The sequence below is a fragment of the Halomicronema sp. CCY15110 genome (assembly GCF_016888165.1).
Taxonomy (GTDB): Bacteria; Cyanobacteriota; Cyanobacteriia; order Phormidesmidales; family Phormidesmidaceae; genus Halomicronema.
Genome location: NZ_JACSWC010000387.1, coordinates 1 through 87,220, shown reverse-complemented (window position 1 = coordinate 87,220; position 87,220 = coordinate 1). Strand labels below are relative to the sequence as shown.

Below are 87,220 nucleotides of genomic sequence, written 5' to 3'. Positions count from 1 at the left end.
AGGATTCTCCATCTCGATGACCCCATGTTTTCTGGCAGCATCCTACTACAACATGACTTGTGTGTACTTAGTAGCCTAAAACTGGGAGAAGGGGCTGGGGGATGAGGGCGGATCGGTATCGCGACTTATGTCATTGAGTACTAGGCCCTGCATGTCCTTAATAGCCCAAGGAGAGAAAGGCTTTACCCCCTGATATTGACCTAACCCTCATCCGCAGCGCCAACTGAAATTCCTGGGGCTTGTCATCGCACCCACGCTCACCAACCTCACCCACACCACCCCCCTCACCCACTTCATCCACCCCACCCACCTTCCCCCCCTCACACCCACTCACCCCCTACTTTCTCCCCCACTGCTGCTTCAGCCGCTCAATCCGCTCCAGTAGACTCTCATTCGTCATCCGCGTGCCCAACCGCTCCACCAGCAACGGAAACGCGAATGGTGCCGGACGCGAAGTTTCCTGCCATACCACCTGGAGCTGGCTCAATTTGGCAAGGAGTTGGGCCAAGCGATGGGTTTCCAACTGTTCGGCCAACACTTCTCGCTCCGCCTGTTTGAGTAACAAATTGTCCGGCTCATACTTGCTGAATACCTCATACAGCAGCGACGAACTCACCTGCAACTGGGCCGACGTTTTGCGCGAACCGGGATAGCCCTTAAACACCAGGCCCGCCACCTGCGCCACGCTGCGAAACTTGCGCTGGGTCAGCTCCGAAATGTTCAAGCTCGCTTTCACATCCGCTTCCAAATTTTCCCCACTAAAAAACTCGTCGGAAAATAATTCCTGAAAGGGGTAGCCCTTGGGGGCCAAAATCTCAAAGCCGTAATCATTCACCGAAATGGTGAACGTCGCACTCTTTTGCCGCGCAAACCGATAGCCCCACAAAAAGCCCAGCCCCTCATGGACAAACCGCCCCTCAAACGGAAACACGTAGAGATGCTGCCCTTCCCGCGTTTGGCAGCATTCCACCAGCAACTCCGCCGCCGTGGGAATGTGGGAGAGTCGCGCCTGGGTTGCCAAAATTGGGGCAATACAGTGAATCTCCCGGTTCCAGTCCCCCGGTTGGCGAACGAACTCCACCTCCTGCCGCAGATGGGTGCTCAGGGTATCCGAGATGGCGAGCTGTCCCCCGCCCCAGGTAGGCGTCACCGTCGATTGGCGGCGCGTGTTTTTCACATACACCACCATGTCCTTCATTTGAAAGAACTCCAGCTGTCGCCCTGCGAAGAAAAACACATCCCCCGGTTTCAGCCGCGAGACAAAGTTCTCCTCCACCGTGCCGATGTGACGACGGTTGGTATACATGAGCTTGACCGCTTGGTTGCCCGTAATGGTGCCAATCCCCATGCGGTGCATCCGGGTAATTTTGGTATCGGTGACCCGATAGCGATCGCCCTCCCACACCACCTTTTGATAGCGGGGATACGCCCCCAGGCACTTCCCCCCCTTTTCCACAAACTCCAGCACCCACTGAAACTCTTCATCGGTGAGGTGTTGATAGGCCACCGTTTGCCGAATCGCCGTCAGCGTCGTTGCCGGGTTGAAGCCATCGCCACAGGCCAGTGTCACCAAATGCTGCACCAGCACATCGTAGGGCCGATCGCGGGGCCGCCGGGTTTCGATCGCCCCCGCCGCCAGCCCCCGCCGAAACGCCGAGATCTCCAACAGCTCCAGCGCATTGGTCGGCAAAAAGAAGACCTCCGACGTGCCCTGGGGAACGTGGGCCGATCGCCCTGCCCGCTGCAATAACCGCGCCAGATTCTTCGCACTGCCAATCTGCACCACCCGCGCCACCGGCTGAAAGTCCACCCCCAGATCCAGCGATGAGGTACAGACCACCCATTTGATGTCCCCTGCTTTGACCCCCGCCTCGATCGCTTCTCGCTCTTGCTTATCAATCGATCCGTGGTGCAGGGCAATCTCGTGCTCATGATCCGGCAGGGCAAACTGCAACGCCTGGAACCACCGTTCCGCCTGGTTGCGGGTGTTGGTGAAAATCAGCGTCGATTTCTCAATCTCCAGCGCCGCCACCAACGCCTCAAACATCCGCAGCCCCAAATGCCCCGCCCAAGGAAAGCTATCTACCGACTCTGGCAAAATGCTCTGAATCACCGTCTCGCGGGGAATATCGGCCTGAATAATGGCGGGCTCGGTGTCCAGCCCGACGGCAGTCTGCGCCGCTTCCGGTAAATTGCCCAGGGTGGCCGACACTGCCCAAGTGCGTACATCGGGCACCAGTTCCCGCAAGCGAGAGAGGGCCAACTCCGTTTGGGTGCCCCGTTTGGAACTCATGAGTTCGTGCCATTCATCCAGCACCACGCATCTTAGAGCAGCGAAGCGCTTGTAACTGTCTTTATACGACAGCATCACCGACAGCGACTCCGGCGTGGTGATCAGCACCTCGGGCATCTTTTTGAGCTGCCGCGACTTTTTGTGGGAGCTAGTGTCCCCCGTGCGCGACTCGATTTGCACCGCCCAGCCCATGTCCTCCACCGGACGGCAAAGGGACTGTTCAATATCCCGTGACAGGGCACGCAACGGCGTGATGTAGAGCAGTTGCAGCCCCTTTCCCGGCGTCGCCAACATTTCCGCTAACGGCCCCATCACTGCCGCATAGGTTTTGCCCGACCCCGTCGGCACCTGAATCAGGCCGCTCTGACCAGACAAATACGCCTCCCATGACTGCTGCTGAAAGCGCAGCGGCTGCCAGCCCTGCCGCGAAAACCAATCGATGATGGGGGTGAGTCGAGTATCCATGGCCCCATCATTACGAATTTTGGGTTGCCTTGGCTAGCGCGCGTTCCGGGGACGCACCCTTGGCAAGGGCGCGTCCCCTCCGTCCATCCCCTCAGCGCCCAATAGCCAGTAACCTGGAGTTTGACGAAACACCCCACAACATCAGCACAGGAGGGGCGATCGCATGATTACCCACATTATTTCGGACATGGGCGGCGTACTCGTCGCGTTGGAATGGAGCGAGCGCGTCAGCGGCTTATTGGGGCGATCGGTGCCCATTGATGAACTCCATCACCTGTGGATTAACGCCCGCAGCACCGTGGACTTTGAATCGGGGCGCATCGACTTCGATACCTTTGCCCAAAATTTCATTCAAGAATTTGAGCTGACAACCTCTCCTGAGCAAGTACAGCACGAGTTCTTAGAGTTTGTACAGGCTCCCATGTCCGGCTGTGATGACATCTTGAGTCGGCTCCAGCAGCGCTATCACCTGTCACTGCTCTCAAATACCAATCCGGCCCACTATGAGCGCTTGCGCGATCGGTATGATTTTTACGCGCCCTTTGAGCAAGTCTTTCTGTCTCACGAAATCGGCGTCATGAAACCCGATCCCGCGATCTTCCAGCACGTTTTAGCGCAGCTCAAGGTCGCCCCCGCACAAGCCGCCTTTTTTGATGACGGTGCCCGTAACGTTGCGGCCGCCAAAGAGGTGGGCATTCATGCCTATCAGGTACATTCTCCCCAGGAGTTGCAAGCGATCGTCGAGACCTTCGACCCGCCGCCGCCGCTCTAACGCCCAACCAGAGGCGGAGCTCATCCCCTGAGTCACCTAATCCTGGACAAACCCTGGCCCATTCATAAAGTGCAAGGTTTGCTCGAGATTCGGGGGCAAGGTTTCTTGTAAATGCGTCGGGGTCTCCGACACCTCATCTTCTAGCGGCGCGGTGGGCGGCACCGCTGCTTCACTGATTAACTGCAGCACTTCGGGCGAGGGCTCACCCACCCGGCGAAATTCAGCCCCGGTGAAAAAGCCAAAATTCATACTGCCCAAGCGGATCAGGTCACCATCCTTCAAAGTGTGGTTCTGCCGAATCCGCACCCCATTCACATAAGTGCCGTTGGTGCTCTCCAGATCATATAAAACGAAGCCGCAGGTGCTGTCGTAACGAATCGCAGCGTGGCAGCGCGATAAACGGCGATCGCGAATGGGCAGGGAAGATTTATTAGGATCCCGCCCAAAGGTCCAGATTTGGTTATTCAGATGCGGTTGCAAAAAGATTTGCGAACGATCTTCTGAAACGTTGGTGATTAGCAGGGCTTGCTTGTCCGTCACTAGCCCCAACACGTAGGAAAAGTTGCCCGGATGTACCGGCATTTGTTTATCCACCGAAGCCAAATTCAGGATTTCGTTGAGTAACGCCGGATTTTGCTCATATAAGCGTTTGAAGGTTTGAAATAAGTTCAAACGCGTCTGAATGCTTTCCGTAGAAACATCCATATGAGAGAGGGCATATTCACTCAATACTTTGGGATCAAACATGTTCTCCCGCCGGAGTTCAATCAAAACATTTTTCGGGGATGCTTGCACCTGTCGCTGACAGGCAGTAACGCTAGCGGTACTCTAGCGTTCAGACCATCAATCATGGCGGTGTACTATGAATGCCTTTGATATTAGACACAACTTTGAACACCCTGTGAAAGCGATCGGAACTTTGACTAAAGTCCGTAATGTGCCTGGTTGCATCATCATCCTGCACATCAACAGTGTACCCACCTAACCTACCGATTTCCCAGGCTCTGAGAAACCCGCGACTCTCACTTGGGGATTGAATACCAATACCTAACCCTATATCGAGTCTCTTGATTACTCAATAGTCGTATTTTATACAATTAAAACGCTCGCGGGGCCGCTGATATTGAAGCTTTTGTATGTTGATCGCGAGCGATAATTAAGGCCGCGTCAACTTTACCCGCATCCGTCCGCCTGACTATTAGCCTACGGGAGCGATCTCTCCCAGACATTGGCGAACCAGCCCCTCAGTCCTCGCTGCCCCGTAAGCTGCGAATTGCAGTCAGCATCCCCTGGGATTTGTTCAAGGTTTCCTGAAACTCAGACGCGGGCACGGAGTCAGCGACTAACCCAGCTCCAGCTTGCACACTGACCCGATGCCGTCCAGGGGCTTCCGGTTCTACGACCATGGTGCGAATGGTGATAGCCGTATTGAGCTGCCCCTCAAAGTCGTAGTAGCCATAAACGCCGGAGTAGGGGCCGCGATGATCGGGTTCGAGCTCGTGAATAATCTGCATGGCGCGAATTTTGGGCGCACCGCTGACGGTACCCGCCGGGAAGCAAGCCTTGAGCAAGTCCCAGGCGGTTTTGTCAGGGGCAAGCTGACCGATGACATTACTGACAATATGCATGACATGGGAGTAGCGCTCGATCACCATCAATTCATCCACTTTGACGGTGCCGCTGGTGCAGACGCGACCGAGGTCGTTGCGCCCCAGATCCACCAGCATGACGTGTTCAGCAATCTCTTTCGGATCGGCTAATAAATCGGCGGCATAGTCGGCATCGGCTGCCACCGTTTGTCCCCGTGGGCGGGTACCCGCGATTGGCCGCACGGTGGCGATTTTGTCCCCCGGTGATCGCGGATCATTTTCCGCTTTGACCATCACTTCGGGACTAGAACCGATCAGCTGCCAGTCCTTAAAGTGGAAATAGGCCATGTAGGGCGAAGGATTGACCAGCCGCAGCGAGCGATACAGATCAAAGGGATTACCCGCATAGGTAGTCGAGAGGCGCTGCGAAATGACCACCTGAAAAATATCGCCCGCTCGGATGTAGTCCTGCGCGGTAGCCACCGCGTCACAAAATTCGGCCTGGGTGCGATTACTTTGATAGTCCAGTGGGGCTGCTTGGGGGTGAGCGCCGGGCGGCTGCCATTGGGTGAGGGGAGCCAATCCCTGGAGGGGCGCTGTCAGTTTTTGCACCAGGGTTTGAATGCGATCGCACGCTGCCTGGTATGCGGCGGCCAAATCGCGACCCGGCTGCCGCAAATCGGCATAGGCCACTACCCACATTTTGCGCTTGACCTGGTCAAAAATCAGCAGGCTATCTACCTGCATCCAGAGGCCATCGGGCAAGTCGGTTGCAGTGCGATCGTAAACGGGGACCGTGGGCTCAATCCACTGGATCAACTCATAGCCCCAAAAGCCAAATAGTCCCCCAATGCCCGGTGGCAACTCCGGCAGGTTCACGGGCTGATACGGTGCCAAACACTGCGGCAAGATCGTAAACGGATCGCCACTGTAGGTTTTTGCGGTGCCGTCGCGAAAGGTTTGCGTCGTCGTCTCACCACGGGTTTCCAAGACCCACAGCGGGTCGCACCCCAATAGGCTATAGCGCCCCAAGGTTTCTCCGCCTTCGACGGATTCCAGCAAAAAACTGTAAGGAGCCGTGGCGCAGACCTTGTGCCACGCCGAGACTGGGGTATCCAAATCCGCTGCTAGCTCTTGATAAACCGGAATAAAGTTACCTTGGGTCGCTAAGTTTTGGAACTGCTCGAAGGAAGGTGAAACCATGGGAGGGGCGATAAGCAATTAGAGAAAGCGTTGCCGTCATGCGGTGAGCGCGGTCAGCGATCGCGACAATGTCGATAACAAAACGGGGTACAGCAATGCTACACCCCGTTCAGTCGGATTGATTTATGAAGCCGAAAACGACCCAGGATTAAACCTCGAAAGGCTCCTTGCCACTAAATTTAATAGTTGCCGGATTCGGATTCTTACCGATACTGCGATCGTTGCGGTTCACCGATTCGCGCCCTTCATTCACCTTTTCGGGGAACACACCATCTGCCGGATGCAGATACTGAGTTTCGCCGCTGGGGTAAATCCGATAGATTTTGTAATCTTGGATGCGGGGCTTGAATTTGGTGCGAAGCTGAGCGCCTAGTGCTAGGCACTGCTCTTTCCGCGCCAAATACAGGAGATTCTCGCCTTCATTCATGATGGCGGAACCACCCGTAGGCATTTCAAAGACTTGCTCTTTCGAGCTCGTCCAAGTAATCGCGTATTTTTCTTCGACTGCTGCTGCGGTCAAAAGACCGCCGGTGCTGCCGCCAAATTTAGGAGTTTGTCCAGTCAGAGTTTCTGCCATAAAACGTTTTCTCGCAACCGTTTTGACGCATCGTATCACCGGCCCAGGTCGCGTTTATCGAGTTATTGAGGAAAAGTAACAGTTCTTCAGAGTTGCTCTCGCCGGGGTGAAGGGTATCGCAATTTTTTGGGCGATCGCCGCCATGATGCCTTCGCCCGCATCACGACCAACGGCCCCAAAAGTCACGCCAAGAGGTCACTCCAGGATGTAAGGATTGCGCCGTTCTAGCTCACTGAGCGATAAGTCCGCTTCATCCACGTCATCTTCGAGAATAAGGCTGCCCCGTTCATGGCGGACATGTAGAGCCGCGCGACCTTCGGCGATCGGCAACGTAAAGTGAAATTGACTCCCCTCGGACTTGCCTTGAGAAGTCGCCCAGATGCGCCCTCCGAGTCCCTCCACAATTTGGCGACACATGGCTAAACCGAGGCCAGTACCGCCCGTGGTGCGCCGCAGTGCCCCTTCTTCTTGATAAAACCGATCGAACACGGCCTCTAGTCGATAGGGCTCAATGCCTCGCCCCGAATCGGCAATGGTGACTTGCACCATGTTTTCCTCCACCCGTTGGGCCGAGACGGTAATGCTGTCACCGGGGTCGGTAAACTTGCAGGCATTGTCCATGAGTTTTACGATCACCTCAACGACCCATTCCCCATCGGCTCTGACCATGGGAAGTTTCGGTGGCAGCTCGACATTAATGGCGATTTCTGGATAGTGGCTGCCTTGCCGGGCTTGCACACTGCTGAGGGCTAAGTCGATGCACTCCATCAGGGATAGCGCTTCGAAATTCCATTCAATGCGACCGCTTTCTAACCGCGAGAGGGTGAGGAAGTCTTGTACCAGTTTGCGCATTCGTTCAGCATCATCCAAAGCTGAGGTCAACATCGTGTTGCGCAACTTATCGGGCATGTCGGGCTCGGTGGCTAAACTTTCCAAACACACTTGAATAGTCGATAGCGGCGTCCGCAGTTCGTGCCCGGTAATGGCAATCAGGTTGCTGCGGGTGCGTTCTAACGCTTCGAGCTGCTGGTTGAGGTCTTGCAAGTGCGCGTAAGCGTCGGCCTGAATGATCGCGACGCTCAGTTGTGCGGCGACGGCTTCGACCAAAGCTAAGTCATCTTCACTCCATTGATAGGGCTGGCTCTGGCAGTGATGCAGCTCAATCATGCCCAGCAGTCTTTGTTGATAAACCAAAGGCACTAACGCCCAAGACCGAATCTGCCACTCTTCGACTAGGTAGTTGACGGCATCTAAAGCGGTTGACAGCGATCGCGGCGGATCGTGGGTATCAGGAATCACGAGCATTTCGTGTTCGGTCTGAATGCGCTCTAGCAGGGGATTATCGGCGATCGGCCACTCGACGTTCAGCAAGGAGGGCATTTGGGGCTGACGAAATTCGTGGTGGATTTCGATGTCGGGTCGCTCGGTATGACAGCGATAGATAATACAGCGGCAAATGTCTAGGGCTGGCCCGAGTTCTTGTACGGTGATCTGAAACAACTCCTCGGGATCTAGCGATCGCCGAATGGCTGAGGTGATGGAGTTCACCAACCGCTCACGGCGCTCTTTGACCGCGATCGCCCGATAGGCCTTGAGTAACTTATATTGACCCGCTTGCAGATAAGTCACCAACCGCTGGGTAAAGGGATCCACGCTAGCGCTGCCGATTTGTACCGCTGTTGCCGGAGTCTCGGTGAGGCGATAGCGGGCCTTGGCCGCCTGAATCTTGGGAATCAACTTTGCGTCATACCCCGCAATTCGATCCAGCAGTAAATTGGCCGCGTGATGGCAAATACCACCTTCCTGGGTCCAGACGCCTTCAAAGCGGCGCGTTTGGTCTAAGGCTGGGGCTCCGGGGGGCGTCGTGGCAGGCGCTGGATCCGGCACCAGATTGCGCTCACGGCAGATCAAACAGGCGCTATAGTTCGCGCCAATCACTACCAAATGCCATTCTTGGCTCAGCGCGTCGCCAGGGTCAAAGGTAATGGTGGCATGGTGATCAACGGCATCATCAAAACTGGTACCAGCCGCCGAAAAAACATAGACCTGATCGCTAATGTCGGCGATGCGTTGGTAACGGCTGGCTTCCTGACGGTAAAACCGTTCCTGCTGAAAACTGGCAATCACTAACGGCTGTTCCATCCCGGCGAGCACTTGATCCTCCATCGCATGGGACAGGGCCGTCAGGGAGGTCTTGAAAAATAGCTGCGATCGTAGCTGAGGAATTGCTTGCAGCAGTTGCTCGACAACAGAATCGGGATTAGGCATGGATGCAGTTAACGAGTCGAAACAGCCAGTGGCAAACTAAACGTTGCTGCCAACAGCCAGCAGCTAAGACCTACCCGACAAATAGATTGGGGCAAGCGCAGTTAGGCCAATCATACGCTTCTGTAAAACACCCTAACAGCCAGACTCTCTGAGGATTAAGGATTTGTTACCAAATTGCTAAGGCCACGTTTCGAAGTGGATGTATCCTCACTGCAAAAAGAGGTGCTGACAACATTGCCAGCACCTCTTCAAGAGTCAATAGCGGGGAATTAACCTCGCTTTGCACTCAAAGCATCACCGCACAGGGTTAGGAAATCCCGCCCATGTCGCTGGTGTCTTTGAGGAAACCACTGTAGGCTTCCATGCCGTGCTCGCCAATGTCGAGCCCCTTCATTTCCTCTTCAGCCTCAACCCGGATGCCCAGAGTCGATTTCAGCACCACCCAAACGATGGACGTGAAGACAACCGTGAATAGACCGATGCTAAGAATACCGAGGATTTGAGCGCCTAATTGGGCAAAACCACCGCCGAAGAACAGGCCGCCTTCGGTCGCAAATAGACCAACCGCCAGGGTACCCCAAATGCCATTCACTAAGTGAACAGAAATCGCTCCCACAGGGTCATCGATCTTGATGCTGTCGAAGAAACCAACGGAGAAGACCACAATGACGCCAGCAATCAAACCGATGATGATAGCGCCTAAGTAGTTGACACCGGCACAACCAGCGGTAATACCGACCAAGCCGGCCAAGATACCGTTGATGATCATGGACAAGTCTGGTTTGCCATTCAAGGCCCAAGCGGTAAAGGTCGCCGCCACGCCACCGGCAGAAGCCGCTAGAGTAGTCGTCACCGCGATAAAGGGCACAGCGGTACTAGCCGCCAACTCAGATCCAGGGTTAAAGCCATACCAGCCAATCCACAGAATCAAGCAGCCCAACATCGCAATACTCATGTTGTGGCCCGGAATGGCGTTGACGCGATCGTCTTGATACTTACCAATCCGTGGCCCCAAGAAAGCCGCCCCCATGAGAGCCGCCCAGCCACCAACCGAGTGCACCACGGTAGACCCAGCAAAGTCAGAAAACCCAGCAGCGCCTAACCAGCCGCTACCACTCCAAACCCAATGGCCTGTAATGGGATAAGAAACACCGGTCAGCAAGATGCTAAAGATCAGGAAGTCGGTGAACTTAATCCGCTCAGCAACAGCACCAGACACGATGGTCGCGGCGGTTGCTGCAAAAGCCGCTTGGAACAGGAAGAAAGTGTCAATGGTGAGACCAACACCTTCTTCTAAACCATAGGTTTCAGGGGTGCCAGTCAAGAACCAACCGCCACCACCAATGAAGCCATTACCGCCACCAAACATTAAGGAATAACCGATCGCCCAAAAGGCCAACACGGCTAGACCAAACACGATCAAATTCTTAGACAGAATATTGACCGCGTTTTTCTGGCGGCAAAAACCCGTTTCCAACATCCCGAAGCCAGCGTTCATGAAAATCACGAGCACGGCGGCGATGAAAACAAAAATATTGTCAAGCACGGTCTGCACATCGGCAGCCGTCAATTCTTCTTGGGCGTAGGCGGCTACGCCCCAAACACCCAAAATCGTCAATGCCAGCGGTACGCAAGCAACCCACTTCCAGCCGTCACGACGACCAAAGTAAGACTGTACCGCTTCAGAAATCGGAGGTACGTTAGCGTCCCAGAAAGACGACTGTCGCCGCTTTCGAGAACGACCTTTTTTACGAAGTACTAGTCTAGACATTTCCAAAAACGTCCCTTCAACACAAATCAGACAGCAAACGAGTCCTCATGAGCAGCATATTACCGCTCCGAGAAAGCCCTGAAAACCCTCTAAGATCTGGCGACTGCAGTCGTCCGATCAATGCCAGCAGTTAGCATAGTGCTGACAGAAGACCATGCCCTGTAGACAAACCGTGACGGATACTTGCCAACCATACTCTTTGAGTATCAAGATTCCACCAATTATGGCGGCAATTGGTTGTATCGGAAGTTACATTTCTCCAAGCGCTACCCAATCCCGCCGGAATCCAGGGGTTCAGAGATACGCCAGCCTTATGTCAAGAAGCGTTGACCTCAGACCGTTTCACGTCTTAGCTTGCCCTTTCAGCGAAGATTAGTGGGCTGGGGGCCAAATAGTCACTAAATTCTGCTATTGGCGGAAATTCCAGGTGTTATTCGCCCAATATCCCCCCAGGTCTCATGCCGCACAACATTTTGCGCTGGAGTTTGGCGATCGCAATCCCGGCTCCTGCACCGTGCTAACACCAAGAGAGAAGGTGAATGATCACCCTGGCTATCTTTTGGTACCTATCTCAACAATCTGACTGCGACAAAGCTGTGATTGTGTGGAACGGCTTGGGCGCATATTCGCCATCGACTCATTCACCGACTGCCACCGTGAGCGCGTTAGTGACTTTCCCATAATCGGGGCTGACCGGAGCCCCCAAACCGTCGGCAATTCTATCTTCTGAAATGCCCATGTGAAATGCCCAGGGCTGCTTTGTAGTCGGCAGTACAACCGAGGGAGGAGCTTCCAACTAAAGTGCTGCTAGTCAAGCAATCGCTTGAATTACTCCATAGACTGGCGTTACTGATGCGAGGGCTATTCTGCGGTGTTAAAGCGGCCCATAGATGCCATTCGAATTGGAGTCTTGAGGTAACAATAGCAATCGCAGCGTTTCCAAGGGTGAGTGACGCCATTTTCTGAGCCACCTTTCTTCCACTGGAGTGGTCTGCCAGCGCTTTTTCCTGACTCAAACTGTGGTAAAAAATATGGTGGGACATGGTCACGGCGGCGCGATCGTTAACCTTGGCTCTATGTGGGCCAAGCAGGCCGTGCAAGCGACACCCTCATCCGCTTATGCCATGGCCAAAGCGGCACTGCATTTCCTGATTCAGCATTTAGCGATGGAACTGGCTAGTGCTATGTCAGTTCATAATTTTAGGGTGATGCACAGTCGCCAACATCCTATGCCCTGCGGGCAGGCACGGCCTACGACAAACTCAGGATGAGCAGAATCTGTACGTTCGGGCTGCGCTGGTCGTTCACGCAGTGGCTCTCTCCAGGAGCAAGCCCTAAACTTTAGTCTTGACGCTGCACTAGTCAAAACATTCGGGTGAACGCGGTGTCTCCTGCCGTAGTGGAAGCGCCCATTTATGAAGGATTCATTCCCAAGGATGAATTGCATGGCACACTACAGGGCTTCAATGCGTTCCATCCCATGGGTCGAGTCGGTACACCAGCAGAGGAGAAAGGCGATCGCCTTTCTCCTCTCCCATAACGCTGACTGGGGCACTGGAGCTGTTTGGGATGTAGACGGTGGCGTCATGGCCGGTCGTCATCAGTACAACTAAGTCGGTGGCGGCGGAAAGAACATCCCTCCCACCAGCGATCAGACACCCGTAACAGTCCCTCAACATTTAGGAAATTAATGCCATGAAAATCCATGCCGATTTGCATCAACGCGCCGTTGTGCATAGCGAAGCGCTGCCCTGGGTTGATTCCCCCATGCCCGGTGTGCAGCGCCGCATGTTAGAGCGTGATGGCGAAGAAGTAGCCCGTGCGACCTCCATTGTGCGGTATGCGCCCGGCAGTTATTTCTCGCCCCACACCCACGGTGGGGGGGAAGAATTTTTGGTACTGGAGGGCGTGTTCTCCGATGAGCACGGCGACTTTGGCCCCGGCACTTACGTCCGCAATCCCGTCGGTTCCAGCCATACACCCCACAGCAAAGAGGGAGCCACGATTTTGGTGAAGTTATGGCAAATGGAGCCTGACGATCAAACTCCGGTCACCATCGACACCCATCAGGCCCAGTGGGCTCCTGGCTTGGTGGACGGCTTGACCGTGTTGCCGCTGCACGCGTACGGCAGTGAGCAAGTGGCGCTGGTGAAATGGGCACCGGGAACTCGATTCCAGACCCATCGGCACTGGGGCGGCGAAGAAATCTTTGTCATCGAAGGCACTTTTGCGGACGAGCACGGCGTATATCCCCCCGGCAGTTGGCTCCGCAGTCCCCACGGCAGCATTCACACCCCCTATAGCGAAACGGGCTGTCTGATCTACGTAAAAACGGGACACCTTTCCACCCCAGCAGTCGTAGGAGGTGCCGCATGACTGCTGTTCGCATTACCTCGAATGACTCTCGCTATGGGCAAGAGGTGACCATTCGCCAGTTTCAATTGCAGGCCGATGAACCCCCACCCTTAGGCGGTGATGATGCTGGCCCGACCCCAGTGGAATTATTGTTGACGAGCCTCGGTACTTGCAAAGCGATTACCCTGCAAATGTACGCCGAGCGCAAAGGCTGGTCGCTGGCGCAGGTCACCGTTGATTTGACTTACGAGTCTCGCCCAGGAGACCCTGTGATCACGGCCCACTTAACTCTGGGCGGTGACCTCACTGACGAACAACGACAGCGACTCAGGGACATTAGCGATCGCTGCCCGGTTCACAAACTCTTGACCTACCCACTCTCGATTCAGACGCAGTTAGCCGACTAAGGCGATATTCTCTATGACTAATGAGGCCGCGATCGCAACTTAGAAAACCATGAGCAATGTTGTTAACAGCCAGCCTGACCGCTCCATGTCAAAACACCATCATGTCACCGCTGTGATTACCCATCGGGTGCGATCGGGACGCGAAGCGGGATACGAAAACTGGATCAAAGGCATCTCTGCCGATGCTCGCCAGTTTGCCGGACATTTGGGCGTCAACATCCTGCGGCCCCAACCAGGAGGCAGTTCGGACTATGTGATCGTGCTCCAGTTTGACTCCTGCCCTCACTTAAATGATTGGCTCAATTCCGATATCCGCAAGGGCTGGATTGATCGCGTGCAACCGCTGATTCAAGAACAAGAATCGGTACAGGTGTTAACGGGGTTAGAAGGCTGGTTTCAACTGCCGGCCCAAGCAGCGCCGACAGCCCCCAAACGTTATAAGCAAGCGTTTTTAGTTTGGGTCGGGGTGATGCTGGTTTCCCTATTGGTGCATCCATTATTGGCCCCGATCATGCAGTATTTGCCCTGGTTATTGCGGGTAGCCGTGAGTGTCGCGATCACAGTCGGGTTGCTGTCGTATGTCATCATGCCGCGTTTGACCCAGTGGTTTAGAGGCTGGCTATTTGCGTGACCAGTCCAACCTTGCGGGCGTCCTCACACAATCCTATGGGGAACCCTAGCCAGTCGTCCGGTACCCCTGTCGATTGTGAGCGCCCTTTAACCCGACTGCCATTTGCCCGACTGCTATGTAATCGTCGCCATCCTCACCAAACTGTTTGCCATGACTCACTCCATCCAAACCATCATCACCCCCCATGTGCAAGACCTGGGCGGATTTGAAGCCCGTCGCCTGCTGCCCAGCGAGGTGCGGACCATGGTGGGGCCGTTCATCTTTTTTGATCACCTCGGCCCCGCCATCTTTCCCCCCGGTAAAGGCGTTGACGTCCGGCCTCATCCCCACATCAACTTGGCCACAGTCACCTATTTGTTTGAAGGCGCAATTCTCCATCGAGACAGCCTGGGTACGATTCAGGAGATTCGTCCCGGAGCCGTGAACTGGATGACCGCAGGCAAAGGTATTTCCCACTCCGAGCGATCGCCCGACGCCGAACGGGTAGCCGAATCCACCCTGCACGGCATCCAGACCTGGGTAGCCCTCCCTGATGGTCAAGAAGAAGTGGCTCCCTGCTTCCACCACCATCCCGCCGCAGACATTCCAACCTGGGAAGAAGAGGGTGTGACGGTGACTCTAGTCGCGGGGGCCGCCGGCGATCGCGCCTCCCCCGTCCAATCACTATCACCGATTCTCTATCTGGACTTGCAGTTTGCCGCTGGCGGTAAGTTTTCGCTGGCGGCTGACTATAGTGAACGAGCCGTGTATAGCGTCACCGCCGGACTCACCATTGATGGCGAACCCCTTGAACAACATCGCCTCGCGGTACTGAAACCCCATCAAGTAGTGACCGTCGCCGCTGAAGATGCCGCCCGCGGCATCATCATTGGTGGCGACCCCCTGGGCACCCGACATAAATGGTGGAACTTTGTATCTAGCCGACTAGAACGCATTGAACAAGCCAAACAGGATTGGCAAGATGCCAAATTTGGCTCAGTTCCGGAGGAAACGGAATATATTCCCTTGCCTGAATAATGCCAAAAACTGAGATGAGCAATCGTTCAACATTCATGGCGGTATAGCCGCCCGCTGAGGCCACTCCTCGGGCTGCCACTGGAAAGTAGAACGCTGGCGATGAGCGCGATCGCCGCCTATAAACTGGCCCCGCCACGGATTAGCTAGGGCACGACACCCAAGCCTTGCAAGCGTTACCCTTCACCAACTCATCCTAAGAATCTATCCGTCATCGCACCAATTGGTAAGTTAGCGCAACAAAAAAAGCGCCTGTCTGTAGACAAGCACTTTTTCCGAAGATTTTCATCTGGTATCGCGGCGTTCGTGCGACTCAACTAAGCGCCAGTTTGCTTACTGGATGTCTGGATATAGAGAATCAGCAGGAAAACAGTTGGTACCAAAACAAACAAAATGCTTGCAACAAAGCCGAGGTTGTTGACTTCCATAATTTAAGGCCTACATTCTCCAGCACAACAATGACACTGCGTACAGTTTACGTCATCTTGATTCCTGCATGGGCGTAATTCTTAAAATCATGGCGGTCAATTTCATGCTGTGGGCGTCATTTTTTCTTGGGCTTAGTTTTAACCGTGACATCGCCATTCACCAGAGTTTGGCAAGCCAACCGACAGTTATCCGGTCGCTTGCGCAGTTTTTGCTCTTCTACCTGGGTCCGAGGCGATAAGTTTTCGCTGCCCTCAGTGATTTCGACCACACAGGTGCCACATTGACCATAGCCGCCGCAGTTCATCATCTTACCGACGAGGGTATAAATATCGATGTCGTTTTCCATGGCCTTGTACCGGAGGTTGGCACCATCGGCGACTACGACCTCTTTCTCTTCTTCAAGAAACTTAATAACTGCCATCAACTTACTCCTAACTACCCTATTTCATCCTGTCGAGTGGCTCCAGTGGCGATGTGAGCGCCCTGTTGAGGCCCGGGCGATCGCGGCTCCTCCCATTCACCCGTTGAACAAATTGATAATTTAATTGCGTCCGCCTGTGACACTGGTTACACTTCTTTATATCTTGTCTACAGACTTATCATCACAAGGGATCGCTGACCAGTCTGCGGAAGTTTCTCTTCGCCCTGTCGCCGCTCTTGGGAAAACGGTGAACATGCCTCCTGCACCAATTTTGGGCGCTGTGAAGGCGTGCAAGTCTGATAGTCTGTTTATAACTGTGACTCTTAATAAGCTCGCAAAAGATTTGAATAAGCTCGCAAGAGATTTGTTGAAACTAAGAGGAGGAGAGTAGTCGATGGGACTGCCCTGGTACCGAGTACATACGGTCGTACTGAACGACCCGGGCCGCCTGATTTCCGTCCACCTGATGCATACGGCATTGGTGGCTGGTTGGGCTGGCTCAATGGCTTTGTTTGAATTGGCAACCTTTGATCCCAGTGATCCTGTCTTAAACCCCATGTGGCGTCAGGGAATGTTCGTCCTTCCCTTTATGGCCCGTTTGGGGGTCACCCAATCCTGGGGCGGCTGGAGCGTTACTGGTGAAGCCGCTGTTGACCCTGGCTTCTGGAGTTTTGAAGGCGTTGCTGCCGCTCACATCGTTTTGTCTGGTCTGCTGTTCTTAGCAGCCTGTTGGCACTGGGTTTATTGGGACTTGGACTTGTTCCGGGATCCTCGTACTGGGGAGCCCGCGCTAGACCTGCCTAAAATGTTTGGCATTCATCTATTTCTGTCTGGTTTGCTGTGCTTCGGCTTTGGGGCATTTCACCTGACGGGTCTTTGGGGACCGGGAATGTGGATTTCTGACCCCTACGGCGTTACGGGACACGTCCAAGGGGTGGCACCAGAATGGGGCCCCGCTGGGTTTAACCCCTTCAATCCGGGTGGTATTGTGGCTCACCACATTGCCGCTGGGATTGTGGGCATTATTGCGGGACTGTTCCACTTGACGGTGCGACCTCCTCAGCGTCTCTACAAGGCGTTGCGGATGGGTAATATCGAAACGGTGCTGTCTAGCAGTATTGCCGCTGTGTTTTTTGCCGCTTTCGTCGTGGCAGGGACCATGTGGTACGGCAACGCTGCTACGCCGATCGAGTTGTTTGGCCCGACCCGTTATCAGTGGGATAGCAGCTATTTCCAAGAGGAAATCCAGCGTCAAGCCCAGTCAGCGATCGCCTCGGGGGCTTCGGCTGAGGAAGCTTACGCCGCCATTCCCGAGAAGCTGGCATTCTACGACTACGTGGGCAACAGCCCGTCTAAGGGTGGTTTGTTCCGCGTTGGCCCTATGAATGATGGCGACGGCATTGCTCGCGGTTGGCTCGGCCACCCCGTCTTCAAAGATGGCGAAGGTCGGGTACTCTCGGTTCGTCGTTTGCCGAACTTCTTCGAGACGTTCCCGGTTGTGCTGACTGACAAAGATGGCATTGTGCGGGCGGATATTCCGTTCCGTCGGGCCGAATCGCGTTACAGCTTTGAGCAGACGGGGGTCACCGTCTCGTTCTTTGGCGGTGAGCTGGCCGGTGAAACGATCACTGACCCAGCCGAAGTCAAGCGTATCGCTCGTAAGGCGCAGTTGGGTGAACCGTTTGAGTTTGATCGTGAGACTTTAGAGTCTGACGGCGTATTCCGCACTAGTCCTCGTGGTTGGTTTACTTACGCTCACGCGGTGTTTGCTTTGCTCTTCTTCTTTGGTCATATCTGGCACGGCTCTCGGACACTGTACCGAGACGTCTTTGCTGGTATTGACCCCGAGCTATCTGCTGAGCAGGTGGAATGGGGTTTCTTCCAGAAAGTGGGTGATCGTAGCACCCAGAGCAAAGAGACTGTCTAACCCCTTAGGGTAGTTAGCTTCTTGACCTTTGGAAAGCGCTTGATGAGGTTCTTGCTGATGACTTCGGTGAACTGTCAAGCGCTTTCTGATCGCAATCCTTTAGACTATCAATGGACTAGGTACAGTAGGAGGCTCTGACAAATGGAAGCCGTTGCTTACATTTTCATTTTTGCTTGTGTGATCGGCACGTTATTTTTCGCGATCGCGTTTCGTGAACCCCCTCGGATTACAAAAGACTAAATACGACTGATGACTGAAGCGTGTTTAGATCACGTTTTATGATTCTTGGCAAAGCGGCAACCTGTTTTTGGCAGGTTGTCGCTTCATTTTTCTAAGGTTAGATACTATGGATGCAAATACATCCCCCAAGGCTGCGGTAGTAGGACAATCGTTCCACTATCGCTAGTGTTTAGGAGGAGCTTTTGTCCGTTGAGTTCTACCGGAGACATGTCGCGGCATGCAGTGTCCCTTCTGCCAGCATCCCAATAATCGCGTGTTAGAGTCGCGCTCTGCGGAGAGCGGCAGAAGCATTCGACGACGACGAGAATGTCTAGAATGCCAAAGACGGTTTACGACCTATGAGCGCATCGAATATGTGCCGATTACCGTCATTAAGCAGAGTGGCGATCGCGAATCCTTTGACCGCACTAAGGTTTTGCGGGGGTTGGTGCGGGCTTGCGAAAAAACCGGGACGCTGCCGCATACGCTAGACGCCATGGTGGATGACCTGGAAGCGGAATTGCAGCAGCGCGCCCGACGGGAGGTTGCTAGTACCGAAATTGGCGAATTAGTGCTTAAACGGCTAAAAACGGTGAGCGAAGTCGCTTATGTCCGCTTTGCCTCGGTTTACCGACAGTTCCAAGGCATTCAGGATTTTACGGAAACCCTCAAGCATTTGAATGCTGAATCCACCGTCGCATCATCACCCGATACAACGGTGGATTCGCGCCTGAACGTCATGATCTCATAGGGGCTGGAAAGGCCTTTAGGGATCGGCAGAGCAATGACATCCCGGCTCAGGTCAGTGCCTGGGTAGCTGAGTAGCTGGATGGATGAGTGTTGGGACCGTCCCAGTGGTTAGGCGGGGTGGCATCGTAGCGGCAGTTGCTACGGGCTGGCTAATCGTCTGGAGGTAACGTAGCAACAGCGATCGCCTCCGCTACTAATCGGCTTTTGCTTTTCCTCTGCAGCAAAGGTGTTCGAGCCGATCCATCTCCTCAGATTTCACCCGCACCACCTCCGAGTTCAGGCAGTTCGCCTGCACAAACGGCCAGGGGACGGTTCCCTTCGAAGGGAACCGTCCCCTCATTAATTGGGTTAAGCCATGGTGTGGCCTTTAGCCGCGATCGCTTCTCGCACCGCCCCTTCACTAGCGCTGGTCTCGGCAGAGACCGCTTTACTATCGACATCAATCTCGACTTTGGCCCCCGCATCCAGCGATTGAATCGCCTCGGTCACGGCGTCGGCACAGCCTTCACACTTCATCGAAGGCACTTTAAATTGCAGCGTCATGGATTCACCATCCTTTGGCACAACTGATTTTTTCACAGCATAGCGAGGCGATCGCCCATCCGCCCCACTCTCAACTAAAAAATGCGCCATTGGGAATCCCCAGCGACGCATTTTAAAAATATTCAGTGCCCCCCAGCTATTCCAGGCTGCGGCCAAAGGGGAACAGCGCCAAAGTCATCAGCTTGAAATGTTGTTTGGCAAAAGGCAGACCGATGATGGTGATTGCCAGCAACACGCCCCAAAGCAGGTGATTGAGCGCGATCGCCCAGCCAAAAATCACAATCCACACCAGGTTCAAAATCAAAACTAAGGTGGAATCGGCATTTGGCCCTTTCTTAATCGTGCGGCCAAAGGGGGTGAATGAAGCGATGCCAATCTCAATCGTCGCAATGCCAAAGGGAATACCAATGATGGTCAGGCAGGTGCTGATGCCACCGAGGATATAGCCGACCCCGCTTAAAAAGCCCCCAAAAATCAGCCAGATAATATTGCCTAACAAGCTCATCGCCGTTCTCCCTCATGTGCCCACTCAACGTTGCCATCATACGCAAACCTGAGCCTTCTTGAGCCGTACCGACCTCACCGTAATTCACCCACCCGTGGCTGAGTGGTTGGGTGGCTGAGTAGCTGGGTAACTGGGTCGGTGGGGTGGATGTTGTAAGTGGGGTCGGGGAGGGGGAGGAGTGTTTGGGTGAGAGTGTTCTGATTTTTGTGTCAGCAGATTGTGGTTCAAAGCTGGAAGCGCCACCCTCATACCCTGCCACCCTCACACCCCGCCACCCTAGCACCCTGCCACCCTCACACCCTGCCACCCTCACCACAACCCGTTACAATCAGGTCGATCACCCCTGCCGTAATCTCCCATTTTCATCTATGACTTACACCATCTGGCCCGGCGATCCGCATCCTTTAGGTGCCACCTGGGACGGTCAGGGAACGAACTTTGCCCTCTTTTCGGAAAATGCTACAGCGGTGTATCTGTGTCTGTTTGACGAGCAGGGGCATGAAACCCAGATCCCTCTGCCGGAGCTGAGCAACTACGTTTGGCACGGCTACCTGCCGGGCATTGGCCCCGGTCAGCAATATGCCTATCGCGTTGATGGCCCGTACGATGGGGAAGAAGGGCAGCGGTTTAATCGGCGTAAGTTGTTGATCGATCCCTATGCGCAGGCGATCGCGGGCGATATCCAGCATGGGGCGGGCATTTTTGGCTACCCCATTGGCGAGCTAGACAACGACGATCGCGACCTAGACGTTTCGGAACTGGACAGTGCCGACTTGATGCCCCGCTGCGTCGTGGTCGATCCGACTTTTGATTGGGCGGGCGATCGCCATCCCGGCACCGCCTGGCACGAAACCATCATTTACGAAGCCCATGTCAAGGGTCTGACCCAACAGCACCCCGACGTGCCCGAGGAACTGCGGGGCACCTATGCCGGGGTCGGCCATCCCGCCGTGATTGCCCATCTGAAAACCTTGGGGGTGACCGCGATCGAGCTGTTGCCCGTCCATCACTTCACCGCCTATCCAGGGCATTTGGTCAGCACAGGTCTGCGCAACTATTGGGGCTACGACTCGATCGGTTACTTTGCCCCCTATTCGGAATACAGCGCCCACGGTCGCCACGGTGAACAGGTGCGCGAGTTCAAAGCCATGGTCAAAGCCCTGCACCAAGCAGGCATCGAAGTCATTCTCGACGTGGTGTATAACCACACGGGCGAAGGCAACCAACTCGGCCCCACCCTGGCCTTTCGCGGCCTCGACAACGAAGCTTACTACCGCCTGGTAGAAGATTGGCCCCGCTACTACATGGATTTCACCGGCTGCGGCAACTCGCTAAACGTTTGCCATCCCCAAGTGCTGAAGCTGATTATGGACAGCCTGCGCTACTGGGTGCAGGAAATGCACGTCGATGGCTTCCGGTTTGATCTGGCCTCGGCCCTGGCGCGGGAGCTGTACGAGGTCAACAGCCTCGCCGCCTTTTTTGACATCATTCACCAAGACCCGGTACTCTCCAACACCAAGCTGATTGCCGAACCCTGGGACATCGGCGAGGGCGGCTACCAGGTGGGCAATTTTCCGCTGCTGTGGTCGGAGTGGAATGGCAAGTACCGCGACTCCATGCGCGACTTTTGGCGCGAGGCCCACTGTCGCCTGGGGGAATTTGCCTTTCGGCTGACGGGCAGTTCTGATCTGTACGAATCGAACGGCAAACGGCCCCACGCGAGCATCAACTTCATCACCTGCCACGATGGCTTTACCCTGCGGGATTTGGTCAGCTACAACGAAAAACACAACGAGGCCAACGGCGAAGGCAATCGCGACGGTGAGAGCTACAACCGCTCGTGGAATTGCGGCGTCGAAGGGGACACGGATGACCCCGTGGTGCTAGAAATTCGGGCGCGGCAGCAGCGTAACTTATTGACGACGCTCTTGCTTTCGCAAGGGGTGCCGATGCTGCTGGGGGGCGATGAATTTGGCCGATCACAGCAGGGCAACAACAACACCTACTGTCAAGATAGTGAGCTGGCCTGGCTCAACTGGCAGCTACAGCCCGATCAGCAAATGACCCTAACCTTTGTGCAGCGGCTGCTGACGTTCCGCCAGGCGCATCCGGTATTTCAGCGGCGCAACTGGTTCCAGGGGCGCGAAATTCATGGCTCTGGGGTGGATGACATTGGCTGGTTCAACATCGACGGCACCGAGGTGAGTGACGAAGACTGGCATGAGGCCGAAGCCAAAGCGATCGGGGTCTTTTTCAACGGTGAGGAAATTCCCGGTACCGATCGCCAAGGCCAGCGGATGCTCGATGATAGCTTTTTGATTTGTTTCAACGCGCAAGCAGAGGCGCAGACGTTTGTCTTGCCGCCGGAGTTGAGCGATCGCTCCTGGCAGCTATTGCTCGATACCAAACTCACCGATGGCTTTGTGGAATCAGGGCCGGAGATCGTCGGCAAATCACTGGTGGTGGGCGGGCGATCGCTGATCGTACTGATGCATCCCCACGGCCACCCGTAAGCGTTGGACTCATTAGCCCTGTTAACCCAGTGGCGGCGGCATTTCTGGTTTACCAGGGCGCACCGACCAGCACAAAGGCTGACCAGTAAAACGGATGGGATAGATCAAGGTTCGCCGCTGGGGCTTGCAGACTGGGGGGAAGGGCGATCGCCTGTCCGGCCGAATTCACCAGTTGTCCGTCCGTCAGCGCCACCTCACCGTGAATCATCGCCCGCTGGGTTAACCCCAAGACCTCAGCCTTAGTGCCGCCCTGAGACTGGGCCAGTTGTCCATAAAACTCTCGCATCAGCGCCAGGGTGCCGACATCACTCACCGACCAGAGGCTCGCTAGCGCCGATCGCACGCCAGTTTGATACGCCAGTCCGGCAAAGCCCAACTCGGCCTGCTCATTGCCCAACGCCGTCTGACAGGCACTCAGCACCAACAGTTCGACTGGCAACGTCTGCCAATCCAGATCACGCAGTTCCAGCAAATTCAACTGTTCATCTTGCCAGAGCTGAATAAAGGATTGATCCGGGTCGCCCGCCTGAAACTCAGCATGGGTCGCGAGATGCACGATTTCATATCGAGCTTGGGCCAATTCGCGCTGTAGGGCTGGTTTCGTAAAGTCGGCATTGAGGTGAATGGTCCCCGGCCACAGCTCCTCCGCCACGGTCGATAGTTCCACCGAGACGGCGGGCAAATCCGCCAGGGTGGTGAACTCGGTGGCCCCCATCGCCAACACATCCACCTGCTGGAGAGCCTGAAAATGCGGATCCGTCAGCGTGAGGGCGGGAATCAGCCCCAGGTCGTACTTTTCCACCAGGAACTGTTGCCCATCGTGCAGCGCCGCTAAGGGCAGCGATCGCACCCGCTCTCCCACACAGAAAACCAGCGTATCGATGCGTCGTGCCGTTAAATCCGCCTCCATCGGGGCAATTAGCCACTGATAAAGCTGCTGGGCCGGAGCCAGGTACCGATCGGAATTGGGCCGCAAAATCTGCCGCTGTAAATTATCTACCTCGGCCTCAAAGCGCGATCGCGGCACGTCTGGTAGCCAATACTGCACCGCCGCCGCCGCCGGACTGGCGAGCACCAGTTCCAAACCATCGGCCTCTGGCACGATATAAACCAGCCCTAGCCGGTATCCGGTCTGGGTATTCAGCTCCGCCAGGGTCGCCGCAACGGCAGCGCCATCCAACGGCGGCAATCCCGACGGGCTCCGCAGAAAAGCGGTATAGTCCGTTTCCCAAGTTTGTTCAATTTCCTGAATGCGGGCTTCGACGCCGATGCCTCGCGTCGTGACGGGCGCTGGCACCGCTGCGGCTGGCTCATAGGGGGGATAGCCCGCTGACGGAGCCGTCCCCAAAGCGATCGTTAAACCAGTGGTCAAGCCAAGCACCATCAGCCAACGCCATCGACTGAGTAAATGGCGGCAGAGAGCGATTATCCATGCTAAGGGCAACATCTGAGCTCCAGTGATTGAGGCAGCAAGTCTCAACACCCTTCGTCACCAGCGTACCCTTTCAGGATGAGACCATGCCCCTGGGTAAACCGAGTGGATGTTCCGGCCCGGCATTGAGGCGGTTAAGCGGCAGTCAGTTCAAGTCAAAGAGGACTGGCCCACAGGCTCCGCCGACCGCACCCAGGTTTAGGCCGTGGCGATCGCCGTTTTGAGTTCCTGCAAAAAGTTGCCCAACAGCACCTTGCCTGCCTCCGTCAGCACACTCTCCGGGTGAAACTGCACTCCTTGAATGTGAGGATACTCGCGATGGCGCACCCCCATAATCGCCCCATCCTCAACCCAAGCCGTGATTTCCAGCACTTCGGGACAGGTGTCTTTTTCGATCACTAAGCTGTGATATCGAGTCGCCGTAAACGGATTGTCCAGCCCTGCAAACACGCCCTGCCCCGTGTGGTAAATGGGGGACGTTTTGCCGTGCATGAGTTCTGCCGCTGTCGTCACAGTGCCGCCAAATACCTGACCCATGCTTTGGTGCCCCAGGCAAACGCCCAAAATTGGGATGCTTGGCCCCAACTGCCGAATGAGTTCTAACGAAATGCCCGCATCGTCGGGGCGTCCTGGCCCTGGCGAAATCACAATGCCGTCAGGGGCCAACGCTGCCAACTCATCCACCATAATTTCATCGTTGCGATAGACCCGGATATCTTGCGCCACGGGGAACGTTTGGCCCAGTTCGCCTAAATATTGCACCAGGTTGTAGGTAAAGCTGTCGTAGTTATCGATGACAACAATCATGGCTGCGGTGTCCTTTGGTCAGAGCAAGGATAAAAGGCTGGATGGCTGCATGGGCGGATGATGTGGTCGCGCGGCGGCAATGTCTGAGCTGACTGTCAGCAGGATCAGCCCCTCACAGGTAAGGCTGCACCGCCTGCCACAGCGGTGGCAACAGTAAGCAACCCCCCACAAAAACCGCCGTGAGCGCCGCGATAAACACCGCCCCAGCGGCACAGTCTTTGGCGATCTTAGCGAGTTGATGGAAGTTCTGTTCGACCGTGAGGTCAACCACGGCTTCTAAGGCGGTGTTGATCAGTTCCAGGGCCATCACGATGCCACAGGTCAGCCCCAGTACGGCAATGTCAATTCCCGGTAATGCCAACACCACAGCCACGGTGAGTACGATGCTCGTCACCAACGCATGGAGACGAAAATTGCGCTGAGTTCGCAGGGCGTAGTAAATGCCTTGCCAGGCATAAAGAAAACTCACCGCGAGATTGTGGGCTACTTGAAACGCGGGAGGACGGACCGACTGATTTGCTGGTTCGCCTGGGGATGAAGTCAGCTTAGATTTGGAGACTGAAGTAGGAGAAGTCGGCATAAAAGCGCAAGTAGTCGCGTCTAAATTTCACTCAGGGAGTTGGCGATCGCCTCTAGATCTTGCCGTAACGGCATCATATTGCCAATCCGCAGCAATAGCATAGTGCAGATAGTCAAGTTCCCGTTGTTCAGTGTGCGATTTTTTACGGGGCTATGCGGCTCCGTTCGGCTGCGCCTATCGGCAGTGCCAGCGGGGGGAACCAGACACGCCGACGGCGATCGCTTCATGCCGTTTCAGCGACGTAGGCCGACGCTGGCAGCGACAGCCCCACGCTGGCTAAAAGCGATCGCTGCATCGTCCACATGGCATGCAGTTGGGCCTCGTCGGGATGATCCCAGCCCAGCAAATGCAACAGGCCGTGGGCCGCCAGCCACGCCAACTCTTCCTGGAGGGAATGCCCATGGGCGTCGCATTGCCGTTGGGCGGTTTCGACCGAAATCACCAAGTCCCCCAGGTTAAAGGGGATGCTTGCCAGAACAGCAGGCGGCAGCGGCGTGTCGTCAATGCCCGCAAAGGACAGGACATCAGTCGGCTGATCTTGCTGGCGAAAGTCGCGATTGAGGGCGGCGATGCCCGCGTCCGTGGTGAACTGAAGGCTGAGTTCATACGCATTGATCGGCGAGAGGGTGGGGGCGAGTTGACGCAGCCAAGTTTGCAGCCACCGTTGCCAGCGCTCAGGTGGGGCGATCGCGGCCACCTGGGCGATCGCCTCGCCCAACACTTCAACTTCTACCGTTAGCTCTGCGCTTGCCATCGTGACTAGCGAGTCAGGTACGAAAGCCCGACCATCAGACCGATCAGCGCCACCACAGTCAGACTGAAATGGAACAGCGATTTGCCTCCCTTGCGCACCATGTTGCGCATCGCCAGCTTCACATAGCTAGGTTTTGGCTCCTCGGGAGCGGCTGCGGTGTCGTCTGGCAAATTAGGTAGCGGAGTTTCCGTCACTGAATTGTCGGCCATGTTGTTTTGCGGTGTGTCAACTTTGAGGTCTAAAACAATCTAGCTAAAACTAAAAAGTAAGGGGCTGAGAAACGGCGCGATCGCCCTTCTCACCATAGCAAGCCTACTACCGGCCAAACATCATGCCCCCTGAATTGCTTCAAGGGGCACGACTAAGACCCAGGGTGAGCGATGGCCACTCTGCCGTCTAAAACCTCACAGCATCGGCGCTGATGGCTGATGGCTGAGTTCATGCTCAACGAGGGGCCAATATTGCTGGGCAAACGCGACAAAGTCGTAGTCGCACACTTGCATCACTTGCTCAATGCGGCGATAGCGATGGCAAAACCAGGTGGTTAATCGTTGCCAGGCGGGCGGCAAATCGGCCACTTGCAGCAGGGTGTGATGCTGCTGCCGTAACTGGGGCAAATAGTCCTCGACCCAAAATTGCATGAGGTCGCGGTAGCCCGGCTGCTGCAAGCAACTCAAATCGAGCATGGCTGATCGAGAGAGGCCAAATTGCGTCAGCACCTCGGTCGGAAAGTAGCACACCCCCTGTTGCGCATCCTCATAAAGGTCGCGCAGATTGTTGTAGAACTGATCGACCCAGCCAAATCGGCGGGCGATCGCCCGTTGCTGCACTTGTAAATCGGGCAGCAGTTGAAAACAACTGCCAGCCAGCCGATCCAGCATCACTTCGTAGTCGTACAGGCTGTGAATCACGAGGTGAGCTTGGTGATAATCGGCGATCGCGGCAAGATATTCTTCCCAAGCGGCAATCTCCGCCTGATGCCCAGCGGGGTCAGCCTGAAACCAGTCGGTCGCTAACTGTTGCAAGACTGGCCATTGTTGCAGGTCATCAGACAGATAGCCCTGATGACGCAACTTTTGCCAGGCCAACCGAAAGGCCGCAAACTGTCGCCCGTCCGGTTGCACAATGAGGTCTTGCTCGGCCAAGCGATCGACCCAACGAATGCAATAGAATCGCCGCTGCCAAGTGCGTTGCGTGGCCGATGGCAAAGTCTGTAACCAGAAACCATTGTCGGCATCCTTCAACGCATCATCAGCGATACCATTGCCGACGGATGAAGCAATTGCTTTAGAAATATTCATGATTTTGATGAAGCACCCTGAACATGCCTTAAAAAAGCGACGAAAGCCGCTGTTTCCCTCATGTGGAAACGCTTTCCAAGCACGAAGGAGAGTCACCGACAGATGATTTTTGAGCGGTTTCACACGCTAAGGCTGTGGGCGATAGTATACCCCTTGCCCTTGTGGTAGTGGCGATCCCAACGCGACGATCGCACTATCGAACCGCGACCCATCCCACCGTGAATTCGCGTAGGCGTAACTAAACCCGATAGGATAATTCTCATATCCCCGATGTGGGATTACAGTGTTTCCTTCAGCTTGCACGTTTTTTCAGAAATATGTCCCTGTTTGATTGGTTTGCAAATCGTCGTAAAGATGGCCCCATCAGCCAAGAGCGCCAAGAGCGTGAGATTGCGGATGGCCTGTGGTCAAAATGTGAAGCCTGCGGCGTCATGACTTACACCAAAGACCTCAAGGCCAATCAATTTGTGTGTGTGGAATGTGGTCATCATCATCGGGTCTTTAGCGACGATCGCATTCACCAACTGATTGACCAAGGCACCTGGCAACCGATGAATGCGCAGGTACAGCCCCAAGACCCGCTCAAGTTTCGCGATCGCAAGGCTTACAGCGATCGGCTGCGCGATATGCAAACCCGCACCCAACTCACGGATGCCGTACAAACTGGGACGGGAAAACTCGATAACCTGCCCCTCGGCCTGGGCGTCATGGACTTTCGCTTTATGGGCGGCAGCATGGGGTCGGTCGTCGGCGAAAAACTGACCCGATTGATTGAGCACAGCACCGCCGCTGGTTTGCCCGTGGTGATTGTCTGTGCTTCTGGTGGTGCCCGCATGCAAGAAGGCATGTTGAGCCTGATGCAAATGGCCAAGATTTCGGGCGCACTAGAGCGGCATCGCACCGCGGGATTGCTCTACATTCCCGTGTTGTCCCATCCCACCACTGGCGGCGTCACAGCCAGTTTTGCCATGCTCGGCGATATCATCGTGGCCGAACCCCAAGCCTTAATCGCCTTTGCCGGGCGGCGAGTAATCGAACAAACCGTACGGGAAAAGCTGCCCGACGACTTTCAATCGGCAGAATATCTGTTGAAGCACGGCTTTGTTGATGTGATTGTGCCCCGCACTGAACTGAACAGCACCCTGGCCAAGCTAATTCGCTTGCACCAACCGGTTCCTTCATCACCGCTCAAACCACTGCACACGGTTTCTAACCACCATGTCGCCATTACCTAGCCGCGACGAAGCTTCCTAAGATGCGCCAATCTGTGAAACGCTTTGGGAATCAGCCCGTTCGGTGGCATGATAAAGACTATGAGAAGGACTTAACACTCAGTAGCGTTTTGTCTGTGGGCTAGTCTACAAAACCGATAATCGACTCGGTTATCGGCGATGATGCCGCCCCAGTCTTCCGACGATGCCCCGAGCCTAAGTCCGCTGTGTTGTGTATTGGCTAGCCATAAATACCTTTGAGGAGAACCATGCTTAAGAGATGCATTTGGCTAGCTGCGATCGCGGTTCTGGTGATGAGCCAGCTATTTAGCACCCCCGCTTTCGCAGCAGAGCTAGATGAGGCGACTCGCACCATCAAGCTTAATGAGCAAGGAGATACGGTTGTTCTGTCATTAGAACAAGTGTCTCGCGGCCGCCGACAGTTTAACTACGCTTGCAGTATCTGTCACAATGGCGGAATTACTAAAACCAACCCGACCGTTGGGTTAGACCCCGAAAGTCTCGCGGGTGCGCTACCCCCCCGAGACAATCTTGAAGCTTTGGTCGATTATCTGAAAAATCCGACCACCTATGATGGTCTCACCGAGATTTCTCAGCTTCACCCCAGCATGAAGAGTTCCGATATTTATCCCAAAATGCGGAGCCTAACAGAAGAAGACCTGGTGGCAATCTCCGGTCATATTCTGCTACAGCCGAAAGTTATCGGCCCGCTGTGGGGCGGTGGCAAGAGCACCTATTCAGCACCTGGGGCGTAGGGTTTACACCTTTCCCAGATGGGCTGAGAGAATGGCGATTTTACGCCTTAGATTTTCTCAGTCTGCTTCATTCCCGCATTGTGATCAGACAGTGCGGGAATTTTGCTGTTGATTCTGAAAGTGGTCGTTTGCCTTGGAGATAGGGTTTGAGCGGTGGAGCATCATCGTCAAAGCAATCCGCACTTTGTTTGAGTTACTTGAGGGCATCATGGTCAAGCTGCCACCCAGTGAACTGGCGCGATTTCACCCGGAGGCGTTGTTTCCACCGACGGCTGAGTTGAGGCAGGCGATCGCCATTGTGGGCGATCGCGATCCTGATTTTCGGAACATCGAAGCGGCGGTCGGGCCGCTCGCGGTGCGTCACTGGCCGCTGGGATTTGCGTCACTGGTGCGCATTATCATCGGCCAGCAATTATCCTCCCAGGCGGCGCAGGCCATCTTTCAGCGACTGGTCTTGCAGGATGAGTTGACCCCCGAGGCTTTGCAGGCGACGCCTGACGAGCGGCTCAAGCAGGTGGGCCTGAGTCGGGCCAAGATCGCCACCTGTCAGCAACTGGCGACGGCGATCGCGGCGGGGCAGCTCGATCTAGAGCAGTTGCGATCGCTCTCGGATGCCGCCGTGATTGAGCATTTGACCCAAATTAAAGGCATTGGCCCCTGGACGGCGGAAGTGTATTTGCTATTTTGTCTCAATCGCTTAAGCAGCTTTCCCGCCGCTGACTTAGCTTTGCAAACGGGCTATCAGTTACTGAAACAGCAGACCAGTCGCCCCACCCGCAAAGAATTGTTAGCCGCCACGGAGACCTTGCATCCCTATCGCGGTGCGGTGGCCCATCTGTTGTGGCACTACTATCGGCACCGCGTCAGAAAGTAGCCACACCGTTCCCAATCACCAGATGCAACCGTCCTGGGGATGCGCTCATCAGCCAAGTATTAGCCTCTAATCCCGACTGAGGGACGCGCGTGCAATTAAAGTACCGATTCCAGATACGGAACTGACCCAGCTACCCAGCTACCCAGCTACCCAAGCACTACCGTTACCGGGATGCTATTTTCTCGCCGCTCGCCTAACCGGGAACCGCCTCGGCGAGCTGGGCGTCGAAGTCGGGCTGGCCTTGGGTCAGGACTTGGTGGGGGACACCGCTGGGGGCCAGCATCGAAGCATAGGTTTCGGCTTGTGGGGGCGAGTCGGCGATCGCTACCAATTTCGGCGGCGGTGCGGTGCGGTAAGCACTCAGCGATCGCACATCCAGCGAAAACGAGCCGGGATGGAAGTGGGGGTTCTTATCGCCGTCGTATTCAAATTTGCTCAACATGAGTTGAAAAGAGCAAATGGTGGTCGGATCGAGACGCGGCGCAGTGGGTTGCGTTTTGGCGCGGAAGGTGGCGATAAACGCGGCAAAGGGAATATCTACGACCACCCACCGATCCGGCTCCGTATCGACGGAATGGCAATAGGCGCGGCTGTCCCAGCTATTGCTGTTGCGCAAGATCACCTTGTAGCGCTGGCCGTCGCCCCGCAGCACCAGCCGCACTCCCTGCCAGCCTTGCAGATTAAACGCGGGCTCAAAGTTGCGGGTGCGGACGCTGGCAAAACCGCCGGAGTTGGCCGTCGAGACATTGCCAGAAAAGCGGGCATATCCGGGTAGCAGGGCCATGCCGCTGGCGCTCACGCCGCCCATGACCACGTCATCCACCGCACCCCACACTTCTCGCAGTGCCTCGGTGTCGCTAATGCGAAAGTCAAAGAGGGGAAAGTCTTCGCTCACGGGTAGGGATTGCAGATCGGCGAGTTGGGCGGCAAAGCATTCCTCGTCATCGGGCACTCCCTGCCAAATCACCGCTTGGGCATTCACGATGCGATTCGAGTCGGCTTCGGGCAGGGGGGAGTCGTTGGGCAAAAGCTGCGATCGCACAACCCGCCCTTGATGGTGCAGCAAATCGGTGAGGGCGTCGGCTGCCGGCCCTTCGCCCGATAACAGGACAACTTCTTGATGGGGATGCATGGCGGTGGCTTCAGGCGCTTCGGGGTTCAAGGGTTCACCAAACATTTGTTGTAACCAGCGAATGTTGCCGATAAAAGGCACTTCGCCGAAAAAGGTGAGCGTGTCGATTAGCCTCAACGGATTCCAATTGTTGCTTGATTGGGTCATGATGACGCCCCTCCAGAGCAGTGATGCCAGTGCTTGGATCATAGCGACGATCGCCCGACTCGACACGGGTCTTGGGGGGGATCATATCAAGTCCAGTCTGACTAAGTAGCTGGGCCTATTTAAACGGTAGCCTGGTGGCTGATTTCGACTCCGCTCAATCAGCAATATTGCTTGACAAGTCAGAAGCTGAGGGTTGAGCGGAGTCGAAACCCGTCTACGAAATAATTGTGCCTGGCCACTTAGCGGGGGGCAATCTTTTTTAGGGGGGCCAGGCGGAATGGGTGGGTTGCGATCGCTCAATCAACGCCTGCTGGGCCGACCAGAGCTGGGGAGCAGCGGGGGCATGACACGGGGTGTATTGACCGTTGGGGTGAAGTCGCCAACGACTCTGAGTGTCCGCCAGCAGGGTTTGCAGCAGGGAATAAATCTCGGCGACTAGCGCTGATGTGGGCAACGGCACCATGACTTCAATGCGTTCGTTAAGCCCGCGCGGCGTCCAGTCAGCGGTGCCGATCCACGCTTCGGGACGATCGCCATTTTGGCAATACAAAATGCGACTGTGTTCGACAAAATCGCCCAGCAGGCTGTGGACTCGGATGCGATCGCTCACCCCTGGGACGCCGGGGCGCAATCGGCAAATACTGCGAACAATCAGGTCAACTTCGACCCCCGCTTGGGAGGCCGCATAGAGCGATTCGATCATGCCCGGATCAGCCAGCAAATTGAGTTTGACAATGAGCCGCGCGGGCTGGCCTTGTTGGGCGTGCTGCGCTTCTCGTTGAATCAGGGCTTGAACTTGATGTTGGAGCTGACTCGGGGCCACCATCAAGGTTTGATACCCAGTTTGGTGGGCACAGCCGGTCAAAAAGTTGAACAGATGGCTGAGGTCGGTGGCAATGTCAGGCCGACTGGTGAATAGCCCCAAATCTTCATACGGTTGGGGGCGATCGGGTAAGTAGTCCCCGGTGCCCAAGTAGGCATATTGCTGAATTTGCGCGGTCTCTCGCCGGGCCACGAGCACCAAGTTGGTATGGGTCCGAAATCCCACCACGCCATACACCACATGGGCTCCCGCTTGCTCCAACTGTTTCGCCCAGTGAATGTTGATCGCTTCATCGAGGGGCGCGGTCAGCTCGACCAGCACGACCACTTGCTTGCCCGCTCGGGCCGCCGCCATCAGCGATCGCACAATGGGCGCATCCACAGCGGTGCGGTACAAGGTCATCTTGATCATGAGCACCTGCTCGTCCAATGCCGCCTGAGCGACAAACTGTTCGACCGTCGCGGCAAAAGAATGATACGGAAAATGCAGCAGGATATCTTGTTGCGCGATCGCCTGGAATAAATTGTCTTCTGGCACCACGGTCAGCGGCACAAACGACAGCATCGACGGCGGGGGTTGGGGCTTCAGCGCCGGGGGCAATCCCGGTTGCCAAGCGGTGGGTAATAAATCGGGACGGGGCAGCTGCGTGAGTTCTTTCAGATCGTTGAGCCCCAGCCAGCCGCTCAGAGCGTAAATATCCGTCGGCGCTAACGCGAGTTGGCGGGCAATGTGCGATCGCAGCCACGGGGGCATGGTTGCATCCACCTCCAACCGAACGGGGCGACCTTGCTGCCGCCGCTGCTGCACCCCCTCTTCAATCAGGTCGATTAGATTGGCCGTTTCGGAATCTAGCAGGCCCAAGTCAGTGCTGCGCGTGACCCGAAAGGGATACCCCCCCCGCACCTCATGGTCAGGAAACAGCGCCGCTAGATGGGCCGTAATCACTTGCTCCAACGGCACCGCCAGCCACGCTGGAGACGGCGCATGCTCATCGCGTTGCACCAAAAAGCGGGGCAGGACTCGCGGCAGTTTGACCCAGGCCAGCTTTTTCTTGCCCGCCTGCTCCAGCCAGATCGCTAAGTGCAAACTCAGATTTGAGAAGTCCGGCATGGCTGCCCCCGGCAGAGTCACCAACGCCGCTAGCACTGGCATCACCTCGTCGGCAAAGCGAGCTTGATAATGTTGCCGTTGAAGCGCATCGAGGGTGGCGTAGTCCAACAGATGAATGCCCTGCTGCGCCAAGGTGGGCCGGAGGTTGTACGCAAAGTGCGCTTGCTGACGGTCGATTAACGTTTTCAGATAAGTCTGCAAGCGATTTAAACCATCGCCCCGCAGCGCGATCGCCTCTTTACCCTGCACGATGCCCTTAAGCAGCGGCAGCCGCACCATAAAGTACTCATCCAGTGAGGTGGCGGCTTGGGCCAGCTTGAGCAGTCGCACCAGCGTCGGTTGATGGGGCTGCCCGGCTTCATAAATCAACCGCCGGTTAAAGGCCATCCAACTCAATTCGCGATCGAACAGTCGCGGCTGGTGGCCACTGATTAAAATCGGCCCGACAGGCAATCCAGTGGAATCAGTCACCAGTCTGTCAAAATACCTCGTCTTCGCGACCGACCCACCATTCCCCTAAATCCATGAGCGCCTGATGCAACTCTGTGAGTTCTTGCAGATACGCTTCCGGGACCATCTCAGATTGGCGTTCTTTGAGCTTTTGTAACCGCCACTGAATCAACATCCACGGCTTCGAGATGCCATCAGTTTGTTCAATGTATCGAGCAATTTCACTGCTATCCATCGGCCCGGCTCATGTGCGATCGCTAATCAATGTGTTGTTTACTATAGCGGCACCCTTTAGACAATGCACCCCGGTTGGTATACCAACCGGGGTGCAAATGTAGGTGAAACTCGATTGGAGCAGCAGCGTTAACGCTGTTTAAAGACGTTCAACCATTCGCGAATCTGTTCGGACGCAATGTCACGACCCCCGAGGCCAAAGGCGATCGCGATCGCCACGGCCACGGCTCCTAAGAGCAAGCCAAAGGCCAGATTCACAATATCGGTAGCCACGCCCATCTGCTGTAGTCCCATCGCGGTAACTAGAGCGATCAAGGCAATCCGCGCCGACTGCGCCAAAATGTTGGCCTGCGCCCCCCCCATATTGCTAATCAGACGGAAGGCCAGGTTAGCGAAGTAAAGACCCACCGCAAACACCACCACACCACTCAGAACCCTGGCAGCAATGCGCAAGATGGCTCGAACGATGGTCGATAGCGTCTCAAACCCGAGAATTTCAGTCGCCGTAATGGCCCCAAAGAGCACAATGCCCACCAACGCAATCAAACCGACCACCTCAGACGGTGAAGTCGTCGCAGTTTGGACACGAGTGGCCGGTTGCCCCTCAGCATCAATATTGTCAACGCGCGACTGGGGCGTGTTGAGCTCTGGCAGACCCAAAATACCGAGGACGTTATCAAAGCCAGCGCTGCGCAGTAGCCCGACCACCAAGTCAGACACAAATTGACCGACAACATAAGCCACGGTTAGGACCACACCCGCCATGATGATCCGAGGAATAGAATCCAGGATCAACTCCAACATGGAAATGGCTGGGCCAGAGATGGCATCAATGTCCAACTCATTCAGCGCGGCCACTACCGCTGGAATCAAAATCAGCACAAATACAATCGTGCCAGCTAACTCAGATAGAGATAGGCCACCTTCGGTGCTGCCCATCGCCGAGGGCGGCGGCGGGGGCGTACCTGGTGCGGACGAAGGAGTCGGCGCGGCTCCACCAGACAGACCAAACCGGGCACCAATCTGGTCTGCCCGAGTCGCCTGCAACAAGTTGGTGACAATTTTGCGGACGATGCGAGCGATAAACCAGCCGACTACCAAGATGACGCCTGCAGTCAAAATTCTGGGAATTGCTTGCAGGAATTCGTTGATCAGCTCTTCGACCGGGGAGAGTAGCCCGGGCAAGTTGAGTGCGCTTAGGATAAGCGGCACAAACAACAAGAAAATGAACCAGTAGAGAATGCTGCCAACGGATTCATTGACAACGATGGGACTGCCATCTTCACCCATCTCTGCCGATAGGCGATCATCCAAATTGAACCGTGACAGTCCTTGGGTCACCAGCACTTTGACGATGGTGGCGGTGGCCCAAGCCACAGCCAACAACACCGCCGCACCGCCAATGCGAGGCAAATATTGGAAAATCTTTTGCAAGAAGTCATTGAGGGGCTGTGATACCACCTCAAGCTCTAAGGCATTGAGAAAAGCTACCAACGTAAAGATCAAAATGATCCAGTAAACGGCGGTAGCCGCCCAAGCTTCGATCGGTACATCGCGGTTGGGATCCTGTCCCATCACCATGTTGGTCAGGCGATCGTCCAGGGTGGTCCGATTCAAAATACCTTTGGTGATCGAAGCGGCGATCGTGGCGACGATCCAACCGGCGATCAAGATAACGATCGCCCAAATCAAACTGGGCAAAAATGAGCCGAGGGTTGTGCTCATTTCACTAACGAAAGCTTCTAATGGGGCCATATTCACTTGGGCGATGGCGGTGGGTATCTCCAGGGGGGGAGATGCCCCATGAGGCACAGGTGAGAAATTGAGACTGACTGTCATGGTTCCTGAGATACGATTTTTGGCTAATTCGTTCTACTTTTGGGGCAAATAACAAAGATTTGCGCCCGTAGACTCCATCGAGTTTACTTATGGAGCTATATTTACGTGAAACTACGATAAACACAAGTCAAGATCGTTTTTTTTATAATTAAAGACTGTCAACTTTCGAAAAACCTATCGGAAGATATAGCTCAACCCTTGAATATTGGGCGCGACAGGTTTTGCCGGTCGAAGGTTTTGCAGCATGTGCCATCGCTACATTAGTTGATAGCACTCATAGCTCATTAATTAATTTGGGAGCAACCAAACTAGCCAGTCACCGATGGTTTGGGGCAAGCATTTTGCTCGCGTGCCAGCAGAGAAAGACGAACGGGAAGTGTGCCCCTCAAGAGGCTGACAGGACTCTAAGTTGACAGGGCTCACAATATGTCTGGGGCAGCGATGGGCCGGATCGAGGCAACTAGACTAATCAGTATTTCAGTCAATCGATCGATCGCCATGACTATGACGCATTCTGTGCAAGTTTTTGAACAATCCATCCAAATTGCGACCAGTGCGACGCTGGTAGAACACTGTGTGACGGATCGCGGGCTCATGCATCAGTGGCTCAATCCAGCGCTGCGCTGCGAACCCGTTGGCGACACTTGGGATACCGAGCTTGGGGGCAAGAGTCGCTTCGTCATTCAATTGCCGGTGTGGCAACCCTCCCTCACCAGCACTGTGGTCGAACGTGCCCCTGGTTTGATCGTGTGGGAGTTTGAGGGCTTTTTTCAGGGCCGCGATCGCTGGGCCTGTCAGCCCAATGAGCGCGGGACGCTGCTGCTGAATCAGTTTCAGTTTGCTGTGCCCAATCCGCTTGTGGCTTTCGGTTTCAATACGTTTGCCGCCAAGTTGACCAAACAAGATATGGAGGCTCAACTGCGACGTTTGAAGCAAGTCGCCGAAAGACAGGCAGTACTGCAAAGCCAATGAATAGGATGGCTGGAGCACTGACCGCGATCGCTCCCAACAATGAGTCCCGACCCGACCTGACATTCAGGAGGATACTGAAACACCCTCCTGACGGTCGTCAAGGTCGATGGCTGGTGCCCAGGATGAACACTGTGTAAAGTCGCCACAGGTTGAGTTAGCCAAGGCTAGGATGGGAAAGATCGCCAGCGGTGATGTGGGCGGCCATGATCAGGGGTTGACGCTAGCCACAATGATCTGCCGTGTGACCATTGTCATGGTGATTATGCAGGCGATTTCAGTAACCATTATGTGTAATACCTATGACCTTGATGAAAACCTTACCGACTAAGAATCAGTCAGCCGATGCCTTAGTCATAACTCAGGCTTTTTGCCGTTTGATGCTGCAGATTAGTCTCGCAGCGATTCCGGTTTATTTAGGGCTGTTTATGCTGGCGGTGCCCTTTGATGTGGATGCTGGCAAGCTCAGGGGCATTGCCCTGAGCTTGCCAGCAATGATTTTCCTGCTTTCAGCGATCGCCTATTCAGTGGGCTTTCTCGCGGCCTTGCCAGACCACCCGCCCGATTCATTCGAGGGCTTTACCCACAGCCGCCGCCGGGTTCATCACCTCAAGATGAAGATGATCATGGTTGGCTCAGGTTTATTTGCAATCGGCGTGGCTGTCGGCACATTGGTGCTCATCAAAGCCCACTTGTAGTGCCTGTAGGACACAATGCGGTAAATCCATCCCTGATGGATAGTGTTTGCAGGGGAATGTCGGGATCGCCACAGCCAATGATTACAGCGCGATCGCTGGCTTTTCCCCAAGCCATATGGAGCTGAGACCGCCTTGGTGATAGCCCACTATTCAGAGCTTTGGTCGTAAGCGATAAGTTCATCATGACTTGGCGTTTCATCAATTCTTGGGAACGTCGCTCAGCCGCCTCCGGATTCTTTCAAACCAGCGGATCCAACCCTTTGCGAGCATATTCGTAACGCAGTTTCAGGCCCAGGGTGATTTGCTTCATCAGCCAATAAACCACGGTCAAAATCACAAATGTGACGAAGATGACTGCGACCGGACGTTTTGAAGTCAGGGTGTTGAGGGCGATCGCCACAATGCTGGTGGGGTCGAGCAAAATATCCCAACTATTGAGGCGAATAAACCGCCCAAGATAAATGCCCAGAGCGCATAAGGCATGGAGCGATAATTCTGTGGGCCAAATCAGCGCCCCGAGCCCCCGCTGTTTCAGAAAATAATTAACATTCATCAGGGCAATGGCGTAGGCTTCAAAGCCCAGCAACATGGCGCATACATGGAGGGGAATCAAGACGAGGGCAATCACCCAAACCCGAATGTCGCCATAGCCAGCGGCCCGAATGAGATGCACCACGTCGGTCAAGATGTAGGGCGCATTGGGCAAAAGAGCGATAAACAGGGCTAAGCCCACACCCCACCGCCCCATTTTCGAGAGGGTAGCTTGCCGTGAGAGTCCGACGCTGACGCCGATCGCCACCAGGGCCACGATCGCTAACCACAGCAACTGCCACAACACATCAGGGCGGCCAGTTTGCACAGTGCGCCAACTGCTAACGAGTGAAGATTGAATGCGGCCCAGTCGCGCACTGATGCCGATCGCCCCACACAGTCCGGTCACCAGCCAGGCGGCCCTTAAATATTTGGCCGGGATGGCTTGGGGACGAAACAGTTGAAAACTCAGCAGCATCGGCACGAACGCGAGAAAAAGGTTCCAAACAATCCAGCCGCTGTAGACATTATTGAGACCGTCATAAAGATCAAATAGCAGCGATCGCATAGTTTTTTATATAAATCAGAACAAAATATCTTTCAGTTTAGTCAATGTTTGTGGGCGATCGTCCATGCTTCCGACCATTTCCGACCGGGGCCACCAGCTTTGCCCACCCATCGCTTCAGAAAAGATTTCGCCCTGCCCTTGGGAGGAGAAAAGTACAGAATCGCCGCCGTACCTTTTATGCTCAAGACGGGATGGGCCGACCTGAGTCACCGATTGGCAACCGTGATCGCGGTGTCTCTGCGCCCTGCTGTCGCCTCAAATTGTCAAGTCAACCTACCGTTTATGACATCTGAAATGACTGAAGAACTTGACTTGCTCGACTATAACTACGACTTACCAGGCAGTCTGCCAGGCACGCTCAACATCCCCGATGATGCCGAGCCCACCGAATTGGTGTTAATCAGCTATGACGCCAAGCATGCGATCCAAAAGACCTTGCATACGCCCCAGGAGTGCCTGCCCTATCTGGAGCAAAACATGGTGTGCTGGCTCGATGTGCGCGGTTTGGGCACAGAATCCGTGCTGCGCCAGGTCGGGGGGATTTTCAATCTCCATCCCCTGCTGTTAGAAGATGTGGTCAATGTGCCCCATCGCCCCAAGTTAGAGCTCTACAACGACCAGTTGCTGATGATTGTGCACATGGTGCGTCCAGCGAAAGAGGGGCGCGGCTTCATTGCCGAGCAAGTGGGCTTCATTTTGCAGCAAGGGGTGCTGCTGACGATGCAGGAAGAGAGTCTGTGGGACTGCTTTGATCCGGTGCGCGATCGCCTCAAGCGCAATCTGGGCATGCTGCGCCAGCGGGGCGTGGGTTACCTCGCCTACACCCTGCTGGATACCCTGGTGGATGGCTACTTCCCGGTTTTGGAACAGTACGGCGAATATATCGAAGCCTTGGAAAATGAAGTAGTGATGCGTCCCACCCGGCAGACCTTGCAAAAAATCCACGAGCTGCGCCGCGAGTTAATGATGCTCCGGCGCTATCTTTGGCCCCAGCGCACGGTCATCAATAGCTTGATTCGCGACGGCGGCGACTTTCTCACCCAAGAAAACCGGATCTATCTGCAAGATGTGTACGACCACATCATCCAAATCCTGGACATTTTGGAAACCTATCGCGAAGTCGCGTCTAGTCTGATGGACGTGTATTTATCGTCCGTAAACAATCGCATGAATGACGTGATGAAACTGCTGACGGTCATTTCTACGATTTTCATCCCCCTCACCTTCATCGCCGGGGTCTACGGTATGAATTTCAACCCAGCGGCATCACCGTTCAATATGCCAGAACTCAGTTGGTATTGGGGTTACCCGCTCTGTCTGGGCGTCATGGCGACGATCGCGATCGCCCTCTTCACCTTCTTTTGGCAACAGGGCTGGTTTGCCAACTTCTCCGCGCCACCGTCACCCGCCGAGGACGATCGCTAACGCCGACAGTGGTAGGATTACGGTGCTTTTGTCTGCACTGTTTGGCTGTCCCCTCACCCCTGCACTCTCACTATGGATCTCAAGTCGGTCATTCGCGAAATTCCTGACTTTCCGAAACCGGGCATCTCGTTCAAAGACATTACGACGCTGTTGGGCAATCCGGGCGCGCTGAAGCACACGATTGATTTGCTGGAAACCGCCTGTCGCGAGCTACAGCCCGACTATGTGGTGGGCATCGAGTCGCGGGGGTTTATCTTTGGCATGCCGTTGGCCGATCGCCTCAACGTCGGCTTTGCTCCAGTGCGTAAGCCCGGCAAGCTACCCGGCCCGATCCACCGCGCTGAATACGAGTTGGAATATGGCTCCGATTGTCTCGAACTGCACCAAGATGCCTTTTCTCCGGGCAGTCGAGTAATTGTGGTAGATGACCTGATTGCCACGGGGGGCACCGCGATCGCCACCGCGGAACTGATCACCAAAACGGGCTGTGAGCTGGCGGGATTTGGCTTTGTGGTGGAGCTGGCTGACCTCGGGGGCCGTAAAAAGTTACCGTCGGTACCCGTGATCAGCTTGGTGCAGTATTAACATAGAGGGCATTCTGCGTTTTTTGGCTGTATGACTCCGTCTCAACCGACCCGCCCCCAGAGATCGCCCGTCGAAGTTTGGCAACTTGCCCAAAACTTCTTCACTAGCGAAACCAGTCTGTACATTTTCAAGCGAATTGTGCAGGCGCTGTTAACCCTATTTCTCGCCTCGATCTTCAGCTTTTTCATTATTCAGCTGTCGCCCGGCGATTTCTTAGACCTCTACCGCCAAAATCCCCAGATTTCTCCCGAAACCATTCAACAGCTAGAACAGCAGTTTGGCCTTGATCGCCCCGTGTGGGAGCAATACTTCCGCTGGCTGTGGCAGGTCGTTAGCAGCCTCAACTTTGGCACCAGCTTTGCCTATCAGCGACCCGTCGCCGAGGTGTTGTGGGAGCGCATTCCCAATACCTTGCTGCTCTCGATCTCGTCCATTGTGGTGACCTGGGGCATCGCGATTCCCCTGGGCATTGTCGGTGCCGTCAAACAAAACCAACTGCTTGACCAGGTGCTGCGGGTTGTCAGTTATATCGGCCAGGGCATTCCCACCATCATTACCGGCTTGCTGCTGCTGTTTTTCGCGCAGATCACCGCGCCCCTGTTTCCCATTGGCGGCATCACCAGCATCAACCACGAAGACCTGAACTGGTTTGGCAAAATCCTTGATGTGGCCTGGCATCTGGTGCTGCCCACCCTGGCCCTGAGCATTACCAGTTATGCCGGATTGCAGCGCATCATGCGCGGCCAACTGCTGGATGTGCTGCGGCAAGACTACATCCGCACTGCTCGCGCCAAGGGCTTACCGGAGGAGCGGGTGATTTACGTCCACGCTCTGCGCAACGCTATTAACCCGATGATTACGCTGCTGGGGTTCGAGTTCGCCAATATCCTTGCAGGCGCTTTTATCACCGAAAACTATTTCAACTGGCCGGGGCTGGGACGCTTGATTCTGCAAGCCGTACAAGCGCAGGATTTATATTTGGTGATGGCGAGTCTGATGATGGGAGCAGTGATTTTGATTATCGGCAACCTGTTGGCCGATATCGCCCTTACCTTTGTCGATCCGCGCATCAGGCTCTCGGAGATGAGCTAAGCGCAACAAATCAGTTTTTTTGTTCGGGCGGTCGTTGCCGCTTGCTATAGTTGCCGCTATAACTGGCGACCTGTCGGAGAGGAAAGACGATGGCTCACATTGCGGCTCAGCCCTATGACTACACGCTACCCACGGGCGATCGCCTAGCACTCATCATCATTGACATGCAGCGGGATTTTCTGGAACCGGGGGGCTTTGGCGACGCCCTGGGCAATGACGTGACGCCCCTCCGGAAAATTGTGCCGACGGTACAACAGCTCCAGCAAACGTTTCGCGATCGCGGTTGGCTGATTATTCAAACGGTCGAAGGGCATCATCCCGACCTGTCCGACTGTCCCCCGGCGAAGCGCGATCGCGGCCACAGCGACCTCAAAATTGGGGATCCTGGCCCCATGGGCCGCATCTTGATCTTGGGCGAACCGGGCAACGGCATCATTCCCGAACTGACCCCTCAGGCCAACGAAACGGTGATCGCCAAACCTGGTAAAGGAGCCTTCTACGCCACTTCCCTCGCCTCCAACCTGCAACGACAGGGCATCACCCACCTGCTCTTTACCGGCGTGACGACCGAAGTTTGTGTGCAGAGCACCATGCGCGAAGCCAACGATCGCGGCTACGAATGCCTCTTAGTTGAAGACGGCACCGCCAGCTACTTCCCCGAGTTTCAACAAGCGACGCTGGACATGGTTAGGGCTCAGGGCGGCATCGTCGGCTGGACGGCCACCGCTGAGCAAGTGCTGGCCGGGCTGGATCAACTGGCCACAGAAACCCAGGAAACTACGCGGCGTTGCTAAACTGGTTCCCTTATCCTATGGCCGCCTTCGTTCCAAAATGGGCGAGGGCGAACCCAGACAAGCCTTCCCTAACCCCTTCGCCCGTTCTGGGTGAAGGGGTTAGGGGATGAGGGGGTTTCATCCTAATTGATCCGCAACGACGACTACGCCTCGCCCGTAATGGACAGCGATTCCACCCAAATCCGGGGACAGATGCCGCCAGGGGTGATTTCAGACTCCGCTTCCACCTGCACGATGGACTTCAGCAATTCGCGAAAATCCCCCGCCACCGTCGCCGAATCAATGCTGACTTTTTCGCCCTGGTTCACCAACCAGCCATCAAACGGCAGCGAAAAAGACCCTTGCAACGCATTCACCCCCGCGTGCAGGGCTTGCACATCATCAATGAAAATCACGTTCTCCGCCGTCTCCAAGCTCAGCGCTTGATCGGAGGGCTGTCCCGCCATCACGTGATAAAAATTGGCATCCACACTGACTTTGGCCCCAATGCTGGCGTGGCCGGTGGGCTGCGCTCCCATGCGTTTTGCCGTGCCGGCACTGTGCAAGAAATTGCTCAGCACGCCGTTTTCAATAATTGGTAGGCGACGGGTGGGGGTGCCTTCACCGTCAAAGGTGTCGGCGCTGACGTTTTCGGGATGCAGGGCATCATCAAATACCGTCAACAACGGTACTGCGATCTGAGTGCCCAGCGACTCTGCGGTGGACAAACTGCGATTATCCAAAATGCTCTGGGCGTTGAACAAATTAGAGAACGCATTCAGCAGGCTCAAAAAGGCCTCGGCGGAAAACACCACCGGATACTTGCCGGAGTCAATGGAGCGATAGTCCAAATGGCTCCGGGTTTTCTCCACCGTTTCCTGAATGCAGGCCTCCACGTCAATTTGGGGCAGCCCACGCTCGACCCGCATCGCCCCCGCAGATCGCGGCTTTTTCCCTTCCTGCTCGGTCTTACTATATAGATACAGCGAGGCGTAACTCCGCTCTTCGCGCCGTTGAGCCCCGGCACTGTTGAGATAAAAGCGATCGATTTGCCGCTGGGCAATGCCGTTGTAGGGCACCGATACAATCGCGGGATGGGCCTCTAATACGGCCTTTTCCGCATCTACCAATGTCTTGATCAGGTCTTGCACATCACTAGCGGGCACCGTCTCATAGTCCACTGCGGCGAGGGGAGCCGTAGCTTCGGGGCTAAAGTCGGGGATATGCTCTTTTGCGCCAAAGGTGCTGGCGTCTGCCGCCGTTTGCAGGGCCAAGCTGATGCCGTTGGGATCCACGTCGGTGGTCGTGGTGACGCCCACCAAGCCTTCCTCGTTCCACACCCGCACAATCACGCTGGCCCGCTGCGACGCCTTGACTTGCTTGGGCTCGCCCTGATCGACCTGCACGCTGGTCTCATCCACCGTGGAGCCGTACACGTCGTACTTGTGGATGCCCTGCTTTTGAGCACTGTCTTGGGCGTAGGCGGCGATTTCTTGAAGCGTTGGCATAGTGGTTTGCAAACCTGTTGAATGTCACACCCATCTATTTTAAGAGGCGGAGCGATCGCTGGGGTGAGTTGGTCAGTGCAGGATGAGTCGGCCAGCTATGGGGCACTTTTTTCTCTGCGGCCCAGATTCTCCCGTGGGTGGCAACCTGTAGCCGAAAATCTGTGAGCCGGAGGCAGTCAAATGGGCCTTTGTCTGCAAAAATGTAAAGCTTGTGAGTTTCACTTGGTAAAAAGCAATGGGTCGAGCAGAAAGAGTTGTTTTAGCGTATTCCGGTGGTGTGGATACGACGGTGTGCATTCCGTATCTCAAGAATGAGTTTGGGGTGAAAGAAGTCATTACCCTGGCGGCTGATTTGGGGCAGGGCGAAGACCTGGAACCCATTCGCCAAAAGGCATTGAAGGCAGGCGCATCAGAATCCCTAGTCGTGGATGCGAAAGAAGCCTTGGTCAAGCATTACGCCATTCCCTCCATCAAGGCGAATGCCCTGTACGAAAATCGGTATCCGCTCTCGACGGCGCTGGCGCGGCCCCTCATTGCCAAACTGCTAGTCGATGCGGCGGCTCAGTGTAATGCCGATGCGGTGGCCCACGGGTGTACGGGCAAGGGCAATGACCAGGTGCGGTTTGATGTGGCGATTGGCGGCCTAAATCCAGACCTCAAGGTGTTGGCTCCGGCTCGCGAGTGGGGCATGAGCCGCCAAGAGGCGATCGCTTACGGTGAGCAGTTTGGTCTTACTTTTCCGGTCAAAAAGTCGTCGCCCTACAGCATTGACTACAACATTTTGGGCCGCAGCATTGAGGCTGGCCCGCTCGAAGATCCTTGGACGGAAGCGACGGCGGATGTGTTTGCCATGACGAAGGCGATCGCCGATACCCCTGACGAGGCGGAATATGTCGAAATTGGCTTCAACAATGGCGAACCCATGAGCCTGAATGGTCAAGAAATGACCACAACTGCTCTAGTCGAGGAGTTGAATGTGATTGCGGGCAAGCATGGCTTTGGTCGCATCGACATGGTGGAAAATCGGTTGGTCGGCATCAAATCGCGCGAAATCTACGAAGCGCCAGCCTTGTTGCTGCTGATTGCCGCCCACCGCGACCTGGAGAGCTTGACCCTGACCGCCGATGTCACCCAGTACAAACGGGATGTGGAAGAAACTTACAGCCGCTTGGTGTACAACGGGCTCTGGTTTAGCCCCCTCAAGTCGGCGCTGGATGCGTTTATTAACTACACCCAGGAATACGTCACCGGCGTAGTTCGCATTAAGCTGCACAAAGGCAACGCCATGATTGTCGGACGTCAGGCGGAAAATGCGCTTTACAGTGAGGCCTTGGCAACCTACGGGGCCGATGACTCCTTTGACCACCGGGCCGCTGAGGGCTTTATCTACGTGTGGGGGCTACCGACCCGCATTTGGTCTCAGCGCATGGGCAACGATTAGGCCGAGTCGGTGAGTGGGCATGGCTGACAGCGGCGATCGCGCCCGCGTCTTGGCATGAACGACACTAACCGCTCCTAAGCGCTCCAGTGTCAGCTGGTTGGATGGGGCGATTTCGCGCTGACGGCGGTGCCGTTGCCGGCGGCGCGATCGCTGCCCGCTTGCTCCACCACACACAGTCGGTCTAATACTTGCTCAGCGCCGATCAAGCGCTTCAAAACCACCTGACCAATCGTTTTCGTCGATTCGGCTAGGGGGCGTACTTCCACCATCAATACCGCATCTTCGACCTGGTACAGCCAGAGGGTTTCGCCATTTTCCACAATGCTCAGCGGCATCTGTTGCAGGTCGGGCTTGCGCTGCCAGGCAAATTCGTCCCACAGCCCCCCAAATTCCCAAACTCGCCCCGTCGTCCAGCCCTCAGAGAGGAAAAAATACTTCACGAACACACTCCGCCGATGCAGCAACGTAGAGATTATCTAACGATTATCGAATCTGCGATCGCTTAATTCCCAAAAGCAAAGGTTTTCTCCACAAGCCCGTTGCCCTCGCCCTGACCGAATGGATGGGCCTGGGGGTGAGTCGCCTCAAGGTTGCGAAGGCATCCCGCTCAGGGGGGCTATCCACCGCCGAGTGCCGAAGGATTGGCAGGCGATCGCGGCAACTTGCGCCGCCCCCGATAAGGCGACGAGGAAATCCGCCCGCTCGGCAGACTGGGCACAGAAAGCCCCATGAAAGATATCGCCTGCGCCCAACGTATCCACCGGCTGAATAGCTGGCACTGCCAACTCACCCGACTCAGTGGCCGTGGCGTAGAGAATCGAGCGATCGCCCCGCGTGACGGCCACCTGGGGAATTTGCAGCGATCGCAGATAGGCGATCGCCGCTCGCTCAGTGCCCTGCCCTGGTGGGGAAAAATTGGCCGACGCAATCACCGCTGTGGCCAACGGTAACACCTGTTCAAAGCCTGCCTTCCAACTGCCGCCATCCACCACCACAGGAATTTGGCGCGACTGAGCCATTTTGGCTAGCTGTTCACCCAGCCACATCTGGTGACCATCGACCAGCAGACAGTCCGCTGGGGCGAGCACGTTTTGGGTCGGCAAGGTTTGGGGCTGGGGTCGATCAACCGCATTGCGAGAAATCACGGCGCGATCGCCCGTCGCGACATTCACCAAAATGGACGAAAACGGGGGCGGCGTTGTGACCGTAGGCAGCAGATCCACCAGTTCGACACCGTGCTGGGCCAGATCGTCGCGGATGACTGTGGCGAGGGGATGTTGTCCCAAGACGCCGACCAATTTCGCGTGGCCGCCCAGCGCGCTAAAGGCGATCGCGGCATTGGTCGCCGGGCCACCCGCCGCTAGCAGCACCTCCTCAGCCACTTGCTTTTCATTCGGTTGCAAGGCCGAGTGGGTTTGATAAATGCAGTCGAGGGTGATCAGCCCGACAAAGACGCCAGTTTTAGGCATTTTTGAATCATGCAGGAACGACTGGGTTTATTCTGAAGCACAGCAAGCAGGATGGCGAAACGGTGACGGATCTCAACGGCAAGGGCACGCTTTATATCGTCGGCACTCCCATCGGCAACCTGGCGGATATGACCTTTCGAGCGATCGACACCCTCAAACAAGTGGCGCTGATCGCCGCTGAAGATACTCGCCACACGGGTAAGCTGCTGCATCATTTTCAAGTTGAGACGCCCCAAACCAGCTACCACGCCCACAACTGGCGCAAACGGTTATCCGAGTTGCTGGCGCAATTGCAGCACGGCAAAGATATTGCCCTCGTCAGTGATGCGGGTATGCCGGGAATTTCCGACCCCGGTTTTGAGTTGGTGGAAGCGTGCGCTCAGGAGGGGATTGCGGTGGTGGCGATTCCGGGGGCGACTGCCGCGATTACCGCGCTATGTATTTCAGGACTGCCGCCTCAACCCTTTGCGTTCGATGGCTTTTTGCCGACCAAGGGGCGCGATCGCCGCGACCACATTGCCCGACTTGCAGAAGAATCGCGGACGCTCGTACTGTACGAAGCGCCCCACCGTCTGCTGACGACCCTCAAGGATTTGCAAGGGCCATTTGAAGCGACTCGCCGGGTGGCCATCACCCGCGAACTCACCAAACAGTTTGAAGAAGTTTGGCGCGGCACCCTAGCCGAGGCGATCGCCCATTACACCATCACCTCGCCCAAAGGGGAGTTCACGCTGGTGATTGCGGGCAAACCGCCTTCCGAGACGCCGCCTCTGACCGTTGAGGAACTGACGGCAAGGCTGACGGATTTGTTGGCGCAGGGACTCTCGCGATCGCAGGCCAGCCGTCAACTCGCGCAGAACACCACCTACAGCAAGCGAGCGATCTACCAACTGGCGATCGAGTTGCCAGATCCGCCGACCGCAACGGATAGGACGGCTCCAGCCTCTGGCAGTCGTGAGGGGCCAGCTGCTCCAGCGAACGCGACCGAGTGATCAGGGCTGTTGCTGCCAGGGATCAGTGTGCTCATGGAGCGTTTTGCGTTTTTGTTCCCCCGGCTCAAATCGTTGCTGTTGATTTAATTCAGAGGTCTTCGACTCAGGGGTATGGATAACTTGGCGGCGATCAAATTTCATCATTGGAGCTTTTTACGTAACCGGCTATGGATTAAAACAGCAGACACAGCGACGATCGCTGACCAATAGGCGTGTTCATCGTCGGCGTCAGCCCTCGTTAGCATCACGCAGGGGCATAGCCGCCATCACCAGGCGGCTGTGATCTCAGTCGGAGACTGACCAGCTCAGTAAATTTTGATATTTGTTAGGATTTTTACTTGCCGCGAGGTTGCCTGATCGGCAATCGGACGGTTGATCGGCGCGATCTCCCATCGCGCCTTGTTTCCATACAGCCGGCCTCGCCGCTGTTTCCTAACTGAGCCAGCCCGTTATGAGTTCTTCCCCTCCCTTACAACGACTGATGCGCTACAGTCGCCGCTACAGTCGCCAAGTCTGGCTCGCGAGCATCTGTTCCGTCTGCAACAAGTTTTTTGATTTAGCGCCCCCCGTGCTCATCGGCCTGGCCGTTGATGTCGTCGTGCAACAACAAGATTCCTGGCTCGCTGGTTTAGGCGTCGCCAGCATTCGCGGCCAATTTTTGGTGCTCACGGCCCTCACGATTGTCACCTGGGGGCTAGAATCCGCCTTTCAGTACGCTTACTCCGTGTTGTGGCGCAATTTGGCCCAGACCATGCAGCGCGATTTGCGCGTGGAAGCCTACAGTCACTTGCAAGATCTCGATCTGGCCTATTTTGAAGACCACAGCACCGGCGGTCTGATGGCCGTGCTGAATGACGACATTAACCAACTCGAACGCTTCCTCGATGTCGGGGCGAATGAAGTCTTACAAGTCATCACGACCATCATTTTGGTCGGGGGGGCGTTCCTCACGTTGGCCCCCTCGGTCGCGTGGATGGCGATTATCCCAATGCCGTTTATCGTCTGGGGGGCGATCGCCTTTCAAAAGCTCCTGGCCCCACGCTACGCTGCCGTCCGCGAGCACGTCAGCGCCCTTAACAGTCGGTTGGCGAATAATTTGTCCGGTATTCTCACCATCAAAAGCTTCACCGCCGAAGGATATGAAATTGAGCGCATCCGCGAAGATAGTGAAGCCTATCGGCTCAGCAATCAGCGAGCGATCGCCTTTAGCGCCGCCTACATTCCGCTAATTCGCGTGCTGATTTTGCTGGGCTTTACCACTACGCTCGTGTTTGGTGGCCTCATGGCGGTGGATGGGCAACTAGCCGTGGGCACCTATAGCGTTTTGGTCTTCCTCACGCAGCGATTGCTGTGGCCGCTAACCCGCCTCGGTGACACGCTCGATCAATACCAGCGAGCCATGGCTTCTACCAATCGCGTGATGGACCTATTAGATCTGCCCATCACCCTCCATCCAGGGCACCAACGACTCCCCGTGAGCAACGTCAAAGGGGCGGTGCGCTTTGAAGATGTGACTTTTGCCTATGGCGATCGCCGACCCGTAGTGCAAAATTTGACGCTCAAAATTCCGGCGGGGCATACCGTCGCGATCGTGGGCGCAACTGGCTCAGGCAAAAGTACTCTAGTCAAACTGCTGCTCCGACTCTATGAGGTGAATGCCGGACGGATCACCCTGGATGGCCTGGATGTGCGCGATCTCGCCACCCAGGACTTGCGCCAGGCGATTGGCCTAGTCAGTCAAGATGTCTTTTTATTTCACGGCACGGTGGCCGAAAACATCGCCTACGGGACTTTTGCCGCCGACCGTGACGCGATTATGCAGGCCGCTCGCACCGCCGAAGCCGATGAGTTCATTCAACAACTGCCCCAGGGCTATGACACTATCGTGGGTGAGCGGGGCCAAAAGCTGTCCGGTGGGCAGCGGCAGCGGTTGGCGATCGCCCGCGCCATTCTCAAAAATCCCCCCATCCTTGTACTGGATGAAGCCACATCGGCAGTGGACAACGAAACCGAAGCCGCCATTCAGCGATCGCTGGAACACATCACCCAAAATCGCACCACCATTGCGATCGCCCATCGCCTGTCCACCATTCGCAACGCCGATCGCATTTATGTCATGGCCCAGGGCCAACTGGTGGAATGGGGCACCCACGAAGAACTACTAGAGCGCGACGACCTATATTCCGGACTGTGGCGCGTCCAAATGGGACTCAAGTAAGGTCAGCCATTATCCAAGACCCACGTTTTTGATCAAAAGGTAGACATTTCCAGGGTTCGCTGGTACAGTTGTTCTTGATACAAAAGCGGCTGAGCCGAGGACGGCGGCAATGGAACCTTTAACTGAAGCGCAACAAGAACTCTATGACTGGTTGGTGATTTATATTCGCGAAAACCAGCACTCGCCTTCGATTCGGCAAATGATGCGGGCAATGAACCTAAAATCACCCGCCCCGATTCAAAGTCGCCTCGATCATCTACGCAAAAAAGGCTACATCGATTGGGAAGAAGGTCGTGCTCGCACGATCAGAATCTTGCAAGATGTCCAGGGTGTGCCGATCTACGGCAGCATCGCCGCTGGTTATGTCAACGAAGCCCAACCCGAAGCCGAAACGCAACGCTTTAATCCGGGTCATTTTGAGACTAAACCCGGCGATTACGCACTCTATGTCAACGGCGATAGCATGATCGATGCCATGATTTGCGATGGCGACATGGTGATCTTGCGCCCCATCCAAGACCCAAAGCGGGTACGTGCCGATACGATTGTGGCCGCCCAAGTGCCCGACGGCACAACCTTGAAATACTTCCGCCTGGAAGGGAATACCGTTGAGTTAGTGCCCGCCAATCCCAATTATCCAGTGCAGACCTTTCCGGCCGAGCAAGTACAACTCCAAGGTCGGCTGATTGGGGTTTGGCGTGAGTTTCCGGGCGACGATATCTAGACGATATTGAACAGACGATTTCGGTCGCCAGTGCGAAATTCGCCTTACGGCGGATTGTCCGTCTTCATTCCCTTGTAAAGACTTGCCGAGAACAGGCCGCTGGAGTAATACACTCTGGAGTAATACACTATTGACGATCAGTGGCACCTGCTCGTCCAATCGGCGGTCGGCCAGCGCACGGTAAAAGGGACTTTATGAAATCGCGCACCTTCTATTCAGCGATCGCCGCCTTGGCTGGCATTTTGCTTTTGGTTGGCATTGCGGGCTTTTGGGGGCTGACCTCGCAAAATCCCCGGGTGTTGCTCACTCAGGGCGGACAAACGCAACCCCAAGCCGCTCAGTTTGTGCCCCGACAGTCGCCCTTGATGGTTTCCTTGCTGGCCCGTCCAGATCGTCTGTGGCAACTGCGGCAACTCTTAACGCCCGCGAACCAGCGTTTTCAGGTGCGACAGGAATGGCAATCTCTCCAACAATCCCTCGAGAACTTAGTGGGGTGGGACTATGACACCGATGTCCGTCCTTGGCTTGATGAAGAGGCGACCTTAGCCATCACGGCTGCTGACTTGGACTACGATGCGAGTAATGGCCTGCAACCAGGCTATTTAGTTGTTCTGAGTTGTCGCGACGCGGATGCGGCCCGCGAATCCCTGCATCGCCTTTGGCAACAGCGTGCAGCTCAGCGCAACCTGCGCTTTGAAACGGTGTCTAGCATTTCGCTGATTTCTGATCAGACGTTAACGCCAATTGGGCGATCGCCGACCTCAGGGTTCGCCACTGACTTAGCCTTAGAGACGTTGGCGACTACCATGGTCGGCGATCGCTACGTGCTCCTGGCCAACGATGCGCGAGTCTTGCGTCAGGCGATCGCCACTTATCAAGCTCCTGATGTGAGCTGGGTCAAGGCAGCTCCTTATCACGCGGCTATCACCACCTTGCCCGCCAATCGAGTGGGTTGGCTAGTGGCTAATATCCCTCAGTTATTAGCTTGGTTTGGCGATGCCGAAACCCTTACGACTCCTCCCATCAACCCCGTCGGCCAGCAGGCTAATTTAGCGTTTATTTCGTTTCAAGCCTTAGCCGATGGTCTGTTGGGCAATGTCGCCATTGCAACCACTCCGTTGTCCTCTACACCAAGCGCGAGCGCGAGCGCCTCAGCGACAGCGACCCACCCGCCGGAAGCCTTGTCCTTAGTGCCCGATAACGCGCTATTTGTGACCGCTGGCAATCAGCTATCCCAGCAATTACAGTCCCTTAGCAGCAATATTGGCGGCTATCTCATCGCTCAACGAGCGATCGCGGCACTGTTGAGTTCTTGGTCGTTCACCCCAGAGGCCGTCCCTCAGGAATTGTCGGCAACACTGGCCGGCAACTATGCCCTGGCGCTGCTGCCAGGCGATCACCCTAACTGGGCCTTAATTACTGAAGCCTCAACCTCAGACTTTGCCGCAATTGATGATTTTGCCACTGCCCAAGGACTGACCGTCAATCAGCTAGCCTACAACGATCAGCCCCTCACGACATGGACACGGTTGACGCTCAATCGCAGCAGTCAAAACGCACCGCTACAGTTAGCCACTCAAGTCATCGCGGCCCACACCACCGTGAACAATTATGAAGTGCTATCAACCTCCCTAGCAGGGGTGCAGCAAGTTTTGCGGCAGGTCAATCAAGGGGCCTTGGCCGACCAAACGACCTTAATGGATTTGATCGAGCAGGTGCCAGCGCTGGGGCCAGAGTTGGTATATGTTGACTGGCCAACCTTACTGCCATCATTGCAGCAGCAGTTTCCTTGGCTCTTGGCCATCGAGGCCGCGACTCAGCCTTTTAGCCAGCACCTGGGGCCCATACTCATCAGTAGTCAGCCTTCTGCCTCTGCTCTGCAAATGGGTACAGTCGCCATTCAACTACGCAAAAATACTGCAAATATGTCTTAACCCGGCCAATAAACTGTGTATTTTGATAGAACTGGGGCAACCTTACATCAGTAGGCACTTAGTTAACGACTTGCCCTGATCGATTGGCGGTGCACCCCCCGTGCAGATTTATGAGGAACGTATGGAAGCTAATATTCGTATTCTTGAGCCCACTGGCATTCTTGACGGTACCCAAGCCGAAATCTTCCGGAAGGAAGTGGACATGGCGCTTGAGGAAGGAGTGGATGTGCTCTTGATCGACCTCAAAGATATTACTTTTGTTGATAGCTCTGGTTTGGGCATTTTAGTTGTCGTCCTCAAAAAGGTTAGAGCTTGCAATAAACTGCTCTACGTTTGCTCCATCAATGAGCAGGTCAAAATGCTGTTTGAACTGACCAGCATGGATCGAGTGTTCGAAGTTCTCCCTGACCGTGATGCCTTCGCTGCCAAGGTCGAAAGTACCTCAAAAGCCTAGCTTTTGAAAACAGCCTTCTGGACATAAAGAATCCTTAAAATGTCCTGCGGCAAAATGTCCTGCGGCGGGCCACAAGGCGAGAGAATTGCCTGGCAGATGCCGTACTCAACCCAAGAGACGGCAACTGTGGGCGAGGTCTCACGCCTAAAATATGGCTTCATGGATGAACGTAATTGCCATTTCGCTCATGAAGTCTGCAAGATAGCCATGTCATAAGGCAAAATAAGTAGGGAATTTGCTGACTGAATCGCCAGAGGATATACACTGACATGCCACGTCGCCGACAGGAAACTTTGTGGATTCATCGCTGGTCTCGTTGGATTATTGGCGCGATCGCCCTGATGGGAGCCTGCGGCACCGCTTATCTCACAGTCATTAAGGTCATGGGCAGTGATGCCGCTTGTCCTACTGGTGGCTGCGATCGCGTCCTCTCCAGTCCCTACGCTGAAGTTTTTGGCTTGCCCTTAACGCTATTTGGTTTTTTGGGCTATCTCAGCATGGCGGGGATGGCACTGGCACCATTTGTGGTTAATCCTGATCGCCAAAAAGAGTTACGCAGTCAAATCGAATCACTAACGTGGCCGCTGCTGTTCATTGGCGCGACCGCAATGCTGGTTTTCAGCGGCTACTTGATGTATTTGCTGGCCTTTGAAATTCAAGCAGCCTGTCTCTACTGCATCACGTCAGCAATATTTGCGGCATCTATGTTTACGCTCACAATCCTGGGTCGGCGATGGGACGACTTTGGCCAGCTGGCGTTTATGGGCGTCATTGTCGTCGTCGTTACTCTAGTAGGCACACTGGCCGTCTATGCCCCGATTAATAATCCTCAATCAGTCCAAGCCGATATTCCTGGCGAAGTTGGCCCGCCGGTTACAACGACTTCCGGTCCATCAGAAATTCAACTCGCGCAGCATTTGTCGGCTACCGATGCCAAGATGTATGGCGCTTATTGGTGTCCTCACTGTCATGATCAAAAACAGCTGTTTGGCGAAACCGCCGCGAAAGAAATCCCTTACGTTGAATGTGCAGAAGGCGGGCAGAATGCACAAGCGAGTTTGTGTCGCTCAGTGGAAGGTTTAACAGGATTTCCTTCCTGGGAGGTCAATGGTGAGCTACTGGTGGGTGCGCAAACTTTAGAAACCCTGGCCGATGCCTCTGACTATGATGGCCCTCGAGATTTCCAGAACTAGGTTGGCATTTATAGAGTCCATCCGCGTTCTCGTTTGAAAGCCTTACAAGACAGGCTTTCTAGATAAATTATGATGCATGAGCACATGCCTGCTCCTGGTAGTAACGTCCATTCGCACGTGGTGCAGTGCTGATGGTACGGAATTTCGGTAACGAGTAAACAGTATGGTGGCTAATTCATTCCAAAGACCAACGGTCAAGCTCCGCCGTAGTCGCGATCGCGGGTTTGAGGATTTTGGCTGGACGGATAACTGGATGACGTTTTCATTCGGGAGCTACCGCGATCCTGACTGGATGAACTTTGGCCCGTTACGCGTCATGGTGGAGAACCATATTCAACCCCACTCCGGCTTCCCATCGCATCCCCATCGAGATGTTGAGGTGTTGACTTATATCGTGGCTGGCACGTTGACCCACCAAGATAGTTTTGGTCACCAAGCTGAGATACATGCCGGAGAAATGCAATTGATTAGTGCCGGCAGCCAGGGGATGATCCACTCCGAATATAATCACCACGAACAGATCGAGCACAACTATCAAATGTGGCTAATTCCGGATCGTGCGCCCACTCGTTTTAGCTACCATCAACTGCAATTTGCCGATCACGAGCGCCAGGGATGCCTGAAGCTGTACGTATCGCCGGATGGCCGTGACGGGTCAATGCCGATCAACACTGATGCTTTGGTGTATAGTGGGCGATTTGAGACCGGCGATCGCCTCTCCTATACATTGAAACCGAGCCGAGGCGTATGGCTACAAGTCGTCAAGGGTGGAGTCAAGGTGGCCGATCATCACTTATTCACGGGAGATGGCATTGGCATCACCGAAACTAATCGCATAGAAGCGAATTTCGCTGACTGTAGCGAAATTTTGCTGTTTGATTTAGGCATGAATACACCGCGTATTTGGTGATTCATTCAACATAGTCAGCCGTAATATCAATATCTAAAGTATGGTCGTCTATGGAAACATAGAGCTGATTAGGACGACAACAAACTTGGCAGTCTTCAACATAACTCTGCTGCAGACCGGCTGATATATCGATAAAGGTTGTATTCAGTTCACCGCAAAATGCGCAACGATATTCGCTAGTGTTCTGCATCTTTATCTATCTGTCTAACGTGACTGGTCAGTCCGTTTCCCTCGAAAAAAAGCTGATAAAGCCAAGGCTTTCAGACTTGCATCATGCGGTTACTAGCGGTTAGCAACTACTCACAAAGTTAGTTTTTGAATGGCTCAGGCGTGATTTGAACACGCGACCAAGGGCTTATGAGTCCCCTGCTCTACCACTGAGCTACTGAGCCAAAGTGCTTTTTGCAACTTTTTCAATGTAGCACAAAGCGGTTTCTCTGCTGAACTGAAATTCCAATTAATCTGCGATATCCGAACATCTGGCCGCCGAGCAAGTGACGCTAGTCAGCAGAGCGATCGCGACCTAGCGCACGATCTAAATCAAAAAGGGGGGTAGCTTGCACTACCCCCCTTTTTTTGTCTAAACCAATTGGAGTTAACGACTACTGGGTAACATCGCAATCGGATTCACCGTTCCCTGACTCGGAACATGAATTTCAAAATGCAGGTGAGGGCCAGTGCTGAAACCAGTACTCCCCATTGCCGCAATTTGTTGGCCTTGCCGCACTTGCTGACCAGCCTGTACCATCAGGCGACTGTTGTGAGCATAGCGAGTCATGCTGCCATCGGGATGACGAATATCAACTAGGTTGCCGTAGCCACCAGAGTTCCAACCGGAACTTACAACGACACCGGTAGCCGCCGCATAAATCGGTGTGCCAACGGGACCAGCAATATCGACACCGCGATGCATTCGTCCCCAACGCCAACCATAACCAGACGTCAGTACCCCCTGAGCCGGCCACATGTAACCGTCAAATCGGTTAGGTGCTTCGGGCAAGTAGACATCTTGCTCCGGCAACATGGGCATCTCGGGAGTCACCACCCGACCAGCTGCGTTCTCAACGATAGGAGAATATACTTCCGAGCCTAAGGGCGCGGCGGCCAACAAGTTGTCCGCTTCAAGTTCCGCCTCAACATCAACGGCCTCGGCACCAGAGCCGTTCACAAACTGAGGGTTGAGGGCAACTTCGTCTGACTTTCTCGCAATCTCTGGTGCTGACGCTAAGCTCTCAACATCACGAGCTTCATCAATAACTAGGGTTTCAGTTTCCGGTTCTGATGTGGCCAAGTTCTCATCAGAAGGCCGTTGAGAAGCTACTGTCGCTTGGGACAGCAAGCTAGCCACAAAGGGATCTGATTCAGGTTCAAGGGTTTGAGCCCGGGTTGAGGTATCGGACGAAGGGTTACGACCGATTTCAAGCTTGGTCAAGTCAACTGCCGCCGAGGTCGTCGGCTCGATGACAACTCCAGAAGCAGCCGCTACTATCTGCTGGGTGGAGTCCGATTGATGAGGGCGCAGTCTATCTGCATCAGCGACATCAGACAACGTAGCCTCATCAGCCGGAATGACCAACTCGTCACCTGGCATCAGCTGCCTAGAGTCAGTGACTTGATTCAATGCCTGTAAGGAGTCGGGGTCAAGACCATAGCTGCGAGCGATCGACCAAATAGTTTCCCCTGAGCCTACCCGATGCGTAACCCCATCGGCGCGGCGACGAGATGACTCAATCGTCGTATTAACGGCAGTTTTTTGAACGGTCGCAGGCTCGGACACTGCACCTAGCTGCTCTGCAAACTGCTGTAGCGACTCGGCCTGAGGCTGAGTTTCTGGCAGTGAGGCCAGTGGCTTGCTGCTTCCCAGCAAATCAGTCTTGGATAAGATGTCTTCCTCCGCAGGAGAAGCGACACTTAGCGGCGCTCCATCGGTAGCAGTCCGTTCGACCTCATTGGTGGCCGATTCAGCAGCGGCCTCTACGTCCATCAGCGAACCTGCCGATGGCGCTGACTCAGGCATGTCGCCCGATAGATCCTCAATAGCGGTAGTTTGCCGTGTCGCAGGCATAGTTGCCTCTGGCAAAATCGCGACGGTAAGCTCGTCTGCGGTATCTTCTGACGGCTCAGGGGTTGGCGCAACAGCAAGATTGAGCGAGGAAACGGCGTAAGACTGCAACTGATGATTGGCAGACTCAGCAGTAGGCACCTTTAATACCTGGCCCACTTGGATCACCTGATCCCCAGCCATACCATTGGCATCGCGAATAGCTTCGACGGTTAATCCGTGCTGTTCAGCAATCCCCCAAATGGTTTCACCGTCTGTAACGGTATGAAAAATAGCCGGGGCTGCTTCGGGTCGGGAAGAGCCGAAAGACGGCAATGTATTAGACCCACCAGCAACGGAAGGTAAGGCGGCTAGCTGCATAGAATCAGCAGCTTCAGCACTAGAGACTAGTGAGCCAACTGCGCCTAGTGATAATGCGAGGCCGAGAGCCGTAAAGGATGTACGTACCCTCTTACCAGTCCCAAGGACTCCTGCTTCACTTTGCAGCGGTAACAGGGCACTTGCTTGACTCTGCGTGTCAGGCGCAAACTCCTGAGAAAAAACGGGATTCAAAGGAATAATCCTCCTCATAACCAGAGCTCGACAGTTTCAAAGGTCATCCCGAAGGCGACTCTAATTGAATCATCTGAGGTTCAAAGACCCAGAAACTAAGGCATTCCCACTATCCTCGTGGTTAAGCAATTTAGCTTCGAGAGCTAACAATACACTGCCTATTAGATTTAAGCAAGTTTACATAAATTCCTCCAGAGATCAAGATTTTTCAATTTCCTCACCGAAAAGGCTCAGACTGAGCTAGGGCGATCGCTGACGAATCGGTGTCATCACAGCGTTCGAATATTGCCAACCCGTCAGGGGTTATCTGCTTGAGTGATGCCAGAAAGAGCTGAATGCAGGGCTTTTGACCCATTGTGGTAGTTGAGGCGCAATGCCGCAATCGCTAGCCTGACAAGCCTCAAAAACATCAGTAGGCAATCAGAAAATAGCCATGATTAGGGCTGGTGGGCAAGCTGAAATAGGGGATAGTCGCGTCAGAAGCCCTACCTATTTAGTGATAGAAAATTCTTATTTCCTGATTTTTGTTTTTGTAGCTTGAATGACAAACGTTTCAATTGAATTCCCAAAATCTTGAGTGTAGTAGTCAGTCTTTGATTATTAGTAATTACCTGCTTGATGGGGAAATCAAATATTACCCAGCGGTGATGATAGTAGCCAAGAACCCGCCGGAACTCATGATGGCAGTTGACTTGGAGAAATTGCTGCCAGGTTAAGACCGAATCTGGCGGAGGGCTTCAAATAGGCCGATCGCGGCGCTGGCCGACAAATTGAGGCTGCGCACACCCGGCTCAGCCATGGGAATACGGGCGGTCGTGTCGCAGGCGGCTAGCATATCGGTCGATAACCCGGCGGTTTCTTTGCCAAAGAGCAGCCAGTCATCGGGTGCGTACTCAATATCGGTATAGCAATCAGTGCCGGACTTGCTGAATCCAATGAGGCGACCGCTTTGCTTGCGGGCCGCAGTGGTGAATGCTGACCATGAAGGATGTACCTGCAAATCGACATAGGGCCAATAATCGAGCCCGGCCCGTTTGAGATAGCGATCGCTCAACTCAAAGCCCAAGGGCTCGACCAGGTGGAGGGCGGTGCGAGTGGCAGCGCAGGTTCGCGCAATGTTGCCAGTGTTTGGCGGAATCTCAGGATGAACAAGGACAACCCGGGGCATAACTGTCTCAATTACTCAGCAGAGTTGAAGAGGTTTGTAAAGGGTGAGTAGATCAACGATACATTTTCTTAATGAATCGACTGAAGCTGGGGGTGGTTGGGCTCGATTACGGTTGACAGCACGACGGAAACCCTGGCTAAGCCATGCAGGGAAGGCAAAGTTCTTCCGCCAGTTGTTCATCTTGGGCCGCTGCGGTGCGGATCGCGATCGCGAGAATCTCGGGCACAGTCCGTCCCTGCTCGTACAGGGTGAGCCATTGTTGGGCCTCGTTGCCCTCCGCCAAAATGCTGCGAATCGGGGTTAAAAAGCAGCTAAACCCGTGCTGATGAGCGATCGGCCACAGGGTTTCATACAAATCTTGAATCCAATGTTTAGCCGTAATCTCACGACCATCGACCCAGTGGTGAACGGTGGCATCGAGGCTCGCTTTCGCCACCGCCTGCTCATTGGCCATCGCCAACTTGACCAGGTCATCGGCGCGGGTGGCGGCGGGCAGTTGGCTAATGTGCAGCGGGTCTAAAGAGGGGTCGGCCATCATTTGTAGGAGACGGGCTTCTAGCAGCGCCGTCACCGCGAGCAAATGCAGCGGATTAATGACCAAATCGCAAATGCGGAGCTCTAGACGGTTTAAGCAGTAGGGTCGGCGATCGCCATTGGGACGCACCGAATTCCACAAATGGCGCACATTCTGCATGGTCCCGGCGGCCAGTTGAGCCTCCATCCAATCAATATGGTGCTGATGGCTGGCAAATAAGGGGACATGCGCCGGAGTTTGGGGAAACAAATGCCAGCGCGTCGAATGATAGCCGGTGGCCCGATTATCTAAAAAGGGGGATGAAGCGGTCAATGCCAGATAGAGTGGGGCCTCTAGTCGAACCAAGCGGCACGCCTGCATGAGTAACTCGGGATCAGGAATGCCGATATTAATGTGGATGCTCGCTGTGACGACATCGGTATGGTACGTCTGCTCAATGTAGGCATGATAGGGATTTTGCGGGTCAGAGCGATAAAACCGCTGGGTGTCGCCCGACGATAGGGTGCTGCCCGGCACCAGGGTGTAATCGCCGAGGGTTTGCAAATAGTTGCGCAGCGTTTGCCGAGGGCGCACCAGCTCGCATAACAGTTGCTCGTAACGGCTGAGGGGGGGCGTCGTATATTCCACATTGCGGGAGTCAGGCTCGCGGACAAAGCCATTGAGATTGGCCACGATCCGATCCGAAAAGCCAATGATCTCGCCCGCTGGCGTTCCCGTATAAACTTCGACTTCAAACCCTTTAGATAGCGACACGGCTATTTCTCGCTGCGACAGTCTATTTAATAGTACCGGGCAAACCTGAGTTGTCTCTGAAGAGCTGGCTGATCGATACGCCGGACAAGCTTGCTGCCAATATTCGAGGGGCTCAGCCCCCCTGGTGAAATGAGGTCCTCCGAGTATTGCCACCACACTGGGAAGTTGCCAGCGGGGTAACGCTCAGGCAAGTCGGTCTCTCAGCAGCATCCGCTTCGCCGATATCGGTTCAAAATGACAGCCATCACACATCTATATATATGCAGGCAAAATGCATGGATGAGATTTTCTGCCGCGATCGCGCGCCGGGGGCATCGGCAATCCGACAGGAGAGGTGGCTGCCTATTCCCCCAGAGGGCTGTTACCACCGTTTGCCTGCCGTAACGCTCAGGATTTACGGTATGGGCACACAAAAGTCGCTATGTCCATTTTTTTACTGCGCGTCACTTAGAAACGCTGAAGTAATTACTGTCGCGGTGTTTGACGGTTTGTAACAGCTACTGAGGGCGGCGGCGATCGCCGCCACACTTCCTGATACCGTGATTGCAGTCTATCGATACGATAGACCCACACTTTGCCCCGGTTTATCCAGAAAACTATGGTCAGCACTGTTCCTAATTCACCCAGCATTAAAACTGCCGTCGAAGAAAACTTACTCACTCCCCGGTTTTACACCACCGATTTTGAAAAAGCGGCCCAGATGGATCTGTCGGAGGGCGAGGCCGACTTGCAAGCCATGGTGGCCGAGATGCGGGCGGACTATAACCGGCATCACTTCGTGCGCAATGAAGACTTTGAGCAGGCTTGGGACCACATTCAAGGGGAGGAACGGCGCGCCTTTATCGATTATTTAGAGCGGTCTTGCGTGTCGGAGTTTTCCGGCTTTTTGCTATTCAAAGAACTGTCGCGCAAGCTGAAAGGCCGCAATCCCCTGCTGGCAGAAATCTTTCACCTGATGGCGCGAGACGAGGCGCGGCACGCGGGCTTCATCAATAAAGCGATGGCTGATTTCAATATTTCCCTTGATCTCGCGAAGCTAACCAAGAATCGCACTTACACGTTTTTTCCCGTGGAGTGGGTGATTTATGCGGTCTATCTCTCGGAAAAAATCGGCTATTGGCGTTATATCCTCATCTTCCATCATTTAGAACAGCAGCCCGAAAATAAGTTTTACCCGCTGTTCAACTATTTTGAGAGCTGGTGTCAGGACGAAAATCGTCACGGCGATATTTTTAAGGCGCTACTGCGATCGCAGCCCCATATGTGGCAAGGCTGGAAAGCTCGTTTCTGGAGCCGGTTCTTTCTGCTGTCGGTGTTTGCGACCCACTCATTGACGGTGCATGAGCGCAGTCAGTTTTACGAAATGCTGGGGCTGGACGCCACCGCTTTCGATGAGGAGGTGGTGCGGCAGACTAACTTGACGGCGGCGCGGGCGTTTCCCATCATGCTGAATATTGATCATCCGGACTTCTTTAAGCGGCTGGATCGCTGTGTGGCACGCAACGTGAAATTGCAGGCGATCGCGGCAAGCCACCAGCCCAAGCCCCTCAAGTTTCTCCGTAAGCTGCCCCACATTGCGGGCACGGCAGGCGACCTGTTGTGCCTATTTATGATGAAACCCATTGATACAGAATCCTTACGGGGCCAGGTCTGTTAAGAGCCTCAGTTCTGAGATGAATCTCAACGGGGAGCTGAATATCTGCACCAAAAGCCCTAGGCGGAACCATCCCAGGGCTTTTGGTGCAGCGTCAGACAGGATGACTCAACCTGGAACTAAGTTTCGTTGACCGGGAAGCGGTTCATCCAGTCGCAGGCTTGGCGGGCGCTGGTGCGCAGCGTATTCGAAATGTGCGGCACATGGGGAATTTGGGAGAGAAAATCGAGGGTGCGGCGCAACACGCGCACAATATCGCCTTCGTCCAAACTGGTGCGGTCACAGAGTTCCGTCCAGTCGCTGCGATCGCCCCCCGGCTCGCGGGTCTCTTCAAAGCCCTCAGGGATAGGTAAGTCGGCCTTTTCGCCAAATTCCACCCAGCGTTCCACCAGGCCAATTAGGTCATATTCCAGCCAGAGGGGAAACATAACGTCATGGCGGCGCTGCTGTTGAAAAATTTCGCGACGGAGTTGGCGTAAGCCGCTGAGCGCATTGTCAACGGGGGTGGAATGATCGTAGTCCACCCAAGTATCGGGCCGGGCACTCTCAGTGACGAGGGCGGCACAGGCCGAGGCTAGTTGAGGGGGGGTGAGGTCGTCAAATTTGCCCGAGTCCAGGGCCAACCCCAGCCAGAGTTCGTTGTCGCCGCGAATGGCAGCGGCGGTTTCTCCCAGGGGGGTGGGTTGACTGGCGGCTAAACAGCCAAATTCTTCTAACACTGCCATGATGCTGACAAATTCTTGCCAGTAGCGATCGCTCGATCGCGCCAAAGCCTGCTGGCGATCGCGCAACTCCGTTTCTAAGCGCTGGATGCGGCGATATTGCTTGAGCGTCTTTTTCGGATTGCCGTAGGCGCGAGCTGGATGGGTGGCCATGCTCTCTTCAACGGCATGGGTGCGGGCCAGTTGTTCTTTGACTTCTGGCGCAATTTCTTCCAATGGCGGGGGCTGGGGCACCTGGCAGGCGATCGTCGCCGTGTGGGCATCGCCTGGATAGTGGGCACCGGGTTTGTGGGGCAATCCAGCAGGCGGTTCCAAATCATCCACGGCGGCGACGCGGGTGTATTCCGCATGGAGGCCGACCACATCGCTGGTGGTGACGACAAACCACTGATTATCTTGGCTCAGGCAAATCAGGTAGGGAAACTGACCGGAACCCGGCACTTTCGTCACAATCACCGCTGGGAGGGGCGTCGCCACCGGAATGTGCTTACCCTTGAGCGAAATCGTTGTGCCCGCCACGGCAAACGCCAGGGCTGGCCCCATGTCGCCTTTTAAGACTTCGGCGGCTTGCTGTTGCAAAATTTTCAGCAGACGTTTTTCTTCCCGCAATCGTTCCCGCAGCTTTTCAAAGTCGGCAAACACTTCCTCATCAAAGGCTTCGACCTGGGCGCGCACCTGGTCAATCTCATCCTTGAGATCGGCGATCGCCTGCTGCTGGGGCGCGAGTTGCACATTCGCTAAATACTGCCCAAAGCTCCGCTCGACCAGGGTGCGAGCTTCTTTGAGGGTGTGGCGTTGCAGGAGATTGAGCACCATGCCGTAGCTGGGGGTGAATTGGCTCACCAGAGGATCGGGACCAACCGTCGCTAAATACGCCGCCTCCCGCGCTCCCTCAAACGGCGTTTCCACTGTGACGACATGGCCCAATTCGTCCATGCCCCGGCGGCCCGCCCGCCCCGACATCTGGAGAAATTCCGACGCCATCAACAGGCGATGACCGCTATCGGTACGTTTGGACAGACTGGAAACCACCGTAGTGCGGGCGGGCATGTTGATCCCTGCGGCCAGCGTTTCGGTGGCGAATACGACTTTGATCAAGCCAGCCTGAAACAGTTCTTCCACCAGTCCTTTCCAAGCGGGCAAAATTCCTGCGTGGTGGGCCGCAATGCCGCGATACAGCGGTTCCACTTGTCCTGCGCGCCCCGCATCGGGATTCCACGCCAGAAATTCGTCAATTTTGAGCTTCAGTTGGGCGGCTTCGGCCTCATTCACCAGTGACACGTTGCCCATGGCCGTGACCGCGCGATCGCACCCCCGCCGACTAAAAATGAAGTAAATCGCCGGTAACATCTCGCGCTGATGCAGTTGCCCGACCACATAAGGAATCGCCAGGGCGTCTTTCTTGCCACGCTGTTGGGGATCTTTCTTGCGGCGCTGCTTTAACCGGGGATTAATGCCCGATTGCTGGTCATTCAGCAGGGGGAATAAGCCCTTGCTGTGGCAGTAATGGAAGTGCAGCGGGACGGGCCGAAAGTCGGAATAGATTAACTGGGTGGGACCATGCACCTGACTCAGCCAGTCCGTTAGTTGACCGCCATTTTCCACCGTGGCCGATAACGCGAGGATTTGGAGTTCAGGCGGACAGTAAATGATGGACTCTTCCCATACCGTGCCGCGCTGGCGATCATTCATGTAGTGACACTCATCCAGCACCACCGCTTCCACATCCACCAGGGAGGTGCCCACCTCCCCGATGCGCGTGCCGTAGAGCATGTTGCGAAACACTTCCGTCGTCATCACCACGACCGCGGCATCGCGGTTAATGGCAATATCCCCGGTCAGCAAGCCGACATTGTCAACGCCAAACTGTTCCCGAAAGTCCCGCAGTTTCTGATTGGACAGGGCTTTCAGCGGCGTGGTGTAAAAAACTCGCTTGCCGCGATCGAGGGCGCGATAAATGGCATATTCCCCCACCAAGGTCTTGCCGGAGCCAGTGGGCGCACAGACCACGACCGATTGGCCCTCATCCAGCGCTTGGATGGCGTCTGTTTGGAAGGAGTCAAGTTGAAACGGAAACAGCGTTGCCAGATTAAGCACTGGACTAGGCACACATGACGAAATTACTGGGTTCTATTCTAGTGCGTCTTCGGAATAACGCTGATTTTGTCGCATACTCAGCCGTTTCGCCAAGCGCCGCATCATTTGCCCCACCACGAAAGCTGAGCAAATCAGGCAGCCACAGGGGACGATTCCCTGTTAGTTCAGTCGCGATAGCCAGGATTAATCCGAGGGCACCGTCGCGATAGCCAGGATTAATCCGAGGGCACCGTCCCCTGGTCGCTGGTGATCGCCCCCTTTACATCATTGGCAATAGCGCGATCGCGTTCTGCACCTCGGCTCTGATCCGGCTCGGGGTATCGTCACGCTAATCGGGATACCAGAACATGCCCTTGATGCCTTCCGGATCCGGCATAAACCCTAAATTGCGATAAAAGTCCACGACATGCGGGTCAGCAAACAGAGTGACGTTGCTAATGTCTTCGCTTCGCAGCTTTTTGATGAGCTGCTTCATCAACGTTTTGCCGAACCCCTTGCCTTGATAGTCGGGATGCACCACCACATCCCAAATGGTGGCGTTAAAGGCATGATCAGAAGTCGCCCGCGCAAACCCGATCAAGCGCCGCCGATTACCCTGCACTTCCCACATGGTGACGACGAGGAAGCTGTGTTCGATCGCTTTGCGCACCTTGCGAATCGGTCGTCTGGCCCATCCCACGGCATCGCACAGTTCCTCCAGCTCATAGAGGTCAATGTCGCGCTCAGTGCTAAAGACAATTTGTGCACCGCGATCTTGACTGGAGACCTCGGTCAGAGTTTTCGCTGATAAATCCTTATCCCGGGGGGGCGTGTCGGTCTCAGCACCAGTAAATAAGTTTTTCCAGAAACCCATACAGGTTTGGACAGTAAATAATAGGAGACAGTGACAGTCTACTAGACTAATATATCTGCTTAACCTTGTCTCCCATTGGTCACGAAAAAACAAAGTTGCGATCGCCAGTCTGCTTGTTGCTCTCGATACCGGGGGCAGCTTGACGATAAGTCGGGGCAGAACCACAGGCTGAACACCAGTCGCAGGGATAAGATATGGACACGCCTGTGTAATTGGGCGGTCAGGGTTTGTCTCGAAAGTTTGACTTGACCCCAGGTAATTGAGTGTTCCCCGGTTATGGCTGCTGGTTTAAAACCATCTACTGTAGAGTTGCTGAAGCGATTTAATCGCGCTTTTCCGCAGTTCTATGAACAGTTTGTCAGCAGCGAAATTCAGCTTCAGAATTTGCGCTTGGCGTATCAGCTTTACAAAACCCGCAAAGCCGTCATCGAACTCAAACCCGAAGGCCATCGCAGTGCTTTGCATTTTGCCTATCGCAACCAATCGTTTTTGCTCAGCGACATCTTTGGCGTGCTGGCCGCTTACGGCTTGACGATCCACAACCTCAGCCTGTACGGGCAGATTTATCCGCCCATGTTGGTCTTTATCAAGCTGGTGGTGTCGCGAGGGGGCAAAGCCTTACCGACAAAAACAGCTGATAACGTCTGTCGGGCTGTCCGAGAGGCGCTGGCGGGGCATTTTGAAGTGGAAGAAATGTTAACGGTCGAGTTCAATCTGGATCAAGGGTTAGAACAAGTCGAAACGGAATTCTATGTGGATCCGGTCTTTCATTTACCCGCCATTCTGATTGAGGCCGACAACCAGCCGGGGCTGTTTTACAAAGTGATGTACGCCATCTGGCAGGAAGATTTGCTGGTCGTCAACGCCAATTTGCTGGTGTGGCGGGGCCGCACCCGATTAATTTTGTACTTGCTGGGGCCGAATGAGAGCCTGATTCCTGAGTATCTGGGGCACAAGATTGCGGAGGGTGTGCGATATCGTCTGTTAGCTGGTACCAGCTGATGCTGACGGTTGGCGATCGCTCCACCACTGACTTCGCCGTCAGGATATGATGGATTTATGACTTATGCGAATGTCTTTGGTGTCCCCCATGCTTACCGCCTAACGGCACCGGCAAACCCGCCATCAGCGACGCTAGTGTTTATTCATGGCTGGCTCTTGAGCCAATGCTACTGGCAACCAGTCATCGAGCCACTGGCGGCAGACTTTCAATGTTTGAGTTATGACCTTCGGGGCTTTGGCAACTCTAATCAAGCCCTCGCAGCGCGATCGTACCCTGCCAGTCACGCCCCGCACCAATCTCCACATCCCTACAGCTTAGAAGCCTATGCCGCAGACCTGGGCGAGCTACTGAGCCAACTAGACATTAAGTCTCCAGTTTGGCTGGTGGGTCACTCTTTGGGGGGCAGCATTGCTCTGTGGGCTGCCAAATTATGGCCGCAGCAAATTCAAGGCGTCATTTGCGTGAATGCGGGCGGCGGCGTGTACCTGCCCGATGAGTTTGCCAAATTTCGTCAGGCGGGCCAACAAATTGTCCGTTGGCGGCCGCCGTGGTTACGGCATGTGCCTCTGGTGAATTGGGCCTTTAGCCGCATGATGGTGCAGCAACCGCTGGCACTGGCTTGGGGCCAACAGCGGGTCGCTGACTTACTCGCGGCGCAGGCTGCGGCGGCCACGGGCGTGCTGCTGGAATCGACCACCGAGGCTGAAGTACATCGGTTACCGCAGGTCGTGGCCAACCTCCAACAACCCGCCTACTTTATTGCCGGAGCCAACGACACGGTGATGGAAGTCAAGTATGTGAACCATTTGGCTAGCTTTCATCCCTTGTTTGAGGAGGTTGAGGGCAATGTGAAGGTTTTGCCGGATTGTGGTCACATGGCGATGGTGGAGCAACCAGAGGCGTTGACCCAGGCCATTCAAGCCTTGGTCACAGTCGCACCGGTTTCGTCGCCCGTGCACGACTCCGCGCTGAAATAGGTCATTCGCCTGATGTCGCCATGGTTTCACAAAAAAATGGCGCGATCGCGCAAAATTGCTTGACAGAGAGGGGTTAAAAACTGCTAGATTATTTAAGCCTACTTGATGGGGTGTGGCCAAGTGGTAAGGCAGCGGGTTTTGGTCCCGCCATTCCTAGGTTCGAATCCTAGCACCCCAGTTTTAGTTGAATACCATTTGTCGGCGACTTAAATTGCTGTGGATGTAAACCGAGCGCCTAAAAATTTGCACTGCCAGCTGTGAATTGGGCACCCTAAACCCACTATCACCATGGGTCAGGGTGTCATGCTATCGAGAATTTGGAGTGCAGCGATCGTCGGCATCGATGCGATCAAAGTCGGGGTCGAGGTCGATTTGTCGGGGGGCTTGCCCACGATGGTGGTGGTGGGATTACCCGACACTGCGGTACAGGAATCGCGGGAACGGTGCCGGGCCGCCCTCAAGAATTCGGGGTTTCCGTTTCCCATGCGGAAAATTGTGATTAACCTGACCCCGGCAGATCTGCGCAAAGAAGGGCCTAGCTTTGATTTGCCCATCAGCGTCGGAGTGCTCGCGGCGACTGAGCAGGTTAAGCCTGACCTGCTGGATGATTTTCTCTTTATGGGCGAGTTGTCGCTGGATGGCACCTTGCGGCCCGTGGCCGGGGTATTGGCGATCGCTGCGGCGGCGAAATCTCTGGGCATCAAAGGGGTCGTGGTACCGGCGGATAATGCCCGCGAGGCCGCTGTCGTTCCCGGCCTGGAAGTCTATGGCTTCAAACATTTAACCGAGATGGCCGACTTTTTGAACCATCCCGATCAGCACATGCCTTTCCAAATCGATGGCCCAGCCGAACTCGCCCATGCCCACAAAAATCAGCTCGACTTGCGGGATGTGAAAGGCCAAGCCCAAGCCCGTCGCGCCCTCGAAATCGCCGCTGCGGGGGGCCACAATTTGATCTTCGTCGGCCCTCCAGGCAGTGGTAAAACCATGCTGGCCCGTCGTCTGCCGAGCATTTTGCCGCCCCTCTCCTTTGAAGAGGCGCTGGAAGTGACCCAGATCCATTCCGTCGCGGGGCTGCTGAAAGAAAAGGGGAGCTTAGTCACCAGTCGCCCGTTTCGCAGTCCGCACCACTCGGCCTCGGGGCCGTCGCTGGTGGGGGGTGGCAGTTTCCCCAAACCGGGGGAGATTTCCCTGGCTCATCGCGGCGTACTTTTCCTCGACGAAATGACCGAGTTTAAGCGCGACGTGCTGGAATTTCTGCGGCAGCCCCTCGAAGACGGCTTTGTCACCATCACTCGCACCCGCCAGTCGGTCGAGTTTCCGGCCCAATTCACGCTGATTTCCAGCACCAACCCCTGCCCCTGTGGTTATTATGGCGACCCGGTGCAGCCCTGCACCTGTAGTCCTCGCAGCCGGGAGCAATACTGGGCGCGATTGTCAGGGCCGCTGATGGATCGCATTGATTTGCAGGTGGTAGTGGGACGGCTGAAACCGGAGGAAATGACGCGCATCAGTGAAGGGGAAGCGTCGGAACCGGTACGAGTCCGGGTGGAGCAGGCCCGCGATCGCGCCCACACCCGATTCCAATCGGAAACGGCGCTGCAGTGCAATGCGGATATGCAGAGCCGCCATCTGCGCCACTGGTGCCCCCTCGACGCCACCACCCAGGGTCTGCTGGAAAATGCCGTGCGCAAGCTGGGTCTCTCCGCGCGAGCCACCGATCGCATTCTCAAAGTCGCTCGCACCATCGCCGATCTTGGCAATGCGGACAGCCTGCAAGCCCAACATGTGGCGGAAGCCATTCAATACCGCACCATCGATCGCATGCAATAACCCTTGTCAGCCGTGCATCGTCCCCAGTGCCGTTATTCCCTGGCCCCATATTCAACTTCTTACGCTTGTCTGCAACCAGGTTGGGCAGTATCGCGATCGCGGCCCTATCAGCAAAAGGTTGAGCGAAGTCGAAACCAGGTTGGTCGAGATTTCATTCTTTAGCCGCAGTTTTCTTTACTGTTTGTCAAGTGACTCGCATGTTGGGAGCAGACTGTGCAGACTTTTGTAAGGAAACCCTTACCAGAGCTGAAGCTTTATTTCAGCTAGCAGTGTCCTCTGCCCAGAGCGCCTATGTTTAAAGCACTATCGGCGCGCCGCTGTGAATGGCGGTCACCGACTGTCATCGGGTCATGGATGGATTGAAACGCTATGGTCACAGTCTATTTCGGTACCAATCGCAACCTGCTTACGAACGCTGAGGGGATTGATTTTGGCGATCGCTTTTCTGAAGCCGACCTAGGAGACTTACGGTTTGGCCAGGCGGAAGTCATTGATGGCAGGCTTGATCCCAGCAGCATTCAGCTGCTGCCGGACAATAAAGCGGAAGGTTCTACGGCGCTGTTTCAAGACATTCAACAGACGATGCGATCGCAGTCGCTCGACTCCATCATGCTGATTCACGGCTTTAATGTGACCTTTAAGGGCGCATTAGAAGGGGCAGCCAACTTCAAAATGCGACTGGCGGCCCTGTCCGATAATCGGTACACCCCCAATGTGTTCGTGTTTTCCTGGCCCTCCAACGGCGCGCTGTTTGATTATAAGGACGATCGCCATGACGCCATGACTTCTGGCTACGCCTTTGCCCGGGGGTTGAAAAAGCTGACGGATTTCTTGCGCGATCCGAGTTCCGGTGAGCCCTGCCAGCAACGGGTGAACCTGGTGGCCCACAGCATGGGTAACTACGTCTTGCGCCATGCCCTGCAAGAAACCCAGAAGCTCAGCGGCGATCGCACCTTACCCCGGCTATTTGACAACATTATTTTGACCGCTGCCGACGAAGACAACGATGCCTTTGAGCACGACTACAAATTTGCGCGGTTGCCAGAACTCGGTAAACAGGTGACCGTCTATTTCAACACGGAAGATCAGGCGCTCACGGTAAGCGACGTGACTAAGGGCAACCCGGATCGGTTGGGCCAAAGTGGGCCACGCTATCCCCGACAATTGCCCTACAAGGTGGTAACGGTCGATGTGAGTGACCTGGTCTCGATCTTAAAAGAGCACTCTTATCACGTGACCAATGACACTGTCGTGCAAGATGTCATCGCCGTTCTGCAAGGACAAAGTCCCGATGTGTTTACTGCACGGCGCTACATTGAGTACGCCAACAAGTTCAAGTTGGGGCGATAGCAGATAGGTTCAGACCAATTTAGCGACAACGATCATGAGCTTTGAGTTGTATTGCGGTGACCGACAAGCTGCGATCGCGCCCCATGAAGACTTTATCTTCAGCTTTGTCATTGACGATCCGCGATTCCCTGGCCTAAACGAACTTTGGCAGCAATATTATGCAGACCCGACAATCTCACCCGCTCAGGCAAACGCCTTGGTACACGAGTTGCTGTTGTTAAAAGACACGCTAGATTCGGCAACCTGGGCACGTACTCAGGTTGTGGGCGATCGCTTACTATCATTTTTCAGTGCCGCCTATCGTGAGCAACAGGTCATTCGCTGCACTAGCGACTAGCTAACCGCCGCGTTAGGGGGCGTAACGTGCTTAGCAGTGGGCACTCTTACAGACAAATGAGGCCTGCCAGGACCAAAAACGTAAACGTCAAAACCGCAGAGTCGCGAAACAAGTTCCTGACGAGGGGATAGAGCGTCAAGGGATAAGGCAAAACCGAAGTGCGTTTCATGGTGCCTCCTCTCCACATGCCAACGGCATGGAGTGATGCAATGTTGCGTCGTATGGGCGTCAGCTCAGTTAACGATGGAGGGTCAACCAAAGTAGGTAAGCGTAGCCAAAATCGCGAAGTCAGAGCGGTTGAAGCTCTGAGGCTGGACGCGACGCTGATTGCCGACAACCTGATTTTAATGGGCGATCGCGGCAGATTTCCTTACCGTGAAATAGTATTCACTAGGCGTCTTCAAACGAGATAAAACGTGGTAAAAGTTTATTTCTCCTCGACTTTTCTCATCCAGTCTTGGCGCATTATGAATTTCTGGTGGGTGGGCGGGCTAGCCGATCCTGCCATGCCGCCAACAAACATTATTCCGATTGGGGCAACTCCTGGTCACGGCTGGTTACGCCTGCCGGTTGGCGAGATGCCTCGACTGTAGTAGCAGATGTAGCAGCGGACTCAGCGGTGGGCATCGCCAGGTCATCGTCTGTCGCAGTTAGGTGACCGTTTGCGGGGGCGGCGGCAACGACATCGGTAGCAGGCTCGTCGGCGGTTTGGGTTTTCTTGGAAAAGCCCCAGGCAAAGACCCCGGCAATGAGCAGGATCATGAGCCATTGGGGCGGCACCCAGCTGTCATTGGCGACCCGCAGGAGTAATCGAATGCCCACAAACGCGACGGTAATGAACCCGGCATCTTCCAAGTATTCATATTCGTCGAGCCAGCGGATAAAGAGCTGGGCCATAAAGCGCAGCGTGAGAATGCCGATGCTGCCCCCCAGCAAGACGATCCAAACATCGCGGGATAGGGCGATCGCGGTCGTCACGCTATCTAGCGAAAAGGCGAGGTCGGTTAAGGCAATGGTCGGCACCGCTTGCCAAACCGAGGCAAACCGAGGGCCGTGGTGATGATGTTGGTCGTCTTCTGTCGCCGTGAAATGCTGATAGACCAACCACAGTAGATAAACGGCCCCAGCTACTTCGAACTGCCAATACCGCAGCACCCAAGACGCGGTCAAGATCAGCAGCATCCGAAGCACAAACGCCGCCACCAGCCCGACATTTAAGGCGCGCTGCTGCTGTTTTTCCGACTCTAGCCCCTGGGCGATCGCGGCTAGGGCGATCGCATTATCCGCCGACAACACCGCTTCCAGCGCAATCAAAACCGGCAGCAACAAGAGGGTATCAATGCCAAGATTGGTAGATATATCGAGTAGACGATCTAGCATTCTCAAATAATTATTTATAAAGGGGCAAGCCTGAGACTCAAGTTGCTGCCTGAGCAATCGGGAGACGCCGCTGCTGATACCCGTTAATTAGCATGGGGGATCAAGTCAGGGTGGGGCCTTTATCAGCATAAAACATCTGTTGATACGGCGTAGTCAATCCGCCGTCACTCACACGAGGCTGAATCTCCGATCATCGGCTGCACTATCTGGAAAATTAAATGGGTAAATGGGTGGTCGCAGACTGTAATCAGGATACGGCGCTAGCAAGGGGCCAACTGGGGCAGGCTTTGAAAAAGCAGGGGCTGAGACTTTCAGGGGTGCGCTGCGGGCCTGCCGAAACGGCAACAGTAATACTGGGGAACGTCGGAATTGATGACTGAGCAGTGGCTAAATGAACGGTATCGGGTGTTGCGGCCCTTGGGGCAGGGGGGCTTTGCCCAAACTTATTTGGCGGTCGATGAGCAGCGATCGCAGTTGCGCTGCGTGATCAAGCACCTCATGCCCGCCGACACCTCGGCCCAGTTTTTGGCTACGGCGAGACGGCTATTTCAATCAGAAGTCCAAGTGATGCGACGGCTGGGCAATCATCCGGCCATTCCCACCTTGTTGGATGCCTTTGAGTTAGCAGGCGAGTTTTATTTGGTGCAGGAGTTTATTGACGGCGATGCGCTCAGCGATCGCTTTAATCAGCTGGGGAAATTTGGTGAGGCCGAAGCCGTCGAGTTGCTGACCGCAGTGCTGCAAATTTTGGCGTTCATTCACCAAGAACAGGTCGTACATCGCGACATCAAACCCAGCAACTTGATGCGGCGGCAGGCTGATGGTCAGTACGTCTTGATTGACTTTGGCGCGGTGAAGGAAATCACCACGGAGCTCGGCACGGCGAACAGTGAGCGGTTTACCGTGAGCATTGGCACTCAGGGCTATGCTGCGCCTGAACAAATGGCCGGACGGCCCCGCTACAGCAGCGATCTGTACGCGCTGGGCATGACCGTAATTCGCGGGTTGACCGGGCGATCGCCCACCGAGCTACCCGAAAATCCGGTCACGGGCGAGTTGCAATGGATCGCAAGTGCCCCTGCCGTGAGTGACGGCTTAAAAGTGTTCTTAAATCGATTGACCCATGTCTCGATTTATCAGCGGTATCCCTCAGCGGCGGCAGCCTTAGCCGATTTAGCCCAGTATCAGGAGTTAGCTACTCCGTCGGCCACGGCCCTAGCGACAACGGAACTGTCGCCGTCTGATGCGGTTAAACCGGGGTGGCAGTTGCGGGCGGGGCGACAGGCGATCGCGGCGGTGGTGATCGTGGCGATCGTGCTGCTCATTCGCCACCTGGGGGGCTGGGTACCCATTGAGCTGTGGCTGCACGACCAATGGGTACTACGACAACCGCTACCGCCCGTGGACGATCGCCTATTGGTGGTCGAAATCACCGAAGCCGATTTGATGCGACTGCAACAACCGACGCCGAGTGATGCCGTGTTGGCCGAACTCATCACCACGCTGCAAACCTATGATCCGCAAGTGATTGGGCTAGATTTATATCGCGACATTCCCCAAGGCGACGGCCATGATCAACTGCTCGCCGCGCTGGCGGCGGACAATGTGGTGGCGATTCGGCAGTTGGGCACCAGCCCGTCCGAACGGATTCCCGCTCCGCGCGGTATGCCCCCAGAACGGGTGGGCTTTAATGATTTTCCGGTGGATGCTGATGGGGTAGTGCGCCGCAGTTTAATTTACGCCACGGCGGACGATCGCCCCGACACGGAGATTTTTCATTCGCTGGCGTTGCGACTGGCCCTGGCTTATTTGCAGCCGCGCGGCCTTGTGCCCCGAGCCAGTGCCGTCAATGCCGAGTATCTGGCGCTCAACGACGCGACCTTTGTGCCGCTAGAGCCAAACTTTGGCGGCTATCGCCAGATGGACGCTGCCGGTTATCAGATCATGCTGCAATACCGGGGCGCTAATGACACGATTCCCACCATTACGATTGGCGAGATCTTAGACGGGCAATTTCAGGCTGAAATGATTCGCGATCGCATCATTTTGATCGGCACCACCGCCGCTTCGGCCAAAGATTTTTTCCTAACCCCTTACAGTGCCACGGCTGAAGAGGATTTTTTGATGTCTGGGGTGATGCTGCACGCCCATGCAACGAGTCAGATCGTCGCCGCCGCCCTCGATGGCCAGCCGCTGCCGTGGGCGGTGCCCGAGGCCGTGGAACTGGTGTGGATCGTCGGGGGCGCAACGGGCGGGGTAATATTGGGGCGTCAGGGTAAACGTCTACGAGTCTTAGGACTGGGCTTAGTAGCGGGCAGTATCGTCTTAGTCGGTGTGCCCATCGGTGTCGCCACCCAAGCGGGCTGGTTGCCAGTCGTCCCTGCGGTGATGGCCTTTGCCGGGAGCGCGATCGCAGCCGCGCTGATTCAAACCTACACCACAGACAAAATCGCGTTAGCTAATTCATGGGTTAACGCATGGCCCCCAAGAGACTAATCTTATTTGCTACGTCTAGCATTGTCGCCATGACACGTCTTCAGGCATGTTTGCAGTCAATCTACCCATGAGTCATCAAGATGGCCTCCAAAATTTACGCCGTCGCTAATTTTGGCACCGTTCGCTTGTATGTCGGTGAGGTGAAACACCTCAAAACTCGCTGGCCCAAGATGCTCGAACAGCTTGAGCAAGGGGAGTTTCCAGAGCCCACGATTCAGGCAGAATGGGCAAAGCATAAGGGCGATCGCCGCTTCACCTTTCATACGCCCCAAGAGATCAAAACGGATCCTCAGCTGCGCGGTCGCAAACTCTTTGCCAAAGACATTGACAAAGCCCAACCGTAAGCAATCAGCAAGTAATCAGCTACCGCCAACGGGAAGTATCGGTTACAGACTGCTTTTCAAAAATCTTCTAAGATCGACCCGTTTGGTTATGTGGGTGTTACGCTCTCACCAGTGATGTCACTAACGCTGTGATCGGTTGCGCATGATGGACTCTACTCAAGCCCCAGTTTTATTTCATCTGGCTTTCCCCGTTGCCGATATCCCGACGGCCAAATCGTTTTATGTCGAAGGGCTGGGCTGCGAGGCTGGGCGCGAATCCGCCAATTCCATTATTCTCAATCTCTATAATCACCAAATTGTGGCCCACACCACCGATGATTTGACCCCACAAAAAGGGATCTATCCTCGCCACTTTGGTCTCGTATTTTTAGCCGAAAGCGACTTTGATGCTTTATTGAACCGCGCTTTGGCAAACGGGCTCAAACTATTCCAGCAGCCCAAACGTCGCTTTGCAGGCTCGCCACTAGAGCATCGCACCTTCTTTTTGGAAGATCCCTTCTACAACCTGCTGGAATTTAAGTATTACTGCCATCCCCAAGCCATCTTTGGCGAAGTGGCCCATGCTCAAGTGGGGGAAACGCATTGAGGCGATCGCGCCGATGGCTAATCCTACCCGCCGCATTCAACGTGATCCGCTCGCGGCACGCCAAATGATGTCAAGGTGGAGTACAGAGAGGACGGTTTCTGGTGGGTTCTACCGATACAGTAAGGCTTAGTTCAAGGGAACCGTCCTCTGGTGAGGACTATTTTTAGGGTGATTCTTGCTGAATCTGACATGGGCCTATGAGTGAGTCGCTGCAAACAGTCTTTGGCGCACCTTTCCAAGCCGATATTTTGATTGTCGATGACACGATCGACAACATCCTGCTGCTCGCCGAAATATTGGAAACAAATGGTTACAGTGTTCGCAAAGCGGTGAATGCGGAGATGGCGAATACAGCCGTGCAGTCGCTGTTGCCCGACATTATTTTGTTGGACATCAACATGCCAGAGATGGATGGCTACACGTTGTGTCAGCGGCTCAAAGCGGATCCCGTCACGGCAGATATTCCGGTGATTTTTCTCAGCGCTTTCAGTGATGCCTTTGATAAGGTTCGGGCTTTTGAAGTGGGCGGTGTGGACTACGTTACCAAGCCTTTTCACATGGCTGAGGTCTTGGTGCGAGTGCGGAGCCAGGTGCTGGCCCGACAGAGTTTGTTGAAAATGCAGCAAGTCGTTAAGGAACGCACCAAAGCCCTAGAGATCGCCAATATGCAGCTCATGCAGGCGGCCCACCATGACACGTTGACCGGACTGGCCAATCGAGACCTGCTGATGGAATCCTTGCAGCGCCTCCTGGAAGGGATACAAACTGACCCCGATTATCAGTTTGCGGTGCTGTTTTGTGATTGCGATCGCTTCAAACAGGTCAACGCCACCTACGGTCACTTTGTCGGTGATCAGTTGCTGATGCAGATCGCCGAACGCCTCCGGCGAGTGGTGGATGCCGAAGATGTGGTGGCCCGATTTGGCGGCGATGAGTTTGTCGTGGTGGTGTCTCAGGTGGACTCGGCGGCCCAAGCGATCGCCCAGGTAGAAAAGTTGATGGCGGCGCTGCAACCCAGCTTCGGGTTGAGTCAGGCAGAGGTGTCGTTAAATTTGAGTGTCGGCATTGTGGTCAGTGACCCGACCCGTCACCACACGCCTGAGCAAATTTTGCACGATGCCGATCGCGCTATGTATCGCGCTAAAGCTGAAACCAATGCTGTTTACAGCATTTTCACCACAGCGGACGAGGCCGAATGATGGCACCGCCGCCGCGCCCCTAGTCGCACCGGGGCGGACTGGCGATCGATCGCCACGGATTTTAGCGATCGCATTTCCCCCAGAAATCAGCCGGTGAGCAATGCCGTCCTTTCCTATACTGGTAGGTTGTTACTGCATCCGCTATTGCAAGCGCACCCTGAGGCCAGTTATGTCGCTGATTCGCGAGTTACATCGTCAACTCACGCAAAAAGAACGCTCTGCTGTCGAGATCACGCAATCTTATTTAGAGCGCATCAAGGCGTTAGAGCCGCAGCTGCACAGCTTTTTGACCGTGACTGAGGCAACCGCGATCGCCCAAGCTCAGGCCGTTGATCAGAAAATTGCCGCTGGCGAAGACATTGGTTTGCTAGAAGGCATTCCCATCGGCCTGAAGGACAACCTCTGCACCCGAGGCGTCCGCACCACCTGCGCCTCCAAAGTGCTGGAAAATTTCGTACCCCCCTACGAATCGACCGTCACCCAGCGGTTGGCCGAGCTTGGCACCATCGCCCTCGGCAAAACCAACCTGGATGAGTTTGCCATGGGCAGCTCGACGGAAAACTCGGCCTATCAGGTGACGGGCAATCCTTGGGATCCGAGTCGGGTACCGGGGGGGTCTTCGGGCGGTTCGGCGGCGGCAGTCGCAGCAGATGAATGCCCCATTGCGCTGGGGTCCGACACCGGGGGTTCCATTCGCCAACCGGCGGCCCTCTGCGGGGTGGTCGGCCTCAAGCCCACCTATGGACTGGTGTCTCGGTATGGGCTGGTCGCCTATGCCTCCTCGCTAGACCAAATCGGCCCCCTCAGCCGCACCGTCGAAGATGCCGCCATTGTGTTGCAGGCGATCGCCGGACACGATCCCAAAGACTCCACCAGTCTGAATGTGGAACTTCCCGATTACACGCAAAACCTGAAGCCGGGACTGGACTGCAAAGGGCGCACCATCGGCATCATTCAAGAAACCTTTGGCGAAGGGTTGGATCCCGTGGTGGATGCCGCAGTCAAGGCGGCGATCGCCCAATACGAAGCTCTCGGAGCCACCGTCAAAACCATCTCTCTGCCGCGTTTCCGCTACGGCTTACCCAGCTACTACATCATCGCCCCGTCGGAAGCCTCGTCTAACCTGGCCCGCTACGACGGTGTGAAATACGGCGCAAGAGCCGAAGAAAGCAACCTCGTCTCGATGTATACCAAAACGCGGGCGGCGGGCTTTGGGGCCGAAGTCAAGCGTCGCATCATGATCGGCACCTATGCGCTGTCGGCGGGTTACTACGACGCCTATTACCTCAAAGCGCAAAAAGTGCGCACCCTGATCAAGCAAGACTTTGAAGCCGCCTTCCAAGCAGTGGATGCGCTGGTGTGTCCCACTTCGCCGACGACAGCCTTCACCGCTGGCTCCAAAGTGGATGCCCCCATCAGCATGTACCTGTCTGACCTGATGACGATTCCTGTGAACCTCGCCGGACTCCCCGGCATCAGCATTCCCTGTGGCTTTGATGCAGCGGGGCTGCCCATCGGCCTGCAACTCATCGGCAACGTACTGCAAGAGCAAACGCTGTTTGAAATGGCCTATGCCTACGAACAGGCCACCGACTGGCATACCAAAACCCCCAGTTTGGCCTAGCAAGATGGGTTGCCCAGGGGACTCGCTAGGGGACGCTTCCCTTTGCGCTGCCTGGTCGCGACTGCCTTGGATGGAGGCAGGGAAGCGTCCCCTTAAGCGCTTCTCATCTGCGAGTGGATGTGCAGTCAGCGATCGCCCGTTGGTTGCTAGCTTAAGATCATCGTTAAACAGTAGACCTTCGGAATGGCTAAACCGTGACTTCTTCTGAACTGCGGGGGCTGTATCCCCCCATTGAGCCGGACTACACCCATTTTTTGCCCGTTTCGGAGCGCCACACCCTCTACGTCGAGGCGTCGGGCAATCCCCACGGTAAGCCGGTGCTCTTTTTGCATGGCGGCCCCGGCGGCGGCACCGTGCCCCTCTATCGCCAATTTTTTGACCCGCAAAAATGGCGCATTATTTTGTTTGACCAGCGGGGCTGTGGTCGCAGTCGCCCCCATGCGGAGCTGGCCGAAAATACCACCTGGCATTTGGTCGAAGACATCGAGACCATTCGCGAGCACTTTGGCATTGACGCTTGGGTCGTCTTTGGCGGCAGCTGGGGCAGCACTCTAGCCCTGGCCTATGCCCAAACCCATCCCGATCGCTGCCGGGGCTTGATTTTGCGGGGCATCTTTACCTTGCGTCCCGCAGAGATTCACTGGTTTTACCAATCCGGGGCCAGTTATTTGTTTCCCGATGCGTGGGAGACGTATCTCGCGCCCATTCCCCCCGAAGAGCGGGATGATCTGCTGTCAGCTTACTACCGGCGTTTGACGGACGAAGATTCGCAAGTGCGGCTCACAGCGGCCCGCGCCTGGTCGATTTGGGAAGCCAGTACGAGCAAGCTGATTCCCGATGCGGCGCTGCTGGAAAAATTTGGCGAGGCGGAGTTTGCGATCGCCTTTGCCCGCATCGAGTGCCATTACTTTATGAACCAGGGATTCTTTGATCAGCCCGATCAACTGATTGCCCAAGCCGATCGCTTGCGGGCAATTCCGGGGGTGATTGTGCAGGGGCGTTACGATGTCGTATGTCCGATGAAAACCGCTTGGGAACTGCATCGCGCTTGGCCCGAGGCCGAATTCATTCCGGTGCCCGACGCCGGTCACTCCGTCACTGAACCGGGCATTGTCAGGGCCTTGATTGCCGCCAGCGATCGCTTTGCCGAACTGTAGCGCCTCCCCATGCGGCCTTCGCTAACTACGCCATTTTCCGTCGCTCGGACGCTTCCACCCGGGGCAACCGCCCTGTAGGATCACAGGTGTTGAGTCAAGAATCACCCGTGGATGTCATGAAAACGCTGCCTGTGAGTGCGATCGCCCGCCGCATCTTGATGGGACTGATCCTGCTCATCACGGTTTGGGGCATCGGCATTTCCCCCGTCCATGCCGAAAGCTACGATCGCCAGAGCCTCCGCTATGCAGACTTTGCCAATCGCGATTTCCGAGGCGATGATTTCACTCGCGCCGATTTGGCTAATGCCAACTTGCAAGGAGCCGATTTTCGGGGGGCGCGGCTGTTTGATACCACTCTCAGTCAAGCCGACATGACGGGAGCCAACATGACGGGGGCCACCCTCGATGGCGCTCGGTTCATTCGCACTAACTTAACCAACGCCATTCTCGAAGGCGCGTATGCCTTTGATACGGACTTTCGCGGTGCGGTTATTGAGGGGGCCGATTTTACCGATGTGTTGTTAGCCCCCAAAACGAACAACCAATTGTGCAAGGTGGCGACGGGCACCAATCCAGTGACCGGGCGCGCCACCCGCGATACGCTGTATTGCCCTTGAGGCGATGCCGCGCCCCCGCGATCGCCCTCACATCAAATCATCCTTTCATCAGCATTGAGGGCAACGTTCCCTTGCTTCCCGCCGGGCGTGTATGCCGCCAAGGCTAAACTAGAGAGTCCATTTTCTTTAGCATAGAAATACTTCTGCTTTTGGCCTGTATGAATCACTCCGCCTTACCAACCTCCAGCACCGACCTGCCTGTCCGCCGTATTTTGGATGCGAATCTCGATCGCGCTCGCGAAGGATTGCGAGTGCTGGAAGATTGGTGTCGCTTTGGCCTGAACCACCACGACTTGACCGACAAACTGAAGCACCTGCGACAAAGTTTGGGACAGTGGCACACCGCCGACTTACGGGCCGCCCGCGACACCCCCAACGACACCGGCACTTCCCTCACGCATCCGCAAGAGCAGCGTCGCACGAGCGTCACCCAAGTGCTACAGGCCAACTTTTGCCGGGTGCAAGAAGCCCTGCGATCGCTGGAAGAGTTTGGCAAACTTCATCAGACCGATTTTGCGGCGGCGTGTAAGCAGTGGCGCTATCAAATCTACACGCTGGAAAGCGAAATCATGGGCCACCAGCGGTTTCAACAGCTGCGTCAGGCGCAGCTATATTTGGTCACGTCGCCTGCCCCCAATATTTTGTCAGTGGTGGAAGCGGCGTTGCAAGGCGGCTTGCCGTTGGTGCAGTATCGCGAAAAAACGGGCGATGACTGCGATCGCATCGTGATTGCTCGCCAACTCAAAGACCTGTGCCATCAGTACGGGGCGCTCTTTTTGATCAACGATCGCGTGGATCTGGCCCTGGCGGTGGAGGCCGATGGCGTTCACCTGGGGCAGCAAGATTTGCCCATCGCCACGGCTCGTCAACTGTTGGGCAGCGATCGCATCATTGGCCGCTCCACCACCAACCCAGACGAAATGGCCAAGGCTCTCGCGGAAGGGGCCGATTATATTGGCGTTGGCCCCGTTTATGCGACCCCCACCAAACCAGACAAAGCTGCCGCTGGGCTGGACTATGTGCGTTACGCCGCCGCTAATTCTCCCGTGCCGTTTTTTGCCATTGGCGGCATTGATGCCGAAAATCTGGATGAAGTGAAGGCGGCGGGGGGCGATCGCGTGGCCGTGGTCCGAGCGCTGATGCAGGCGGAAGATCCCACGGCGGCGAGCCAAAGTCTCGTGGCCCGGTTGCGAACAGTAGTGTCCCCAGCGTGAGCCCTGTTCGCCTTTCGTTCCTGCCGATCTTTTCAATCGTGTGTGCGTTGAGATGTCTCAGTTAATTCAGCTACAAGTCAATGGTGAAGCGGCGGAATGTGCCGCGCAAACTCTGCTGCCGGACTACCTACAGCAAATCGGCCTCAACCCCCGATTGGTGGCTGTGGAATATAACGGCGAAATTTTGCATCGCCAGTTTTGGGAAGAAACCTACTTGCAGGCGGGCGATCGCTTAGAGATCGTTACCATCGTTGGCGGTGGCTAACGGCAGTACCCATCACATCAGGCGGGAGTCCCGTCAGCAGACTAGCCGCGCATCTGCGTCGTGAGGTGAATCAATTCTGGCAGGATCAGTCGATCCATCGCCAGCTCTACCGCTTTGCTAGAACCGGGGGTCGAAAAGATCAGCGTTGATCGGCAAACCCCCGCGATCGCTCGCGAAGCCATCGCCCGCGACCCAATTTGCTCGTAGCTCAGCATCCGAAACAGCTCGCCAAAGCCGGGTAACGTTTTGGTGAGGAGGGCTGCGATCGCTTCGTAGGTGGTATCTCGCGGCGCAATGCCCGTGCCCCCGTTGATCAAAATGGCGTCGATATTGGGCATTGCCACCCATTGCGCAATTTGCGATCGCACCGATTCCGGCTCGTCTTTGAGCAATGCCGAAGCGATGACCTGATGCGGCGCTGTAGCGAGGCGCGATCGCATCAAATCGCCGCTTTTGTCCGTGTCTGGCGTGCGGGTATCACTCACCGTCAGCACAGCGCATTTAACTATGGCAGCAGCATCAGGATGGGGCTGTGACATGGAGTCTAGCTCTTAGTAAAGCCCAAGCCATTCTGTTCGGCATAGCGATTCATAAACCGCATGAACCGCTCCCACTCGCTTTCGTCCTTCATGACGTACAGCACCTCAATCCCAGCGGGCCGACCGTCAATGAACTTGCCCTTCACTTCCCGAGTGGAGAGCTCGCCTTCTTCGTCCACCATATACATGCCCGTGATTTCTACCCCTTCATCTTCTGAGAGGGCCTTGGGATGATCAAAATAGAAGGTCGCGGTGCCATCGCTACCGTCAGGAGCTCTCGTCAACCGCACATCAGGAATCACTTCTTCTGCAACGCCACGAGCAAATTCAATACGCGCCATAGATTAATAACCGAAATTTTACAAACGATAAACTTCTATCCTCTCATCTTGAGCGCTGATTTAGATCCGCCTTTCGGCAGAAACGCTGCACCCCTGTAAGCGTGAAAGCGCCAGTCTTAAACTACCAGCCAATCAAGCGCCCAGGCCTGCCTGGCAAAATCGACTTGCAGCCCCTATCTAAGCATCGGAGGCCGCTGACTCAGCTTTTGCAGCTTGAATGCCAGCTTCAATATCATCAAAAGTTTTCACGACTAATCGCTTAGCCTGCAACTCCCAACCCCACTTTTGCAGTTGAAACGCCACATAAAATCCGATGCCTGTCGCAATTATGTCGAGCGGTTGGCGAAACGAGATGCCAATCAGCAAACCCAGACCACCAATACCCCAAAAGGGGAGCGCCACCATTTGCCGATTCGTTTCCACAAGCCTGGCGACAAAATTTGTCGGAATTTCAGCCTCGACCTGATCGCGAATGGTCTTTTGCTCGGGGTAAGGTACAGCAAACCCAAATTTGCGGCGCAATTTTTCGATTTTGCGGGCTTCGGTACTGTACTCAGTCAACTCGTCTTCCGCCATGCGGATTAACTGCTCGGCCTTATCCATAATGCTGTCATTCAACGTCGCTCACTTCATCCATCCTACGGTAACGGGCGGCGCGTTCAGACTAATACCCGCCATTGCACTCACCGACTCCTGGCTCAAAGCGTACAGCCCAATTTTGTATGCGGATTACGCTGCCAGGCGAGATACCCGCCTCACCCCTTGTGATGGTCATTGGCAAATTATTGGGCATGCCTTCTTCTGGGTGACTTTGTCAGCAATCTGTTCATGACTTTGCAAGCAGCGCTCCGTGCGCCCTTTCTCCTGAGTTGAGAGGTACCCAATATTCTCTCAAAGCAACCTACCAGATTTCTATGATGAGCTGCCTTGAGGCAGCAAGCCTGAGCGGCTGATATGACAAAAGGCAACTCCATTCAGAGCTGCCTTAACGCGGTGTACCAAGCTTCCGTCAAGCACAGTTCAGTATTTCCCAGAAGTCACTTACGATGCTCTTCGATAGATTTGCCTGGGCAAATATTGATGGACGTCGTCATCTCTCTACGCCTAGAATACGATCCTCTAAGTCACATACTTCAGACAATTTTTCGGGATCAACGTAGTAGCAAGTGTGGTTATCTTGACAGATAAATGCCCAACCAGAATCCTCAACTCGCACCAGGTTATAGGTACCATCCTGCACAAAATAGCCCTTATGGTCACGAGTTCCTGGGAAAATCGCAAAGTTATAAAAGCTCTTACTTGTAGAGTTCATAGTTGTCAGGCCAGTGCTAAACAGCAATTAAAAGAAGGATCGCCAAACCAGCAGAAAGAGAATGCTAACTGTTTTCAACTTTACAACAAGAATCCTTAAAGCTCGATTTACTCTTGTGAATAAAAATAAAAAATAACCTGCTCATGGGAACAATGATGGGGATATCGCCTGAAAGATTGATGTTTTCAGGAATTGACGTTAAGAAGTGTTATTTTTTAGAGCGCATCTGATGAATAAAGATGAAGCGTTTGAGTATCCTTTTCAGAATCTTTTTTCGCCTCACCAGGGATTACAGGCACTTTTATTCACCCAGAAAATCACGGCTGCAAGCCTTCATCGGGTCTAAAAGAGTTGCATAGGATTGGAATAAAAGCCAAACGTCTATGTTTTAAGAAACGGTCTGCGCGCTTGTGGATGCCGCCAAGCCAGGGGCAAATTGCCCCAGCCGAGATGCCTTTAAGGGCTGGCTGACGGTTCGGAGTCGCGGGGCTCAGCCAGTGAGGAAATGCTGTAGCGTGGGATAGGCAGAATTGGCAGAGGCGATCGCTTGGCTCCCCGTGCAAAACCCCGTTCAAAATATTTGAATCTGGCTCCCTACGTCCGTGAGCAGTGGCGCACCATGGCTTACGCCCTGCTCTGTACGTTAGTGTTCACGGCGTTTTGGCCGATTTTGGCGTGGCTCTCGGGGCAGATGCTGTCGCTGTTGGTGCAGGGCCAGGTGCTGGAACTGGCGCGGCTGGCGGCCATCACCATCGCGGGCTTTGTGATTCACAAGCTGGGCCAGTACGGGCAAGATTCGCTGATGTCCAAAGCGGCGCTAGAGGTGGCACTGACGTTGCGGGTCGCCACCTATAGTCATTTGCAGCGACTCAGTCTCACCTATTTTGAAACAGCGCAGACGGGCGATCTGACTTATCGATTGACGGAGGATATCGATCGCATTGGCGAAGTCGTCAAAAAGCTGTTTCAGGATTTTATTCCCAGTATTTTGCAGCTAGTGGTGGTGATCATTTATATGGTCTATCTCAACTGGCAGTTGACCCTGACGATGCTGGTGATTGTGCCCGCGTTTGCGGTGCTGGTGGGGTGGTTTGGCGATCGCATGTTGCAATATTCCCGCACCAGTCAAAATCTGGTGTCGGATCTGTCCTCGCAGCTCACGGAGGTGTTTGGCGGCATTCGCCTGATCCGCGCCTTTGCCGCTGAAGACTATGCGGTCGAGCGCTTTCGGGTAGAATCGCAACGGCATTATGAGGCCAAGTATCGGGCGGCCTGGCTGTTAGCGGTGCAGTATCCCGTCATTGGGTTGCTGTATGCGGGGATTATTCTCGTTCTATTTTTGGTGGGGAGTTGGCAAATCTCAACGGGCAACCTGACGGGGGCAGACTTTGCCAGCTATGTGACGGCGGGACTGCTGCTGATCGACCCGATTACCCACACGACGGAAAACTACAACCTGTTCAAAGAAGCGGAAGCCTCGGTGGATCGCGTGTTTGAGCTGACGGCGATCGCGCCGGGGGTAGAAGAAGCACCGGATGCGCGATCGCTGCCCGCCGTGACGGGCAAGGTGGAGTATCGCCACATCTCCTTTCAATACAAACCGGGGGAACCGGTGCTGCAAGACATTAATTTGCTGGCGAAGCCGGGAGAGAAAATTGCCCTGGTGGGGTCTTCGGGGGCGGGCAAAACCACGTTAGTGAATCTGTTGCCGCGCTTTTACGATCCCCAAGCGGGGCAGATTTTGATCGATGGGGAAGACATTGCCACGGTGACGCTGAAAAGCCTGCGGCGGCAAATCGGCATTGTGCCCCAGGAGACGGTACTGTTTTCGGGCACCATTGCGGAAAACATCGCCTTTGGGCAGCCGGAATTTGACCTGTCAGCGGTGACGGCGGCGGCTAAAGTCGCCAACGCCCACGACTTTATCAGTCAATTTTCCCAGGGTTATTACGCCTGGGTGGGGGAACGGGGGGTGAACCTTTCCGGCGGGCAGCGGCAGCGCATCGCGATCGCCCGCGCGGTGCTCCTCAATCCCCGCATTTTGATTCTCGACGAAGCCACGTCAGCGCTAGATTCGGAATCGGAAAACTTGGTGCAGGAAGCCCTGGAACGACTGATGGGCGATCGCACTGCGTTCATCATTGCCCATCGCCTCGCCACCGTGCGCAACGCCGATCGCATTCTCGTGCTGGAACAGGGCCAAATCGTGGAATCGGGCACCCATGAGGAATTGCTGGCGCGGGGCGATCGCTATGCTTATCTCCACAGTCAGCAGTTTCAAGCGTGAGCTTCAGGGGACGTTCCCCTCCTTGCGTTGGCTGAATGTGACTGGTTTGGCAGCAACCAGGGGACCGTCCCCTAACTGGCCAAATCGTGGAATCCGGCACCCATGAGGAATTGCTGGCGCGGGGCGATCGCTATGCCTATCTTCATAGTCAGCAGTTTCAAGCCTGAGCTTCAGGGGACGTTCCCCTCCTTGCGTTGGCTGAATGTGACTGGTTTGGCAGCAACCAGGGGACCGTTCCCTAACTGGCCAAATCGTGGAATCCGGCACCCATGAGGAATTGCTGGCGCGGGGCGATCGCTACGCCTATCTCCACAGTCAGCAGTTTCAAACCTGAGCTTCAGGGGACGTTCCCCTCCT

At 55.2% G+C, this 87,220-nt stretch carries 78 protein-coding genes, 2 tRNA genes and 2 pseudogenes; 46 read left to right on the top strand and 36 right to left on the bottom strand.

All coding sequences use genetic code 11. The features are described 5' to 3' along the window. Positions 1 to 337 precede the first annotated feature (337 nt). On the bottom strand, positions 338 to 2,758 hold the full coding sequence (locus JUK32_RS19235) for a ligase-associated DNA damage response DEXH box helicase (protein WP_204140476.1): 2,421 nt from the start codon (positions 2,756 to 2,758) through the stop codon (positions 338 to 340). A gap of 163 nt (positions 2,759 to 2,921) precedes the next feature. Here JUK32_RS19235 and JUK32_RS19230 point away from each other — a divergent pair, with 163 nt between their 5' ends. Then, the gene (locus JUK32_RS19230; protein WP_204140475.1) at positions 2,922 to 3,530 is read left to right on the top strand and encodes an HAD family phosphatase; all 609 of its coding nucleotides are present in this window, start codon (positions 2,922 to 2,924) and stop codon (positions 3,528 to 3,530) included. A 36-nt stretch (positions 3,531 to 3,566) separates the two neighbouring features. Here the strand turns inward: JUK32_RS19230 and JUK32_RS19225 are convergent, their stop codons facing one another. The 5 genes from JUK32_RS19225 to JUK32_RS19205 all read right to left on the bottom strand — a co-directional run bounded on the left by JUK32_RS19225 (position 3,567) and on the right by JUK32_RS19205 (position 10,938). Further along, positions 3,567 to 4,277, bottom strand: a complete 711-nt coding sequence (locus JUK32_RS19225) for an FHA domain-containing protein (RefSeq protein WP_204140474.1) — start codon at positions 4,275 to 4,277, stop codon at positions 3,567 to 3,569. 497 nt (positions 4,278 to 4,774) lie between these two features. Continuing rightward, positions 4,775 to 6,322: an anthranilate synthase component I family protein gene (locus JUK32_RS19220; protein WP_204140473.1), complete on the bottom strand. Its 1,548-nt coding sequence runs from the start codon at positions 6,320 to 6,322 to the stop codon at positions 4,775 to 4,777. Between the two features lie 148 nt (positions 6,323 to 6,470). Further along, positions 6,471 to 6,899: a photosystem I reaction center subunit II PsaD gene (locus JUK32_RS19215; protein WP_204140472.1), complete on the bottom strand. Its 429-nt coding sequence runs from the start codon at positions 6,897 to 6,899 to the stop codon at positions 6,471 to 6,473. A 195-nt stretch (positions 6,900 to 7,094) separates the two neighbouring features. Next, positions 7,095 to 9,167 (bottom strand): DICT sensory domain-containing protein, encoded by a 2,073-nt coding sequence (locus JUK32_RS19210; RefSeq protein WP_204140471.1) that lies wholly within the window; start codon positions 9,165 to 9,167, stop codon positions 7,095 to 7,097. Positions 9,168 to 9,474: 307 nt separating this feature from the next. Further along, positions 9,475 to 10,938 (bottom strand): ammonium transporter, encoded by a 1,464-nt coding sequence (locus JUK32_RS19205; RefSeq protein ID WP_204140470.1) that lies wholly within the window; start codon positions 10,936 to 10,938, stop codon positions 9,475 to 9,477. Positions 10,939 to 11,939: 1,001 nt separating this feature from the next. Between JUK32_RS19205 and JUK32_RS28795 the strand changes: the two are divergent. From JUK32_RS28795 to JUK32_RS19175, 6 genes and pseudogenes are all read left to right on the top strand, one after another. Continuing rightward, a pseudogene (locus JUK32_RS28795) lies at positions 11,940 to 12,119 on the top strand (SDR family NAD(P)-dependent oxidoreductase); the annotation flags it as partial. A gap of 179 nt (positions 12,120 to 12,298) precedes the next feature. Continuing rightward, positions 12,299 to 12,551: pseudogene (locus JUK32_RS28790) on the top strand (SDR family oxidoreductase); the annotation flags it as partial. 82 nt (positions 12,552 to 12,633) lie between these two features. Next, positions 12,634 to 13,314 carry a cupin domain-containing protein gene (locus JUK32_RS19190; protein WP_204140469.1) on the top strand — a complete coding sequence of 227 codons (681 nt, stop codon included), beginning with the start codon at positions 12,634 to 12,636 and terminating at the stop codon, positions 13,312 to 13,314. Then, a complete protein-coding gene (locus JUK32_RS19185; protein ID WP_204140468.1) occupies positions 13,311 to 13,700 on the top strand; it encodes an OsmC family protein in 390 nt (129 codons plus the stop codon). The genes JUK32_RS19190 and JUK32_RS19185 overlap by 4 nt, the downstream gene beginning before the upstream one ends. 49 nt (positions 13,701 to 13,749) lie before the next feature. Continuing rightward, complete coding sequence (locus JUK32_RS19180) at positions 13,750 to 14,331, top strand: antibiotic biosynthesis monooxygenase (RefSeq protein ID WP_204140467.1); 582 nt, start codon at positions 13,750 to 13,752, stop codon at positions 14,329 to 14,331. A gap of 150 nt (positions 14,332 to 14,481) precedes the next feature. Beyond that, a complete protein-coding gene (locus JUK32_RS19175) occupies positions 14,482 to 15,348 on the top strand; it encodes a pirin family protein (RefSeq protein WP_204140483.1) in 867 nt (288 codons plus the stop codon). Between the two features lie 314 nt (positions 15,349 to 15,662). Here JUK32_RS19175 and psbM read toward each other — a convergent pair whose 3' ends face one another. Both psbM and JUK32_RS19165 read right to left on the bottom strand, forming a co-directional pair. After that, positions 15,663 to 15,773 (bottom strand): photosystem II reaction center protein PsbM, encoded by a 111-nt coding sequence (psbM, locus tag JUK32_RS19170; RefSeq protein ID WP_039727865.1) that lies wholly within the window; start codon positions 15,771 to 15,773, stop codon positions 15,663 to 15,665. Positions 15,774 to 15,889: 116 nt separating this feature from the next. Further along, a complete protein-coding gene (locus tag JUK32_RS19165) occupies positions 15,890 to 16,195 on the bottom strand; it encodes a 2Fe-2S iron-sulfur cluster-binding protein (RefSeq protein WP_204140466.1) in 306 nt (101 codons plus the stop codon). A 394-nt stretch (positions 16,196 to 16,589) separates the two neighbouring features. On the opposite strand from JUK32_RS19165, the gene psbB reads away from it, so the two are divergent. The 3 genes from psbB (at position 16,590) to nrdR (ending at position 19,092) form a co-directional block, all read left to right on the top strand. Continuing rightward, positions 16,590 to 18,122 carry a photosystem II chlorophyll-binding protein CP47 gene (gene psbB, locus JUK32_RS19160; RefSeq protein WP_204140465.1) on the top strand — a complete coding sequence of 511 codons (1,533 nt, stop codon included), beginning with the start codon at positions 16,590 to 16,592 and terminating at the stop codon, positions 18,120 to 18,122. A 141-nt stretch (positions 18,123 to 18,263) separates the two neighbouring features. Further along, entirely contained in the window at positions 18,264 to 18,362 is a 99-nt protein-coding gene (locus JUK32_RS19155; protein ID WP_039727858.1) for a photosystem II reaction center protein T, read from the top strand. 217 nt (positions 18,363 to 18,579) lie between these two features. Then, positions 18,580 to 19,092 carry a transcriptional regulator NrdR gene (gene nrdR / locus JUK32_RS19150; protein WP_204140464.1) on the top strand — a complete coding sequence of 171 codons (513 nt, stop codon included), beginning with the start codon at positions 18,580 to 18,582 and terminating at the stop codon, positions 19,090 to 19,092. A 347-nt stretch (positions 19,093 to 19,439) separates the two neighbouring features. Here the strand turns inward: nrdR and JUK32_RS19145 are convergent, their stop codons facing one another. Next, on the bottom strand, positions 19,440 to 19,634 hold the full coding sequence (locus tag JUK32_RS19145; RefSeq protein WP_204140463.1) for a heavy-metal-associated domain-containing protein: 195 nt from the start codon (positions 19,632 to 19,634) through the stop codon (positions 19,440 to 19,442). A gap of 136 nt (positions 19,635 to 19,770) precedes the next feature. Then, positions 19,771 to 20,139, bottom strand: coding sequence for a YccF domain-containing protein (locus tag JUK32_RS19140; RefSeq protein WP_204140462.1), 369 nt, complete (start codon positions 20,137 to 20,139; stop codon positions 19,771 to 19,773). 368 nt (positions 20,140 to 20,507) lie between these two features. Here JUK32_RS19140 and glgX point away from each other — a divergent pair, with 368 nt between their 5' ends. Beyond that, positions 20,508 to 22,652, top strand: coding sequence for a glycogen debranching protein GlgX (gene glgX, locus JUK32_RS19135; protein ID WP_204140461.1), 2,145 nt, complete (start codon positions 20,508 to 20,510; stop codon positions 22,650 to 22,652). Between the two features lie 49 nt (positions 22,653 to 22,701). Here glgX and JUK32_RS19130 read toward each other — a convergent pair whose 3' ends face one another. The 6 genes from JUK32_RS19130 to JUK32_RS19105 form a co-directional block, all read right to left on the bottom strand. After that, positions 22,702 to 24,036, bottom strand: a complete 1,335-nt coding sequence (locus JUK32_RS19130; protein ID WP_204140460.1) for a CHAT domain-containing protein — start codon at positions 24,034 to 24,036, stop codon at positions 22,702 to 22,704. 246 nt (positions 24,037 to 24,282) lie between these two features. Further along, on the bottom strand, positions 24,283 to 24,891 hold the full coding sequence (locus JUK32_RS19125; protein WP_204140459.1) for an aminodeoxychorismate/anthranilate synthase component II: 609 nt from the start codon (positions 24,889 to 24,891) through the stop codon (positions 24,283 to 24,285). 112 nt (positions 24,892 to 25,003) lie between these two features. Next, a complete protein-coding gene (locus JUK32_RS19120; RefSeq protein ID WP_204140458.1) occupies positions 25,004 to 25,471 on the bottom strand; it encodes a diacylglycerol kinase family protein in 468 nt (155 codons plus the stop codon). A 223-nt stretch (positions 25,472 to 25,694) separates the two neighbouring features. Then, on the bottom strand, positions 25,695 to 26,225 hold the full coding sequence (gene ybeY / locus JUK32_RS19115; protein WP_204140457.1) for an rRNA maturation RNase YbeY: 531 nt from the start codon (positions 26,223 to 26,225) through the stop codon (positions 25,695 to 25,697). Between the two features lie 5 nt (positions 26,226 to 26,230). Continuing rightward, the gene (locus JUK32_RS19110; protein WP_204140456.1) at positions 26,231 to 26,434 is read right to left on the bottom strand and encodes a DUF3285 domain-containing protein; all 204 of its coding nucleotides are present in this window, start codon (positions 26,432 to 26,434) and stop codon (positions 26,231 to 26,233) included. A gap of 195 nt (positions 26,435 to 26,629) precedes the next feature. Next, positions 26,630 to 27,526 carry a squalene/phytoene synthase family protein gene (locus JUK32_RS19105; protein WP_204140455.1) on the bottom strand — a complete coding sequence of 299 codons (897 nt, stop codon included), beginning with the start codon at positions 27,524 to 27,526 and terminating at the stop codon, positions 26,630 to 26,632. Between the two features lie 317 nt (positions 27,527 to 27,843). Between JUK32_RS19105 and accD the strand changes: the two genes are divergently transcribed. The 3 genes from accD (at position 27,844) to JUK32_RS19090 (ending at position 30,387) form a co-directional block, all read left to right on the top strand. Continuing rightward, positions 27,844 to 28,761 carry an acetyl-CoA carboxylase, carboxyltransferase subunit beta gene (accD, locus tag JUK32_RS19100; protein WP_204140454.1) on the top strand — a complete coding sequence of 306 codons (918 nt, stop codon included), beginning with the start codon at positions 27,844 to 27,846 and terminating at the stop codon, positions 28,759 to 28,761. A gap of 245 nt (positions 28,762 to 29,006) precedes the next feature. After that, on the top strand, positions 29,007 to 29,513 hold the full coding sequence (psbV, locus tag JUK32_RS19095; protein ID WP_204140453.1) for a photosystem II cytochrome c-550: 507 nt from the start codon (positions 29,007 to 29,009) through the stop codon (positions 29,511 to 29,513). Between the two features lie 133 nt (positions 29,514 to 29,646). Beyond that, a complete protein-coding gene (locus tag JUK32_RS19090; RefSeq protein WP_204140452.1) occupies positions 29,647 to 30,387 on the top strand; it encodes a DNA-3-methyladenine glycosylase in 741 nt (246 codons plus the stop codon). Positions 30,388 to 30,580: 193 nt separating this feature from the next. Here the strand turns inward: JUK32_RS19090 and JUK32_RS19085 are convergent, their stop codons facing one another. The 4 genes from JUK32_RS19085 to JUK32_RS19070 form a co-directional block, all read right to left on the bottom strand. Further along, positions 30,581 to 31,666: a CIA30 family protein gene (locus JUK32_RS19085; protein WP_239112846.1), complete on the bottom strand. Its 1,086-nt coding sequence runs from the start codon at positions 31,664 to 31,666 to the stop codon at positions 30,581 to 30,583. 259 nt (positions 31,667 to 31,925) lie between these two features. After that, the gene (gene ppk1, locus JUK32_RS19080; RefSeq protein ID WP_204140451.1) at positions 31,926 to 34,070 is read right to left on the bottom strand and encodes a polyphosphate kinase 1; all 2,145 of its coding nucleotides are present in this window, start codon (positions 34,068 to 34,070) and stop codon (positions 31,926 to 31,928) included. A 7-nt stretch (positions 34,071 to 34,077) separates the two neighbouring features. Beyond that, positions 34,078 to 34,284, bottom strand: coding sequence for a hypothetical protein (locus tag JUK32_RS19075; RefSeq protein ID WP_204140450.1), 207 nt, complete (start codon positions 34,282 to 34,284; stop codon positions 34,078 to 34,080). 128 nt (positions 34,285 to 34,412) lie between these two features. After that, a complete protein-coding gene (locus JUK32_RS19070; RefSeq protein ID WP_204140449.1) occupies positions 34,413 to 36,122 on the bottom strand; it encodes a mechanosensitive ion channel in 1,710 nt (569 codons plus the stop codon). Between the two features lie 498 nt (positions 36,123 to 36,620). On the opposite strand from JUK32_RS19070, the gene JUK32_RS19065 reads away from it, so the two are divergent. The 3 genes from JUK32_RS19065 to JUK32_RS19055 all read left to right on the top strand — a co-directional run bounded on the left by JUK32_RS19065 (position 36,621) and on the right by JUK32_RS19055 (position 37,789). Further along, positions 36,621 to 37,094 (top strand): SRPBCC family protein, encoded by a 474-nt coding sequence (locus JUK32_RS19065; RefSeq protein ID WP_309224585.1) that lies wholly within the window; start codon positions 36,621 to 36,623, stop codon positions 37,092 to 37,094. Positions 37,095 to 37,200: 106 nt separating this feature from the next. Further along, complete coding sequence (locus JUK32_RS19060) at positions 37,201 to 37,422, top strand: hypothetical protein (RefSeq protein WP_204140448.1); 222 nt, start codon at positions 37,201 to 37,203, stop codon at positions 37,420 to 37,422. Then, the gene (locus tag JUK32_RS19055) at positions 37,394 to 37,789 is read left to right on the top strand and encodes a hypothetical protein (RefSeq protein WP_204140447.1); all 396 of its coding nucleotides are present in this window, start codon (positions 37,394 to 37,396) and stop codon (positions 37,787 to 37,789) included. The genes JUK32_RS19060 and JUK32_RS19055 overlap by 29 nt, the downstream gene beginning before the upstream one ends. Before the next feature lie 238 nt (positions 37,790 to 38,027). On the opposite strand, the gene JUK32_RS19050 is transcribed toward JUK32_RS19055, so the two are convergent. Then, positions 38,028 to 38,888, bottom strand: a complete 861-nt coding sequence (locus tag JUK32_RS19050; RefSeq protein ID WP_204140446.1) for a DUF1361 domain-containing protein — start codon at positions 38,886 to 38,888, stop codon at positions 38,028 to 38,030. Positions 38,889 to 39,182: 294 nt separating this feature from the next. Here JUK32_RS19050 and corA point away from each other — a divergent pair, with 294 nt between their 5' ends. From corA to JUK32_RS19030, 4 genes are all read left to right on the top strand, one after another. Beyond that, positions 39,183 to 40,313: a magnesium/cobalt transporter CorA gene (corA, locus tag JUK32_RS19045; RefSeq protein WP_239112844.1), complete on the top strand. Its 1,131-nt coding sequence runs from the start codon at positions 39,183 to 39,185 to the stop codon at positions 40,311 to 40,313. Between the two features lie 72 nt (positions 40,314 to 40,385). After that, on the top strand, positions 40,386 to 40,898 hold the full coding sequence (locus tag JUK32_RS19040; protein ID WP_204140445.1) for an adenine phosphoribosyltransferase: 513 nt from the start codon (positions 40,386 to 40,388) through the stop codon (positions 40,896 to 40,898). Between the two features lie 30 nt (positions 40,899 to 40,928). Further along, on the top strand, positions 40,929 to 41,990 hold the full coding sequence (locus JUK32_RS19035; RefSeq protein WP_204140444.1) for an ABC transporter permease: 1,062 nt from the start codon (positions 40,929 to 40,931) through the stop codon (positions 41,988 to 41,990). Between the two features lie 89 nt (positions 41,991 to 42,079). Beyond that, entirely contained in the window at positions 42,080 to 42,784 is a 705-nt protein-coding gene (locus JUK32_RS19030) for a cysteine hydrolase family protein (protein WP_204140443.1), read from the top strand. Positions 42,785 to 42,927: 143 nt separating this feature from the next. On the opposite strand, the gene JUK32_RS19025 is transcribed toward JUK32_RS19030, so the two are convergent. Then, the gene (locus JUK32_RS19025; RefSeq protein ID WP_204140442.1) at positions 42,928 to 44,271 is read right to left on the bottom strand and encodes a TldD/PmbA family protein; all 1,344 of its coding nucleotides are present in this window, start codon (positions 44,269 to 44,271) and stop codon (positions 42,928 to 42,930) included. 235 nt (positions 44,272 to 44,506) lie between these two features. Here JUK32_RS19025 and JUK32_RS19020 point away from each other — a divergent pair, with 235 nt between their 5' ends. Continuing rightward, the gene (locus JUK32_RS19020; protein ID WP_204140441.1) at positions 44,507 to 45,712 is read left to right on the top strand and encodes an argininosuccinate synthase; all 1,206 of its coding nucleotides are present in this window, start codon (positions 44,507 to 44,509) and stop codon (positions 45,710 to 45,712) included. A gap of 89 nt (positions 45,713 to 45,801) precedes the next feature. Here JUK32_RS19020 and JUK32_RS19015 read toward each other — a convergent pair whose 3' ends face one another. Both JUK32_RS19015 and JUK32_RS19010 read right to left on the bottom strand, forming a co-directional pair. Then, positions 45,802 to 46,152 carry a hypothetical protein gene (locus tag JUK32_RS19015; protein ID WP_204140440.1) on the bottom strand — a complete coding sequence of 117 codons (351 nt, stop codon included), beginning with the start codon at positions 46,150 to 46,152 and terminating at the stop codon, positions 45,802 to 45,804. A 144-nt stretch (positions 46,153 to 46,296) separates the two neighbouring features. Continuing rightward, entirely contained in the window at positions 46,297 to 47,181 is an 885-nt protein-coding gene (locus tag JUK32_RS19010) for a PfkB family carbohydrate kinase (protein WP_204140439.1), read from the bottom strand. Between the two features lie 62 nt (positions 47,182 to 47,243). On the opposite strand from JUK32_RS19010, the gene rsmI reads away from it, so the two are divergent. The 7 genes from rsmI (at position 47,244) to JUK32_RS18975 (ending at position 55,606) form a co-directional block, all read left to right on the top strand. Then, entirely contained in the window at positions 47,244 to 48,173 is a 930-nt protein-coding gene (rsmI, locus tag JUK32_RS19005; protein WP_375541588.1) for a 16S rRNA (cytidine(1402)-2'-O)-methyltransferase, read from the top strand. Between the two features lie 451 nt (positions 48,174 to 48,624). Beyond that, positions 48,625 to 50,391, top strand: a complete 1,767-nt coding sequence (locus tag JUK32_RS19000; RefSeq protein ID WP_204140438.1) for an ABC transporter ATP-binding protein — start codon at positions 48,625 to 48,627, stop codon at positions 50,389 to 50,391. 109 nt (positions 50,392 to 50,500) lie between these two features. Beyond that, entirely contained in the window at positions 50,501 to 51,115 is a 615-nt protein-coding gene (lexA, locus tag JUK32_RS18995; protein WP_204140437.1) for a transcriptional repressor LexA, read from the top strand. A 194-nt stretch (positions 51,116 to 51,309) separates the two neighbouring features. Continuing rightward, positions 51,310 to 53,049: a DUF3352 domain-containing protein gene (locus JUK32_RS18990; RefSeq protein WP_204140436.1), complete on the top strand. Its 1,740-nt coding sequence runs from the start codon at positions 51,310 to 51,312 to the stop codon at positions 53,047 to 53,049. Between the two features lie 121 nt (positions 53,050 to 53,170). Further along, positions 53,171 to 53,503 (top strand): STAS domain-containing protein, encoded by a 333-nt coding sequence (locus JUK32_RS18985; protein ID WP_204140435.1) that lies wholly within the window; start codon positions 53,171 to 53,173, stop codon positions 53,501 to 53,503. 269 nt (positions 53,504 to 53,772) lie between these two features. Further along, positions 53,773 to 54,696 (top strand): vitamin K epoxide reductase family protein, encoded by a 924-nt coding sequence (locus JUK32_RS18980; RefSeq protein WP_204140434.1) that lies wholly within the window; start codon positions 53,773 to 53,775, stop codon positions 54,694 to 54,696. A gap of 163 nt (positions 54,697 to 54,859) precedes the next feature. Continuing rightward, on the top strand, positions 54,860 to 55,606 hold the full coding sequence (locus JUK32_RS18975) for a pirin family protein (RefSeq protein ID WP_204140433.1): 747 nt from the start codon (positions 54,860 to 54,862) through the stop codon (positions 55,604 to 55,606). 1 nt (position 55,607) lies between these two features. Here the strand turns inward: JUK32_RS18975 and JUK32_RS18970 are convergent, their stop codons facing one another. The 5 genes from JUK32_RS18970 to gshA form a co-directional block, all read right to left on the bottom strand. Then, complete coding sequence (locus JUK32_RS18970; RefSeq protein ID WP_204140432.1) at positions 55,608 to 55,796, bottom strand: CPXCG motif-containing cysteine-rich protein; 189 nt, start codon at positions 55,794 to 55,796, stop codon at positions 55,608 to 55,610. A 130-nt stretch (positions 55,797 to 55,926) separates the two neighbouring features. After that, a tRNA-Met gene (locus tag JUK32_RS18965) sits at positions 55,927 to 55,998 on the bottom strand. Between the two features lie 203 nt (positions 55,999 to 56,201). Next, the gene (locus JUK32_RS18960; RefSeq protein ID WP_204140431.1) at positions 56,202 to 58,028 is read right to left on the bottom strand and encodes a peptidoglycan DD-metalloendopeptidase family protein; all 1,827 of its coding nucleotides are present in this window, start codon (positions 58,026 to 58,028) and stop codon (positions 56,202 to 56,204) included. A gap of 904 nt (positions 58,029 to 58,932) precedes the next feature. Next, positions 58,933 to 59,388 (bottom strand): tRNA (cytidine(34)-2'-O)-methyltransferase, encoded by a 456-nt coding sequence (locus JUK32_RS18955; protein ID WP_204140430.1) that lies wholly within the window; start codon positions 59,386 to 59,388, stop codon positions 58,933 to 58,935. A 136-nt stretch (positions 59,389 to 59,524) separates the two neighbouring features. Beyond that, positions 59,525 to 60,676, bottom strand: coding sequence for a glutamate--cysteine ligase (gene gshA, locus JUK32_RS18950; protein WP_204140429.1), 1,152 nt, complete (start codon positions 60,674 to 60,676; stop codon positions 59,525 to 59,527). A gap of 598 nt (positions 60,677 to 61,274) precedes the next feature. Between gshA and acsF the strand changes: the two genes are divergently transcribed. Next, entirely contained in the window at positions 61,275 to 62,333 is a 1,059-nt protein-coding gene (gene acsF, locus JUK32_RS18945; protein ID WP_204140428.1) for a magnesium-protoporphyrin IX monomethyl ester (oxidative) cyclase, read from the top strand. A 116-nt stretch (positions 62,334 to 62,449) separates the two neighbouring features. Here acsF and JUK32_RS18940 read toward each other — a convergent pair whose 3' ends face one another. Beyond that, the gene (locus JUK32_RS18940; RefSeq protein ID WP_204140427.1) at positions 62,450 to 65,149 is read right to left on the bottom strand and encodes an RNA helicase; all 2,700 of its coding nucleotides are present in this window, start codon (positions 65,147 to 65,149) and stop codon (positions 62,450 to 62,452) included. A 328-nt stretch (positions 65,150 to 65,477) separates the two neighbouring features. After that, complete coding sequence (locus JUK32_RS18935; RefSeq protein WP_204140426.1) at positions 65,478 to 66,002, bottom strand: GNAT family N-acetyltransferase; 525 nt, start codon at positions 66,000 to 66,002, stop codon at positions 65,478 to 65,480. A 276-nt stretch (positions 66,003 to 66,278) separates the two neighbouring features. On the opposite strand from JUK32_RS18935, the gene JUK32_RS18930 reads away from it, so the two are divergent. From JUK32_RS18930 to JUK32_RS18905, 6 genes are all read left to right on the top strand, one after another. Further along, positions 66,279 to 67,004, top strand: a complete 726-nt coding sequence (locus JUK32_RS18930; RefSeq protein WP_204140425.1) for a hypothetical protein — start codon at positions 66,279 to 66,281, stop codon at positions 67,002 to 67,004. Positions 67,005 to 67,061: 57 nt separating this feature from the next. Next, positions 67,062 to 67,982 carry an alpha/beta fold hydrolase gene (locus JUK32_RS18925; protein WP_204140424.1) on the top strand — a complete coding sequence of 307 codons (921 nt, stop codon included), beginning with the start codon at positions 67,062 to 67,064 and terminating at the stop codon, positions 67,980 to 67,982. A gap of 106 nt (positions 67,983 to 68,088) precedes the next feature. Beyond that, positions 68,089 to 68,160, top strand: a tRNA-Gln gene (locus JUK32_RS18920). A gap of 125 nt (positions 68,161 to 68,285) precedes the next feature. Further along, positions 68,286 to 69,815: a YifB family Mg chelatase-like AAA ATPase gene (locus tag JUK32_RS18915; protein WP_204140423.1), complete on the top strand. Its 1,530-nt coding sequence runs from the start codon at positions 68,286 to 68,288 to the stop codon at positions 69,813 to 69,815. A 369-nt stretch (positions 69,816 to 70,184) separates the two neighbouring features. Beyond that, on the top strand, positions 70,185 to 71,165 hold the full coding sequence (locus JUK32_RS18910) for an alpha/beta hydrolase (protein ID WP_204140422.1): 981 nt from the start codon (positions 70,185 to 70,187) through the stop codon (positions 71,163 to 71,165). Positions 71,166 to 71,199: 34 nt separating this feature from the next. After that, positions 71,200 to 71,502, top strand: a complete 303-nt coding sequence (locus tag JUK32_RS18905; protein ID WP_204140421.1) for a hypothetical protein — start codon at positions 71,200 to 71,202, stop codon at positions 71,500 to 71,502. A 46-nt stretch (positions 71,503 to 71,548) separates the two neighbouring features. On the opposite strand, the gene JUK32_RS28090 is transcribed toward JUK32_RS18905, so the two are convergent. Both JUK32_RS28090 and JUK32_RS18900 read right to left on the bottom strand, forming a co-directional pair. After that, positions 71,549 to 71,671 (bottom strand): hypothetical protein, encoded by a 123-nt coding sequence (locus JUK32_RS28090; protein ID WP_255538294.1) that lies wholly within the window; start codon positions 71,669 to 71,671, stop codon positions 71,549 to 71,551. 353 nt (positions 71,672 to 72,024) lie between these two features. Further along, positions 72,025 to 72,882 (bottom strand): TerC family protein, encoded by an 858-nt coding sequence (locus JUK32_RS18900; protein ID WP_204140420.1) that lies wholly within the window; start codon positions 72,880 to 72,882, stop codon positions 72,025 to 72,027. A 372-nt stretch (positions 72,883 to 73,254) separates the two neighbouring features. On the opposite strand from JUK32_RS18900, the gene JUK32_RS18895 reads away from it, so the two are divergent. The 9 genes from JUK32_RS18895 to thiS all read left to right on the top strand — a co-directional run bounded on the left by JUK32_RS18895 (position 73,255) and on the right by thiS (position 82,384). After that, positions 73,255 to 75,378, top strand: coding sequence for a CHASE2 domain-containing protein (locus tag JUK32_RS18895; protein ID WP_204140419.1), 2,124 nt, complete (start codon positions 73,255 to 73,257; stop codon positions 75,376 to 75,378). 80 nt (positions 75,379 to 75,458) lie between these two features. Continuing rightward, complete coding sequence (locus JUK32_RS18890; RefSeq protein ID WP_204140418.1) at positions 75,459 to 75,722, top strand: hypothetical protein; 264 nt, start codon at positions 75,459 to 75,461, stop codon at positions 75,720 to 75,722. Between the two features lie 145 nt (positions 75,723 to 75,867). Further along, positions 75,868 to 76,308: a VOC family protein gene (locus tag JUK32_RS18885; protein WP_204140417.1), complete on the top strand. Its 441-nt coding sequence runs from the start codon at positions 75,868 to 75,870 to the stop codon at positions 76,306 to 76,308. Between the two features lie 197 nt (positions 76,309 to 76,505). Then, entirely contained in the window at positions 76,506 to 77,507 is a 1,002-nt protein-coding gene (locus JUK32_RS18880) for a diguanylate cyclase domain-containing protein (protein ID WP_204140416.1), read from the top strand. Positions 77,508 to 77,676: 169 nt separating this feature from the next. Further along, entirely contained in the window at positions 77,677 to 79,131 is a 1,455-nt protein-coding gene (gatA, locus tag JUK32_RS18875; RefSeq protein ID WP_204140415.1) for an Asp-tRNA(Asn)/Glu-tRNA(Gln) amidotransferase subunit GatA, read from the top strand. 209 nt (positions 79,132 to 79,340) lie between these two features. Next, positions 79,341 to 80,288, top strand: a complete 948-nt coding sequence (gene pip, locus JUK32_RS18870) for a prolyl aminopeptidase (protein ID WP_204140478.1) — start codon at positions 79,341 to 79,343, stop codon at positions 80,286 to 80,288. Between the two features lie 116 nt (positions 80,289 to 80,404). Continuing rightward, positions 80,405 to 80,905 carry a pentapeptide repeat-containing protein gene (locus tag JUK32_RS18865; RefSeq protein WP_204140414.1) on the top strand — a complete coding sequence of 167 codons (501 nt, stop codon included), beginning with the start codon at positions 80,405 to 80,407 and terminating at the stop codon, positions 80,903 to 80,905. A 158-nt stretch (positions 80,906 to 81,063) separates the two neighbouring features. Further along, positions 81,064 to 82,119 (top strand): thiamine phosphate synthase, encoded by a 1,056-nt coding sequence (locus JUK32_RS18860; protein ID WP_204140413.1) that lies wholly within the window; start codon positions 81,064 to 81,066, stop codon positions 82,117 to 82,119. A gap of 52 nt (positions 82,120 to 82,171) precedes the next feature. Further along, positions 82,172 to 82,384, top strand: coding sequence for a sulfur carrier protein ThiS (thiS, locus tag JUK32_RS18855; RefSeq protein ID WP_204140412.1), 213 nt, complete (start codon positions 82,172 to 82,174; stop codon positions 82,382 to 82,384). A 41-nt stretch (positions 82,385 to 82,425) separates the two neighbouring features. Here the strand turns inward: thiS and JUK32_RS18850 are convergent, their stop codons facing one another. From JUK32_RS18850 to JUK32_RS18840, 3 genes are all read right to left on the bottom strand, one after another. Next, on the bottom strand, positions 82,426 to 82,923 hold the full coding sequence (locus tag JUK32_RS18850; RefSeq protein WP_204140411.1) for a molybdenum cofactor biosynthesis protein B: 498 nt from the start codon (positions 82,921 to 82,923) through the stop codon (positions 82,426 to 82,428). Between the two features lie 5 nt (positions 82,924 to 82,928). Next, positions 82,929 to 83,264 carry a photosystem II reaction center protein Psb28 gene (gene psb28, locus JUK32_RS18845; protein WP_204140410.1) on the bottom strand — a complete coding sequence of 112 codons (336 nt, stop codon included), beginning with the start codon at positions 83,262 to 83,264 and terminating at the stop codon, positions 82,929 to 82,931. Between the two features lie 177 nt (positions 83,265 to 83,441). Beyond that, positions 83,442 to 83,867 (bottom strand): hypothetical protein, encoded by a 426-nt coding sequence (locus JUK32_RS18840; protein WP_204140409.1) that lies wholly within the window; start codon positions 83,865 to 83,867, stop codon positions 83,442 to 83,444. A 1,328-nt stretch (positions 83,868 to 85,195) separates the two neighbouring features. Here JUK32_RS18840 and JUK32_RS18835 point away from each other — a divergent pair. Then, the gene (locus tag JUK32_RS18835) at positions 85,196 to 86,863 is read left to right on the top strand and encodes an ABC transporter ATP-binding protein (RefSeq protein ID WP_204140477.1); all 1,668 of its coding nucleotides are present in this window, start codon (positions 85,196 to 85,198) and stop codon (positions 86,861 to 86,863) included. The last annotated feature ends 357 nt before the right edge of the window (positions 86,864 to 87,220 follow it).

What these genes read in the sequence shown, in the direction of transcription:
- JUK32_RS19235 (WP_204140476.1), bottom strand. Translation starts at nt 2,758, where the DNA reads ATGGATACTCGACTCACCCCCATCATCGATTGGTTTTCGCGGCAGGGC.
- JUK32_RS19230 (WP_204140475.1), top strand. Translation starts at nt 2,922, where the DNA reads ATGATTACCCACATTATTTCGGACATGGGCGGCGTACTCGTCGCGTTG.
- JUK32_RS19225 (WP_204140474.1), bottom strand. Translation starts at nt 4,277, where the DNA reads ATGTTTGATCCCAAAGTATTGAGTGAATATGCCCTCTCTCATATGGAT.
- JUK32_RS19220 (WP_204140473.1), bottom strand. Translation starts at nt 6,322, where the DNA reads ATGGTTTCACCTTCCTTCGAGCAGTTCCAAAACTTAGCGACCCAAGGT.
- JUK32_RS19215 (WP_204140472.1), bottom strand. Translation starts at nt 6,899, where the DNA reads ATGGCAGAAACTCTGACTGGACAAACTCCTAAATTTGGCGGCAGCACC.
- JUK32_RS19210 (WP_204140471.1), bottom strand. Translation starts at nt 9,167, where the DNA reads ATGCCTAATCCCGATTCTGTTGTCGAGCAACTGCTGCAAGCAATTCCT.
- JUK32_RS19205 (WP_204140470.1), bottom strand. Translation starts at nt 10,938, where the DNA reads ATGTCTAGACTAGTACTTCGTAAAAAAGGTCGTTCTCGAAAGCGGCGA.
- JUK32_RS19190 (WP_204140469.1), top strand. Translation starts at nt 12,634, where the DNA reads ATGAAAATCCATGCCGATTTGCATCAACGCGCCGTTGTGCATAGCGAA.
- JUK32_RS19185 (WP_204140468.1), top strand. Translation starts at nt 13,311, where the DNA reads ATGACTGCTGTTCGCATTACCTCGAATGACTCTCGCTATGGGCAAGAG.
- JUK32_RS19180 (WP_204140467.1), top strand. Translation starts at nt 13,750, where the DNA reads ATGAGCAATGTTGTTAACAGCCAGCCTGACCGCTCCATGTCAAAACAC.
- JUK32_RS19175 (WP_204140483.1), top strand. Translation starts at nt 14,482, where the DNA reads ATGACTCACTCCATCCAAACCATCATCACCCCCCATGTGCAAGACCTG.
- psbM (WP_039727865.1), bottom strand. Translation starts at nt 15,773, where the DNA reads ATGGAAGTCAACAACCTCGGCTTTGTTGCAAGCATTTTGTTTGTTTTG.
- JUK32_RS19165 (WP_204140466.1), bottom strand. Translation starts at nt 16,195, where the DNA reads ATGGCAGTTATTAAGTTTCTTGAAGAAGAGAAAGAGGTCGTAGTCGCC.
- psbB (WP_204140465.1), top strand. Translation starts at nt 16,590, where the DNA reads ATGGGACTGCCCTGGTACCGAGTACATACGGTCGTACTGAACGACCCG.
- JUK32_RS19155 (WP_039727858.1), top strand. Translation starts at nt 18,264, where the DNA reads ATGGAAGCCGTTGCTTACATTTTCATTTTTGCTTGTGTGATCGGCACG.
- nrdR (WP_204140464.1), top strand. Translation starts at nt 18,580, where the DNA reads ATGCAGTGTCCCTTCTGCCAGCATCCCAATAATCGCGTGTTAGAGTCG.
- JUK32_RS19145 (WP_204140463.1), bottom strand. Translation starts at nt 19,634, where the DNA reads ATGACGCTGCAATTTAAAGTGCCTTCGATGAAGTGTGAAGGCTGTGCC.
- JUK32_RS19140 (WP_204140462.1), bottom strand. Translation starts at nt 20,139, where the DNA reads ATGAGCTTGTTAGGCAATATTATCTGGCTGATTTTTGGGGGCTTTTTA.
- glgX (WP_204140461.1), top strand. Translation starts at nt 20,508, where the DNA reads ATGACTTACACCATCTGGCCCGGCGATCCGCATCCTTTAGGTGCCACC.
- JUK32_RS19130 (WP_204140460.1), bottom strand. Translation starts at nt 24,036, where the DNA reads ATGGTGCTTGGCTTGACCACTGGTTTAACGATCGCTTTGGGGACGGCT.
- JUK32_RS19125 (WP_204140459.1), bottom strand. Translation starts at nt 24,891, where the DNA reads ATGATTGTTGTCATCGATAACTACGACAGCTTTACCTACAACCTGGTG.
- JUK32_RS19120 (WP_204140458.1), bottom strand. Translation starts at nt 25,471, where the DNA reads ATGCCGACTTCTCCTACTTCAGTCTCCAAATCTAAGCTGACTTCATCC.
- ybeY (WP_204140457.1), bottom strand. Translation starts at nt 26,225, where the DNA reads ATGGCAAGCGCAGAGCTAACGGTAGAAGTTGAAGTGTTGGGCGAGGCG.
- JUK32_RS19110 (WP_204140456.1), bottom strand. Translation starts at nt 26,434, where the DNA reads ATGGCCGACAATTCAGTGACGGAAACTCCGCTACCTAATTTGCCAGAC.
- JUK32_RS19105 (WP_204140455.1), bottom strand. Translation starts at nt 27,526, where the DNA reads ATGAATATTTCTAAAGCAATTGCTTCATCCGTCGGCAATGGTATCGCT.
- accD (WP_204140454.1), top strand. Translation starts at nt 27,844, where the DNA reads ATGTCCCTGTTTGATTGGTTTGCAAATCGTCGTAAAGATGGCCCCATC.
- psbV (WP_204140453.1), top strand. Translation starts at nt 29,007, where the DNA reads ATGCTTAAGAGATGCATTTGGCTAGCTGCGATCGCGGTTCTGGTGATG.
- JUK32_RS19085 (WP_239112846.1), bottom strand. Translation starts at nt 31,666, where the DNA reads ATGACCCAATCAAGCAACAATTGGAATCCGTTGAGGCTAATCGACACG.
- JUK32_RS19075 (WP_204140450.1), bottom strand. Translation starts at nt 34,284, where the DNA reads ATGGATAGCAGTGAAATTGCTCGATACATTGAACAAACTGATGGCATC.
- JUK32_RS19070 (WP_204140449.1), bottom strand. Translation starts at nt 36,122, where the DNA reads ATGACAGTCAGTCTCAATTTCTCACCTGTGCCTCATGGGGCATCTCCC.
- JUK32_RS19065 (WP_309224585.1), top strand. Translation starts at nt 36,621, where the DNA reads ATGACTATGACGCATTCTGTGCAAGTTTTTGAACAATCCATCCAAATT.
- JUK32_RS19060 (WP_204140448.1), top strand. Translation starts at nt 37,201, where the DNA reads ATGGCTGGTGCCCAGGATGAACACTGTGTAAAGTCGCCACAGGTTGAG.
- JUK32_RS19055 (WP_204140447.1), top strand. Translation starts at nt 37,394, where the DNA reads ATGACCTTGATGAAAACCTTACCGACTAAGAATCAGTCAGCCGATGCC.
- JUK32_RS19050 (WP_204140446.1), bottom strand. Translation starts at nt 38,888, where the DNA reads ATGCGATCGCTGCTATTTGATCTTTATGACGGTCTCAATAATGTCTAC.
- corA (WP_239112844.1), top strand. Translation starts at nt 39,183, where the DNA reads ATGACTGAAGAACTTGACTTGCTCGACTATAACTACGACTTACCAGGC.
- JUK32_RS19040 (WP_204140445.1), top strand. Translation starts at nt 40,386, where the DNA reads ATGGATCTCAAGTCGGTCATTCGCGAAATTCCTGACTTTCCGAAACCG.
- JUK32_RS19035 (WP_204140444.1), top strand. Translation starts at nt 40,929, where the DNA reads ATGACTCCGTCTCAACCGACCCGCCCCCAGAGATCGCCCGTCGAAGTT.
- JUK32_RS19030 (WP_204140443.1), top strand. Translation starts at nt 42,080, where the DNA reads ATGGCTCACATTGCGGCTCAGCCCTATGACTACACGCTACCCACGGGC.
- JUK32_RS19025 (WP_204140442.1), bottom strand. Translation starts at nt 44,271, where the DNA reads ATGCCAACGCTTCAAGAAATCGCCGCCTACGCCCAAGACAGTGCTCAA.
- JUK32_RS19020 (WP_204140441.1), top strand. Translation starts at nt 44,507, where the DNA reads ATGGGTCGAGCAGAAAGAGTTGTTTTAGCGTATTCCGGTGGTGTGGAT.
- JUK32_RS19010 (WP_204140439.1), bottom strand. Translation starts at nt 47,181, where the DNA reads ATGCCTAAAACTGGCGTCTTTGTCGGGCTGATCACCCTCGACTGCATT.
- JUK32_RS19000 (WP_204140438.1), top strand. Translation starts at nt 48,625, where the DNA reads ATGAGTTCTTCCCCTCCCTTACAACGACTGATGCGCTACAGTCGCCGC.
- lexA (WP_204140437.1), top strand. Translation starts at nt 50,501, where the DNA reads ATGGAACCTTTAACTGAAGCGCAACAAGAACTCTATGACTGGTTGGTG.
- JUK32_RS18990 (WP_204140436.1), top strand. Translation starts at nt 51,310, where the DNA reads ATGAAATCGCGCACCTTCTATTCAGCGATCGCCGCCTTGGCTGGCATT.
- JUK32_RS18985 (WP_204140435.1), top strand. Translation starts at nt 53,171, where the DNA reads ATGGAAGCTAATATTCGTATTCTTGAGCCCACTGGCATTCTTGACGGT.
- JUK32_RS18980 (WP_204140434.1), top strand. Translation starts at nt 53,773, where the DNA reads ATGCCACGTCGCCGACAGGAAACTTTGTGGATTCATCGCTGGTCTCGT.
- JUK32_RS18975 (WP_204140433.1), top strand. Translation starts at nt 54,860, where the DNA reads ATGGTGGCTAATTCATTCCAAAGACCAACGGTCAAGCTCCGCCGTAGT.
- JUK32_RS18970 (WP_204140432.1), bottom strand. Translation starts at nt 55,796, where the DNA reads ATGCAGAACACTAGCGAATATCGTTGCGCATTTTGCGGTGAACTGAAT.
- JUK32_RS18960 (WP_204140431.1), bottom strand. Translation starts at nt 58,028, where the DNA reads ATGCAGCTAGCCGCCTTACCTTCCGTTGCTGGTGGGTCTAATACATTG.
- JUK32_RS18955 (WP_204140430.1), bottom strand. Translation starts at nt 59,388, where the DNA reads ATGCCCCGGGTTGTCCTTGTTCATCCTGAGATTCCGCCAAACACTGGC.
- acsF (WP_204140428.1), top strand. Translation starts at nt 61,275, where the DNA reads ATGGTCAGCACTGTTCCTAATTCACCCAGCATTAAAACTGCCGTCGAA.
- JUK32_RS18935 (WP_204140426.1), bottom strand. Translation starts at nt 66,002, where the DNA reads ATGGGTTTCTGGAAAAACTTATTTACTGGTGCTGAGACCGACACGCCC.
- JUK32_RS18930 (WP_204140425.1), top strand. Translation starts at nt 66,279, where the DNA reads ATGGCTGCTGGTTTAAAACCATCTACTGTAGAGTTGCTGAAGCGATTT.
- JUK32_RS18925 (WP_204140424.1), top strand. Translation starts at nt 67,062, where the DNA reads ATGACTTATGCGAATGTCTTTGGTGTCCCCCATGCTTACCGCCTAACG.
- JUK32_RS18915 (WP_204140423.1), top strand. Translation starts at nt 68,286, where the DNA reads ATGCTATCGAGAATTTGGAGTGCAGCGATCGTCGGCATCGATGCGATC.
- JUK32_RS18910 (WP_204140422.1), top strand. Translation starts at nt 70,185, where the DNA reads ATGGTCACAGTCTATTTCGGTACCAATCGCAACCTGCTTACGAACGCT.
- JUK32_RS18905 (WP_204140421.1), top strand. Translation starts at nt 71,200, where the DNA reads ATGAGCTTTGAGTTGTATTGCGGTGACCGACAAGCTGCGATCGCGCCC.
- JUK32_RS28090 (WP_255538294.1), bottom strand. Translation starts at nt 71,671, where the DNA reads ATGAAACGCACTTCGGTTTTGCCTTATCCCTTGACGCTCTATCCCCTC.
- JUK32_RS18900 (WP_204140420.1), bottom strand. Translation starts at nt 72,882, where the DNA reads ATGCTAGATCGTCTACTCGATATATCTACCAATCTTGGCATTGATACC.
- JUK32_RS18895 (WP_204140419.1), top strand. Translation starts at nt 73,255, where the DNA reads ATGACTGAGCAGTGGCTAAATGAACGGTATCGGGTGTTGCGGCCCTTG.
- JUK32_RS18890 (WP_204140418.1), top strand. Translation starts at nt 75,459, where the DNA reads ATGGCCTCCAAAATTTACGCCGTCGCTAATTTTGGCACCGTTCGCTTG.
- JUK32_RS18885 (WP_204140417.1), top strand. Translation starts at nt 75,868, where the DNA reads ATGGACTCTACTCAAGCCCCAGTTTTATTTCATCTGGCTTTCCCCGTT.
- JUK32_RS18880 (WP_204140416.1), top strand. Translation starts at nt 76,506, where the DNA reads ATGAGTGAGTCGCTGCAAACAGTCTTTGGCGCACCTTTCCAAGCCGAT.
- gatA (WP_204140415.1), top strand. Translation starts at nt 77,677, where the DNA reads ATGTCGCTGATTCGCGAGTTACATCGTCAACTCACGCAAAAAGAACGC.
- JUK32_RS18865 (WP_204140414.1), top strand. Translation starts at nt 80,405, where the DNA reads ATGAAAACGCTGCCTGTGAGTGCGATCGCCCGCCGCATCTTGATGGGA.
- JUK32_RS18860 (WP_204140413.1), top strand. Translation starts at nt 81,064, where the DNA reads ATGAATCACTCCGCCTTACCAACCTCCAGCACCGACCTGCCTGTCCGC.
- thiS (WP_204140412.1), top strand. Translation starts at nt 82,172, where the DNA reads ATGTCTCAGTTAATTCAGCTACAAGTCAATGGTGAAGCGGCGGAATGT.
- JUK32_RS18850 (WP_204140411.1), bottom strand. Translation starts at nt 82,923, where the DNA reads ATGTCACAGCCCCATCCTGATGCTGCTGCCATAGTTAAATGCGCTGTG.
- psb28 (WP_204140410.1), bottom strand. Translation starts at nt 83,264, where the DNA reads ATGGCGCGTATTGAATTTGCTCGTGGCGTTGCAGAAGAAGTGATTCCT.
- JUK32_RS18840 (WP_204140409.1), bottom strand. Translation starts at nt 83,867, where the DNA reads ATGGATAAGGCCGAGCAGTTAATCCGCATGGCGGAAGACGAGTTGACT.
- JUK32_RS18835 (WP_204140477.1), top strand. Translation starts at nt 85,196, where the DNA reads ATGGCTTACGCCCTGCTCTGTACGTTAGTGTTCACGGCGTTTTGGCCG.